This window comes from Asticcacaulis sp. P2_B1 (assembly GCF_056404915.1).
In genome coordinates, this window is the sequence record NZ_JBFUDD010000002.1 from 342,533 (window position 1) to 457,875 (window position 115,343).

81 protein-coding genes and 1 tRNA gene (2 of these 82 running past the window's edge) are annotated in these 115,343 nt (G+C 61.3%); 42 read left to right on the forward strand and 40 right to left on the reverse strand.

The window, feature by feature from the left end; genetic code table 11:
* From gcrA to AC1DX3_RS06015, 3 genes are all read right to left on the reverse strand, one after another.
* On the reverse strand, positions 1–50 hold the 5' portion of the coding sequence (gene gcrA, locus AC1DX3_RS06005; protein WP_476988338.1) for a cell cycle sigma 70 cofactor GcrA. It extends 487 nt beyond the left edge of the window; only the first 50 of its 537 coding nucleotides appear in the window; it begins with the start codon at positions 48–50; its stop codon lies off the left edge, out of view.
* Positions 51–426: 376 nt separating this feature from the next.
* On the reverse strand, positions 427–1,488 hold the full coding sequence (locus AC1DX3_RS06010) for an NAD(P)-dependent alcohol dehydrogenase (protein ID WP_476988339.1): 1,062 nt from the start codon (positions 1,486–1,488) through the stop codon (positions 427–429).
* Positions 1,489–1,586: 98 nt separating this feature from the next.
* Positions 1,587–2,285: a TetR/AcrR family transcriptional regulator gene (locus AC1DX3_RS06015; RefSeq protein ID WP_476988340.1), complete on the reverse strand. Its 699-nt coding sequence runs from the start codon at positions 2,283–2,285 to the stop codon at positions 1,587–1,589.
* 343 nt (positions 2,286–2,628) lie between these two features.
* Between AC1DX3_RS06015 and AC1DX3_RS06020 the strand changes: the two genes are divergently transcribed.
* The 9 genes from AC1DX3_RS06020 to AC1DX3_RS06060 all read left to right on the forward strand — a co-directional run bounded on the left by AC1DX3_RS06020 (position 2,629) and on the right by AC1DX3_RS06060 (position 15,139).
* A complete protein-coding gene (locus AC1DX3_RS06020) occupies positions 2,629–3,855 on the forward strand; it encodes an efflux RND transporter periplasmic adaptor subunit (protein WP_476988341.1) in 1,227 nt (408 codons plus the stop codon).
* A 99-nt stretch (positions 3,856–3,954) separates the two neighbouring features.
* Complete coding sequence (locus AC1DX3_RS06025; protein WP_476988342.1) at positions 3,955–7,167, forward strand: efflux RND transporter permease subunit; 3,213 nt, start codon at positions 3,955–3,957, stop codon at positions 7,165–7,167.
* A gap of 10 nt (positions 7,168–7,177) precedes the next feature.
* Positions 7,178–8,572, forward strand: a complete 1,395-nt coding sequence (locus tag AC1DX3_RS06030) for an efflux transporter outer membrane subunit (protein ID WP_476988343.1) — start codon at positions 7,178–7,180, stop codon at positions 8,570–8,572.
* Positions 8,573–9,155: 583 nt separating this feature from the next.
* Entirely contained in the window at positions 9,156–10,004 is an 849-nt protein-coding gene (locus tag AC1DX3_RS06035) for an STAS domain-containing protein (RefSeq protein ID WP_476988344.1), read from the forward strand.
* A gap of 10 nt (positions 10,005–10,014) precedes the next feature.
* Entirely contained in the window at positions 10,015–10,407 is a 393-nt protein-coding gene (locus AC1DX3_RS06040) for an STAS domain-containing protein (protein WP_476988345.1), read from the forward strand.
* Complete coding sequence (locus AC1DX3_RS06045) at positions 10,388–10,792, forward strand: anti-sigma regulatory factor (protein WP_476988346.1); 405 nt, start codon at positions 10,388–10,390, stop codon at positions 10,790–10,792. Before AC1DX3_RS06040 ends, AC1DX3_RS06045 begins: the two co-directional genes overlap by 20 nt.
* On the forward strand, positions 10,783–11,778 hold the full coding sequence (locus AC1DX3_RS06050; protein ID WP_476988347.1) for a SpoIIE family protein phosphatase: 996 nt from the start codon (positions 10,783–10,785) through the stop codon (positions 11,776–11,778). Before AC1DX3_RS06045 ends, AC1DX3_RS06050 begins: the two co-directional genes overlap by 10 nt.
* Before the next feature lie 3 nt (positions 11,779–11,781).
* Positions 11,782–13,569: an ATP-binding protein gene (locus AC1DX3_RS06055; RefSeq protein ID WP_476988348.1), complete on the forward strand. Its 1,788-nt coding sequence runs from the start codon at positions 11,782–11,784 to the stop codon at positions 13,567–13,569.
* Positions 13,562–15,139: a response regulator gene (locus AC1DX3_RS06060; RefSeq protein WP_476988349.1), complete on the forward strand. Its 1,578-nt coding sequence runs from the start codon at positions 13,562–13,564 to the stop codon at positions 15,137–15,139. The genes AC1DX3_RS06055 and AC1DX3_RS06060 overlap by 8 nt, the downstream gene beginning before the upstream one ends.
* Positions 15,140–15,162: 23 nt before the next feature.
* On the opposite strand, the gene AC1DX3_RS06065 is transcribed toward AC1DX3_RS06060, so the two are convergent.
* The 9 genes from AC1DX3_RS06065 to AC1DX3_RS06105 form a co-directional block, all read right to left on the reverse strand.
* Positions 15,163–15,564 carry an NUDIX hydrolase gene (locus AC1DX3_RS06065; protein WP_476988350.1) on the reverse strand — a complete coding sequence of 134 codons (402 nt, stop codon included), beginning with the start codon at positions 15,562–15,564 and terminating at the stop codon, positions 15,163–15,165.
* Positions 15,565–15,611: 47 nt separating this feature from the next.
* The gene (locus tag AC1DX3_RS06070) at positions 15,612–17,231 is read right to left on the reverse strand and encodes an inorganic phosphate transporter (RefSeq protein ID WP_476988351.1); all 1,620 of its coding nucleotides are present in this window, start codon (positions 17,229–17,231) and stop codon (positions 15,612–15,614) included.
* A 278-nt stretch (positions 17,232–17,509) separates the two neighbouring features.
* Complete coding sequence (locus AC1DX3_RS06075; protein WP_476988352.1) at positions 17,510–18,343, reverse strand: fumarylacetoacetate hydrolase family protein; 834 nt, start codon at positions 18,341–18,343, stop codon at positions 17,510–17,512.
* Between the two features lie 85 nt (positions 18,344–18,428).
* Positions 18,429–19,307, reverse strand: a complete 879-nt coding sequence (locus AC1DX3_RS06080; RefSeq protein WP_476988353.1) for a VOC family protein — start codon at positions 19,305–19,307, stop codon at positions 18,429–18,431.
* Positions 19,304–19,744, reverse strand: coding sequence for a GlcG/HbpS family heme-binding protein (locus tag AC1DX3_RS06085; RefSeq protein WP_476988354.1), 441 nt, complete (start codon positions 19,742–19,744; stop codon positions 19,304–19,306). Before AC1DX3_RS06085 ends, AC1DX3_RS06080 begins: the two co-directional genes overlap by 4 nt.
* Entirely contained in the window at positions 19,737–21,251 is a 1,515-nt protein-coding gene (locus AC1DX3_RS06090; RefSeq protein ID WP_476988355.1) for a bifunctional 3-(3-hydroxy-phenyl)propionate/3-hydroxycinnamic acid hydroxylase, read from the reverse strand. Before AC1DX3_RS06090 ends, AC1DX3_RS06085 begins: the two co-directional genes overlap by 8 nt.
* Positions 21,248–22,027: an alpha/beta hydrolase fold domain-containing protein gene (locus AC1DX3_RS06095; protein WP_476988356.1), complete on the reverse strand. Its 780-nt coding sequence runs from the start codon at positions 22,025–22,027 to the stop codon at positions 21,248–21,250. Before AC1DX3_RS06095 ends, AC1DX3_RS06090 begins: the two co-directional genes overlap by 4 nt.
* The gene (locus AC1DX3_RS06100; RefSeq protein WP_476988357.1) at positions 22,020–23,306 is read right to left on the reverse strand and encodes an amidohydrolase family protein; all 1,287 of its coding nucleotides are present in this window, start codon (positions 23,304–23,306) and stop codon (positions 22,020–22,022) included. The genes AC1DX3_RS06095 and AC1DX3_RS06100 overlap by 8 nt, the downstream gene beginning before the upstream one ends.
* 167 nt (positions 23,307–23,473) lie before the next feature.
* Positions 23,474–24,379 (reverse strand): LysR family transcriptional regulator, encoded by a 906-nt coding sequence (locus AC1DX3_RS06105; RefSeq protein ID WP_476988358.1) that lies wholly within the window; start codon positions 24,377–24,379, stop codon positions 23,474–23,476.
* A gap of 234 nt (positions 24,380–24,613) precedes the next feature.
* Here AC1DX3_RS06105 and AC1DX3_RS06110 point away from each other — a divergent pair, with 234 nt between their 5' ends.
* From AC1DX3_RS06110 to AC1DX3_RS06130, 5 genes are all read left to right on the forward strand, one after another.
* Complete coding sequence (locus tag AC1DX3_RS06110) at positions 24,614–26,887, forward strand: TonB-dependent receptor (RefSeq protein ID WP_476988359.1); 2,274 nt, start codon at positions 24,614–24,616, stop codon at positions 26,885–26,887.
* A gap of 69 nt (positions 26,888–26,956) precedes the next feature.
* Entirely contained in the window at positions 26,957–28,267 is a 1,311-nt protein-coding gene (locus AC1DX3_RS06115) for a glycoside hydrolase family 1 protein (protein ID WP_476988360.1), read from the forward strand.
* A 13-nt stretch (positions 28,268–28,280) separates the two neighbouring features.
* Positions 28,281–29,219, forward strand: coding sequence for an alpha/beta hydrolase (locus AC1DX3_RS06120; protein ID WP_476988361.1), 939 nt, complete (start codon positions 28,281–28,283; stop codon positions 29,217–29,219).
* A gap of 14 nt (positions 29,220–29,233) precedes the next feature.
* Complete coding sequence (locus AC1DX3_RS06125; protein WP_476988362.1) at positions 29,234–30,412, forward strand: MFS transporter; 1,179 nt, start codon at positions 29,234–29,236, stop codon at positions 30,410–30,412.
* A 138-nt stretch (positions 30,413–30,550) separates the two neighbouring features.
* Positions 30,551–33,889: a glycosyl hydrolase gene (locus tag AC1DX3_RS06130; RefSeq protein ID WP_476988363.1), complete on the forward strand. Its 3,339-nt coding sequence runs from the start codon at positions 30,551–30,553 to the stop codon at positions 33,887–33,889.
* Positions 33,890–33,971: 82 nt separating this feature from the next.
* Here AC1DX3_RS06130 and AC1DX3_RS06135 read toward each other — a convergent pair whose 3' ends face one another.
* From AC1DX3_RS06135 to AC1DX3_RS06165, 7 genes are all read right to left on the reverse strand, one after another.
* Complete coding sequence (locus AC1DX3_RS06135) at positions 33,972–36,086, reverse strand: DUF4132 domain-containing protein (RefSeq protein WP_476988364.1); 2,115 nt, start codon at positions 36,084–36,086, stop codon at positions 33,972–33,974.
* 150 nt (positions 36,087–36,236) lie between these two features.
* A complete protein-coding gene (locus AC1DX3_RS06140; RefSeq protein WP_476988365.1) occupies positions 36,237–36,935 on the reverse strand; it encodes a hypothetical protein in 699 nt (232 codons plus the stop codon).
* 240 nt (positions 36,936–37,175) lie between these two features.
* Complete coding sequence (locus tag AC1DX3_RS06145) at positions 37,176–37,466, reverse strand: Dabb family protein (protein WP_476988366.1); 291 nt, start codon at positions 37,464–37,466, stop codon at positions 37,176–37,178.
* A gap of 68 nt (positions 37,467–37,534) precedes the next feature.
* On the reverse strand, positions 37,535–38,779 hold the full coding sequence (locus tag AC1DX3_RS06150; RefSeq protein ID WP_476988367.1) for an MFS transporter: 1,245 nt from the start codon (positions 38,777–38,779) through the stop codon (positions 37,535–37,537).
* A 20-nt stretch (positions 38,780–38,799) separates the two neighbouring features.
* Positions 38,800–40,014: an alpha-galactosidase gene (locus tag AC1DX3_RS06155; protein ID WP_476988368.1), complete on the reverse strand. Its 1,215-nt coding sequence runs from the start codon at positions 40,012–40,014 to the stop codon at positions 38,800–38,802.
* Positions 40,008–41,543 (reverse strand): tryptophan halogenase family protein, encoded by a 1,536-nt coding sequence (locus tag AC1DX3_RS06160; RefSeq protein WP_476988369.1) that lies wholly within the window; start codon positions 41,541–41,543, stop codon positions 40,008–40,010. The genes AC1DX3_RS06155 and AC1DX3_RS06160 overlap by 7 nt, the downstream gene beginning before the upstream one ends.
* A 54-nt stretch (positions 41,544–41,597) precedes the next feature.
* Positions 41,598–44,114, reverse strand: coding sequence for a TonB-dependent receptor domain-containing protein (locus AC1DX3_RS06165; RefSeq protein ID WP_476988370.1), 2,517 nt, complete (start codon positions 44,112–44,114; stop codon positions 41,598–41,600).
* A gap of 400 nt (positions 44,115–44,514) precedes the next feature.
* Between AC1DX3_RS06165 and AC1DX3_RS06170 the strand changes: the two genes are divergently transcribed.
* Together AC1DX3_RS06170 and AC1DX3_RS06175 are read left to right on the forward strand one after the other, a co-directional pair.
* Entirely contained in the window at positions 44,515–46,314 is a 1,800-nt protein-coding gene (locus AC1DX3_RS06170; RefSeq protein ID WP_476988371.1) for an alpha-amylase family glycosyl hydrolase, read from the forward strand.
* Positions 46,311–47,201 carry an ROK family protein gene (locus tag AC1DX3_RS06175; RefSeq protein ID WP_476988372.1) on the forward strand — a complete coding sequence of 297 codons (891 nt, stop codon included), beginning with the start codon at positions 46,311–46,313 and terminating at the stop codon, positions 47,199–47,201. Before AC1DX3_RS06170 ends, AC1DX3_RS06175 begins: the two co-directional genes overlap by 4 nt.
* 415 nt (positions 47,202–47,616) lie before the next feature.
* Here AC1DX3_RS06175 and AC1DX3_RS06180 read toward each other — a convergent pair whose 3' ends face one another.
* Positions 47,617–48,648, reverse strand: coding sequence for a LacI family DNA-binding transcriptional regulator (locus AC1DX3_RS06180; protein WP_476988373.1), 1,032 nt, complete (start codon positions 48,646–48,648; stop codon positions 47,617–47,619).
* 290 nt (positions 48,649–48,938) lie between these two features.
* Here AC1DX3_RS06180 and AC1DX3_RS06185 point away from each other — a divergent pair, with 290 nt between their 5' ends.
* The 7 genes from AC1DX3_RS06185 to AC1DX3_RS06215 all read left to right on the forward strand — a co-directional run bounded on the left by AC1DX3_RS06185 (position 48,939) and on the right by AC1DX3_RS06215 (position 62,510).
* Positions 48,939–49,718: an FCD domain-containing protein gene (locus tag AC1DX3_RS06185; protein WP_476988374.1), complete on the forward strand. Its 780-nt coding sequence runs from the start codon at positions 48,939–48,941 to the stop codon at positions 49,716–49,718.
* 33 nt (positions 49,719–49,751) lie between these two features.
* Positions 49,752–52,061, forward strand: a complete 2,310-nt coding sequence (locus AC1DX3_RS06190; RefSeq protein WP_476988375.1) for an alpha-N-acetylglucosaminidase — start codon at positions 49,752–49,754, stop codon at positions 52,059–52,061.
* Positions 52,062–52,071: 10 nt separating this feature from the next.
* Positions 52,072–53,217 (forward strand): acyltransferase family protein, encoded by a 1,146-nt coding sequence (locus AC1DX3_RS06195; RefSeq protein WP_476988376.1) that lies wholly within the window; start codon positions 52,072–52,074, stop codon positions 53,215–53,217.
* Between the two features lie 107 nt (positions 53,218–53,324).
* The gene (galA, locus tag AC1DX3_RS06200; protein WP_476988377.1) at positions 53,325–55,835 is read left to right on the forward strand and encodes a beta-galactosidase GalA; all 2,511 of its coding nucleotides are present in this window, start codon (positions 53,325–53,327) and stop codon (positions 55,833–55,835) included.
* Positions 55,836–56,656: 821 nt separating this feature from the next.
* Positions 56,657–59,761 carry a TonB-dependent receptor gene (locus AC1DX3_RS06205; RefSeq protein WP_476988378.1) on the forward strand — a complete coding sequence of 1,035 codons (3,105 nt, stop codon included), beginning with the start codon at positions 56,657–56,659 and terminating at the stop codon, positions 59,759–59,761.
* Between the two features lie 180 nt (positions 59,762–59,941).
* Positions 59,942–61,153 carry a D-mannonate dehydratase ManD gene (manD, locus tag AC1DX3_RS06210; protein ID WP_476988379.1) on the forward strand — a complete coding sequence of 404 codons (1,212 nt, stop codon included), beginning with the start codon at positions 59,942–59,944 and terminating at the stop codon, positions 61,151–61,153.
* A gap of 226 nt (positions 61,154–61,379) precedes the next feature.
* Positions 61,380–62,510, forward strand: a complete 1,131-nt coding sequence (locus AC1DX3_RS06215; protein WP_476988380.1) for an epoxide hydrolase family protein — start codon at positions 61,380–61,382, stop codon at positions 62,508–62,510.
* A gap of 119 nt (positions 62,511–62,629) precedes the next feature.
* On the opposite strand, the gene AC1DX3_RS06220 is transcribed toward AC1DX3_RS06215, so the two are convergent.
* The 5 genes from AC1DX3_RS06220 to AC1DX3_RS06240 form a co-directional block, all read right to left on the reverse strand.
* The gene (locus AC1DX3_RS06220) at positions 62,630–63,304 is read right to left on the reverse strand and encodes a helix-turn-helix domain-containing protein (RefSeq protein ID WP_476988381.1); all 675 of its coding nucleotides are present in this window, start codon (positions 63,302–63,304) and stop codon (positions 62,630–62,632) included.
* A gap of 9 nt (positions 63,305–63,313) precedes the next feature.
* Positions 63,314–64,342, reverse strand: coding sequence for a DUF6624 domain-containing protein (locus tag AC1DX3_RS06225; protein WP_476988382.1), 1,029 nt, complete (start codon positions 64,340–64,342; stop codon positions 63,314–63,316).
* Between the two features lie 393 nt (positions 64,343–64,735).
* The gene (locus AC1DX3_RS06230) at positions 64,736–68,470 is read right to left on the reverse strand and encodes an NACHT domain-containing protein (RefSeq protein ID WP_476988383.1); all 3,735 of its coding nucleotides are present in this window, start codon (positions 68,468–68,470) and stop codon (positions 64,736–64,738) included.
* A 249-nt stretch (positions 68,471–68,719) separates the two neighbouring features.
* A complete protein-coding gene (locus AC1DX3_RS06235; RefSeq protein WP_476988384.1) occupies positions 68,720–69,172 on the reverse strand; it encodes an N-acetyltransferase family protein in 453 nt (150 codons plus the stop codon).
* A 311-nt stretch (positions 69,173–69,483) separates the two neighbouring features.
* On the reverse strand, positions 69,484–70,353 hold the full coding sequence (locus AC1DX3_RS06240; RefSeq protein ID WP_476988385.1) for a MurR/RpiR family transcriptional regulator: 870 nt from the start codon (positions 70,351–70,353) through the stop codon (positions 69,484–69,486).
* A gap of 201 nt (positions 70,354–70,554) precedes the next feature.
* Between AC1DX3_RS06240 and iolG the strand changes: the two genes are divergently transcribed.
* Positions 70,555–71,538: an inositol 2-dehydrogenase gene (gene iolG / locus AC1DX3_RS06245; protein WP_476988386.1), complete on the forward strand. Its 984-nt coding sequence runs from the start codon at positions 70,555–70,557 to the stop codon at positions 71,536–71,538.
* 197 nt (positions 71,539–71,735) lie between these two features.
* Here iolG and AC1DX3_RS06250 read toward each other — a convergent pair whose 3' ends face one another.
* The 5 genes from AC1DX3_RS06250 to AC1DX3_RS06270 are packed head-to-tail and all read right to left on the reverse strand — an operon-like array spanning position 71,736 to position 79,762.
* Positions 71,736–73,928, reverse strand: a complete 2,193-nt coding sequence (locus tag AC1DX3_RS06250; RefSeq protein WP_476988387.1) for a GH92 family glycosyl hydrolase — start codon at positions 73,926–73,928, stop codon at positions 71,736–71,738.
* The gene (locus tag AC1DX3_RS06255) at positions 73,925–76,234 is read right to left on the reverse strand and encodes a GH92 family glycosyl hydrolase (protein ID WP_476988388.1); all 2,310 of its coding nucleotides are present in this window, start codon (positions 76,232–76,234) and stop codon (positions 73,925–73,927) included. Before AC1DX3_RS06255 ends, AC1DX3_RS06250 begins: the two co-directional genes overlap by 4 nt.
* 3 nt (positions 76,235–76,237) lie before the next feature.
* Positions 76,238–77,215 carry an ABC transporter permease gene (locus AC1DX3_RS06260; protein WP_476988389.1) on the reverse strand — a complete coding sequence of 326 codons (978 nt, stop codon included), beginning with the start codon at positions 77,213–77,215 and terminating at the stop codon, positions 76,238–76,240.
* Between the two features lie 23 nt (positions 77,216–77,238).
* Entirely contained in the window at positions 77,239–78,774 is a 1,536-nt protein-coding gene (locus tag AC1DX3_RS06265) for a sugar ABC transporter ATP-binding protein (protein WP_476988390.1), read from the reverse strand.
* A gap of 13 nt (positions 78,775–78,787) precedes the next feature.
* Positions 78,788–79,762 carry a substrate-binding domain-containing protein gene (locus AC1DX3_RS06270; protein ID WP_476988391.1) on the reverse strand — a complete coding sequence of 325 codons (975 nt, stop codon included), beginning with the start codon at positions 79,760–79,762 and terminating at the stop codon, positions 78,788–78,790.
* Between the two features lie 399 nt (positions 79,763–80,161).
* On the opposite strand from AC1DX3_RS06270, the gene AC1DX3_RS06275 reads away from it, so the two are divergent.
* The 3 genes from AC1DX3_RS06275 to AC1DX3_RS06285 are packed head-to-tail and all read left to right on the forward strand — an operon-like array spanning position 80,162 to position 85,357.
* Positions 80,162–82,966 carry a glycosyl hydrolase 115 family protein gene (locus AC1DX3_RS06275; RefSeq protein WP_476988392.1) on the forward strand — a complete coding sequence of 935 codons (2,805 nt, stop codon included), beginning with the start codon at positions 80,162–80,164 and terminating at the stop codon, positions 82,964–82,966.
* Positions 82,967–82,970: 4 nt separating this feature from the next.
* Complete coding sequence (locus tag AC1DX3_RS06280; protein ID WP_476988393.1) at positions 82,971–84,443, forward strand: alkaline phosphatase; 1,473 nt, start codon at positions 82,971–82,973, stop codon at positions 84,441–84,443.
* On the forward strand, positions 84,440–85,357 hold the full coding sequence (locus AC1DX3_RS06285) for a family 43 glycosylhydrolase (RefSeq protein ID WP_476988394.1): 918 nt from the start codon (positions 84,440–84,442) through the stop codon (positions 85,355–85,357). Before AC1DX3_RS06280 ends, AC1DX3_RS06285 begins: the two co-directional genes overlap by 4 nt.
* A 268-nt stretch (positions 85,358–85,625) precedes the next feature.
* Here the strand turns inward: AC1DX3_RS06285 and AC1DX3_RS06290 are convergent, their stop codons facing one another.
* The 3 genes from AC1DX3_RS06290 to AC1DX3_RS06300 all read right to left on the reverse strand — a co-directional run bounded on the left by AC1DX3_RS06290 (position 85,626) and on the right by AC1DX3_RS06300 (position 89,588).
* On the reverse strand, positions 85,626–86,417 hold the full coding sequence (locus tag AC1DX3_RS06290; protein WP_476988395.1) for a FadR/GntR family transcriptional regulator: 792 nt from the start codon (positions 86,415–86,417) through the stop codon (positions 85,626–85,628).
* Between the two features lie 73 nt (positions 86,418–86,490).
* Positions 86,491–87,984, reverse strand: coding sequence for a glycoside hydrolase (locus tag AC1DX3_RS06295; protein WP_476988396.1), 1,494 nt, complete (start codon positions 87,982–87,984; stop codon positions 86,491–86,493).
* A gap of 71 nt (positions 87,985–88,055) precedes the next feature.
* Entirely contained in the window at positions 88,056–89,588 is a 1,533-nt protein-coding gene (locus AC1DX3_RS06300; RefSeq protein ID WP_476988397.1) for a tryptophan halogenase family protein, read from the reverse strand.
* 350 nt (positions 89,589–89,938) lie between these two features.
* Here AC1DX3_RS06300 and AC1DX3_RS06305 point away from each other — a divergent pair, with 350 nt between their 5' ends.
* The 4 genes from AC1DX3_RS06305 (at position 89,939) to AC1DX3_RS06320 (ending at position 98,363) form a co-directional block, all read left to right on the forward strand.
* The gene (locus tag AC1DX3_RS06305) at positions 89,939–92,773 is read left to right on the forward strand and encodes a TonB-dependent receptor (RefSeq protein ID WP_476988398.1); all 2,835 of its coding nucleotides are present in this window, start codon (positions 89,939–89,941) and stop codon (positions 92,771–92,773) included.
* Between the two features lie 307 nt (positions 92,774–93,080).
* Positions 93,081–94,709 carry a sodium:solute symporter family transporter gene (locus AC1DX3_RS06310; protein ID WP_476988399.1) on the forward strand — a complete coding sequence of 543 codons (1,629 nt, stop codon included), beginning with the start codon at positions 93,081–93,083 and terminating at the stop codon, positions 94,707–94,709.
* A gap of 226 nt (positions 94,710–94,935) precedes the next feature.
* Entirely contained in the window at positions 94,936–96,195 is a 1,260-nt protein-coding gene (locus AC1DX3_RS06315) for an MFS transporter (protein WP_476988400.1), read from the forward strand.
* Positions 96,196–96,521: 326 nt separating this feature from the next.
* Positions 96,522–98,363, forward strand: a complete 1,842-nt coding sequence (locus AC1DX3_RS06320; protein WP_476988401.1) for a beta-galactosidase — start codon at positions 96,522–96,524, stop codon at positions 98,361–98,363.
* 2 nt (positions 98,364–98,365) lie between these two features.
* Here AC1DX3_RS06320 and AC1DX3_RS06325 read toward each other — a convergent pair whose 3' ends face one another.
* A complete protein-coding gene (locus tag AC1DX3_RS06325) occupies positions 98,366–99,118 on the reverse strand; it encodes an SDR family oxidoreductase (protein ID WP_476988402.1) in 753 nt (250 codons plus the stop codon).
* 60 nt (positions 99,119–99,178) lie between these two features.
* Positions 99,179–99,580 (reverse strand): response regulator, encoded by a 402-nt coding sequence (locus tag AC1DX3_RS06330; protein WP_476988403.1) that lies wholly within the window; start codon positions 99,578–99,580, stop codon positions 99,179–99,181.
* A gap of 205 nt (positions 99,581–99,785) precedes the next feature.
* Here AC1DX3_RS06330 and AC1DX3_RS06335 point away from each other — a divergent pair, with 205 nt between their 5' ends.
* The 3 genes from AC1DX3_RS06335 to AC1DX3_RS06345 all read left to right on the forward strand — a co-directional run bounded on the left by AC1DX3_RS06335 (position 99,786) and on the right by AC1DX3_RS06345 (position 100,670).
* Positions 99,786–99,941: a hypothetical protein gene (locus tag AC1DX3_RS06335; protein WP_476988404.1), complete on the forward strand. Its 156-nt coding sequence runs from the start codon at positions 99,786–99,788 to the stop codon at positions 99,939–99,941.
* Between the two features lie 57 nt (positions 99,942–99,998).
* The gene (locus AC1DX3_RS06340; protein WP_476988405.1) at positions 99,999–100,520 is read left to right on the forward strand and encodes a Crp/Fnr family transcriptional regulator; all 522 of its coding nucleotides are present in this window, start codon (positions 99,999–100,001) and stop codon (positions 100,518–100,520) included.
* 76 nt (positions 100,521–100,596) lie between these two features.
* Positions 100,597–100,670 (forward strand) — tRNA-Gly (locus AC1DX3_RS06345).
* A gap of 326 nt (positions 100,671–100,996) precedes the next feature.
* On the opposite strand, the gene AC1DX3_RS06350 is transcribed toward AC1DX3_RS06345, so the two are convergent.
* Positions 100,997–102,199, reverse strand: a complete 1,203-nt coding sequence (locus tag AC1DX3_RS06350; protein ID WP_476988406.1) for a TCR/Tet family MFS transporter — start codon at positions 102,197–102,199, stop codon at positions 100,997–100,999.
* A 695-nt stretch (positions 102,200–102,894) separates the two neighbouring features.
* Between AC1DX3_RS06350 and AC1DX3_RS06355 the strand changes: the two genes are divergently transcribed.
* Entirely contained in the window at positions 102,895–105,207 is a 2,313-nt protein-coding gene (locus AC1DX3_RS06355) for an AAA family ATPase (RefSeq protein WP_476988407.1), read from the forward strand.
* On the forward strand, positions 105,189–107,081 hold the full coding sequence (locus AC1DX3_RS06360) for a UvrD-helicase domain-containing protein (protein WP_476988408.1): 1,893 nt from the start codon (positions 105,189–105,191) through the stop codon (positions 107,079–107,081). Before AC1DX3_RS06355 ends, AC1DX3_RS06360 begins: the two co-directional genes overlap by 19 nt.
* 84 nt (positions 107,082–107,165) lie before the next feature.
* Here the strand turns inward: AC1DX3_RS06360 and AC1DX3_RS06365 are convergent, their stop codons facing one another.
* A complete protein-coding gene (locus tag AC1DX3_RS06365; protein WP_476988409.1) occupies positions 107,166–107,378 on the reverse strand; it encodes a hypothetical protein in 213 nt (70 codons plus the stop codon).
* Positions 107,379–107,598: 220 nt separating this feature from the next.
* On the opposite strand from AC1DX3_RS06365, the gene AC1DX3_RS06370 reads away from it, so the two are divergent.
* The 5 genes from AC1DX3_RS06370 (at position 107,599) to AC1DX3_RS06390 (ending at position 111,576) form a co-directional block, all read left to right on the forward strand.
* Positions 107,599–108,282 carry a hypothetical protein gene (locus AC1DX3_RS06370; RefSeq protein ID WP_476988410.1) on the forward strand — a complete coding sequence of 228 codons (684 nt, stop codon included), beginning with the start codon at positions 107,599–107,601 and terminating at the stop codon, positions 108,280–108,282.
* A 259-nt stretch (positions 108,283–108,541) separates the two neighbouring features.
* The gene (locus tag AC1DX3_RS06375) at positions 108,542–109,327 is read left to right on the forward strand and encodes a hypothetical protein (RefSeq protein ID WP_476988411.1); all 786 of its coding nucleotides are present in this window, start codon (positions 108,542–108,544) and stop codon (positions 109,325–109,327) included.
* A gap of 88 nt (positions 109,328–109,415) precedes the next feature.
* Positions 109,416–110,462 (forward strand): DUF1963 domain-containing protein, encoded by a 1,047-nt coding sequence (locus AC1DX3_RS06380; RefSeq protein WP_476988412.1) that lies wholly within the window; start codon positions 109,416–109,418, stop codon positions 110,460–110,462.
* Positions 110,463–110,496: 34 nt separating this feature from the next.
* Positions 110,497–111,132 carry a hypothetical protein gene (locus tag AC1DX3_RS06385; protein ID WP_476988413.1) on the forward strand — a complete coding sequence of 212 codons (636 nt, stop codon included), beginning with the start codon at positions 110,497–110,499 and terminating at the stop codon, positions 111,130–111,132.
* Positions 111,133–111,201: 69 nt separating this feature from the next.
* Positions 111,202–111,576, forward strand: coding sequence for a hypothetical protein (locus AC1DX3_RS06390; RefSeq protein ID WP_476988414.1), 375 nt, complete (start codon positions 111,202–111,204; stop codon positions 111,574–111,576).
* A 133-nt stretch (positions 111,577–111,709) separates the two neighbouring features.
* Here the strand turns inward: AC1DX3_RS06390 and AC1DX3_RS06395 are convergent, their stop codons facing one another.
* Positions 111,710–113,014 (reverse strand): tetratricopeptide repeat protein, encoded by a 1,305-nt coding sequence (locus AC1DX3_RS06395; protein ID WP_476988415.1) that lies wholly within the window; start codon positions 113,012–113,014, stop codon positions 111,710–111,712.
* A 492-nt stretch (positions 113,015–113,506) separates the two neighbouring features.
* Between AC1DX3_RS06395 and AC1DX3_RS06400 the strand changes: the two genes are divergently transcribed.
* Positions 113,507–114,511 carry an FUSC family protein gene (locus AC1DX3_RS06400; RefSeq protein ID WP_476988416.1) on the forward strand — a complete coding sequence of 335 codons (1,005 nt, stop codon included), beginning with the start codon at positions 113,507–113,509 and terminating at the stop codon, positions 114,509–114,511.
* On the opposite strand, the gene AC1DX3_RS06405 is transcribed toward AC1DX3_RS06400, so the two are convergent.
* Both AC1DX3_RS06405 and AC1DX3_RS06410 read right to left on the reverse strand, forming a co-directional pair.
* Entirely contained in the window at positions 114,508–115,038 is a 531-nt protein-coding gene (locus tag AC1DX3_RS06405; RefSeq protein WP_476988417.1) for a hypothetical protein, read from the reverse strand. The genes AC1DX3_RS06400 and AC1DX3_RS06405 overlap by 4 nt on opposite strands.
* Positions 115,039–115,077: 39 nt before the next feature.
* On the reverse strand, positions 115,078–115,343 hold the end of the coding sequence (locus AC1DX3_RS06410; RefSeq protein WP_476988418.1) for a CPBP family intramembrane glutamic endopeptidase. Its footprint extends 655 nt past the window's final position; the window shows 266 of its 921 coding nt (coding positions 656–921); the start codon falls outside the window, past its right edge; its stop codon occupies positions 115,078–115,080.

Here is a 115,343-nt window from a genome sequence, read left to right on the forward strand (position 1 = left end):
TCCTGCCAAAGCTTCTTCAGGGTTTCTACCCGCTCGTCCGTCCAGCTCATGCTTTTACTCTCCCACACCTGTCTTGCTTGCAGTCCGCAAGTCAACAGACCACAATATATAGACTTGCCCACAGGGACCTGCTCCCCAGCCGTCAACAGATGGTAAACGAAATGTTAAAAACCGCAATATATGGTGTGAGGGGAATTTTAGACTGTCCACATATATCTATATGTTGTGTTCGGACAATCCACATATGTGGATAAATCTCACATCACCATGGCGGGAAGGCCTTCGGCCAAATTGGCATTTTTATGCCGTCCCGCGATTCCTGCGGGACTCATGCGAAAGGGCCGTCCGTACCCGGACAGCCCTTCCCTTGGTCCCTATATAGGAATCAAGGATTCCCGTTACAAGCGTAAGTTTTTTGGCGTATGGTTAAGCCAGGCTACTCATGTCGATGGTGAAGCGATATTTGACGTCGCTTTTCAACATCCGCTCATAGGCTGTATTGATATCCTTGATGTCGATGACCTCGACATCCGAGGTGATGCCGTGCTCGGCGCAGAAGTCGAGCATCTCCTGGGTCTCGGCGATACCGCCGATGGCCGAGCCCGCCAGCTGACGGCGGCCGATCAACAGCGAGAAGGCCGCGACCGCCATCGGCTTTTCCGGTGCCCCGACCAGGCACAGGGTGGCGTCACGCTTCAGCAGGTTAAGATAGGCATCGATGTCGTGCTCGGCCGAAACGCAATCGAGGATGAAATCGAACGACGCGGTGTGCGCATCCATCTCCTCCTTGTTTTTCGATACCACGACCTCATCGGCGCCGAGACGCTTGCCGTCTTCGATCTTCGACGGTGAGGTGGTGAACAGCACGACGTGCGCACCCAGGGCATGGGCGAACTTCACGCCCATATGGCCGAGGCCGCCCAGACCGACAATGCCGACCTTCTGGCCGGGCCCGACCTTCCAGTGGCGCAGCGGCGACCAGGTGGTGATGCCGGCGCACAGCAACGGCGCCACCGCGGCCGGATCCAGTTTCTCCGATACCTTCAGCACGAAACCTTCATAGACGGTGATGGCTTGCGAATAACCGCCCTGGGTGATCGGGCTGGTGGCCATGTTCGGGCTCTTCGGGTCGGGCCAATTATAGGTCTGGATGCAGCCGACCTCGCAATATTGCTCCAGGCCCTCCCTGCAGCTGGTGCATTTGCGGCAGGAATCGACCATGCAGCCGACGCCGACCAGGTCGCCGGCCTTGAACTTCGTCACGTCCTTGCCGACTTCCCGGACGCGGCCGAGGATTTCGTGACCGGGCACGAGCGGATAGGTCGAAAAACCCCATTCGTTGCGCGCCTGGTGCAGGTCAGAGTGACAGACGCCGCAATAAAGGATGTCGATAACAACGTCCTCACCGGTCGGGTCGCGGCGTTCGATGGTATGGCGCCCCAATGGGGACGTGGCGGACGGTGCCGCAAAGGCTTCACAGCGGAACATGCTGACTCCTGACGATGTGGGAAAATACCGCACTACAACTAAGGGCTCGGGCCGCCATTACAAGGCGCGCATATCTTTCATCCACAGGCGCGAAGGGTTCAGCTGAATAAAAACGCCGTCGTGTCGTCGATAATAGCCTGCAATTCCTGCCGCGTAGCGCCAGCACGGGCGCGCATACCGATATTGGCGGTCAGGCCGACGATCATCTGCGACAAGACCTTGGGGTCGGCATTGCTGCGCATACAGCCGAAAAGCTGGGCCTGGCTGAAGAACTGCTCGAAGCGCTGGTCGAAGCCGGCGATCGCCGTTTGAACCATGTCCATGATCGATTCATGGCGCGGCGCTTCATTAACCGCCGTGCTCATAAAGGCGCAGCCAAGGCACGAGTCGCTCTCACCGGTATAGGTGGCGATCATGACCTCGAAATAGCGGCGGATGATCCCAAGCAGCGAGTCATTTGGGCCATTGCAGGTCAGGACCTGATCCAGTTGATCATTGATGCCCTTGCGATAGAGCTGCATCGACTTGATATAGAGCGCTTCCTTGTCACCGAAGGCAGCCGCCAGGCTAGGCCGGCTGACACCCGTGGCCTCGGCCAAATCGTCAAGCGAGGTGGCCGCAAAGCCGCGCTCCCAGAAAACTTCCAGCACTTTTTCAAGGACGAGCTTGGGATCGAAGGCACGCGGCCGGCCGCGGCGGCGGATGGCGTCACACGCTGCGGCGCTCGACAAATCGATACCCGTGATCAGTTCATCGGAAACGACCGCATTGGTCGCCGAAAGCTTCATCTCATCCATCGGAACGCTTCACTCCTTGCGCGCTTGCTCCATGCGCGCCTGCTGACAGTTTTTGGGCCACAAGTCGTTATAGATCGCCGGACGTCATCTTCAGGTTAGTACCCTTTCGCGCGCAAAACCAGCACCTTAGGGTTGGCCAAAGACCTGACATGAAGTTGCGTGCGGCGACCGTCAAATCAAGCCTTAACATATTTATTTGCGAGTTCGCATAAAAATATGTTTACAAAATGACGTGACGCGCCTATTTGTTTGCGAGTTCGCAGTAAATTGGAAAAGCTACCCGTCATAAGGGGGCGTCCAATCCGAGTTTTCCCGTACCTCCTTTCTCCCCAAAGGATATCCCATGCCTACGCCCGTATCCCAAGCCAGTTCGCTGGCTGCGCCTCTGCGCGCCTTCTATCAGACTCACCGTATGAAATTGCTGGCCTCGGCCGCCGCCCTCTCCCTGTTCGCGGTCGCCGGCACCATCGCCCTGACTTCACACGCCGCCACGCAACCGCCCGCTGCCGCCGCTACACCGGTGACCGTCGCCGTCATCAACGAGCAAAACGTCGCCAGCTGGGAAGACTTCTCCGGCCACCTCGAAGCCGTTGACCGCGTCGAGATCCGCCCCCGCGTCGCCGGCGCCATCAAGGCCATTCACTTCCGCGAAGGCGCCCTGGTCCAGGCCGGACAGCTCCTGGTCACCATTGACCCGGCGCCGTTCGAAGCCGAAGCCGCTCGCGCCCGTGCCGATGTCTCCGCCGCCCAGGCGCGTTTGACCCTGGCCACCAGCGAACAGGCCCGCGCCCAACGCCTGTGGAACGACCACGCCATCGCCCAAAGCGATGTCGAAAGCCGCGTCAACGACCTGAAATCCGCCGAAGCCAATCTGGCCGCCGCCCAGGCCGCCCTGCAAAGCGCCAATCTCAACCTCGGCTACACCCAGGTCCGTGCCCCGGTCTCCGGCCGCGTCGGCCGCATCGAAGTCACCGCCGGCAACCTGGTCGCCGCGGGCCCGCAAGCCCAGGTCCTGACCACCCTGGTGTCGATCAGCCCGATCTATGCCAGTTTCGACGCCGACGAAACGGTCATCAACCGCACCATCGCCGATCTGAAGGCCACTGCCGGCGGCGAGTCGCTCGACCGCATCCCGGTCACGGTCGAAACCGGCACGCCGGGTGAAGCCCCGATCGAGGGTCATTTGCAGCTGATCGACAACCAGTTCGATGACGCCAGCGGCACACTGCGCGCCCGGGCCGTCTTCAACAATCCCGACGGCAAGCTGATCCCAGGCCAATTCGTCCGCGTCCATATGGGCGCCGCTTCGACCAAACCGGCCATCCTGGTTTCGGAACTGGCCGTCGGCACCGATCAGAACAAGCGCTTCGTCTATGTCGTCGGCACGGACCATAAGGTTGCCTATCGCGAAGTGACCCTGGGCGGCACCGCCAACGGCCTGCGCATCGTCACTACGGGCCTGAAGGACGGCGAACGCGTGATCGTCTCCGGCATCCAGCATGTCGGCCCGGGTTCGGTCGTCGCCGAAAAACTGGTCGCCATGGACAAGGCCACCGCCCCGGAAGCTTAAGACCGACTGTATCTCCCGCATGCTGAAACAAGGCCCTGTCGCTCGCGACAGGGCAGCGGGGCCGTTTGCCTCTAAATCAGCCCGCCGAAAGGGCCTGCCATGAACCTCTCCAAATTCTTTATCGACAGGCCGATCTTCGCCGGTGTCCTGTCCCTGCTGATCCTCGTTGCCGGCCTGCTGTCGCTGCGCGTCCTGCCGATTTCGGAATACCCCGAAGTCGTGCCGCCGCAGGTCGTCGTCCACGCCGTCTATCCGGGCGCCAGCCCCGCCGTTATCGCCGAAACCGTCGCCGCACCCATCGAAGAGTCGGTCAACGGCGTCGAAGACATGCTGTATATGAACAGCCAGGCGACCGCCGACGGCCAGATGACCCTCACCGTCACGTTCAAGCTGGGCACCAATGCCGACCTGGCCCAGCAGATGGTGCAGAACCGCGTGTCCCAGGCCGAAGCCCGCTTGCCGGCCGATGTCCGCGCGCTGGGCATCACCACGCAAAAAAGCCAGTCGTCCCTGCCCATGGTCGTGCACATCACCTCGCCCAACGGCCGTTATGACGTCAATTACCTGCGCAACTACGCTGTCCTGCACATCAAGGACCGCCTGCAATCGATCAAGGGTGTTGGACCGATCCAGATGTTCGGTGGCGGTGATTACGCCATGCGCGTCTGGTTGGATCCGCAGAAGGTCGCCGAACGGGGCATGTCGCCGTCCGACGTCGCCAACGCCATCCGCTCCGAAAACGTCCAGGCCGCCGCCGGCACCATCGGCGGCTCGCCCGCTATACCCGATCTGACCCTGCAAATGTCAGTCAATGCCCAGGGCCGCCTGTCGAGTGAAGAAGATTTCCGCAACATCATCGTCAAGACCGGCGCAGACGGCGCCGTGACGCGTTTGGGCGATATCGCCCGCGTCGAACTCGGCGCGTCCGACTATGCCCTGCGCAGCCTGCTGGATAACAAGAACGCCGTAGGCATCCCGATCTTCGAGACCGCCGGCGCCAATTCGCTGCAATTGTCGGCCGACGTCCACAAGACGATGGAAGAGCTGAAAAAGGCCATGCCGGAAGGCGTGAGCTACGAGATCGCCTACGACACCACCGAATATGTCCATGAATCGATCGATTCGGTCATCCACACCCTGCTCGAAGCCATCCTGCTGGTCGTCATCGTCGTCATCCTGTTCCTGCAGACCTGGCGCGCCTCGATCATCCCGCTGTTGTCGGTGCCCGTTTCGATCATCGGCACCTTCGCTGTCATGCATCTCTTCGGCTTCACCATCAACGCCCTAACCCTGTTCGGCCTGGTCCTCGCCATCGGTATCGTCGTCGATGACGCCATCGTCGTGGTCGAAAACGTCGAGCGCAACATCGAGTCCGGAAAGTCGCCGCGCCAGGCCACCTATCAGGCCATGCGCGAAGTCTCCGGCCCGATCATCGCCATCGCCCTGGTCCTGGTCGCGGTCTTCGTGCCGCTGGCTTTCATCACCGGACTGTCGGGTCAGTTTTACCGTCAGTTCTCCCTGACTATCGCCATCTCGACTGTCATTTCGGCCGTCAATTCGCTGACCCTGTCGCCTGCCCTGGCCGCCCTGCTGTTGAAGGACCACAATGCCCCGAAGGACGGCGTGACCCGCTTCATGGACCGTTTCCTGGGCGGTTTCTTCAACGGCTTCAACAATGTCTTCAAACGCAGCTCGGACGGCTATAGCCGCTCGATCGGCAAGATCGTCTCGCGCAAGGCCGTGATGCTGGGCGTCTATGCCGCCCTGGCCGGTGTCGCCTATCTGATGTTCCAGGTCGTCCCCGGCGGCTTCATCCCGCAGCAGGACAAGGCCTATCTCGTCGGCATGGTGCAACTGCCCGACGGCGCCACCCTCGACCGCACCGAAGCCGTCGCCCGCAAGGTGTCGGAGATCGCTGCCCAGACGCCGGGTGTCGCCCACGCCATCGCCTTCCCCGGCATGTCGATCAACGGCTTCACCATCTCGTCCAATTCGGCGGTCGTCTTCATGCCGCTGAAGCCCTTCGCCGAACGCAAGGGCGCGGCGCTGTCGGCCGGCGCCATCGCCGGYGCGCTCAACGCCAAGCTGGGGGGTATCCAGGAAGGCTATGCTGTCATGTTCCCGCCGCCGCCCATGCTGGGTCTCGGCACCACCGGCGGCTTCAAGCTGCAGCTGGAAGACCATGCCGGCCTGGGCTACGCCAAGATGGACGAGGCCACCAAGGCCTTTGTCGCCAAGGCGTCGCAAACCAAGGAACTGGCCGGCGTGTTCACCGGCTACAATATCAATACGCCGCAGCTGTTCGCCGATATCGACCGCACCCGCGCCCGCCAATTGGGCGTCTCGGTCAGCGATATCTTCTCGACCATGCAGATCTATCTCGGCTCGCAATATGTCAACGACTTCAACGAATTCGGCCGCACCTACAGCGTCCGCCTGCAAGCCGACGCCCCGTTCCGCGCCCACCCCGAAGATATCGGCAAGCTCCAGGTCCGTTCCGCCAATGGCGACATGGTCCCGCTGGCGGCTGTTCTGAGGGTCGATCCGGTCGCGGGTCCGGTAACCGCCAGCCGCTATAACGGCTTCCTGTCGTCGGATATCTCAGGCGGACCCGCGCCCGGCTATTCGTCGGGCCAGGCCCAGGCCGCGGTCGAAAAGATCGCCGCCGAGACCCTGCCCGCCGGCATTTCCTACGAATGGACGGAACTGACCTATCAGCAGATCCTGGCCGGCGACTCGTCCAGCCTGGTCTTCCCCCTGGTCATCCTGCTGGTCTTCCTGGTGCTGGCCGCCCAGTACGAAAGCGTCGTCCTGCCGATCTCGATCATCCTGATCGTCCCGATGGGGCTGCTGTCGGCCATGGTGGGCGTGTGGCTGTCGCACGGCGACAACAACATCTTCACCCAGATCGGCCTGTTCGTCCTGGTAGGGCTATCCGCCAAGAACGCCATCCTGATCGTCGAGTTCGCCCGCGAACTGGAGCTGACGGGCCTCAATCCACGAGAGGCCGCCATCCGCGCCAGCCGCCTCAGATTACGGCCGATCCTGATGACCTCGATCGCCTTCATCATGGGTGTCCTGCCGCTCGTCCTGTCGCAAGGCGCCGGCGCCGAAATGCGCCGCGCCATGGGGATCGCCGTCTTCTCCGGCATGATCGGGGCGACCGCCATCGGGCTGTTCATGACGCCTTTCTTCTACGTCCTGCTGCGCGCCTTGTCGGGCAACCGGCCGCTGAAATCGCATACCTCGACCCTGAGCGACGACAGCGACCCGGAAGCGCCTGAGGCCAAGCACGTTCAATATATCGATTAAGGAGGGCGTCATGTCCTATCTTCTGAAACCCCTCACCGCTCTTGGCTTTACGGCGATCCTGCTCAGCGGTTGTGCCCCCGCCGCCCTGCCGCCGGCCACCTTCCAGACCCCGGCCGCCTTTGCAGGGCCGACGGCCACCACCGCAACGGCGCCTGTCTCCCAGGGCGCTTGGTGGCTGGTCTTTTCCGACCCCACGCTTAACGATCTGATGGCGCGGGCAATGGAGAAGAACAACGACGTCAAGCTGGCGGCCGCCCATTTCGAGCAGGCGCGCGCCCTGCTGAAATCGTCCCATGCCGATCTGTGGCCGCAGGCGGGGGCTGGTTATGCCGCCTCGCGTTCGACCCAGTTCCAGCCGGCGGGCAAGGCCGCGACGACGCACGCGCTGGATCTCGACCTGTCCTATGAGGTCGATGTCGTGGGCCGGTTGTCGAACGCCGCCAAGGCCGCCCATCTCGATGCCGACGCCAGCAATGCCTTGCTGCGCGACACGCAATTGCTGATCCAGTCGCGGGTGGCGGAGACCTATTTCGCCCTGCGCGCCCTGGATGAGGACCGCGCCATCGTCCGCGAGACACTGGCCGCCTATCGCGGCAGCCTCGAGGTCACGACGCGGCGCTTCCAGGAAGGCGATGTCGCCGAGCTGGACGTGGCGCGCCTGCAAACCGAGGTGTCGTCGACCGAGGCCGAAGCCGAGGCTTTGGACCAGCAACGAGCGCAACTGGCCCATGCCCTGGCGGTCCTGTTGGGCGAACCGGCCAGCGGCTTCGACCTGACGACCCAGGCCTGGGCCGAGCAACCCTGGGCGGCCGCCGTGCCGGCTATCCCGGCGGGCATCCCCAGCGACCTGCTGCAACGCCGGCCGGACGTTATCGCCGCCCAGGCTTCGGTCGAGGCCGCGCAGCGCCGCGTCGGCATCGCCAAGGTGGCGTGGTTCCCCAGCCTCAGCCTGACCGCTTCGGGCGGTTATGCCTCGGGTGATCTCGGAGACCTGTTCACCGATACCGCCAAGACCTGGTCGCTGACGGCCCTGCTGTCGCAGGCGATCTTCGATGGTGGCCGCCGCAAGGCCGGCGTCGACTATGCCACCGGCGGCCTGGACGCGGCCTTTGCCACCTATCAACAGAACGTCCTGGTGGCCTTTGCCGATGTCGAGGACCAGTTGTCGGACCTGAGCTACCTGCAGCAACAGCAGGTTTCCGAGGACCAGGCGGTGGCCGCGGCCGGCAAGGCCATGGCCATGTCGCAGTCGCGCTACACCAATGGCAGCGCCTCGCAGCTTGAGGTGTTGGATGCCCAGCGGCAGCTGCTCAGCATACGGCGTCAGGCCTTGCGGGTCCGCGCAGCGCAGTATGAGTCAACGGTCGGTCTGATCCGGGCGCTCGGCGGGACCTGGTCGGCTTAAGGCCTACGGGCAACTGCAAAGTCCTTAACGGAGCGGCGCTTTAGCGGTGCCGCTCCGTTATTTTTTGCGTACCCGCCATGGCGAGGCCGTCCAAATAACCGGGACGGGACGATCCGGGTTTGTCAGTCGTCAAGGCCCTGATAAGCGCCATTGCCGACGCGGAATGCGGACGCCCCTGATCGAGCCATTGCCTTTACGGATGATGGCACTGCGCCGGCCGGGACCATAGGGACGACAATAAGTCGCTCACGGCTGCAGAAGGAAAAGTCTCTCCGAGCCTCAATTCCGCCCTATACTTTAATATCCTAAGTTGAATGACGGCGATATCCAAATCGCGACAAAAATAACCAAAAATTGCGCCATTATTCAAAAATAGAAAATCACCACATCTCTTCAGTTATCCATTACTGAAATAAAAAACCGATGTGGATTTATTTACCTTCCGCACCAGACACTTGACGACGATTAGAAAGAGCCGCTAGCTGCGGGGACCGCATGCGCGGTAGTGGGGCGACGGAACTCGGCACGAGGAAAGCATGGACCCGCATTAGGAACATCTATGATAGGCGGCGCCGCGGGGAAAATGGCTCTTTACCAAGCAACACTCGACAACACCAAAGATCTGCTCGATGAATGGATGAAGGAGCAAACCGCTGCCTTCAGCCGCCAGGGCGCCATCAAGGACGGGGACCTTCGCCAGCAGTGTGAAACCTTCCTGCGCCTGTTTTCCGCCGCGATCCGCGACGGCAACACCACCGATTTGCGCACCAACGAATGGGAGGCCGTCATGCGCTTCTTGTCGGAGGTGTCGGCCAGCCGCGGTGACCAGGGTTTTTCACCTTCGGAAACTGCGACCTTCATCTTCTCTTTCAAGAAGCCCCTGTTTACAGCGCTCGGCAGGGCCAATGACGGCAACGCCAAAGGCCTGGCTGACGCTGTCTGGGAAGCGACGGCCATCCTCGACAAGCTCGGCCTCTACACCATGGACGCCTATCTCAAGACGCGCGAAGGCATTATCGCCCGCCAGCAGGAAGACATGCTGGAACTGTCGACACCCGTCGTCAGCCTGGCCCAGGGTATTCTCGCCCTGCCGCTGATCGGCACTTTGGACAGCGCCCGTACCCAGGTGGTGATGGAATCGCTGCTGCAACGCATCGTCGATACCGGCTCGACCGTCGCCATTATCGACATCACCGGCGTGCCGATGGTCGATACCCTGGTCGCCCAGCATTTGCTGAAAACCATCACGGCTGCCCGTTTGATGGGCGCCGACTGCCTGATCAGCGGCATCCGCCCGCAGATCGCCCAGACCATCGTCCACCTCGGCGTCGAGCTCGGCAATGTCACGACCAAGGCGACCCTTGCGGCGGCCTTTGCCGTGGCGCTGGAACGCAAGGGCATGATGATTACCCGCATCAAGACCCCAGCCTAAGAGTCAGTCCATGGACCGCATCCCTATTCTGCGCATGGGCGATTTTCTGCTCGTCACCATCCAGGTCGACATGCACGACCGGCTGGCCATGACCTTGCAGGACGACCTGACCAACCGCATCGCCCAAACGGGCGCCATCGGCGTGCTGATCGACATCTCGGCGCTGGAAATCGTCGATTCCTTTATCGGCCGCATGATCGCCAATATCTCGGCCATGTCGCGTGTTCTCGACGCCCAGACCGTCATCGTCGGCATGCAGCCCGCCGTGGCGATCACCCTGGTCGAACTGGGCCTGACCCTGCCTGGCGTCAAGACGGCGCTGGATGTCGAGAAGGGTATGCATCTGCTTCGCGGGGTGACAGCGGCTCCGGAAAGCGATGACGATGACCACCCTGACTACTGAGACCATGCCCATCCGGGTCGAAAGCGACGTCGTGATGGTGCGGCAAAGAGCTCGGGCCGTCGCCAGTGCCGCCGGGCTAGGCCTTGTCGACGTCACCAAGTTGGTGACGGCGACCAGCGAGCTGGCGCGCAATGCCCTGATCTATGGCGGCGGCGGCACGGCGGTGATCGAGACCCTGCAGGACGGCTACCGCAAGGGCGTGCGCCTGACCTTCGAAGACCAGGGGCCGGGGATAGAAGATCTCGAAAAGGCCATGACCGACGGCTGGACGTCCGGCAACGGCATGGGCCTGGGACTAAGTGGAGCCAAGCGTTTGAGTAATGAGTTCGAATTGCATTCGGTACCGGGGCAGGGCACGCGCGTCATGATCGCGCGATGGAAATAGACCTGAACCGCCAGTCCCTGGCCATTGCCGTGCGTGAACACCATGATGTCGGCGACGCCCGGCGCCAGACCTTGCACGCCGGCCTCCGCATGGGTTTCAACGAAGTGGTCAATGGCCGCGTCGGTATTATCGCCACCGAACTGGCCGGCAACCTGGTTAAGCATGCGGGCGGGGGCACCGTCGTCTTGCGGGCTGTCGACGGCACGGGCCTGGAAATCATGTCGCTCGACGACGGCCCGGGCATGGACGTGCAGCGCTGCATGGAGGACGGCTATTCGACCGCGGGCAGTCCGGGCACCGGTCTCGGCGCTGTAAAACGCCTCGCCACCACCTTGGACACCTACTCTCTGGCCGGCAAGGGCTGCGTCCTGGTGGCCCGGGTCTGGCCGGCCAACGCGCCTGAGGCCACGTACGATATCGGCGCCATCTGCCTGCCGGTCGCGGGCGAGCGTTTGTGCGGCGACGCCTGGATGGTGCAGCCCTTCCGCGACGGATTGAATATCGTCATGTCCGACGGACTGGGCCACGGCCCGATCGCGGCGCAGGCCAGCGATGTCGCCCTTGGCGTCTTCGCGCAGCGGGCGGAGACCGGCCCAGGCCCGGTATTGGAAGCCATGCACGCCGCCATGCGTGCGACGCGCGGGGCAGCGGTGCTGACGGCCCGCCTCGATGCCGTCCGTCAAACCCTGACGTGCGCCGGCGCCGGCAATATCAGCGGCTATGTCATGAGTTCGCCCAAGGCCAAGGGCATCGTCTCGATGAACGGCATTGTCGGCCATCAGGTCCACAAGGTGAAGGAGTTCAGTTATGACTGCGCCGCCACCGACATGGTTATCCTGCATTCCGACGGATTGACCACCCACTGGAAGCTGGAAGACTTCCCCGGCCTCGCCACGCGACCGGTCAGCGTCATCGCCGGCATGATGTACAAGCATTTCAAACGTGGCAAGGACGACGCCACTGTTCTCGTCGTGCGGAGGCATTAGGCCATGCGCATCGCCCTGCTCAAGGTCGAGATCCGCTACGAACAGGATGTTGTCCTGGCGCGGCGGCGCGCCCGCCAGATCGCCCAGGGGCTTGGCTTCGCAGCCCAGGATCAGGTGCGTATCGCCACGGCCATGTCGGAACTGGTACGCAACGTCTTTCAATATACGCCCGGCGGCCGGGTCGAATTCGCGGCCGAAGCGGGCACGCCCGGCAAGTTCCTGATCCGGGTCATCGACCGCGGCAAGGGCATCAAAAATCTCGATGACATTATGAGCGGCCGCTATGTGTCGAAAACCGGCATGGGGGTCGGCCTGGCCGGCGCCCGTCGCCTGGTCGATGGCTTTACGATCGACTCAGGACCCGGCGGCACCGATATCGAAATGGCCTGTACTCTGCCCAGGCGAGCGCCGGCTATCACCCCGCAGACGGCGGCAACGATTGCCGCGGCGCTCGCCACCGAGGAACCGCAAAACCCGTTCGAGGAGATGCAGCGGCAGAACCAGGAACTGCTGGCGGCCCTCGACGAGGTGCAGCGCCAGCAGGTTCGCCTGACCCAGCTCAATCTCGAACTGGAGGAAACCAATCGCGGCGTCGTCGCCCTGTCGAGCGAATTGGAACAGCGTGCCGACTACCAGAAGCGCACGTCGGACCTGAAGACCGAATTCCTGTCGACCATTACCCACGAACTGCGTACGCCTTTAAACTCGATTATCAGCATAGCCTCGATCCTGCTGGACCGCATGGACGGCGAGCTGACCGACGAACAGGAAAAGCAGATCGCCTTTATCCAGGGCAGCGCGCGCGAACTCTCGGCCATGGTCAACGACGTGCTGGATCTCGCCAAGGTCGAGGCCGGCAAGGTCATCATCCGGCCGCGCCGTTTTGAGATCGCCGAAATGTTCCGTGTCCTGCGCGGCATGTTGAAGCCGCTTGTTCAGCCCGGCCACCCGGTCGAACTCATCTTCGATGACGCGTCGGACCATCCGCCGGTTGTCAGCGACGAAGGCAAGGTGTCGCAAATCCTGCGCAACTTTATCTCCAACAGCCTGAAATACACCAAATCGGGCGAGATCCGCGTCTCTGCCCGGGCCATTGACGGCGATTGGTTCGAATTCGCTGTCGCCGACACGGGCATCGGTATCGCCCTGGACGACCAGGATCGCATCTTCGACGATTTCACTCAGATCGAGGGCGATCACCAGATGCGCATCCAGGGCACGGGTCTGGGCCTGCCGCTGTCGCGCAAGCTGGCCGACATGTTGGGCGGCCACGTCGTCGTCAACAGCGAACTCGGCAAGGGTTCGACATTTGCGCTGGTTCTGCCGCGTCATTATGGCGGGCTCGACGAAGTCGACTACACCACCTCCCACGCTGAAGTTAGCGGCATACGCCACGATCGCGTCCTGCTGATCGACGATCACACCCCCGATCGCTACATCCTGCGCAAGTCCATCGAGCGTTACGCCGACACGATCATCGAAGCTGTGAGCGGACTGGAAGGTCTCAGTTCGGCCAAGGCGTCGCGGCCGTTCGTCATCTTTCTCGATCTCAACCTGCCGGACATGTCGGGCGAAGATGTCCTGGCCGAACTGAAACGCCTGCCGGAGACGCGCGATATTCCGGTCGTCATCAACAGCAGCAAGGCCTTGACCGCGGCGGAGATCGAGGGCCTGTTGGAAGGCGCCGTCGCGGTATTGTCCAAGTCATTACCGCATAGCGAACGTTCGCAAAAGATTGCCGCCATCTTCAACGACATCGATATGCGCCCGAAGGTCAGGTCCCATGCCTAATACGCCTCGCACCGGCAAATCCGAGACCGTCCTGATCATCGACGATACCGAGACCAATCGTTATGCCTTTTCGCGCCTGTTGGCCAAGGCGGGCTACAAGACGCTGCAGGCCGGAACCCTGCGCCAGGGCATGGCGCTGCTGGAAAGCAATGCTGTCGACCTGGTCATGCTCGACGTCAACCTGCCGGACGGCACTGGCTTCGACATGTGCGTAAAAATCAAGGCGCAGCCGGATTATGCGTCGACTCCGGTCCTTATGACCTCGGCCCTGTTCATCGAAGGCCGAGACCGTGCCCAGGGTTTGGACTGCGGCGCCGACGGTTACCTGACCACGCCGATCGACGCGCTGGAACTGACGGCCACCGTCAAGTCACTGCTACGCGTACGCGACGCCGAGCACCAGCTCAAGGAGGCGCTTGACAAGGCCGAACGCGCGAACAACGCCAAGAGCGAATTCCTCGCCAATATGAGCCACGAAATCCGCACGCCGATGAATGCCATTATCGGCCTGTCCAATCTGCTGGCCAGATCGCCGCTCAATGCCCAGCAGACCAAATTCGTCACCACGCTGAAGCAAAGCGCCGACAGCCTGCTCGCCCTGGTCAACGACCTGCTCGATATTTCGAAGATCGAGGACAACAAGATAGAACTGGAAGAGACCGTCTTCCACCCCAGCGCCGTTGTCGCCAATGTCGTCAAAATGTTGTCGCCACAGGCGGTGGAAAAACAGGTCGCTCTGACGGCGCAGGTCGCGCCCGGAACGCATGACACCTTTATTGGCGACCAGCACAAGCTCCATCAGGTGCTTTTGAACCTGGTCAGTAATGCCGTCAAATTTACCGACCACGGCACCGTGACGATAACGACAAGCGAAAGCATGAACGACGGTGGCGAGACCCGGCTGATCATCGCGGTGCGCGACAGCGGCATCGGCATCGCACCCGACTCCATCGAAAGAATTTTTGACAAGTTTGTCCAGGCCGACAGCTCCACGACTCGCCGGTACGGTGGCACCGGGCTCGGTCTTCCTATTGCCCGTAGCCTGGCCGAACGTATGAACGGAACGCTCACCGTGGCGAGTACGCCCGGCGAGGGATCGACGTTTACGGTCACCCTGCCTCTGCTGCGCGCTGAACCCGAAGTCGCCGTCGCACCTTTGACGCGGCGCGTGCCTGAGCGTCCGCGCAGCGGCCGCGTACTGGTTGTCGAGGACAACGCCGCCAACATCGTCGTCGCTGCGGCGGTGCTCGAAAATATCGGCTACGAGGCGATCATTGCCGCAAATGGCGCCGACGCCCTGGCCTTGCTGACGCAATACCCTTTCGATCTGGTCTTGATGGACGTCCAGATGAACGACATGGACGGATATGAAACGACGCGCCGAATGCGGGACCGTGAACGAGAAACAGGTGCCGTGCGCTTGCCGGTCATTGCCATGACGGCCTTCAGCATGGCCGGCGACCGGGAAAAATGTCTGGCGGCCGGCATGGATGACTATTTGTCAAAACCCATTGATATCGCGCTCTTCGAAGATATGCTGGGCACCTATATTCCGCAACCTGGCGTCTAAATCGCCCAACGGCAGGCTTGGTATCAGCTGAACCTATACTGACCGACAAAGGCCTCGATCAGGCGCACCAAACTCTCATTCCGGATCATGCTCTTGCCGTGATCGCCGGACACCCAGACCAGGGTGCGTTGTGTCGCTTCCGGCCAGAAAGCCAGCTGACGCTCGACGCGCATCGGGTAGACGTCGACGACAAAGGTCGACAAACTATCCATGCCTTTTGCCTGCTTTTCGTAGGTAAAGGTACCGAAGATCTCGCGGTCGATCTCACCCATCAGCCCGGCCTCTTCGTAGGCTTCGCGCGCGGCTGCGTCGGGATCGCTCAGACCCTCCATCGGCCAACCTTTCGGAATGATCCATTGGGCCGTGCCGCGGGACGTGACAATCAGGACCTCGATGTCTCCCGCGGGAGACAGGCGATAAGGCAAGGCGCCGACTTGTCGAAAAGGTAGTGCCACTCGGGTACCGATATCTGTCAAAGCACGCGCCGCAGGCCGAAATACAGTACGCCCGCCAGAATGATCGTCGCCGGCAAGGTCAGGACCCAGGCCAGGGCGATGCCGCGGATCGTGCCCCACTGAAGGCCCGAGCGGTTGGCGGTCATGGTGCCGGCTATGCCACCCGACAGGATGTGCGTGGTCGACACCGGCAGCCCCAGGCGTTCCGCCGCGAAAATGGTAATGGCGGCGACGATGCCGGCGGCGGCGCCCTGGCCATAGGTCATTTTGGAATTGCCGATTTTTTCGCCGACCGTGACGACGATACGGCGCCAGCCAACCATGGTGCCGAGGCCGAGCGCCAGGGCCGTGGCGACCTTCACCCAATCGGGAATATAGCGGGTCATGTCGTTGAGGGTCTTTTGCAGGCCATCCAGCGCCTTGGTATCGGCTTCGGCTGGCGCCGGCTTGGCGGATTTGAGGATGCTGAGCGCGCCATTGACCAGGTACATATCATTGCGCAACTGCGACATGTCGGCGGCCGGAACGTTGCGCAAACCACCATGATCCCGGACCTGGGTTTCGATACGATCGGTCATCATGGCCAGGGCGCCGAACAGGTCGCGCGTGTCGATCCGGCGTGAGCGGACAGCGGCATTGACGGCATTGCGGGCGATGGCGAGCGTCGGCACGCTTGCTCCCTGGGCACGGGCGGCGAAGGCGGCCTCGCCGGCCTGCAGCGTGGCGATATAGGCCGGCTGATGGGCGTCCGGCAGGTTGCGATTCAGCGCGTAGGTCGCCGGGGCCACGCCGATCAGGATGATCATGATCAGGCCCATGCCCTTCTGGCCGTCATTGCCGCCGTGCGCGAAGGACACGCCGGTACAGGCGGCGATCAGGGTGGCGCGGATCCACAGCGGCGGCGGCGCCTCGCCTTGCGGGGCTTCGTAAAGTTTCGGATTGCGGATCAGCAGCTTCATGGCGAAGAGCAGCAGGCCGGCAGCGACAAAACCGATCAGGGGCGAGAAGATCAACGCCTTGCCGACCTTGGCGGCCTGCGTCCAATCGATTCCGGACGTAGCATTGGCGGCGGAGGTCATCAGCTGATTGGCGATGCCGACCCCCATGATCGAGCCGATCAGGGCATGCGACGAGGAATTGGGAATGCCGAGCGCCCAGGTGCCGAGGTTCCAGATGATGGCGGAAATCAGCAGGGCGAAAATCATGGCATAGCCGGCGCCGGTGCCGACCTGCAGGATCAGTTCGACGGGCAGCAGCATGACGATGCCATAGGCGACCGCGCCGGTCGACGCCATGACGCCCAGGAAATTGAAGGCGCCGGACCAGATGACCGCCGTCAAGGGTCGCATCGAATGGGTGTAGATGACGGTCGCGACCGCATTGGCCGTATCGTGGAAGCCGTTGACGAATTCGAAGCCGAAAGCGATCACCAGCGCCAGGCCGAGAAACAGAAAAGCGTCGATGGCGATCGGCCGGCCGATAAGGACCGCGTCCTGGTGCACGCTGTACCCGACATAGGCCAGCCCAAGCAGGATCGGTATTATGAACAACAGGGACAGCGACAGTCCGGATTTGCGCGGCCTGGGCGGCGTCGCCACCGGGCCGGGCGTTTTAATTTCAGCGGAAGCGTCAAACATGATCGGCTCTTGAAAATGGCACCCTGGAACCGCCGGAAGGCAGAATTCGCGCCTCTTTGGCAGGCCGGAGAGCAAGAGTCGATCTGTTTTTGTGACAGTTTGATGACAGTTCGGACGGCACGAGTTCGAATTGCGAACACCGTGGGCGCGGTTTTGTACGGCCGCAAAAGCTATGCCGCGCAATAGTCTGGTGTTTTCATAGCGAAATAGGACGCACACAGACAATTGCGCACCGCACCCACGGCCGGACAAATTTCACCGGTGGGCGCGTGAGGCGGCTAAGCCTCGTCGACAATCGAGTTCCGCAGCAGGCCGACCCCGGATATATCCACTTCGATGACGTCGCCGGGCTTCATCCACACCGGCGGTTCGCGCTTGGCGCCGACGCCGCCGGGCGTGCCCGTCAAAATGACATCGCCGGGATTGAGCGTGGTGAAGCCCGACAGATAGGCGATGATCACCGGCAGCGGAAACAGCATATGGTCGAGCGTCGCGCTTTGCATGACTTGGCCGTTGAGGCGGGTGGTGACACTGACGGCGTTGAGATCGTCGATTTCATCCGGAGTCACCATCCACGGCCCCAGGGGACAGGTCGTCGGGAAGTTCTTGCCCGGCGCGAACTGCGTCGTGTGCCATTGCCAGTCGCGTACCGAGGCGTCGTTGGCGCAGGCCAGGCCGGCAACGTGGCTCATGGCGTCGGCCTCAGCGATATAGCGCCCGCCCTTTCCGATAATGACGGCCAGTTCGCCTTCATAGTCGAGCGAGGTCGAGACCTTCGGGCGGACGATATCGCCGCCATGGGCGTTGAGCGTATCGGCAAAGCGCAGGAAGATGGACGGGTGGCCGACCTTGGCGCGGCCGGTTTCGACGCGATGGCTTTCGTAATTGTGACCGACGCAGAAAATCTTGGCCGGATTGGTGACGACCGGCAGCAGGGCGATATCCTTGAAGGGAATGGTCGCTTCGGCTGTGAGACCCGCCAACGCGTGCGCCTTCAGGGCCGCGACCAGATCGTGCGGCGCGCCGGGGACAGCGCCAAGATCGGAGACCTTGTCGGCGTCTACATGGCCGTAGGTGGCGCGGCCGTCATGGAGGTAGGATACGTACTTCATTACAGGACTTTCTCTTCTGTCTCCAAATCTCACCGAGATTTGGCAAGTGCGACTGCACGCCGCCGCGATGGCGAGCCCGCGCGGCCTATGAGCGCATTAATGGAATATAGCGGAACACACGTTCGGCCTTGCCGAGGCCTTCGAAATCCTTGTCGGATATGCCCCACTGATCGATGCGGTTGGGCGGCCAGGTCCAGTCTTCCGGGGCGCCGGCCTTGTAGTCGTCGGCGACGATCTCGACGGCGGTCGAATATTCGATAACCGCGCCGAACGGCGAGATGTAATAGGCATAGACATTGTCGCCCGGACCGTGGCGGCCGGGGCCCCAGGCGGGTGTGGCGCCGTGGTCGCGCATGCGGCCGATACCGCGCATGACGGCGTCGATATCCTGCATCTCGAAAGCGATATGGTTGAGCGAGGGAAAGCCTTGACGCGCGAAGGCAACACTGTGATGCGACGGCGAGCAGCGGACGAAGACCATGCCCTTGGTGCGGTCGGAGACCGTGAAGCCGAGCGCCTTTTCGGTGACCGTGGCCGTGGCTTCGGCGTCGGCCGAGTTCATCACCACGTGGGTCAGTTTGACCGGCAGGTCGCGGCCCTCGATCGGCGCGACCTCGGTGGCGCCGGTGAGGAAGCGGAAGACCTCGCCTTCGGGCAGCTGCACATAGAGCCCCTCGCCGCCGCCGGGATCGCGCGAGACAGTATCCTCGACAGGCAGGCCGTATTCGGTGGCGCCGGCACGGATGCGCGCCAATTCCTCCGCCTCGACCGCAAAGGTCGTCGAACAGACGCCCGGCCCTTCGCTTTCGCTCAGGGAAACGAGATAGGGAAAGTTCCCCGAACCGCGCAGATAGCTGGTGACGCCGACGATACCGGCATCGGCGAGGCCCCAGATATTCAGTAAAAAGTCGCGCGCCGCGGCGGCATTGGGCAGGTTGAGCTCGATACTCCGTAGACGGATCATTGGCCGGCTCCGGTATCATAGGCCAGGCCGGCGGCTTCGAGGCCGGCTATGGCGCACAGTTCGTCATTGTCGCCAGTGTCGCCGCTGACCCCGACGGCGCCGATGATCTCGCCCGCCCCATTGCGGATCAGGACACCACCCGGCGACGGCGCCATCTGGCCGTGGCTGACGGCATAGAGGGCGGTGTAGAAACCGGGATTGGCCGCGGCGCGTTTGGCCAGGTCGCGCGTGCCGTAGCCCATGCCGATGGCGCCCGCCGCCTTGGCCGTGGCGATATCGAGACGGAGGAAACCGGCGCCATCTTCGCGTTCGAAGGCGACCGGTCTTGCGCCACCGTCCAAGACGACGATGGCGAGCGGCGACAGGGCCTTGTCGCGCGCGGTCTTGAGTGCCGTGGCGATGATCGTGCGGGCGTGAGCGAGGGTGAGTTCAGGCATGATGGGTCATTCTGGTGGGAGCGATGGCAAGCTGGGCGGTTAACTGGTCTAGGAGCGCGGTGGCCGGCTGTCCGTCCGTGGCCCAGCCATAGACATAGTGGTCGGGCCGCAGCAGGACGGCTGAGGCCGCGCGGGCGTCGAGCAGGGCTTCGAGCGCGCCCTGGCCGGTAACGTCGAACACGCGGATGCCGAGTTGCGCGATCAGCGGATGGTCGACGCCTGAGCGCGTCAGCAGGACGAAGCCCTGGCCGGTGGCATCGTCGAGCAAGGTATCACCCAGGCGGGGCTGGACGAAGCGCTCCCCTGCCCCATCGGCGACCAGGCCCGCGCCATAGGGTGCGATCAAATCGGCCGCCGTGGCGATATCGCCGCCCTCGCGCTGCTTGCGGCGCAGATTATCATCGCGTTCTGCCGCCTTCAACGGATCCAGTTCGCAGATATAGCGGCCGGCGGCGACGGCGGTGGCGATGACGTGACGCACCTGGGGCTCGCGCTCCTGCTGATAGGTATTGAGAACACCATCGCCGGCCAGCCCGCGCAGAACCAGGTCGAGCTTGAAGGCCAGGTTGGAGGCGTCGCGCAGGCCGTGACACATGCCCTGGCCGAAAAAGGGCGGTGTCTGGTGGGCGGCGTCCCCCGCCAAAAAGACATTCGCCTGGCGCCAGGCGGTAGCGACGCGCGCATTGAATTTGTAGGTCGCCGTGCGCACAATGGTGTAATCGCAGCCCTGCAGCCACGGGTCGACCAGGGCATGGATCGAGGCCGGTTCGACGATGACAGCCTCATCTTCGCCAGGCAGCAGCATGAATTCCCAACGTCGGTGCTTGGCGCGGCCGGGGACGATGGTCGCCGGGCGGCGGGGGTCGCAGGTCATGACCGACAATTGCTGGACGTCGGCGCCGGCGGGCAGGCCGGGGATGGGCGGGAAGCTGATCGGGCCGTCGACATCGGCATCGACAACCAGCCAGGCTTCCTCGAAATCGAGGTCGTCCAACGCAATGCCGAGGCCGGTGCGCACGGGGCTGCGGGCACCGTCGCAAGCGATGACGAAACGGGAGAGGAAGGTGTCGTCGCCGGCCGTCACTTCACAACCTTGGGAAAGGTTACGCACGGCGGTGACCGTGACGCCTTCGCGGAACTCGATATTCGGAAATCTTTGGAAACCGGCACGCAAACAGGCTTCCAGTTCCGGCTGATAGAAGAAATAGTCGTTGGCCCAGCCGAAACGCTTCGGCATGCCGACACTGCCCATATAGCGGATGACATCGCCATCGGCGCCGAGATGCATATGGCCCTGGGTTTCGCGCGTCAGCGGCAGGATGGCGTCGACCAGCCCCATCTGTTGGAACAGGCGCATCATTTCGTGGTCGAGATGGACGGCGCGCGGCAGCGGAAAGGCGCCGGCGAATTGTTCCAGCACCAGGACCTTGTGTCCGGCCTGGCCCAGGAGGTTGGCGGCGACGGCGCCGACCGGGCCGCAGCCGATGATGATGACGTCGTAACTCATGACAAGGCCTGTTTCAGAAAGGCCAGCAGACGCGGCGCGGCAAAGGCGCAGTGGCTGGAGGGCTCGGTCATATCCTCGGCCGAGAACCACATATGGCCGGCGCCCAAAACCGGGATGCAGGCCACTTGCGCGCCGGCCTGGCGCAGGCGTTGCGCAAAGGCGAGCGACTGGGCACAGTCGATATCGTGGTCGTGGTCGCCATAGATCAGCTGCACCTTCAGCTGTGCGGCGGCGCGGGTGACGTGGCTCATCGGCGAGGCATCGAAATAGAGGCGCGGATTGTCGATCGGCGTGGCGCCAAGCATGCGCACAGTTGGCTCTTCGCCGGGCGCCGGATTCTTGACCAGGTCGCTTTGCCAGTGGGTGGTCAGGTCATAGACGCCGTAAACGCCGACCAGGGCGCGGACGCCGGGCGTTTGCAGGGCGACAAGGGCCGCGAGATGCGCGCCGGCCGAGGCGCCGAGCAGGGCGATGCGACGGGTATCAAGACCGTGTTGTGCGCCGTGAGCGCGGACATAGTCGAGCGCGGCAGCGACGTCGCCGACATTGTGCGGCCAGACCGCGCCCCCGGTCGTCAATCGATAGCTGGTCGCCAGCATGGCGATGCCGTTGGCGGCGAGGAAATGCCCCCATTGGGACAGCGCTTTACGCGATCCGCGCCGCCACCCGCCGCCATGGACAGCGACGACGATCGGGTGCGATCCGGCGGTGTCGGGCAGGTAGAGATCGCCCGTCACCTCGCGGGCGGCATCGATAGTGATATCGGGCTTAAGCATGTTCTTCCCGGCTGGGCACCGGGGCAATGGGGGTGCGGGTCGGCAGCTTGCATTTGTGGAACTTGCCGCCCTTCATGATGGCCAGCAGGTTGTCGCGGTTTTGCAGAATGCGCACGTCCTTGGTCACATCGCCGTCGACCAGCAGGATGTCGGCAAGGTACCCAGGCTTGATCTCGCCGATATCGAGCTCCATCAGCTCGCCGCCCAGTTTCGTCGCCGCGACAAGGACCTCTTTCTGGCTATAGCCGAACAGTTCGACGAAGTGTTGCAGGTCGCGGGCATTGGCGCCGTTGGGATTGAACGGGAAGCCGTAATCGCCGCCGATCAGCACGCGAACACCGCGCTTCTTGAGTTCCGGAATCAACTTTTTGGCGCGCTCGATGACCGGCTTGGCCATTTCCTTCATTGACGACATGTCGATATGGGGTGGCGGATTGGCTTCCAGCGTGGCGACGATGACACCGATAGCCGGCGCCATGAAAATGCGATCCTTGGCGGCGACCAGCATGTCGATCGCCTCCTCGTCGGCATAGGTGCAGTGGTACATGACGCGCACGCCGGCGCGCAGGCCCATCTTGACCGCCTCATTGCCCTGAGTGTGGGCCGACAAAGGCAGGCCGACCTCACGCGCCGTTTCGCCGGCGGCCTGGGCCTCCTCCTCGGTGCACACGAGGTGGTGCGACGAACCGGGATTGAGGGCGTCTTCGCCGGACAGGGCCAGCTTGACCTGATCCATGCCGAGCGTTTTGCACTTCCTGACAAAGGCGCGCATGGCATCGGGGCCCCGGCCGTGATTGACCGAACCCGGCTTGCTTTCGTCTTCTTCCGGGCTGCGTTCCAGGGTGCAGGCGCGCAGGCGCGGCCCGGGCAGATAACCCTTGTTGATATCGTCACGGATGACGACTTCGATACGCTCCGACAAGGCGCCGGCGCTGTAGGCGCTGGTAAAGCCGCCTTCGAGCAGGATACGGGCGTTTTGCGCCGTCACCAGCATCATTTCCTCGAGCGGCAGAACGAATTCCGGTACAAAGCGCTCGATCGACGATGGCCAGGTCAGGTGAGCGTGGGCCTCGACCATGCCGGGCATGAGGACGGAGCCATTGCCGTCGATGACCTCGGCGCCGTCCTCGGGAATCTTCGGATCTTTCTTGGCGAACAGGCCGTCCGGGCGGCGGCTGACGCGCGTGATGCGCTCGCCCTCGACCAGGACTTCACCCGGAAAAAGATCGGAGCCCGAGCCATCGAAGATACGGACATTCTTGAATAAAATACGCTTCACGAGATTCATCCACTGTTAGGCCCACGCTGGCGAGGGCTCGTCTCATTATGTGAGATCGTTATGGCGGAACTCATGAACGGGCGATAATTCAATCGACCCATAGGTCCTATCAGCGCGGTTTATGGATCAGCGGCTTTATCACTCATACAGCTGAGTGGCCGTGGGACCTAGAAGTCCTTGGCGCAGGCGACAAGGAACTCCTTCAACCACAGGGTACCGGCATCATTGTCCTTGCTGCGGTGCCATTGCACGCATTCGGTAAAGGTGGCGATTGGCACCGGCGCCTTCAGCACGCGCAACGGCAAACGCTCGGCCAGCAGTTTCGCCGTACGCGTATGGACGGTGGCGATATAGGGTGTGCCGACAATGGTGTCGGCGACAGCGGCGAAGGTCGGGGCATAGACAACGATGCGGCGTTCGATGCCCAGCATGTCGAGCGATTTCTGCTCGATATGTTTGGGATTTTTTGGCCCCAGGGTCACGCTGACATGGCGCATGGCGAGATATTCCTCGGTTGTCAGCGTCTTGCCGACATCCGTATTGCCGCTCCACACGATACACGAAAAGTCATCGCTGAACAAAGGCACGCACGGGTGCTGGGGAAAGGTAAGCCCTTGCGGCGTAATCAGAAAATCGACCTTACCCTCAGCCAGCAACGGGGACGTCATCTCCGAATTGAGCATGACCAGGATATTGATATTGGGCGCCACCTCGGCCATCCGCCGGATCGCCAGGGTGAGGAAGGCGCTATAGACATAGTCGGAACAGATCAGCGTAAAATCACGCTCCGCCGTCAGCGGATCGAAATCCGAACGCGTCATGATGATGCGTTCGATCTCCTCGAGCGCCGCCTGAACCGGCTGGCCCAGGGTCTTGGCGAACGGCGTCGGTTCGAGCCGGCGGCCGACCTGGACGAACAGCTCGTCTTCGAAATGGATGCGCAGCCGTGCCAGGGAGTTGCTGATCGCCGGCTGGGTCAGGCTCAGCAGCTTGGCGGTCTCGCTGACGCTGCGCCCTTGCAGAAGGTGGTCGAGGATCACGAGAAGATTGAGATCGAGCCGATGAAATCGCATGATGTCCCTAAATCTCTATTGATTTGATTTATTTTTTTGAGGGGCTGGTCGCTTGGCGTCGCGCTTAAAATACACGCCCGTCCACCGTTCGCAAGCCATAAGCCTGAGTGATGGATTGCATTGAACGATTGAATTTGCGGCATGATGTCGCCTCCCCTAGCCTGAAGAGGTCGAAAATAAGGCGGCGCGTACAAGGCCGTCAGGACGCACACACAGGGAAGGAAAGGCGACCACATGACTCGCCCCACAAAAACGAATATTCTGGCCTTGATGGCTACCACCAGCCTCATCTCGCTCGGCTTTGCCGCCGGCGCCAGCGCGCAGGCAACCGCGACCACCGAAGACACCACGGTCGTCGTCGTTACGGCGCAAAAGCGTGAACAGAAGCTGCAGGACGTGCCCATGGCCATTACGGTCGCCGGCGCCGCCCAGCTGGAACGCCAGCAGATCACCACCGTCCGCGACCTCGATCGCGTCTCGCCGGCCGTCACCTTCGTCGACGGCGCACCCGGCGGCGGCGCCGGCATCCGCGGCATCGCCACACAATCTTTCACCCCCTCGGCCGAAGCCTCGGTCGGCATCGTCGTCGACAATGTCCCGCAAGGCAATGTCAACGTCTCGAACCTGTTCGACATGGAGCGCGTCGAGGTCCTGCGCGGCCCGCAGGGCATGTTGTTCGGCCAAAGCGCCTCGGCCGGCGTCATCAATATGGTGACCAAGGCGCCGAAGATCGGCGACGTTTCCGGCCGTCTGCATATGGACTTCGCCGACAACGGCACGGCCGGCAGCGAATATGGCGAAGCCGTCGTCCAGGGCGTGATGAACCTGCCGATCGACGATCATTCAGCCGTGCGCTTTTCGGGTTTCTACAACAATGTCAACGGCGTCGAGCACGACAACGCCCAAAACGGCGACAACCAGAATACCGATTTCGGCTTCCGCGTCCGCTACCTTAACAACCTGACGGACAATCTGAAGCTCAACATCATCGCCGATTACGACCATCAAAAATACGAAGGCAATCATACCTTCGTCTTCCGTTCGGCAGCGACTCCCGCCGTTGTGGCGGCACTGGCGGCATGCGGCATTACCGCATCTGAAGACAACAATGTCGGCTGCTCGCTGTTCCCATCCAACGAATCCTACGACAATGCCGGTGTGTCGGCGCAGTTCGATTACACGATGGGCGACTATACCCTGACTTCGGTGACGTCGTTCCGCCTGCGCGACCTCGGTCACAACACGCTCGACATCGTCGCCCTGCAAGGCGCGGGCATCTATCCGCAACTCTATCAGGATCAGACCGGCAAGTTGCGCCAGACATCGCAGGAATTGCGCATCACCTCACCGGCGGGCGGAGCTTTCGACTGGGTCGCCGGCGCCTATCTGTCGCGTTCGACCTACAATAACCACGGTTCGCGCGGTCTGACCATCATCCCCGATCCGGTGGCCAAGATCCAGCAATTGGGCGACTATGCCACCAGCACCGATACGGCGGCCGTGTTCGGACAATTGAACTGGCATTTCACCGACAAGCTCAGCGGCCTGATCGGCGCCCGTGTCAGTCAGGTGGATGTCGCCGACCGCGAAGTCTTCACCAAGACCATCCACCTGCCTTTCCTGCCCTTCCCGCCGTTCACGCCGGTACCGTTCGAAGCCGACCTGTTGTCCGGGGCCGCTCCGCATACCGCCCAGCTCGACACCAGTGTCAGCAATGTCTCCGGCCGTATCGGCCTGCAATATGAGTTCAACGCCAACCTGATGGCCTATGGCACGCTGAGCCGCGGTTTCAAGGCGCCGCAGATCAACGACACGGTCTTCCAGGACGATGCCGGCAATATCCTGGCGCCCGTCGTCGTGCGTCCCGAAATCCCGACCTCCGCAGAACTCGGCATGAAGGGTATGGTCGGCAAGGTCGGGATCGACGTCAATCTCTTCTACACCAAGGTCAAGGATTATCAGGGACAAAGCTGCGTCTTCACGCCGGCCCTGACCTGCGGCCCGAAGAACGTGTCGGAAGTCATTTCCAAGGGTCTCGAAATCGACCTGTTCGGCAAGCCCATGCCCAACCTGACGCTCAATGGCGGTTTCATCTATAATCCGGTCACCTATCCCGACGCCTATGTCGGCTCGGACGGTTCCAATCTCGGCGGCACCCAGATGACCGGCGCACCGAAGTACAAGTTCAACCTGTCGGGCGAATATGTCTTCGACCTGACCGGGGATTACCAAGGCTTCGTCAATTTCGACACGACCTACAAGAGCCTGATCCACATCTATCCGTCGACCAGCACCCTTTACGATGTCGCGGCCCATTGGATCAGCGGCGGCAAGGTCGGCGTCCGCTTCCCGGATCGCAAGACGACCCTCTCCCTCTATGTCCGCAACATCGGCAATACGCCGGACCCGATCAATATCTACCCCGGCCCGCAGGGTGGCGACACCCAGCAGATCATCGGCAAGCAAGGTCTGCGCGTCGTCGGCATTTCATTCGACAAAAGTTTCTAAGCCAGCTCGGCCCTGCCCTGGCCCGTCCCTCCCCCGGGGCGGGCCTTTTTTACTTCAAGGACTATCTCCATGACCCTGTCCCGCCGCTCCGTGATGGCCGCCGCCCCGCTCAGCCTGCTGGCGTCTCAGACGTTGGCCAAGACTCTGGCCAAAACACCGGGCTTTACCTTCCCCAAGGACTTCCTTTGGGGCGCCGCCACCGCCGGCCACCAGGTCGAGGGCAATAATGTCAATTCCGATATGTGGTTTCTCGAACACCTGAAGGGCGGGCCGTTCAGGGAGCCGTCCGGCGATGCCTGCGACCACTATCATCTCTATGACCAGGACATCGCCATGCTGGCGAAGCTCGGGCTCAACACCTATCGTTTTTCGCTGGAGTGGGCGCGCATCGAGCCGGCCAAGGGCGAGTTTTCCGCCGCCGAAATGCACCACTATGTCCGCGTCGCCCAGGCCTGTATCCGCCACGGCGTCAAGCCGGTCCTGACCTATAATCACTATTCCGTGCCGGTCTGGTTCGCTGCCCAGGGCGGTTTCGAGAACCCGGAATCGGTCGAGCTGTTCGCCCGCTTCTGCGATTATGCCACCAAGGCTATCGGTCCCTATATCGCGCTGGCCGCCACCTTCAACGAACCGCAACTGGGCATCGTCCTGCACTGGATGTTGCCGGACTTTATCGTGGCCGGCATGAAACAGGCCATGGCCGACGCCGCCAAAGCCGCCGCCAGCGACCGCTTCGCCAGCATCCAGTTTGGCGATCAGGACAAGATGCTGCCGAACCTGCTGGCCGCCCATGCCCGGGCCTATGAGGTCATCAAGGCCGGTCCCGGCGACTTCCCGGTCGGCGTCACCCTGGCCGTCCACGACGTCCAGGCCGTCGGCCCCGACAGCCGCGCCGACGACATGCGTAAAAGCTGTTACGGACCGTGGCTCGATATGGCCAAAACCCACAGCGACTTTGTCGGCGTGCAGAACTATAGCCGCATCCGCATCGACGCCAATGGCCCGATGAAGCCCGAGGCCGGGGTCGAACTCAACCAGCAGGGCGAGGAATTCTGGCCGGACTCGCTGGAACACGCCATCCGCTATGTCTACGGCGAAACGCAGAAGCCGATCTATGTCACCGAAAACGGCCTGGCGACCGAGGACGACACCCGGCGCTGCGACTATATTCCGCGTGTCGTCCAGGGCGTCGCCAATTGCCTGAAGGACGGCCTGCCGGTCAAATCCTATATCCACTGGTCGTTGATGGACAATTTCGAATGGGTGTCCGGCTACGGCCCGAAGCTCGGCATCGTTGCCGTCGACCGCACGACGCAAAAACGCACCATCAAGCCCAGCGCCGTCGTGCTCGGGCGCATCGCCAAAGCCAACCGCATCTAGCCCCGAGGCCATCATGAAACTGAAAGTTCTTCTGCTCGCCGCCGCCTGCCTGCTGGCTTCGCCTGTCCATGCCCAAGACAAGCCCGGCTTCGGCGAATTCGCCGCCATGTTCCAGGCCCATCCGCCGCAAAAGATCGCGACGCCGGACCTGAAAGCCATTCCCCTTTCCGACTCCGGCTCACCCGACAGCAATATCTGGGAGACCATGGAAGGTTGGCGCACCCTGCGCAATGTCACCCAGCCGGCCATCTACCCGGTCCTGCCCGCGCCCGGAACAGCCAATGGCTCGGCCGTCATCATCGCGCCGGGCGGCGGGTTCCTGACCCTGGCCTTCGATACCGAAGGCTACGAGGTCGCCAAATATCTCAGCGCCCGCGGCATAACCTGCTTCATCCTGACCTATCGCATCGACCCGACCCCGCCCGACGTCGAGGGCCTGGGCAAGACCATCTTCTCACGCTTTGCCGCGCCCAAGCCGCGCATGACCCACGCCGACAGCAGCTTTGCCTCAGTCCCGCTGGCCCAGGCCGACGGCCTGGCCGCCATGGCCTATGTTCGCGGCCACGCCGGCGACTTCGGCATCGATGCCCACAAGATCGGCTTCATGGGTTTTTCCGCCGGCGGCATGACGACGATGAATGTCGCCACAGCCTATGACGCCGCGACCCGGCCGGACTTCATCGGCGTCATCTATGGCGGCGGACCTGAGCGCCCCGTCCCGGCCGACGCACCGCCCGCCTTTATCGCCCTGGCCGCCGACGACCCTTTGCTCGGCTATGCCAGCATTCCGATCTTCGACGCCTGGCGCGAAGCCGGCAAGGACGCCGAACTGCACATCTATGCCCACGGCAGCCACGGCTTCGGCATGCGCCATGTGGGCACCAGCTCAGACCACTGGATTGAAGACTATTACAACTGGCTGGTGGCTGAACACCTGGCAAACGCACAATAGAGGGAGACACGCCCATGGCCGAACATGAACGCGGCGAAGGCACTGCAGCGCAAGGTATCCTGCTGTGCTTCCTGTCCACCCTTTCCGTCGCGGCGGCGCTGCTGATCGCCCCGGTCCTGCCGGCCATTGCCACGGCCTTTGCCGGCGACCCGCAGGCCCAGACCAAGACCATACTGGCCCTCGCCGTGCCCGCCCTGGTCGTCGCCATCACGGCGCCCTTTGCCGGCCGGCTGGTCGACAGGGTTGGCCGCAAGGGCGTGCTGCTCGTCTCGCTGGCCCTGTATCTCGTCTGCGGTCTGGCGCCATTTCTCCTGACCAGCCTCGACCATATCCTGATCTCGCGCATTGGCGTCGGCCTGGCCGAGTCCGGCTTCATGACCGCTTCGACCACCCTGATCGGCGACTATTTCAAAGGCCCGCGCCGTGAAAACTGGCTGGTCGTTCAAACCGGCACCGCCTCGGTCGCCGCCGTGGTCTTGACGGCCGTTGGCGGCATGCTGGGCCAATATGGCTGGCGCGCCCCGTTCGCCGTCTACGGCCTGGCCCTTCTGTTTATCCCGCTGGTCATGCTGCTGATCCGCGAACCGAAACATGAAAAAGCTCAACAGGTTCAAAAGTTTCCGCTCGGTCGCGTCCTGCCGCTCTACGTCATCGGCCTGTTCGTCGCCATCCTGTTCTTTATCGTCCCCATTCAGACGCCCTTCCTGCTCACCGAACGCGGCATGGGCGCCCCGCAAATCATCGGACTGACCAGTGCCGCCGGCGGCATTGCCGTGCCCCTCGGCGGCCTGATCTTCAAGATCCTGTCAAAATGGAAGCTGTCGCAGCACCTGCTGCTGGCCTTCRCCCTGATTGCCGGCGGCCTGATGCTGTTCGTCGGCGACGGCCGCTATTTTGTCACCTGCGCCGGCATCGTCATAACCGGCCTGGGCTGCGGTATCACCCTGCCCGCCATACTGACCGCCATCATGGCCCGCCTCAATTTCGAACAGCGCGGCGCCGGCACCGGTGGCTGGCAGACCGCCTTCTTCCTCGGCAACTTCGTAAGCCCGGTTCTGGTTCTGGGTCTCACGGCCCAGATGCACGGCCTGGCCACGGCCCTGTTAGCCCTGGCCGGCGCGGCGGCGGGCGCCGCCGTGCTCAGCCTGGTCGCCGCCTTGATCCCGCTCCGACCCTCGCAATCCGCCGCCTGACGCGCGCCACGGCCTTCTTCACCATGCACCGGGTTGGGGGCGGAAAATAGCAGCCATCATTCTTTGTGATTTGCGACCATAAGTCCCATTATGTAGTTTGCAATATCAAATAATGGCCGAACAGCCCGAGGAAACACGATGAAAAGCCTGAAAGCCGCCCTGCTCGCCTCCGTATTTCTCCTGCCCTTGCCGGTGGCGGCGCAAACCCCGGCAGCGACGGATCCCGTGGCCGCCGCCTTCGCCAATCCGCCGCAAAGCGCCCGGCCGCGCGTGTGGTGGCATTGGATGAACGGCAATATCACCAAGGCGGGCATCCAGAAGGATATCGACTGGATGTCGCAGGTCGGTATCGGCGGACTGCAGAACTTCGACGCCTCGCTGATGACGCCGCAACTGGTCGACAAGCGCCTGGTCTATATGACGCCGGAATGGGACGACGCCTTCCGTTTCGCCGCGCAATTGGCCGATCAGAAGGGGCTTGAATTCGGCATCGCCGCCTCGCCGGGCTGGAGCGAAACCGGCGGGCCGTGGGTGCAGCCGAAGGACGGCATGAAAAAGGTGGTGTGGAGCGAGACCATCGTTGCCGGCGGCAAGGCCGTGTCCGTCAAATTACCGGCCGAACCGCGCATGACCGGGCCCTATCAGGCCATGCCGATGTTGCCCGACATCATGGGCCCGGCGCCCGATCCCAACAAGGCGCCGCAATATGGTGCCGATATCGCCGTCTATGCCGTTCCGGTCACGGCCAGGGCCTTGCCGGCCCCGGTGATCCGTTCCGGCGATACCATGTTGGACGCCGCCGCCCTGGCAAGCGTCGGGGCCGGCGCCGACCTGCCGCCCCTGTCCCCCGACAAGCCGGTCGTGGTCACCATCGATTACGCCGCGCCGCAGACCGTCCGTTCCGCCACCCTCTACTTCCCCGGCGCCGCGACCACCTTTGACGCCGCCAGCTTCACGCCGGTGCTGGAAGCCAGCCACGACGGCCAAACCTGGCAAAAGGTCGCCGACGTGCCGCTGACCCAGGTCCCGAGCACCGCCGGCTTCGCGCCGGTGACCGCGGCGCATTTCCGCGTCGTGCTGACCGGTAAGGCGCCCGCCCTCAATCCGGCCTTCATGCCGGTGCCCGGCGCCGACCTGGGGCCGTTCGCCTCTTTCGGCCAGCCGGCGGCCTTGCATCTCGGCCAACTGGCCCTGTCGGCCGAGGCCGCCGTCAACCAGGCCCAGGCCAAGGCCGGCTTTGCCACGGCCAACGACTATTACACCCTCGATGCCGGGGTCGACTCCAGCGAGGCCGGGGTGCCTGCCAGTGCGATTATCGACCTGAGCAACAAGGTCGCCGCCGACGGCACGCTCAACTGGACTCCACCCAAGGGTCAGCCATGGAAAATCGTCCGCATCGGCTGGTCGCTGACCGGTACCGAAAACCATCCGGCCACGCCCGAAGCCACCGGTTTGGAAGTCGACAAATATGACGGCCCGGCGGTACGCGCCTATATGGAAACCTATCTCGGCAAGTATGAAACCGCCGCCGGCAAGGACCTGATCGGGGCCCACGGCGTTCGCGCCATGGTCACCGACTCGACCGAGATCGGCTCGTCCAACTGGACGCCGGCCATGCTGGATCAATTCCAGCGCTTGCGCGGTTACGATGCCCGGCCATGGCTGCCGGCCCTGACCGGTATCATCATCGGCACGCGCGCCCAGACCGACGCCTTCCTTTACGACTATCGCCGCACCCTGGCCGACCTGGTCGCTTCCGAGCATTACGGCACGGTGGCGACGGTCGCCCACGAACACGGCCTGACCCTCTACGGCGAAGCGCTGGAAAGCACGCGCGTCACGCTCGGCGACGACATGGCGATGCGCAGCCACGCCGACGTACCGATGTCGGCCATGTGGACCTATCACCCTGAATTCGGCCCCAGCGCGACCGCCCTGGCCGACATGCGTGGCGCCGCTTCGGTATCCCACATCTACGGCCAGAACCTGGTCGCCGCCGAATCCCTGACCAGCGCCCTCTCCCCCTGGGCCTTCGCGCCGGCGGACCTGCAGCCCATGATCGACATGGAGTTCGCCAGCGGCGTCAACCGGCCGGTCATCCATACCTCGGTGCATCAACCTCTGGGCGACGACAAGAAACCCGGCCTGTCGCTGATGATCTTTGGCCAGTATTTCAACCGCAATGAAACCTGGGCCGGCATGGCGCGGCCGTGGGTCGACTATATATCGCGCAATGCCTACATGCTGCAACAGGGCCGTTTTTACGCCGATGTCGGCTATTTTTACGGCGAGGAAGCCCCGCTCGTCACGCTCTACCACGACAAACCGCCGGCCGACGCACCGGTCCGTTACGCCTACGATTTCGTCAATGCTGACGCCCTGATGCAAAAGCTTTCCGTCCAGGACGGCGACGTCGTGGCCGACAGCGGCGCGCGCTATCGCGTGCTCTATCTCGGCGGCAGCAGCGACCGTATGACCCTGGCTACCCTGCAGCGTATCGATGCCCTGGCCGAAGCCGGCGCAACGATCGTGGGTAATGCGCCGATCACCTCGCCCGGCTTGAACGACGATCCGGTGACGTTTTCCGCCCTGGTCAAAAAGCTATGGAGCGGCGAAGCCGTCACCCAGGTCGGCAGGGGCCGGGTCATCGCCGGCCATGATGTCGAAGCCGCCCTGGCCTCGGTCGGCCAACAGCCCGACTTCAGCTATTCCGGCGACGCGCCGATCCTGTTCGTCCACAGACGCCTGGCCGACGGCGATCTCTACTATGTCGATAACCGCACCAAGACGCCGGTCACCACCGAGGCCCGTTTCAACGTTACCGGCAAGGCGCCGGAGCTATGGCATGCCGACACCGGCAAGAGCGAGCCCGTCAGCTTCCTCACCGACGGCGGCGCGACGGTCGTGCCGCTGAACCTGGCACCACAGGAATCGGTCTTCGTCGTCTTCCGCCAACCGGCGACAGCCACCTCGGCAACCGTCACACCCGCGACCTTGTCGAAGATCGCCGATGTCGACGGCGCCTGGGATCTGAGTTTCGACGGCCTGGCCGCGCCGGCGCCAGTCGCCTCAGGCCATCTCGGTTCCCTGACCGACAGCGCTGATCCGGCCGTCAAATATTTCTCCGGCACGACCGCCTATCACACCACCCTGATCTTGCCGAAGGGCGTCAAGCCCGGCACGCCGCTGCGCCTCGACCTCGGCCAGGTCGGCGATGTCGCCGAAGTCTTCGTCAACGGGAAATCCGCCGGTATCGCCTGGAAGGCGCCCTACGCGGTCGATATCGGCGGGCTCACCACCAAAGGCGAGAACGACATCGAGATCCGCGTCGCCGATCTATGGGTCAACCGCTTGATCGGCGACGCCCAGCCCGGCGCGCAAAAGGTCACCTTCACCGCTGCCCCGACCTATAAGGCCGACGCGCCGCTGCGGCCGTCGGGCCTCATCGGTCCGGTCATCCTCCTGGGCCAACCGTAAAGGACCCGCCGTGATCGCCGTCTTGGTCGGCGTCCTGGCCGGCCTCAACGGCAGGGGAGGCCTGCGCGTGCGGCTCATAGGCTTAAATTCGCTTCGATATCTCGACGGCGCTGTCGCATATGGTCTGTAACAGCTTCTCGTCATAAGGCAGCCATGGCACCGCGACCAAGTTGGACTTCGGCAAGTCGAGTGTGACAGGCTCGCCGTTATGCGTCACCCGCCCGGTCGTCAGATGGATGCCATAGGCGCCAAGCCGGAGATGGCGGGCCTCGAAGCTCAGGCCCGGCATCCCTTTCAGCGCGCGCTGGAGCGCCTGTTTGCGCATCTCCGCCATGTCGCTGATCGGAACGTCAGCCAAATTCCACAGATGGCGTTCGCGATAGGCGTCCTCGTGCCCGTCCCGGATGGCGATACTGCTGACACTGACCAGAAGGTCGACGGCGCGCAAGATTTCGGAAAGCGTCCCGACGGGCAGGTCGCCCAGGCGGACCGGCGCGGCGGGCTTGCCGCTGGATGTCCGCAGGCTGAGGTTTCCGGTCGTCGTTGTCCCGACAAAGCCCGGAAAGATATTGCCGCCGAGGGCGAATTGCGCCGTCCACGACCCGAACGACCGAGTCAGACAATCATAGTCCAGGCGCCAGCGCTCACGCCGCGCCAGGCCGAGAAACGGCACCACCGAGACGACATGGCCGGCAAACATCGCGGTGGCGGCATGTGATAACTCAGGCTCAGGGACGACATAGTGCTCGCGAAAAACCTGCTTGAAGGGTTGCTTGATCCGGAGAGCGGCCAAGTGATCGCGCCACGCCTCGCGTTCCCCCGCCGTAACGTCCGATGGATGCCACAGCGTCAGTCGGCTGTCCGTTGATGGCACGACGGCGACACCGGCGATGTCCTGAAGCACCAGGCGACCGGCGGCCTTGACGGGGAGCACCGAAACGCAGGTGGCATCGAGGATACGCCACACCAGGGATGCCGCGAGCGGCTTGGTCTGCTCATGGCTGGCCAGGCGAAGGCGCCAGTCGTCGTAGCTCAACGTCATGCGCGACACGAGGCCGGCTTCCAGGCAGCGCGTCAGCGTGGTCAGTTGCGATTTGGTGACGGGTTGATCGGCGGGCAGGCGCAGGGCGATTTCCGGCCGGTCCGCCAGGCCGCGTTCAGCGCCTTTCAGATTGCGCTGCAGTTTCTTTTCGACGCCGGCATGGCGGTTATCGCGCAGGACCTGGCGCAAGATGGCGACGGCTTCCGGCGTCGGAAAGGCTTCAACGGCATGACCGAGGGCGATGGCGACAGATTGCGAAGGCATGGTCTTGGCGGTGGTCGGCGCCAGGCTGGCCTTGCGGAAAAGCTCATCCAGAAGCGGTGGCAACCAGGCTTCGTCGCGGGCCAGGGCCAGGCGGGCGGCACGGGCAATGACGGGAGATTCGTCGAGCGTGAACGCCTTGTCCGCCGCATAGGGTACCTCAAGCGCGTGGATGCGGCGAACGCGCTCCGCCGCCTGAGTCAAAGCCGCTTCGGCAAAGGCGGCATAGCCCGGATCGTCGAACAACCGCGGCCGTTCGTCGCCGTCGGCCGGCGCGGCTGCGTCGGTTTGCGAACGCAGGATGTCTGGGAGACTGATTTGGGCCGCAAGGTCGAGTGTGGCCAGGATAGTGAGTTCCGCGACCAGAAGGGGTGAGCGGGACAGGTCGCCCGCGAACTGTTCAAGAACCTGCGCCGGTCGCCCGGCCAACCGGCCAAGCACAACGGCGAGATGCGGCCCGGCCTGCCAAGGCGCGACCGCCAGACAGCGTTCTGCCGCGGGACCGAGACCGTCAAAACCCAGGTCGATACAGCGGGAAAGAACGAACTGGACCTCCTGCCACGAAAAACCATGGAGGATGTCGTCAGGCCTCTCTTCGGCCCAGCGCGCCAGCTGAACGAGATAGTCGCGGCACGCCGAACCGCGGAAGGCGGGCTCTGTTTCGCGGCCGAGCTCAAGGATAGCGCGGGCGGTTCGGACAGCCGGCGTCTCCTGTGCGCTGTGATCGCTTGCCCAAAACGTCGCCTTGGCGACTGTCCACAAGTCACCCAGGGCCAGCGCATCGATCTCGGTCAGATCGATCGGTCCGGCTAAGAAGCGATTGAGGCCGGATTCGGCGCCGGTCATCCGGTCGAGCAATTTGACGGTCGCCGGATGGAGCTCTGTGGTCGGCATGGATAGTCTTCCCCCCGGGGCGGATGGTTTGGCAAAGCCCGAAAACCATGAACCATAGCTCTGCCGGGCAAGGATGCACAAGCGCGATAAGGCGCTCCCGCCCTCAATGCGCCGGCGGTGGCAAGACCGTTATCCGTTCCTGGACGCCGCTTAATCGTCCGCGCGCGTAAAGCTGACGCCATCGATCCAGATGATGTCGGGGTCGTCGGGATGGGTCATGAGGACATGCTTTTCCGTCTCGCCATTGTCATAGGCGACCGTCATGACCAGGCCGTTCAGGCTGTAGCGCCCCACCTGTTCGCCGTGCGACGCCGTCGTCGTCCGCGTCGTACTCCCGCCGCCCTCGACCTCGCTGCCGGCCGAGGCCAGGCCGCGGCGGACGACCCTGCCGCCGGGCTGGAAGTCGTAGGTGGATTGGGTGAAGATCGCGCTGGTGCCGCCAAACGCCAGGTTGCCGCCGCCGCCGACATGTTCGAAAGCGCCGCTCAGCTTGGCCACCGGCGGCGTGGCCCAGACCTTATTGCCGGCGACCTGGTTCCATTTTCCGCTCTTGGTGCGGTATTCGTACGTGGCGCCGGTGCGGCGCCATTGCGACCAGTGGTCGGGGTTGGCCTGTTTGTCGCTATCCAGGGTTTGCGGCTCGGCCATGGCATCGACATCGAGCAGGATATCGCCCGAGGTGAACAGGACGGCAGGTTCGTACTTGGCGATGACCATGCCGCCATAGCCGAAGCCATAGGACAGGATCAGGCCGTAACCGGTAATGGCCGGTTGGGCCGCTGCCGGGCCGGACCAGACCGCAAGGACCGCCGCTGCGGACAGGGCGGCGAAAACACGTAACGCATGCATGACAAGCTCCGAGATAGTCCCCCGAGACGTCCCCTATGCCCGTCGATGTTTATGCCGCAGGCTTGCGACAATGGCATTACACAATGGGATCACAAGCTTGGGAAGTCATACCAACGGCGAATGATTGATCTATCGCCGTTGGCGGCGGGCAAGCGCCCGCCCGAGCTTGTGCGAGGAGCCATGCGGCGCCTGAGCTCAAGAAAAGCTGATACCAACGGTCATGCTTAATGACCGTTGGTATCAGCCGCCCGTCAGATCGATTTCGACAAAGTCGGCGACTTCGGGGATCCAGCGGTTTTGCACGAAATCGACGTGCTGCGGATGGTCGTTATAGGCGCCGTAAGCGGCTTGATTGGCAAATTCCATGGAGACGGCATAGGTGAAATCGTTCTTCGGACTGACCTGTTTCAGCAGCTCGAAGCGCTCGACACCGGGGATGTCCGACAGCCGCCGCAGTGCCGCCAGGAAAGATTGCTCTTCGGCCGAGCCGGCGGCGTGGTTGAGGCGAAACGGAACGATATGGCGGATCATGGGCGGCTCCCGGGAATGATCCGCGTTTTTGCCATATCCCGGCCGTCAGGTACAGACCGGGTGGGGGTTCAACCATATTCCGAGGCATTGGCCTTGGCCAGCTTGGCCAGGCTGGGGTTGAAAATGTGGTTCAGCACCAGGCAGCCGAACAGCAGGACCGACAGGACCGTGGCCAGGACGAAGCCGTATTTCGGGTCGTGGAAATAGTCGCTGACCGCGCCCATGGCCAGAGGCGCCACGACGGCGCTGACGCAGGTGAAGAACAGGATGACCCCGCCGACAGCGCCGTGTTCGGCCTTGGTGAAGCAGCTGATGCCCTTGGAATTGAGCGTCGGATAGATAACCGACATGAACAGGCCCGACAAAGGCAGGCTGATCACCGCGGTATCGACGCCGCCGATAAGGGCCGCGGCGAAGCACAGCAGGATGACGCCCGACGAAATGGCCAGGACGACCGTCCAGCTCAGGCGGGCCAGCATGAAGGCGCCGAGGAAGCGGCCGGCGGCGCGCAGGACGAAGAAGATCGACAGGGCATAGGTGGCGACGAAGATCAGCGAGCCGTCATAGGCTTTCAGCAGGGTCGGCATCCAGACATAGATGGCGGCTTCGACACCGACATAGAGCATGGCGCCCAGGCTGAAGGCCAGGGCAAACGGATCGCGAAGGACGTTCAGGGTGCTCATTACACTGACCGGTTTGGCGTCGTGGCGCACGGTCTTCGGGTATTTGACCAGGAGCGCCGTCAGAATCAGCAGCATGCACAGGACGCCGGCAATGACATAGAGCCACTTCCACGACAGCCCGGCCTTGAGCAGTTGCGTCACCAGGGCCGGCCCGACGATGGCGCCGACGCCGAAAAAGCCTTCGACCATGTTCATGGTGCGGGTGTGGTTGTCGGTCGAGGTGGAGATATCGCCGATCAGGGCCAGGGCGCCGGTCTTGAAAATGCCGATCGAGGCGCCGGAGACGAACAACAGGACGAGGAAAAAGCCGAAGCGATCACCGGCGATGAACAGCAGCGAATTCAGCGCGAACAGGACGAGACCCAGGACGATGGCGCCCTTGCGGCCGAAGCGATCGGCGAGGAAGCCGAGACACAGGCCGGCCAGGGCGATGCCGCCCATGGTGGCATATTGAAAGGCGCCGGCCTGGGCCATGGTCAGGCCGAAGGTCTTGATGATCTCCGGAATGATGACGCCGACACTGTCCGTCGTCATGGCGAACATCATGAACATCAGATAGGTCAGCATGCGGATGACCCGGAGCGAGGCCTGGCCGGGCAAGGCGGCTGCGGGAATGGAAGCTGAGGACATGACGGTTTTCCTGTTGACGATTATGGGTGCAGGCGGATCATGACGGCGCCCTGGGCCGGCACGGTGACGCTGTAACGGTCGTGATAGGCACCCATCTCCTTGTGCTGCCACAGGTCGCGAACCTGCAATTGGGTGGCGGCAGGATAACCGATCATGGCCCACTCCGCCGACATAGTCTGCGGTGTTGTGCCGCGGTTGAGCAGGATGACGGCGCGGCCGCCGTCGGCCAGGGGACGTGCCCATACCTCTTGACCCTCGCCCTTATAGACGCGACGGCCCTGGACACCCAGGGCGTCCTGGTCGACGGCGATGACGTCGGCATTGGTCAGGATGTCGTGGGTGGCGGCGTCCATATGGGCGACATCGTTGCCGGCAATGAGCGGCGCCGCCAGCATGGCCCACAGGCTGAAATGGGCCTGGTATTGCGTCGTCGTCATGCCGCCATTGCCGACTTCGAGCATGTCGGGATCGTTCCAGCCGCCGGGGCCGGCGTGGCTGTAGAGGTCGGCCTCGGCATCGAGGATGTCGAGCACGCCGTGCCAGTCGCCGTGATTGCCCGGGCCTTCCCAATGGTCCCAGATGTCGCCGGTCGTGCGCCACAGATTGCCGCCGACGCTGCGCGCCCATTCCCAAGGTTGATGCGTGCCCCATTCGCAGATGCTGAAGACGATCGGGCGGCCGGACTTGGCCAGGGCGTCGGCCATCAGCATGTAGGACGACTTGGCGTCCTGGGTGGCGACATTGCACCAGTCGTATTTGAGATAGTCGACGCCCCAGGCGGCATAGGTGCGGGCGTCCTGATATTCGTAGCCACGGCTGCCCGGGCGGCCCTGGCAGGTGGCGATGCCGGTGTCGGAATAGATGCCGAACTTCAGGCCCTTGCTGTGGACATAGTCGGCCAGGGCCTTGATGCCCGAGGGAAAGCGGACGGCGTCAGCGACGATATTGCCCTGGGTGTCGCGGCCGGTCTGCCAGCAGTCGTCGATGACGACATATTGGTAGCCGGCGTCCTTCATGCCCGACGCCACCAGGGCGTCGGCGACAGCGTGGATGCGGGTCTCGTCGATGTCGCAGCCGAACTTGTTCCAGCTGTTCCAGCCCATGGGCGGGGTGCGGGCCAGGCCGTTATCCTTGATCTGGAGTTTGACGCCGTCGTCGGCCATGGCGGGCACCGCCGCGGCGATGCCGAACCCCAGCGCAATGGCGGGCAGGAGTCTCATGAGGGCGGTCAGCATGGGGATGTCTCCGGGGTTTTGGCGCCTGGCGCCTGGCAATAGCGGTCGATATAGGTGGCGTGGGGCGGCAGGCCGGCGGCGGCGGCGGTCATGGCGGCGCGCAACTTGTCGAGCCACCGCGCGCCGTCCTGATCGCGGAAGTCGAGCACGGGGTCATAGTGCCGCGGCGTATTGAACTGTCCGATATGGACGGCCAGCCACGAGGCCGGGCCGAACAGGTCGAAGTCGCGGGCGACCAGGCGGCCGTAGCGGCTGAAATGGTCGATCTTGTCCTGCAGGGTGTCGGGGATGCTCATATTGGCGCAGTACCGCCACAGCGGGCTGTCGTCGCGCTCGGTCAGGCGATAGTGCAGGATGAGGAAGTCGCGGATGCGTTCGTTTTCGTTCATGGCGACGCGGTTGAATTCGTCGCGCACCAGCGGATCGAAATCGCGGTCAGGGAAGAAGGCCAGCAGCTTGGCGATATTGGCCTGGATCTGGTGCAGGCTGGTCGATTCCAGCGGCTCCATGAAGCCGCTCGACAGGCCGATGGCGATGACGTTTTTATTCCAGGCCAGCTTGCGTCGGCCGGTCGTGAAGCGCAGCGGACGCGGATCGGCCAGGGCCGCGCCGTCGAGATTGGCCAAAAGGGTCGCCGCCGCTTCGTCGTCGTTGATATGGCTGGAGGCATAGACATAGCCGTTGCCGACGCGGTGCTGTAAGGGGATGCGCCATTGCCAGCCGGCGGAACGGGCGGTCGAGCGGGTATAGGGGGTCATGTCCCCCGTAGACTGAGACGGGACTGCCATGGCGCGGTCGCACGGCAACCAATGGCTCCAATCATCGTAACCGGTCTTGAGCGCTCCCTCGATGAGAATGCCGCGGAAGCCGGAGCAGTCGATAAACAGGTCGGCCTCAATCGTGCGGCCGTCGGCCAGGGTGACGCTGTCGACAAAGCCCGTCTCTGCGTTCAGGGCGACGTCGTTGATGCGGCCTTCGAGGCGGACGACGCGGCGGGCTTCGGCGTAGTCGCGCAGATAGGCGGCGTAAAGGCCGGCGTCGAAATGGTAGGCATAGTCGTAGGTCGACAAAACGTTGCGCTGATCCGGCGACGGCGGGGCGAATTTGTTGTCGCGGGCGGCGGCCCAAGCCATGCAGTAATCGTCGAGGGCGCCCGCCTCGCCCCGTTCATGGGCGCGCTGCCAGTGGTGGTGGACCGCGACCATGTCGAACGGCCGGCCATAGGTGCCGAAGGGGTGGAAATAATGCGTGCCCCGGCGCGCCCAGTCGATGAACTGGATGCCGAGTTTGAACGTGCCCTGGGTGTGTTTGAGGAAGTCGTTTTCGTCAAGGCCGAGGGTCTGGTTGAAGACCTTGATCGGCGGAATGGTCGCTTCGCCGACGCCGACCGTGCCGATCTCCTCGGACTCGATCAGGGTGATGTCGCAGCCGTGTTGCAGGGCGTTGGCCAGCGCCGCGGCCGTCATCCAGCCAGCGGAACCGCCACCGATGATGGCGATCTTGCGAATTCTGCGATGTGGCTGCGCCATGGAAGCTACCTTAAAAAATCCCCGCCGGCCTGGGGTTGGCCGGCGGGGCCGTCATCAGAAGCTGTAACGCAGGGACGCCGTTACGGTACGCCCCAGGACGGCGGAGTTAGAGAAGATCCCCGAGGTCGGGCTGGTCTGAAGCAGGCCGCCGCTGCCGCGGTAACCCAGCTTGTCGAACAGGTTGTTGACGTTCAGCGCCAGTTCGAGGCCGTCGTAAGGACGGATCTTGAAGAAGCCGTTGACATAGGTCTGGCCCTTGACGTCCTGGCCGCTCCACGCCTTGCTGGTACCCTGGCCGTTGATGCTGATACCGAACGAGGTGATGCCGATATTGTAGGACGGCGCCAGCAGGAAGCTGTAGTCCGGCAGGGCGCCGGGCGCCTGGCCGGTCGACGCAACCTCGGCTTTCAGCACCGTGCCGTCGCCGTAGAGGCTGAAGTCGCCCCAGCGCAGGTTACCGGAAAGCTCGACCCCGTGGGCGGAGTAGTGCTCGCTGATGACCGGATCGAGGCCCTGGGTGATGCGGGTGAAGTCGTAATTGTTATCGGTCAGGTCGGCGGTGAAATAGGTGCCTTCATAAGTAAAGCTGGCGCCGTGGATATTGCCGCGGCCCTTGACGCCGACCTCCTTCTGTTCGACGAAATTGACCGCCGTGGTGTTACCCTGGGCGTTCAGGCTGCCGTCGGCGTTGAAATTGCCGCCGAGGACGCGGCGATCGGCATTGAAGCGGCCGCCGCGGCTGGCGCGCAGGAAGATGTTGGTGTTGTCGTTGAGCTTATAGAGCCCGCCGATGGACCAGGAGGTGTACGTCTTGGTGTAGTTCAGCACTTCGATGGCGCCGCCGGCCACCATGGACGGCAGGGTCGCCGAGCCGAGTTCGTCGGATACGGTGATATTGGGTCCGGCAACGCCGCCCTGGGCCCAGCCGGAGGCCTTGACCGAGTCCTGACGGATGCTGGCGTCGATGTCGAACGGTCCGGTGACGAAGTCGAGCGACAGGTAGGGCGCGGTGTCGACATAGTTGAGGTCGTATTGGCGGGCGCAGCAATTGCCCCAATTGTCGTTGAACCCGGCCTGACCCGCAGCGGTCAGCTGGGTGCCGGTGCCGTTGGCGCCGGTGAACAGGTCGAGTTGGGCCGGGTTGCGGCCGGTCAGTTCGGCATAGGAGCGGTTGACGTGCCAATCCTGGGCGACGGTCTGGCGCATATAGAACAGGCCGGCCTTGGCGGTCAGGCGGCCGCCGAAGAGATCGGCCTTGCGCGTCACGGTCAGGTCGTTCACGAACGAACCCATATCGCTCATATTGGTGTCGATGTTCGGGTTGTTGTTGAGATAGGTGCCGGTATAGGCGTGGCCCTTGTTCGGGCCGTTGGCATAGACGATCGAGCCGACGGTCTGGCCGTTGACGGTCGAGCCGATAACGCTGGCGGTCGTGGCGACATTGAGGAACTGGGTGCGGAAGGCGCCGCTCTGGCTGGTCCAGCGCAGGGCGTCATGGACGGAGAAATCGTCGCTGAAATCGTACTGGAATTCGCCGCCGACCGAGCTCGACTTGACATGGATGCCTTCCATCGGCACGGTTTCCAGCTGGCCGGAATAGTTCAGGATCTGGAAGGACTGGTTGTAGATCGACTGGTTGGAGTCCTTGCGGGCGTCGAAATTGGCCAGGGGTTCGAAGCCGGTAATGGTATTGCCCGACAGCTTGGCGACCGACGGCATGGTGGTGAAGGTCGGCTCCTTGTCGTCGAGGCGTTTGAAGTTCAGGCGAATATAGCCCTTACCGCTCTCGAACTCCTTGGTGATATTGCCTTTGATTTGATAGCCCTTTTCGGCATTGTAACCGATATGGGTCGGGCCCGAGCCGTTCTTGACGAAGCCGCCGATGTGGAAACGCAGGGTGTCGTTGATGCGGCCGCCATAGGCGAAGTCGATCTTGGTTTCATCGAAGCCCACGCCGGTGGACAGGCCGATCATGCCGCCCTCCTTGGTGCCGGTATTGCTGACATAGTTGATGACGGCGCCGGGCGCCTGGGAGGCGAAGGTCGAGGTGCCGCCGCCGCGCACGGCTTCGACGCGCTGGACGCTGCTGTCGTAACGCGTCCAGTAGTCGTTATTGCCGAAGTTCATGTCACCGAACAGGACGGTCGGCAGGCCGTCTTCCTGCAATTGGACGAATTCCGAACCGCCGGTGACAACCGGAAGGCCGCGGACGCCGATATTGGAATTGCCGCCGGGGCCGGCGGTGTCCTGGGCCTGGATGCCCGGAATAAGGCGGAAAACTTCGGCTTCGGAACGCGGGGTAAAGTCCTCGATCTGCTGCAGCGAAAGTGACGAGATCGACATCGAGCTCTGCATCTTGGTCTTGTCGCGGCCGCCGGCCGTGATGACGACGGTGATGTCGGCGTCGCTGTCGGCCTTGGCGGGGGCGGGCGCCGGAGCGGCGTCCTGGGCGGACGCGGCCGAAGCCAGGGCCAGCGGCGTCACGAGAAGGGCGGCCAGGGCGATCAGGGAAGCACCGGCACGCAGGGGCCGGGCGGAGGCGCCAGCCAAAAATCGGGATGAATAGGTCATGGAACGTTTCCTAAAGAGTTGCCGGCCCTGTGCACCTTCTGCTGGGTGCGATCGTCTGAACGCGATCATACGGACCTGGTGTGATGCCTGTGGTCTCAGTCATGGCATTTTTATACAAACGTTTGCAATATATTTATGATAACCACCGCCGTTATGACCCAAAATGTTGCCAATTTGCGACACAAACAGCCGGATTTCGTCCCGTCGACCCACAAATCGCCCAAATACTGCAAAAAATGGCTTGCAAACGTTTGGATAAAGTTCACATTGACGGCAGAGGCTCGCGATGGACCTCTCTCCGCCTGAACTGCCGCCCCGACACCTCCATCAGGTGAAAGGGCGGTCTTTTTCTGACGCATTCCCCAGTTTCTGAGTCATTAGAGTCACCACCAGAGTCGCCATGATCCTCGCTACCCCTTCGATCCGTACCCCCGACACCCCCCTGTCACCGCGCGACAGCCTGTTGTTCGAGCGCGCCCGCCAGTCCCTGATGCGCCTCTACGGCGGACGGGCGGATTTCGACACCCTGATGGCCGAGATCGGCGACCACCTTACGGCCGCGGCCGCGGCCCGGCCCGCCGCGCACAAAAGCCTGGACGAAGCGCGCCGCGACGATCCGCGCTGGTTCGCCAAGCCCGGCCGCGCCGCCTATTGCACCTATATCGACCGCTTTTCCGGTACTTTGAGGGGCTGTATCGACCACATTGATTATCTCGAAGACCTGGGCGTCGGCCTGTTCCACCCCCTGCCCTTGCTGAAGCCGCGCGACGGCGACAATGACGGCGGTTTCGCGGTGGAGGACTACCGCGCCGTCGATCCGCGACTGGGTACGTTCGACGACCTGAAAGACCTGGCCGGGGCCTTGCGTGATCGCGGCATGTCGCTGGTGCTCGATGTCGTTTGCAACCATACGGCCAGGGAACACGGCTGGGCGCGCGCCATGATCGCCGGCGATCCCGCCTATCGCGATTTCTATATCGTCATGCCCGACGAAGGCGAAAAAGACGCCTGGGCCGCCACCTTGAGCGACGTCTTCCCCGACACGGCGCCCGGCAGTTTCACCTATGATGCCGAAGCCGGCGGCTGGGTGTGGACGACGTTTTACCCGTTCCAGTGGGACCTCAACTACGCCAATCCGCGCGTCTTCATCGCCATGCTGGACGTGCTGTTCGATCTCGCCAATGCTGGGGTCGAAGGCTTCCGTCTCGATTCGGCCGCCTATCTGTGGAAGATCAAGGGCACGATCTGCCGCAACATGCCCCAGGCCCACGACATCCTGATGGCCTGGCGCAGCCTGTTGTCGATCGTGGCGCCGGGGGTCTTCCTGCTAGCCGAGGCCATCGAAGGCCTGGACGAGGTCCTGGGCTATTTCGGCGAGGACCGGGCCCACAGCGAATGCGACATGGCCTATAACAACACCCTGATGACCGCCCTGTGGGGCAGCTTGGCCGAGGGCGACGCCGCCGCCGCGCGGCAGGCCTTGGGCCTGACAAAGGATAAGCCGGCGCACGGCACCTGGCTCAACTATGTCCGCTGCCACGACGACATCATCTGGCAGGCCGTGGCGACCTGGGTCGAACAGCCCCGCCTGCAAGCCTGGTCCGACTTCTATGCCGGCAAGCACGGGTCGTTTGCCGACGGCCTGGCCTTCCAGGCGCCGGCCGGATTGGCGCCGTCGACCTGCGGCATGGCGGCCAGCCTGTGCGGCGTGGACAAGCCGGACGGGTTGAAGCGCCTGGAATTGCTCTATGGCGTGACCTGCGCGCTCGACGGCGTGGCGATGATCTATATGGGCGACGAGATCGCCCTGGCAAACGACGACGGTTTCGCCGACGATCCGGAAAAGGCGCCCGAACTGCGCTGGCTGCATCGCCCGTCCATGGACTGGAACGCCGCCGCCGCCCGCAAGGCGCAGGATACCGCGCAACAGGCCATGTTCGGCTATCTCAACACCCTGTCGGCGATTCAGCAGGGTATGGCCGGCTGGCGCGACGGCGGCCCCGCCACGGCCGTCGCCAGCGAGGATCCGCGCCTGCTGATCTTTACCCGCCCGTTGGGCGACAGGACCTTCACCTGCGCCGCCAATTTCAGCGCCGCCACGGTAGCCCTGCCAGACAATGTCGGCGGCGACGACTTGATTTCGCGGCGCGCCACCGCCATGCTTGAACCCTATCAAGTGATTTGGACTCTTTCGGCATGACGGCTTTCTTGGGTATCGAAATGGGCGGCACCAAGGTGGTCCTGGCGCACGGCAACGGGCCCGACGACCTGAGCGCGCCGGTACGGGTGCCGACGACGGCACCGGACGAGACGGTGGCCGCCATCATCGCCGCCGCCAATGCGCTGATCGCCGCGAACGGCCCGGTCGCCGCCATCGGCATAGCCAGTTTCGGGCCGATCGGCGTGTCGCCGACCGCGCTCGACTACGGTCATTTCCTCAAGACTCCCAAGGCCGGCTACAGCCATTTCGACTTGCTGACACCGCTGCGCGCCGCCTTTCCCGATATGGGCTTCGTCGTCGATACCGACGTCAATGGCGCGGCACTGGGCGAAGGCCGCTGGGGCGGCGCGGTCGGTCTCAGCGACTTCGCCTATATCACCGTCGGCACCGGCATCGGCGTCGGCCTGGTCAGCCACGGCGCGCCGGTCCACGGCCTGCTGCACCCCGAGGCCGGCCATATCCTGATCAAGCGCGACCTGCATGCCGACCCGTTCGGCGGTTGCTGTCCGTTCCACGGCGACTGCCTGGAAGGCCTGGCCAGCGGTCCGGCGATCGCGGCACGCATCGGCCGTCCGGGTGAGGAGATCGCCGGGGACGATCCGGTCTGGGACCTGGCCGGCAGCTATATCGCCCAGCTGTGTTACAATCTGGTCCTGGTGGCGTCGCCGCGCAAGATCCTGCTCGGCGGCGGGGTCGGCAGCCATCCCCGCGTCCTGGCCAGCGCCCGGCGAAACCTGCATGCCTATCTCGGCGGCTATATCGAAGCCTTGAGCGAGATGACAGCGTGCGAGGCCTTTATCACGTCGCCGGGCCTGGGCGACCGGGCGGGCGTTCTGGGCGCGATTGCCCTGGCCAGCGGGGCTTGAGGCTGTGCTGGGGGATAGAAGGTTTATCCACAGATTACACAGATTACGCAGATTTTTCAGAGCGTTAACGGTTGGCCTCGGTGTACGCCGCCAGCCGGAAGGTTGACCACGGATAAGGCACGGATGCCGCTGCGCGGCGACACGGATAGACACGGATTCCGGGGCCGCACATCGCCTGCGCGAGGCGCGTCAACAATCAGGACCGCCCACCACGAAAGCTTGCCCTTCGGGCGAAGGAAGAGTCAGCGCGCGCCATCTCTGCTTATCCGTGTCGCCGCGCAGCGGCATCCGTGCCTTATCCGTGGTCGATTCCCCAGGTTACAACTCGCACTGAATGCAGCCAATAACACTCTGAAAAATCTGCGTAATCTGCGTAATCTGCGGACAAACCTTACTTTACCGACGCCACCCAACGCTAACCGATCGTCGAACCGCGCACGACCAGGCTGGCCGGGACGACCGCCGATGACGTCAGTTCGCCCTTGATGCGCTGGAACAACAGGTCGACCATCAATTTCGACGCCATGGCCAAATCCTGGCGGATCGTCGTCAGCGGCGGCGCCAGGGACCGCGCCATGGCGACATCGTCGAACCCGACCACCGCGACATCGGAGGGCACATGGAAACCGGCCTCGGCCAGGGCCGTCATGGCGCCGTGGGCGATGACGTCGGACGCCGCGAACAGGCCGTCGAACTTGACCTTGGCCTTGATCAGACCGCGCACGACCTCGACCGCCGAGTCGAAGGTAAAACGCGACTCGATCAACTCGGTCACGGCCGGTTTGGCGCCGGCCGCCGCCATGGCCTCGCGATAGCCCTGATAGCGGCTGTCGACCTCGGGCACATGCGACGGGCCGATAAAGCGGATGACGCGCCGCCCCACCGACAGCAGATGCTGGGTCGCCAGCCGGCCGCCGAAGACATTGTCGACCCCGACCGAACAATAGGTCTGGTCGCGCAGCTTCTCGCCCCAGACCACCATCGGCAGATAACCGGCAGCGACATCGTTGATCGCCTTGTGCTGATCGCTTTGGCCCAGCATCAGCAGGCCGTCGAAGCGATGCGACTGGATCAGGCCGCTCAGCCAGCCGTCGTCGGGATGCGCCACCTTGGTCAGCAGGACGTCATAGCCGTGTTGAATAACCTCTTCCGACAAATGACCGATCATTTCGAGCAGGAAGGGATCGGTGAGTCTTTGCCCGGTTTCGTGGCCCATCGGCATGACGATACCGATGGTGCGCGTGGTTTGCAGGCGCAGATTACGCGCCGCCTGATTGACGACATAGCCGTGTTCGGCCGCCAGCGCGCCGATCTTGTCGCGCAGGGCCTGGGGCACCAGCTCGCTGCCGGCCAGGGCGCGGGATACCGTCGAGACCGAAACGCCCGCCAGCCTTGAGATATCGGCCATTTTGAGCCGGGCATTGGGATTGGGCGGCTTGCGTGCCATGGCGCGGGACGTCTCCGTGGTTTGAAGCGCGATCCGTCAGGACGGCGTTCAGCGATTCATTACAAACGATTGGACGACTTCACGCAACCTTTTTCGCCGGCGATCGTGGCGCGCCGGCGCTTCAGGCCGGCGGATGGCGCCTTCGCCCGCCCCTGGAGAAATTGATTGACCAATTTTCAATCGCTGCTTAATTGGTTTACAAATTTAGCGAGCGAGTGATGGTTTCGGGGCGTCGGGGACAGGCCGCCGAACCAGGACTTGGGCGCACGCAGCACAAAGAAGGGTTCACAATGGAAGCCCCGGAAAAGGACGGTCGAGCCTACCAAGTCGTGGGGAACGACCTCATTCGTCGCATCCGCGAGGGCGAGTTCCGTGTTGTCGGCCGGTTACCGCCGGAACGCGACCTGGCGGACGTCTATGAGGTCGGCCGCACCGTTATTCGCGACGCCCTGGTCATGCTGGAGGTCAAGGGCCTGATCGAGCCCCGGCAAGGCTCCGGCGTCTATATTACGCGCAAGGCCTATCAGGTCGAGCCGATGGAACCGCGCCCGACGCCGGCGACACCGGCGCCCGAGCCCCTGCCGCCGGCGGGACCGTTCGAGCTTTTGCAGGCCCGGCAATGGCTGGAAAGCCATATTGCCCGCCTGGCCGCGCTCAACATGACCGACAAGAATTTCGCCGTCATCCAGAAGGCCTATGACGACCATCGCCTGGCCCAGTCCCAGGGCGCCAAGGAAAGCCTCGACATCCGCTTTCACATGGCCATCGCCAATGCGACCCTGAATACCGAACTGGCCGCCCTGGTCAATCAGCTGTGGCACCGGCGCGACAACAATCCCTTGTGGCGCAACCTGCACGCCCGGATCAAGGACGCGCGCTACCGCGAACGCTGGGTGCTGGATCACGACCGTATCGTCGACGCCATGCGCCGCCGCGACGGCGAAGCGGCCTATGTCGCCATGTGGAACCATATCGAAAACGTCAAAATCTTCCTGCTCGATTCCAGCGACACGGAAACTGGCAAGGACCAGCCCGGCCAGACCGCCCGGCGGCCGCGCCAACTGACCTGACCCTCCCGGCCACTTAACTTTTTGGGAATACGCATGGCGCATACGCCTTCATGCCGCCAACCTTCACGCAGGCAGGTCCTGCTGCAAACCGCCGGCGCCTGGCTTGTGGCGAGCAGCCCGGCCGCGGCATTAGGCGACGCCGGAACCGGCGGCGCCCGCGATGTTCTGACCCGGTTGATCGGCCGGCGCGCCGACGCCTTCCGCCTGAAGCTGACGCCCGCCGCGGATGACAGTCCATGGTACCAGGTGACGAGCCGGGGCGGCCAGGTCACGATCGAGGGCTCGTCTCCGGTCGCGCTCAGCCGCGGCGCCTATGCCTATCTCAAGGACACCGGCCTGGCCGCGCTCAGTTGGGAAGGCGCACGCGCCGATCTCCCCAAAACCTTGCCGGCCTTTGACGGCGGGCGGGTCGCCTCGCCGTTCCAGCACCGCGCCTATATGAACACCTGCACCTTCGGCTATACGACGCCGTGGTGGAACTGGGCGCGCTGGCAGCGCGAAATCGACTGGATGGCGCTGCATGGCATCGACATGCCGTTGGCCATGGAGGGCCAGGAATATGTCTGGAGGGCCCTGTGGCGGGCCTCAGGCTTAAGCGATACCGAACTGGCGGATTACTTCTCCGGCCCCGCCTTCACGCCCTGGCAGCGCATGGGCAATATCGAAGGCTATGACGCGCCGCTACCCGCCGCCTGGATCGACAAGAAACGCGATCTGCAGGTGCGGATTCTCGGGCGCATGCGCAGCCTCGGCATGAAGCCCATCCTGCCGGCCTTTGCCGGCTATGTGCCGCGGGCCTTCGCCGACAAACATCCGGAGGCGCGGATCTACAAGATGCGCGCCTGGGAAGGCTTCAACGCCACCTACTGGCTCGACCCGGCCGATCCCCTGTTCGCCAATATCGCCGGTCAATTTATCGCGCTTTACGACGCCACCTACGGCGCCGGCGACTATTACCTGGCCGACGCCTTCAACGAGATGCTGCCGCCGATCGCGGCGGACGGCGCCGATGCCGCCAAGGCGAGCTATGGCGACGCCACCGCCAACAAGGCGGCGGTCGAGGCCGTGGCGCCCGAGGTCAAGGCCGAACGTCTCGCCGCCTATGGCCGGGCCATCTACGATTCGCTGCGCCAGGCCCGGCCGGGCGCGGTCTGGGTCATGCAGGGCTGGCTGTTCGGCGCCGATCAGAAATTCTGGACGCCCGACGCCATCGGCGCCTTTCTCAGCCAGGTGCCGGACGACAAGATGCTGGTCCTGGATATCGGCAATGACCGTTATCCCGATGTGTGGAAGAACGCCCACGCCTTTCAGGGCAAGGGCTGGATCTACGGCTATGTCCACAATTACGGCGGCAGCAATCCGATCTATGGCGATCTCGACTTTTACCGCAGCGACATGGCGGCGATCGCGGCCAGTCCGCAAAAGGGCCAGCTTAAGGGTTTCGGCGTCTTCCCCGAAGGCCTGCACAGCAATTCCGTCGTCTACGAATATCTCTACGACCTGGCCTGGGGCGAGGGCGGCGACAGTACGGAAGGCTGGTTGCAGACCTATAGCCGGGCGCGTTACGGCCTGACCTCGCCGGACTTGCTCAGCGCCTGGCAGGACCTCAACGCGGCGGTCTACCGCACGAAATACTGGACACCGCGCTGGTGGCACAGCACGGCCGGCGCCTACCTGCTGTTCAAGCGCCCGGACATCGCCATGGCCGATTACGACCCGGCGCCCGGCGACAGGGGCCTGCTGAAACAGGCCGTGCTTAAGCTGCTGGCCCTGCCGGCAGCCTATGGCCGTTCGCCCCTATTCCGTAACGACCTGATCGACGCCGCGCGGCATCTGGTCTCGCTGGAAATCGACGATCGGGTGCAGGCCGCCATCAAGGCCTATCAGGCCGGCGATCTGAATGCCGGCGACCGCGCCGTGGCCGAAATCAATAATCTAGTCACCCGGCTCGACCTGCTGTTGGGCGAGCAGCAGGAATGCCTGGCCAGCTGGATCGACGACGCGAAGGCCTATGGCGATACGCCGGCCGACCGCGCCTACTATGCCCGCAATGCCCGCGCTCAGGTCACGGTGTGGGGCGGCGCCGGCAATCTCCACGACTATGCCTCCAAGGCCTGGCAAGGTCTGTATAGGGATTTCTACCTGCCGCGCTGGACGCAGTTCCTGGGTGGCCTGCGCCAGGCAGCCGTCGCCAAGACCAGCTTCGATCAGGCGCGGTTTACCGCCGACATTACCACCTGGGAACACGCCTGGGTCGACAGCGACGCAGCCCATGTCCGCCGCCGCCCGAAACATCCGATCGCCAGTGTCCGCGGCCTGATGGCCAGCCTCGAACAGTCCTGAAAGCTCACCCATGGAAAAACCTCGCTACCTGGCTTTGGATGTGCTGCGCGGCCTGACGGTCTGCGTCATGATCGTGGTCAATACGTCCGGCGCCGGGGCTGAGCCCTTCGCCATTTTGCAGCACGCCAAATGGTTCGGCTTCACCCTGGCCGACGCGGTTTTCCCGACCTTCCTGTTCGTCGTCGGCAATGCGCTCTGTTTCACGGTCAAGCCGGGCGGATCGGATGCCGCCTTCTTCCTCAAGGTCCTCAAACGCACCGTCATCATCTTCCTGCTCGGCTTCCTGATGTACTGGTTTCCCTTCGTCCACCAGGCGCCCGACGGATCGTGGGCCTTCAATCCGCTCGGCGAAACCCGGATCATGGGCGTGCTGCAACGGATCGCCCTGTGTTACGGCCTCGGCGCCATTGTCGTGCGTTACCTCACCGTTCGCCAGATCGTCGCCCTGTGCGTCGTCCTCCTGCTCGGCTATTGGGCGGCGTTGATGCTTATGGGCCCGCCGGGAGAGCAGCTCACGCCGCTCGGCAATATCGCCGCCCAGGCCGACCGCGCCGTGCTCGGTCTTCAGCACATGTATCGTAAGGGCCATGGCTACGACCCGGAAGGCCTGTTCAGCACCCTGCCCGCCCTGGTCAATGTCCTGGCCGGTTACCTGGCCGGCCGGTTCCTGATGGGACGCCCCCCCGCTCAAAAGACCCCCGACCGCAAGACGGTGACGACCCTGCTGATCGTCGGCGCTGTGCTCGTGGTCGCGGGCCTGGCCTGGGGCCTGTCGCCACAACCCATCGGCTTCCCGCTGGCCAAGCGTTTGTGGACCAGCAGTTTCGTCCTATTGACCATCGGAATCGACCTGGTCCTGCTGGCTGGCCTGATCGCCTATACCGAGCTCGGCCGCCTGACCTTCGGCGTCCGCTTCTGCCAGGTTTTCGGCAAGAACGCCCTGGCCATCTATCTGTTCTCGGAACTGTTCGTCACCGTCCTACAACTGATCAAGACGCAGCAGGGTGTCGGGCTTTACGACTGGGTCGGGATCGAGCTGTTTCAGAAGATCGCGCCCGGCGCCATAGGCTCCCTGCTGTGCGCCATCGCCTATATGCTGGTGTGCTGGGGGTTGGGCTACATCCTCGACCGGCGCAACATCCTGATCAAGATTTGACCGCCGACAACGTGGAATTTTTATTCCATATTTTTTATGGAAGAAAATATATTCCAACTCGCCGGGCGGTCTGTCATACTGCGCCAATAGATACAGAGGAAACTGCCATGCTGAAACCGGACAGGCGCAAAGTCTTGCAGGCGGCCGCCATCCTCGGCACGCCGGCGATCAGCCTGGCCGCCGGTGCCGTGGCGGCTTCCGATACCGCCGTCCTGCCTTTCCGGCGCGACGGCCTGACGCCACGCATCCGCCTGCTGCTCGACTTCGACTGGCGCTTCGCCTTCGGCCATGCCGGCGAGATCCAACGCGATTTCAACTTCGGCGCCGACCAGAAGACCTTCGCCAAACAGGGTGCCAATGTCGCTGCCCCGGCCGATATCGCCTTCGACGACAGCACCTGGCAAAAGGTCAACCTGCCGCACGACTGGGCGATCGACGTGCCCTTCGTCAAAAACGAATATTTCATCCCGCCGAAGAACCCCGACGATGGCGATCCGACGGCCGGTCACGGTTACAAGGCGATCGGCCGCAAGTTCCCGGAAACCAGCGTTGGCTGGTACCGCAAGGTCTTCAACCTGTCGGCCGACGACGAAGGCCAACGACTGACCCTGGAATTCGACGGTGTGTTCCGCGATTCCACCGTCATTTTCAACGGCTATATCCTGAGCCGCCATGAGAGCGGCTATACGCCGTTCAGCGTCGACATCTCCAACTTCATCAATCCCGACGGCCCCAATGTCCTGCTGGTGCGGGTCGACGCCAGTTTGGGCGAAGGCTGGTTCTACGAAGGCGCCGGCATTTACCGCCATGTCTGGCTGGTCAAGACGGCCCGGACCTATGTGCCGCAATGGGGTGTTTGTATTCGCGGTGAGGTCTCGGGCGCCGTCGCCATCGAAACCCAGGTCGCCAACGATAGCGACGATGCGCGCACCGTGCGCGTCGTTTCGACCGTGTTCGATGCGGACAATCGCCAGGTGGCGTCCCTGGCCGATGACGCCACGATTGCCCCCCGGGATGAAACGGTCTGTCAGCAAACCACCACCCTGGCCGCGCCGCGCCTATGGTCGCTCACCGCTCCGCACCTCTATACCGTCAGGACCGAGATCCGAGACGGCGACACCCTCATCGACACCTATGTCTCACGCTTCGGCCTGCGCGAGATCCGCTTCGATGCCAGGACAGGCTTCTTCCTCAACGGCGAGGGCATGAAGATCAAGGGCACCAACAACCACCAGGACCATGCCGGCGTCGGTGTGGCCTTGCCCGACATGTTGCAGGTGTGGCGGGTCAAGCAGCTGAAGGCGATGGGATCAAACGCCTGGCGTTGTTCGCACAATCCGCCGACGCCGGAGCTGCTCGATGCCTGCGACGAGATCGGCATGCTGGTGATCGACGAGACGCGTCCGATGACCTCGACGCCGGACGGCCTGGCCCAGCTGGAAACGCTGATCCGCCGCGACCGCAACCACCCCTCGATCATGCTGTGGTCGATCGGCAACGAGGAGACGGCCCAGCAGGGCACCAAGCGCGGGCTCAAGATCGCGCTCGACATGCGCCGCACCGTCAAAGCACTCGACCCAACGCGGCCGGTGACCGCCGCCATGAACCACTATATGGGCCAGGGCATCACGCCGGCGCTCGACGTCATGGGCTTCAACTATCACGAGGCCGACATCGAGCCGTTCCGCGCCCTCTATCCCGACATGCCGATCGTCGGCACGGAGACTGCCAGCGCCGTGTCGACGCGCGGCGAATATGTCCGCGACGAAGTCAAATGTTATGTCCGCGCCTACGATCTCGATGCGCCGTCCTATGCCCTGACGGCGGAGGCGTGGTGGACCCTGTACAATGCTAAGCCCTACCTGTCCGGCGGCCTGGTATGGACGGGTTTCGATTACCGCGGCGAGCCGACGCCGTTCAACCGCTGGCCCTCGATCTCCTCGCATTTCGGCATTCTCGATACCTGCGGCTTCCCCAAGGACATCTATTATTATTACCGCTCGTGGTGGCAGAACGAACCCGTCCTGCACCTGTTTCCGCACTGGAACTGGGAGAAGGGCCAGAATGTCCCGGTCTGGGTGCATTCGAACCTCGACGAGGTCGAGCTGTTCGTCAATGGCGTCAGCGCCGGCCGCAAGACCGTGGTCAAAGACCGGCACCTGGAATGGAGCGTGCCGTTCGCGCCCGGCAAGATCACGGCCTATGGCTATAAGGCCGGCAAGGTGGTGATGAAACAGAGCCGCGAAACCGCGGGCGCAGCCTATCGCCTGGCCCTGACCGCCGACCGCCTGGCGCTCTCGGCTGACGGCGAGGACATCGCCATGCTGAAAGCCGAGGTCTTCGACAAGGCGGGGATCGCGGTCGCCACGGCCGACAATCTGATCCATTTCGACGTCGAAGGACCGGGCGACGTCATCGGCGTCGGCAACGGCAATCCGACCAGCCACGAAGCCGACCGGGCCAATGTCCGGCATGCCTTCAACGGCCTGGCCCAGGCCATCGTCCAGACGCGGCGCCGGGAAACCGGTGACATTGTCATTACGGCGCGTTCGGAAGGGCTGCTGCCGGCCCGTCTGGTCCTGAAAGCCGGCGCGGTTACCTTGCGTCCGCAGGTGTGATGACCGACGGCGAAATGTGTGCCTTGTCGCCACTGGCAGCGGGCAAGCGCCCGCCCGAGCTGATGCGAGGAGCCATGCGGCGCTTGAGCTGAAAGTGACCGATTTCGGGCGCGATTGACATTTCCGCCGCGTCATTTCCGCGGCGGAAATGTGGCACAACCGCTACACCTTCCGTCTTTTACGAAAACTGCCACCCGTTTTTCGCCATTTTCGACGATATATCAAACCTTTGTTTTTTATAACATTATCGCAATTTTTCGCGTCCATTCGATAGAAACGCGGACCGTTTGTGGCTAATTCTGCAACGAAAATATCAATTCTGAAAACAACGGAATTGACATTCCATAATATCGAACATACCCTTTAGTTGTCGGTAAGCCTCGCGATAACTGCGGGTCCCTGGATTACATCCTGATCCGCTTTCTTCACGGCCTACCGGACAAAAAAAAACGGGTATTCCACGCTTTTCAGCCGCCGAATACCTTAATAAACGGGGCCACGCCAATGACGTTCACCACCTTTGCTTGAGCCGCGTCTCTAACGGATGTTTAAAACTTTCAGCCTTAAGCTGAAATTTTAAAGTCCCCCCAGTTGAGTTCGACTAAGCCCATCCTCTCCTTTTTATCATACGGCGCGCCGCTCTTCGGACCGGTGGTATCCCAAGGCCACAATTGGTCGGCCAATTGAAAAAAAATGGTTGGAGTGGTCATACAAAACAGGAAAAGCCACGCCGAACGCCGCCGATCTACCTGTGAAGACGGCCTTCGAGCGCGGGATAATTTGGAACAGTAACAGGAGAAAACCTCATGGTTGAGACTAAGATGAAAAAGAGAGCCCTCCGGCTTAGCCTGCTCGGCGCCACCATGCTTGTCGGCTGCGGATTCAGCGCCGCCCATGCCCAGGATGCGGCACCGGCCGCGGCGCCCGCCGCCGCTGACGACAGCACCGTCGTCGTCGTTACCGGCTTTAAAAAGAGCTATGCCGACGCGGTCCGGCAGAAGAAGAACAATATCGAAATCACCGACGGCATCTCGTCGGACGGTCTCGGCCGCTTCCCCGACCTGAACGTCGGTGAAGCCCTGCAACGCATTCCGGGCGTCCAGATCAACCGCGAAGCCGAAGGCCGTAATGCCACCATCGGCCTGCGCGGCATGCCGGGCTTCTATGCCCGCACGACCTTGAACGGCCAGGCCTTTGCCGAACCCCCCGTCGTCAACACCACGGGCGGCGCCGACGGCACGCCCCTGGGCGCTTTCAACTCGGATATCTTTACGTCCTTCGTGATCGAAAAGTCGCCGATGGCCAATGCCCAGTCGGGCGGCCTGTCGGGCAATATCGACATGCAGATCGCTCCGGCCCTGTCGCGCAAGGACGGCGGCTTCGCCAAGCTGTCCAACGAATACAACACCCTGGGCAAGCTGAACGCGCCGGCCTTTACGCTCGGCTACAACAAGCATTTCTCGCCCGACTTCGCGGTCTTCGGCACGATCGCCTACAAGAAGGAAAACTTCCGCCGCGATACCCTGCGCTATAACAGCTATAGCCGCATGACCCTGGCCAATTCGGGCCTGAGTAAATCAGACTTTGCGGCCGCCTATGGCGATTACTATACCGCCGGCACCACCTGCGACAAGGTTGCCAATCCCTTCTGTCAGACTCTGGGCGCCGCGCTCAACATCGCCTCGACCGACCCAACCTATACGGCTTACGACACGTCTTCGACCGGTAGCAAGGGCAAGGATGGCGTCTATTATCTCGACTTCCTGCGCCAATATTCCCGCATGAATGTCGGCCGCTTGTGGACCGCTTCGGGCGGCCTGGAATGGAAGCCCAACGACAATACCAAGGTCGGCCTCGTCGCCTACTATACCGACCGCGACATGCCCAATACGATCCAGTACTTCCTGCTGAACGGCGCCTTCGTCGGCACCGGCGGCACCGTGTCGACGATTACGCCGACCGGCACGCCCGAAGTCATGGCTGACGGCCGCGCCCTGTACCAGACGGTGAAATACGATAATTACGACGGCAAGTCGTCGGCCCGCCTCTATTCGCAACACCAGGCGTCCAAGGGCGTTATCTCCAATCTCGACTGGCATAACGACAAGTGGCACCTGACCGGCATCCTGTCCTATTCGACGGCCGCGACCTCCTCGGTCGAATCCGAATTCGACCTGAGAACGGTACCGCTCGCCGGCGGCAATGGCCTGACCTCGACCATCAATACCGGCTTCGGCAGCCTGGGCAGCTTCTCGCAGGCCTCGTCGCCGACGCCGCAACAGGCCATCTACGCCATGCCCTTCTACGACGCCACGGGCGGCACCTATCAGGCAGGTGTGTGGAACTGGAAGAACACGGATCCGGAAAACCTCTACACCTCCGACGGCAAACATATCCTCAACATTTCGGGCAGCGAAAGCTTCGCCGAAAACACCGTCGAAGCCGCCCAGATGGACCTGGAACGCAGTGTCGAATTCGGACCGATCACCAGCATCCAGGGCGGCGTCCGCCTCGAAAACAACCACTATAACCGTCGCGGCTTCCGCAACATGGCCTATGGGGCGCAAACCCAGAACATCACCCAGGCCATGCTGATCAATCCGCCGGCCAATGGCGACTTCATGGAAGGCAAGGCGGCCATCACCCAGAACTGGCAGCTGATCGATCCGATCGCCTTCCTGAAAGCCGTTACGCCGGTCACGGCCTATAACGGCGGCGGTCTGACCGGTGTCGGCCTCAACACCTATTACGGTGACGGCGCCTATGCCACGGGCAATTACGACGTCTATAACAACATGGCTGAAGCCTATATCCAGGCCAAGTACGATACCGAAGTCTTCGGCCATCGCCTGCGCGGTAATATCGGCGTCCGCTCCGAAACCACGGACTATCAGGTCGACACCCTGGGCCTGAACGGCAAGCTCAGCAACGGCAGCGTCGGCGCCGCTTCCGACTTCGCCTGGCAGACCTACAAGAAGAAGTACAGCCACATCCTGCCGTCGGCGATCGCCGTCCTGGATCTGCGCGACAACATGGTCTTGCGTGCGGCCTTCTACAAAACCTATGTCCGCCCGCTGCCACAAAACAGCAACCCGGTCGAAGTCATCACGACTTCGCTCGACGCCACTTCGACGCCGACGAACCAGATTCACAACACCAATATCTCGCTCGGCAACGGCCGTCTGCAACCCTATACGGCGGACTCCTATGACCTGTCGTGGGAATGGTACAACCGTCCGAACGGCCTGATCTCGCTGGCCTACTTCAAGAAGACCCTGCACAACCGTGTCGAAGGTATCACCGATCCGGCGGTCCTGTGTCCGGCCGATGGCGGCGATTTCGGCTTCGGCGCTCTGGACTGGGACGGCACCCGTTGTACGGCGACCTCGAAGACGACGACGACCGCCGGCGTGACCGATATCTATCGCGTCAATGTCTCGGGTCAGTTCAATGTCGACAAGCCGACCTATGTCAGCGGTATCGAGTTCAACATCCAGCAGAACTTCGACTTCCTGCCGGGCTTCTGGAAAAACTTCGGCGGCAACTTCAACTACGCCTTCACCCAGGCCAAACAAACCGGCTCGGGCGCCCAGGCGGCTCCGTTCCCGGGCATTTCGAAGCATACGTTCAACACGATCGTCTACTACGAAACGCCCAAGTTCGGTGTTCGCGCCATCTATAACTTCCGTTCCGCCTATCCGCTGACCGCGGCCGGCACCTATACCGGTGCTGCCCGTATCGCCGCGGCGCGTGGCCAGCTCGATGTGTCGGCTTCTTACAATGTCAACGACCGGATCACCCTGTCGATCGACGCCTACAACCTGACGAACTCCTATCGTAAGGAATACGAAACCGATCCCCGCATGATCCGCTGGGTCGACTATGACGGCCGGACTATCACGTTCACTGCTAAAACTAGCTTCTAAAACTACCAGTCCCCTGCGAAGCCTCTCCTCCCGGAGGCTCCGCTCTACTCGGAGGCCGACGACTTACATGCCCGGCACTTGCCGTCAGCTGTACCTATTCCGGCTTTCCCTCGGTTGACCGCTCTCTTTTTCTCCGGGCGGTCAACCCCTTTTTCTTCTCCAAAAATTGTCTTGAGTCTCATGTCCAGAATTACCAACGCAAAGGTCATCGTTACCTGTCCCGGCCGCAACTTCGTCACCCTCAAGATCGAGACGGCTGACGGGATCTACGGCATCGGCGACGCGACGCTCAACGGCCGCGAAATGGCCGTCGTCAGCTATCTCGAAGACCACCTGATCCCGTGCCTGATCGGACGCGACGCCCACCAGATCGAGGACACCTGGCAGTTTTTCTATCGCGGTGCCTATTGGCGTGGCGGCCCGGTCGGCATGAGCGCGATCGCCGCCATCGACATGGCCCTGTGGGACATCAAGGGCAAGGTCGCCGGCCTGCCCGTCTATCAACTGCTGGGCGGCGCCTGCCGCAGCGGCGTCACGGTCTACGGCCACGCCAATGGCGAAAGCATCGACGACACCATCGCCGAAGCCCTGAAATATCAGGCCATGGGTTACAAGGCCATCCGCCTGCAGTGCGGCGTGCCGGGCCTGCCCTCGACCTACGGCGTCTCCGGCGACAAGATGTTCTACGAACCCGCCGACAACGAAATGCCGACGGAAAACGTCTGGTCGACGTCAAAATATCTCAACCATGTCCCCAAGCTGTTTGCCGCCGCGCGCGAAGCCCTGGGCTGGGACGTCCACCTGCTGCACGACGTCCACCACCGCCTGACGCCGATCGAGGCCGGGCGCCTCGGCAAGGATCTCGAACCCTATCGCCTGTTCTGGCTCGAAGACGCCGTCGTCGCCGAAAATCAGGACAATTTCCGCCTGATCCGCCAGCACACCACCACGCCGCTCGCCGTCGGAGAAATCTTCAGCACCTTGTGGAACTGCAAGGACCTGATCCAGAACCAGCTGATCGACTATATCCGCGCCACGGTCCTGCACGCCGGCGGCATCACCCACATGCGCAAGATCGCCGCCTTCGCCGACATCTATAATGTGCGCACCGGCAGCCACGGCGCCACCGACCTGTCGCCGGTCACCATGGCGGCGGCCTTGCACCTGGACATGTCGATCCCCAATTTCGGCCTGCAGGAATATATGCGTCACACGCCGGAAACCGACGCTGTCTTCCCGCACAGCTACGCCTTCTCCGACGGCCGCCTGCATCCCCGCGACGTGCCGGGCCTGGGCGTCGATATCGACGAAGCCCTGGCGGCCCGATACCCCTACAAACGCGCCTACCTGCCGGTCAACCGTCTCGAAGACGGCACCATGTTCAACTGGTAGACGCGCCCGAAGTGCTGGCAGAAGGTCGCGTTTGCCTCCGCGGTCCTCGGCCAAACTCAGAGCCCGGCATCTCAGGATGCCGGGCTTTTTTTGTGCCGCGAGCCCTTGCGACCCTGCCCGCCCAACTTTGCGCAAAATTACAATCTCCGACGCCCCTGCCCCGGTACTCTGGCCCTGTTGAACCTATCGCGCCCCTTCCCATCGCGCCATTGCCCAGGAGACCACCATGACCATGACCACCACCACGCCCACCCCTTTTACCATCGCCTTTTCCGACGACCAGCTCGCCGATCTCAAGCTGCGCCTGCGCCATACGCGCTGGCCGGATGAACCCGCCGGCGCGGGCTGGCTGAGCGGGACGAACCTGAACTATATGCAGCGCCTGACCGACTATTGGCTCAATGACTATGATTGGCGCAAAGCCGAAGCCGGCCTGAACGCCCTTCCGAACTACAAAGTCGCCATCGACGGGATCGACCTGCATTTCGTCCACCACCCCTCCCAAAAGAAGGACGCGCCGGCCCTTCTCCTGCTGCACGGCTGGCCGGACAGCTTCTTCCGCTATCATAAGGTCATCGACGCCTTGGCGCAGGACTTTCACGTTGTCGTGCCGTCCATTCCAGGCTCCGGCTTCTCCGGCAAGACCGCCCTCCCTCTCGACAAGGTGGCCGATATCTTCGCCCATCTCATGACCGACGTCCTGGGCTACGACCGCTTCATCGCGGCGGGCGGCGACGGCGGCTCGATCATCGCCATGTCCCTGTCGCAACGCCATCCGGACCAGCTGCTGGGATACCATGTAACGGACGTCGGCTACCCGGACCACACCACGGATTTCACCGTCCTGAGCGGACCCGAACAAGCCTATGCCGGCGCCATTCAGCAATGGTTCTTCGCTCACGGCGCGTTCAATCTCGTCCAGGCGACCAAGCCGCAAAGCCTCGCCTTCGCCATGAACGACTCGCCGGTCGGACTGGCGGCCTGGATCATGAGCTTCATGGCCGGCATGGGCTTGGGCGACGAGGCGGACGCCCGCTTTGGCCGTGACGCGCTCCTGACCAACATCATGATCTACTGGTTGACGGAAACGGCGGCCTCGTCCTTCCGCACCTACCAGCAAAACGCCCTGCAACCGCCGACCATCAAGGGCCAAAACACCAAGGTCCCGGTCGCGGTGGCGACGGAAGCCCCGATCCCAGGCGGCGTCCGCCTGCCCCGCGCCTGGGCGGATCGCCAGACCTCGGGCAATGTCGTGCAGTTCCACGACATGGCGACGGCCGGCCATTTCGCAGCCTGGGAAGACCCCACCTTCTATGTCGACGACATCAAGGCCTTCGCAACCCTGATCGCGGGATAGTATCAGCCAAACATGCCCCTTCTCCCCTTTCAAGGGGAGAGGCCGGGCGGCCGGTGCCGTGGCAGGCTTCAGCCTGCCGGGTGAGGGGTTCTTTTCTTAAGGCCGCCCCTCCCCCGGCGTCAAATCTTGTGCACCGCCTCGAGATTCGACGGCAAGGCCCCCATGATCTTCTTGATCGACTTGATCATATGCGGCTGGTCCGTATAGCCCAGATCGACCGCCACGGCCGCAGCATTTTGACCGTCCTTCAAACGCCGCACGGCTTCCTGAGCCCGCCGGATCACTTGAAAGTCCTTCTGCGTAATCCCCGTCGTGGCTTTGAAATGCTGCTGCACCGAACGCCGGGACGCCGCCCTGGGCCTCGCGGTAAAAGCCTTCGCCACGATATCGTCGGACACCAGCAGCCCGGCTTCGATCATCCCGTCGACAAGACTTTCGGCGTTCTGAAAGGTCGGCAGGGGCAGCTCCACCCCATCCAGCACAAACCCCTCGCCTCTCACTTCCAACGGACGAATGGCCGCGCCCGTCCGCACCTCCCGGTCCCCCGCCAGGTAGACATGGGCGGCAAAGGAAATGACGACCGAGTGCTCGCCGTCACGATAGGGCACATCGACCGGCTCGGTGGCCTGGCCGCTGAGAAACACGAAGGACGTCCCGTCCGGCGCCACGCTGAGGATCAAGTCCCACGATCCGTCCGGCGTGGCCTTATAGATCCCGTCGCTCAAACATAAGGTCTGCCAGACCGTGTCGATCCAGGGATGAGGCGACGACCGGCTCGTGTGCTTCTGAACCATGAACACCCCTCAACCCCCCGACATCGCCGCCAATTCCGCCGTGCAGAAGGTGAACACCTTGATATAGTCGGCCTCGCTGTTCAACCCGACCTCGGCGCGCCGTTTATCGAGCCCCTCCGGATCTTCCGAACCATAGGGCGCCCACGTGCCCGGTCCGGTACACCGCCCTTGCGTGCCATACCGCTGCGGCCGCTTCCCGGCGATGGCGACACGATCGTAGAGATAGGCATAGTTCTGCGGCAAGGTGTCCCTGGCCGGCAGCAGCCCCTCGATCAGCCCCAGCACCGACGCCTGGAAGTCGGCATCATGGTCGGCATGTTGCACCAGTACCCACGCGTCACTGTCCGCCTGCGGCCCGTAAAGCGAGATTTTCGGCCAGCCGTGCGCCGCCACGTCCGCCTTCAGCCATGCGGTATTGGCACGATCGGTCCGGCACGTCTCGCCGTTCTGCGCCTCACGGTAATAGCTGTCGAGCGCCGGCGGCACATCCGTCGCCCACAGTCTGCGCGCTTGCACCACATCGGAATTGGCGCGTTGGAACTGATCCTCGCCAACCCGCCGGGCCAGCTCGGCCTTGCGCGCGTCGGTCTCGGTCTTGGCGCGCAGATAGGCGCCCGCCGCCCCGGCATAGACCGGATCGACCGTCTCGCCAGCCCTGACGCGGTCGTGGATAGCCTCGCGCCGCGCCCCCACCGCCGCGACGCGGGTCGAATTGTCCTGCCACGCCTGCGCATCGGCCGACGCCCGCGCCAGTTCGAAGCCGGCATTTTCGACATAGTACCAGTCGGGAAAACGACATGAGCTGAAAGTGGCGCCAAAGGGAATACCGGCCTCCTGATAAGCCAGTTTCGCCAATTCCGACTGGACATCCCACACGCCGCCGTCGCCAAGCTGCTGCTTCAGCGCGAAATAGGCGTCAGGATTTTCCGGCGGATGTCCGGCCCATTGCCCCGCGATCTCCGCCGGCGTCCCCTGCGCCCCGGCCGGCGACGACGCAAGCCCCAAGGCCGCGACAGCAATCAAAACCATGGCTTTCATAATGTGTCCCCTCCCGTTGTGTCGCCGGTCTCCCGGAGGCATCATGGCAGCTAATCCCGGATTTGCGGGATCGTCAATCCTGAGGTTGTGAGGGAATGATATGCCGCATCACGATCGCAGCTGCGCACCGCATAAAGCGCTGTGGGTGTCCTCGGCATAGTCGAATTTCCATGGACCGTGGCATCCAACCGTTCCGCCGACGCCGCGTGCCAGTAGAACATCCTCCCCCATTGCTGCGCTTAATAGCTGCCGATTCGCCATAGGTTCAACTCAACCCCGCCCAAACGCTCCACGATAGGCAAACACGGCCCATACGTTAAGTAATATAACGTCAATTTTAGAATATGGACGGCCAATTACGGGAGCTAAAATTAGATTACGCTATTATAACCCCTAAAACCAAGCATCTCTGTTCGCAATATCAAGTAATTTTGCTGCTGACGCCCCCGCAACCGACCTTAACTGACCATCAGCAAAGGCGATTAATGGAAGCGGAAAATTACTGCTGTCGTTAGATATATTGGTCGCTATAGATTTGGACAACGACAGGTCTTCACGTTGTGCAAAATAGCGCCCTGATGCACCTTTCAAATAAAGATATTTAATATTATGGAGTGCTAATTTTATCTTTACTTTTTGCCTAAGAGCAGTAATTGTGTTATCCATAGCAAATTGAAGTTCTGGTTGGCCAGCTTGCATCTCAGGACTTGATAGGGCAACTGCAAGTTCATATCGATGTTCCCATGTCAACCTCATCCCGAGAAACATGCAAAGCCTTGATCCAAGATTTTTAGCCAACATCAGGTCGCTACGATTGATTTCGTTAGACACAATTCCTTGTCGCGCTCCGTACTGAAGACATCCATAGTCCGCACAAAGGTTACCCCATTCTGCCGGGTCAAGTGAATCCAAAACTGGTTTTAGTGTGCTGGAAATTTTTATTATAGTTCTTAATGTTCCCCAACGCCAAAGTAGAAGAAGCAGCCGTCTACGCTCTAATCCATCCGTCTCATTTTGTAGGCGTTCTTCCCACCAACGTGGCGCGCCGGACTTCCAACGCACAAAGCGCGCGGCACTTACCAAATCAGAAGCATCTCCAAGACGTTCACTAGGCACTCCCGGATCCCTAGAGCGCACACCCGCGCCAAGAAATGCGATGCGGTCGATCGCAGGACAATCACCCCATGCCACCCTCAAGACTTCGACCAGCTCAACCCAAGGGATTACTGAAGTTGATGTAATTGCGCTTGATGTGTCTAAGAACTTACAGTGCGCTTCAAAGGCCCTGTTGTCGGCATTCCGCTCTTTAGCTGCCGAAAGTAATTTTTCACTTTCAATGCCTTTGTCAGATTTTGCCTCACCGAATCTCCGGTCCACCAAATGCTTGATAGACACTGCCGATTCGTCATTGAGCGCTAGTCCATATTGGTAATAGCTACTTATGGAAGCAATCTTCGCTAAATCGCCTCCATTTCTTTTACTACGTTGCACCACGCCCGGTAAGGTCAAATTGTTGAGTAATATATGCTTTGCTAAGGCGAAGTGTTGACTACTTTCTAAGAATGAGAACTGTCCCGCCTCCAGCAATTTCGAAATAAAATCTACCGACAAAATTACCGGCATTGAAATTCGCGTCAAAAATTTCTCTGACGAAAACACCTGAAGCATACCGCCAAGGGTGACCCAATCTCGATGATTTAAAAGTGCCTCTGTATTTTTCCATTGCTCAGTTCGCTCTTCCAGAGATGAATTCTGAGCTATTGCTCTGGCTAAGGCGCGCCGCTCGTCCATAAAGCCAGTCTTAACAACTTGCTGCCAGAGAATTTCCAAAAACTCTTGTCGACCACTTCTGTCTGGTAATGACGACCAGCCCGTAGCGCCAACCTGCTCCGCGTTCGCTAATAGTTGACGAAGTTGAGGATAATCGCCGATAAAGGCCACAATTTTTTTAACCGCTGGTTGATACTGAGTAAAGACCCAGTCGCTCAGCAACATCAACGCAACGGATCGTGGGTGGCTGGTAAGTTTATAAGGTTCTGTTTCCGATAGTGAAATGAGTTCATCAACTAGGGCAGAGATTTCTCCCTTGCTAAAACAGCCACCATAAAATCTCGCCACGTTTAACCAATAAGGATTCCGCAAGAGGGCATCGAAACGGTCCAATTTGGTGCCCGATTTTTCGTCCCCCGGCGGTGAGTAGGGAGCCGTTTCATAGAGGTGCCGTGCGGCAAAATATTCACGTAGCGGCTGGACCTCAAATTCATACGTTTCCTGCACGCGCGAGACCAACGCTCCAACACGTTCAATTATGCCGTTAAAAAGTTCAGTAACAATTCTTGTGTTTTCGCCTTGGGCATCAAGATAAAGCAGTAAGGTGGCACGCAATGCATTTTTTTCTATGCTTCCATTTTCACCAGCTTCGGCAGCAGTTTGCAATTTCCAGGCTAAGTAGCGATGGATGTCGATCAGGAGCTCCCGGTTATCACGCACGACCTCACTCTTTTCCGATTCTCTACTGAAAAACATATCCATATAGGCATCATACATTGCGGTACGTTTTTCTGGCAAAGAAGCCCCCCGATTATGTATTAGCGAGAGAAGTATAGTTAGCTGCATTGGATTTTTGGCTAAAAATTGAGTATGAGCTTCCTGAAGTTTGGTATCAAGAATTCGCCTCAATTGGTGCTGCTCGGCTTCCTTTACCCCCTTCGCTTTCATCCATTTCGTAGTGTAATCGTCTACCTGCTTCCTCTCCAATGGTAATAACTCGAAGTATGCCCACTGATCGCGAGGAAATCTTACAGATTTCGCAAATGCTGCGGGCCGACTCGTCACTATAGTTTGAACGGAAAATCCGCCAGCGTTCATTAGACGAGTTGTTCCTTTCGTAATCTCTGAGACAAGTTGTTGCCGAAGTTCAATATCTGCAACCTCATCAAAACCATCAAGGGCAAGAAATAAGTGGCTAGCCCGGGCGACGGCCGTTAAGTCAGATACATTAAAGCCATGCCCGCCCGAAAAATGGCGCACTTGACCAGCAAGAAAGCCTTCTAGGGACCGAGGTTCCCGGTCGTCAAGTTCTACCACCTTGGATTGGAATGGGTCGATTCCAGCAATCCATTTCGCGAGATCGCGTAAATCTACGCGAAATGGCAGCCTTACTTGGGCATTACTATACTGCCTGGGCAATTCGCTCAATTCTTGCACCTTGTCAAGTAATTGCATACGCATTACTTGACATATGTACTGAGTTACGGTAGATTTCCCTTGCCCGGGAGCTCCCTCTAAAACAGACCTGCTAAGCTTACTACGAACATCAGATTTTATGAAATATTCAGCGGACTTCCTGTCAACATGGTCGAAATCGGCATACGACAACTGAGAATTGTACACTCTCATCGCAACACCATGTCTGACTAAGTGTGCCAATCGTGGAGACTCAGGTTCAATAATATCAATTGATGGCTGCATGGGAAGATCCACAAACAACTCAGTCATATTACTTCTTAACTCAGTCTGCTTAAATTTTAGCTCTTCATCATCCTCGTATTGAGCAGTCAGATAAGCTCGGATTGCACCTCGACGGCGCTCCTCTTCCTCTCCAAGATTACCTATTACTAATGCACCAAGCAAGTCTGTAGCTTTAAGAATTTCTGGATAACTCCACTTTATGCTTGAATTACCGTCCAAGCGACGATCTAAATCATCGCGCCACCAGCAGTAAGCTTCTATACCCAAGAGCTCTGACAATTGGTGATTTACACGGTCAATGCTTCCAACGTCTAAATGGGACGTGCCCTTTAAATTCGTTATCAAGTAATACTTATTCAAGCCTGCGGCTTTTAGTTTTTCAATTTTTGGCCGCTCTTTTTTTACGATATCTTCAATCATATCGCGCTCGGAGCGTGTGTCAGATGGGCTTTTGACGAATTTTACTTGAAAAACGACTAAATCCCGCGTGGCAAGTTTAGATCTATTGTCCTGTAGGAAGTGACGAATCCAATAGGCATCGCGTCCCCCGTCAGGTTGACCGACCGGTAAACATTGTACGTTCGGAAAGCTTGCTGCGATGAGCGCCTCGCAGAACTCTTGAAATCTTTCATCACCTAAAACTTCATAATGATACATTTCTCGCCCCGCATTAAGCCAATCAATATTCAATCGGCATAGTTTATTTCCTACTCGACCATGAGGACATTACCTTTGCAAGTAAAAAGTGGAATTGCAACCTCGCGGCTGGGGCGACTTATGAACTCCGCACCAACCTCTTGCGGTAAACCTGACCGATAGGTTACCCGATAGCGCCAATTCACAGGCTTGGGACGGCCGACTAAAGAGTGGGAGATACGGTCCCGCACGAACCCCGAACTATCGGCCCTACTCGACCCTTGGCGGCAGTCTTCGCATCTGGAATCCCATCTTGCTCTGTTCAAAACCGGCGCCCTGATAAAACTTCAGCACAGCCGCTTGCTTGGAACCCGTGAGCAGCATGACCTTGTAGCAGCCGGCGCGCCATGCCGCCTCTGTCGCGTGTTTGAGGACGGCCTTGCCATATCCCCTGTTGCGATACTTAGGGTCGGTCACGACATTTTCGACCAAGGCGTAAGGTGTCCCGCCGCGCGTCAGGTTGGGGATCACGACCAGCGTACAGGTCGCAACGATAGCCTCGTCCAGGCAGCCGACGACAATATGGCTGCCGGGATAGCGCTCCAGCAGCTCCAGATTTCGCGCCGCGTCCTCAACCGTCATTGCCTGATCGTCGGGGTTAAGATGGCGATACAGGCTCAGCAGTTGCGCTATATCTTCGCGGCCGGCAAATCGAGTCTTCATGTCGCATCCTTAAGCGGCCCTTTAAGCACCCAAATAGCAGCCAACTCGCCGGCCGGGGATAGCCGCTAAATGGGTGGAAATGGGTGAACCGGCGGCAACAATCACCCAACAGCCGCCAACAGGTCCTCTACGATAGCCGCTAAATGGGTGGAAATGGATGAACCAAAGGCAAGAAGCGGCCGTAAGAATCTGCCCTCGCCGCCCGAGCCTCGAAATCCACCGCGAAACCCGCGATTCCAACGCCGGAAAAAGCAGCCTTAACCGCCTCCAACCGGCCTGCAACGCCTCCAAACACGCCGCGAAACGCGCCCCTAACCCTCCGTCTGGGCGGCGAAGGCATAGGCGATGACCAGGCTTTGCACCAGACACAAGGTCGCCGTCAGCGAACGGAACGACCGCACCTCCGCCTCACGCACCAGCAGCGACTGCACGGCCAGCTTGGCCAGCGGCGACACCTTCGAATCGGTGATGCCGATAATCGGCGCCCCCTGTTCGGCGGCGATATGGGCGCATTTGACCGTCTCTTCGGCATAGGGCTGATAGGTAACGGCGATCAAAAGGTCTTTCGGCCCGATCGTGCGGATCTGATGGCCCCAAAAACCGCCTGTGCCGTCGATGAAAATGGCCTTCTTGCCGCTGCGTTGCAGGAAATAGGCAAGGTAGGACGAGATCGGAAAGGCGCGCCGGAAACCGGCTATATAGACCGTGTCCGCGGCGATCAGGCGCTCGACCGCCATGTCGATATCTTCGGCGGTGACGCTCTGCCCCAGGCGCTCCAGCGACAGGCTGTCGGCGGCGACATATTCCGCCAATATGCCTTCGACGGCGCGGCCGGACGAATCGGTCAGGGATTCGTTGAACTGACGGACGCGCTCGCCATAGGCCAGGGTGATATTGCTCGCCAACAGCTCGTCGCGGATGATTTTCTGCATCTGCGAGGCGCCGGAAAAGCCCAGGGCCTTGGCGAAACGCACGATCGCCGACGGCTGCACGCCGGATCGCTCGGCGACGACCGCCAGGGTCTCGAAGGCAAGGTCTTCCGGGTGGTCGAGAATGATGCTGGCCACCTGCTTCATGCGGCGGCTGAGATCCTCATGATTGGCGACGATGACCGAGCGCAGTTCGTCCATGGTGGCCGGCACCGTGGTGGTCAGTGTCTGCGATTCGAGGTCGACGGCCATGCAGGGCTCCCTTAATGTCTTTTTGTACCGGCCTCGTTTGCCGCCAGAACGAATTCCACGTTGACAGGTTTTGGAATTTTTGTTCTAGCTTTAAAACAGGCTTGGTCTTACCACCATCATACTAACCTAATAATTTCATATTTGGAATGAAAATTCCATAGCCATCGCCGGTAATCACTGGCCACATCCGGGAAACGCACCATGTTCCACATCGCCGTCCTCGGCGCCGGCCGTATCGGCCGCATCCATGCCAAAAACGTCGCCGCTCACCCCGGTCTGAGCCTGAAAGCCATTGTCGATCCGGACAGCGCCGGCGCCGCGCAATTGGCCCAGGAAACCGGAGCCGAGGTCGCCGGTCTCGAGGCCGTTCTGGCCGATGCGTCGATCCACGGCATCATCGTGGCCTCGCCGACCGACCAGCACCTGCCCCAGACCCTGAAGGCCATGGCCGCCGGCAAGGCCGTGATGTGCGAAAAGCCGATCGACCAGGACCTGGCCACCGCCCGCGCCGCCGCCGGTGCCCTGGGCGGTGACAAGCCCCTGCTGCTGGGCTTTAACCGCCGTTTCGACCGTCATTTCGGCGGCCTGAAGCAACAATTGGACGCCGGCCGCATCGGAGCACTGGAAAGCCTGCTGATCGTCAGCCACGACCCCGCCCCGCCGCCCATCGCCTATGTCAAGGTCTCCGGCGGCCTGTTCAAGGACATGGCCATCCACGACTTCGACATGGCGCGCTTCCTGCTGGGCGAAGAGCCGGTCGAAGTCTATGCCAGCGCGTCCTGCCTGGTCGACCCGGCCATCGGCGAAGCCGGCGATATCGACACCGCAAAAACCGTGCTGAAAACGGCGTCCGGAAAAATCTGCGTCATCAGCAATTCGCGCCGCTCAGGCTACGGCTATGATCAGCGCGTCGAGGCCTATGGTTCCAAGGGGCTGCTGAAGGCCGACAACGTCATGGAATCGACCGTCTCGCACTGGGGTGAAACCGGCGCCCAGAGCGACGCCTTCCAGAACTTCTTCCTCGATCGCTACGCCGAGGCCTATCGCAGCGAAATCAATCACTTCGCCGATATCCTGGCCGGCAAGGCCCGCCCCAGCGTCGGTTACGACGACGCCGTCAAAGCCCTGGCCCTGGCCGAGGCCGCCGCCCTCAGCGTCAAGACCGGCCAACCCGTCAAGGTATAATTTTACCATTAGAAATCAACCGGCGCCCCATTCGGAGCGCCGGTTTTGCTTGAAAAGGACCACCTCCACTCCGAATCTCCCCGGCCGCCTTTTCGGTGACCGCCGGCATTGGCAATATGATACTTTTCTGCCCACTCATTCGTGACCCGAAAACCTGAACCTTTTCAACACAACCCGCCGCTAAAAGGGTGCCCGGTCTACTCATTCCCCGTCATACCCCACCGCCCCGGCTTGCTGCCCATGACGACCTCCAGCTTACCGCCGGCCTCGATATCCCCCTGGCGGATAAACACCCCGGTCAAGGGCGCCCCGTTCAAGGTAGCCTTCTGGATATAGATATTGCCCGGCCCGGCATGGCGGGCGACGATCTCGAACGTCTTGCCGTTCTCCAGATGCAAAGCCGTATAGGCCTGGTGCGGCCCGTGGACATAGAACAGATCCGTCCCCAGTTTCGGGAATAAACCCATGCTGTTAAAGACAAAATGCGAGCTCATGGCGCCATTGTCTTCGTCGCCCGGATAGGCGGTATCGGTGAACTTCTTGAAGATCTCATTGGCCCAATAGGCCGTCAGGTCCGGCCGCCCGACATTGCTGAACAGCCACGGCGTGGCATGCGACGGCTCATTGGTGATGTCGATCAGGCCGCTCGACAGGGCGTGCTGCAGGCGGTCGATAAAGCGCTCGCGCCCGCCCATGGCCGCGACCATGCCGTCGATATCCTGCAACATATCATAGGAATAGACCCAGGCCGTGCCTTCGTAAAAGCCGACATTGTTATAGGTCTTGCCGTCCCAACCCAGTTTCGGATCGATGTCCTGGAAGGTCCCGTCGGCATAGCGCGGCATGATGAAACCGCTATAGCCGTCGCTCTGCGCCTTGTCGTCCCAGACGTTTTTCCAGCTCTGCGACCGCTTCAGCAGAGCCGCTGCCTCGTCCGCCTTGCCGGCCTTTTCCGCCACCTTGGCGCCGTAAAAATCGTTGAGCGCGAAGCCGACGGTCGAGGACCCGGACTTGGCGCGCTGGTTATTGGGCTCGGGGCTTAGGTCGCCAACGGCGAAATAGTTGTCGATAAGATAGCGCGGCCGCCGGCGTTCAAAGGCGTTGAAATGGGTAACGCGGTAGGCGGCGGCCCAGTCGATGCCGTCGACGCCGCGGATCAGGCCTTCTCCGATGACATTGTCGACCTCGTCCCCGCCCTGGCCGACATGGTAGTTGCGGCCGGCAATGATGGCCGTGTCGGCGGCCCCGAACTTGTCGAAGGTGTGGATAAACGATCCGACATTGGCGGCATATTCCTTCGGCTTGATCAGCGACATCAGCGGGAATTCAGTACGATAGGTGTCCCACAGGGTGTAATAGTCGTCCCAGTTGGGGGCGTGCAGTTCCGAGTCCGGCTGGTCCAGGGTGCGGTCGCGCGGCTGGATGGCCGTGTGATAAAGCGCTGTATAAAACCGCGTCAGGCGCTTGTCGTCGACCCCCGAAATGGTGACGCGGTTCAGTTCAGCGTTCCAATCGCCTTGCGCCGCCTGACGGACGCCGTCGAAATCCCACGCCGGAATATCCTGATCCAGCAAGGCTTCGGCCTTTTCGGCGCTGGTGAACGATACCGCGACCTTGACCAGGACCGGCTGCGACGCCTTGGCGCCGAACGACCACCAGGCGCCCAGCCGCTGGTCCGGACCGGTGCTGGCATTGGTCTCGCCCGCCATGACGGCGCCGTCCTTGACCACGCCCCAGGCCGTCGGCTTGACGCTCAGCTTGGCGCAGAACCAGATGTCGACCATGGCCGGGTTCCAATAACCCTTGGCCTTGACGCGGCCGATGATCTTGCCTTCCTCGGGATAGAGCCAGACCTCGGCATTGTCGCTGGCGGTCACGCCCTGGATCTTGCGCGTAATGTCGAAAACCAGGTCGGCCTGGTCGCTGTCGGGATAGCTCAGGCGATAGATGGCGGCATAGTGGGCCGGCGTCACCTCGACCTTGGTATTGTAGCGCGTCAGGGTGACGGCATACATGTCCGCCGCCGCCTTCTCATCCGCCTTGGGCGACAGGTGTTGGGGCTCGTCGAACTGCGGCGCCCCGACCTGGGGCGACAACAGGAAGGTGCCATAGGTCGTGACGCCGCCGGAGCCTTGGGTATGCAGCTGCGCGAAACCGCTGATCGGCGCGGCCGGGTCGTAGCCAGCATTGCTGCCGGTCAGGGTTTCCGGGCTGGGGTGGATCGAACCCGCCGGTAAGGCCGGTCCCGGCACCGTGTCGCCCTGATTGTCGTTGCCGACCCCGACCATGGGATTGACATAGCTGTAGAGCGGTTTGGCGTCCTCGGCATGGGCCGCCGGAACGATCGCCAGCAGGCTTGCCGTCAGCCACAATGACGTTTTCATGCTCATGGTCGGCTTCCTTTTGTGTCGGTTCCCGGGGCGATAAAATGCGTGGCCCAGCTGCCCGGGGCATTGGCCATATCCAGTTCCAGAACGCCGCCGGCCATCAGTTCGGCATGAGTCAACCAGGCGCGATCGATCGGCTTGCCATTGAGGCGGGCGGCCGTGACATAGCGGTTGGCGTCCGATGTGCCCCTGGCGGCGATGGTGAAGGTCTTGCCGCCCTCGAGACGGATCGTTGAGCGGGTGAAGATCGGCGAACCGATATAGTAGAAGGGCTGGCCGGCATTGGGATAGAAGCCGATGGCGCTCCATACGTACCAGGACGACATGGCGCCGGCGTCGTCATTGCCCGGCAGGCCCGTGCGCGTGGCGTGGTAATTGACCGCCAGGATATGGCGCACGCGATCGGCGGTCTTGTCCGGGCGGCCGGCATGGATATAGAGCCACGGCGCCAGGATGTCGGGCTCATTGCCCTGGGCATAATAGCCGTCGTCAAACAGGCGGTCGAGCCAGGCGGTAAAGGGCTTGGCGCCGCCCAGTTTCTGCATCAACCCGGCAACATCGTGCGGCACATAGGTCGAATATTGCAGCGAATTGCCCTCATAGAAGGGCGCTTCCCACCATGGCGTCGACTTGTCGGGATAGTCATAGGTGCAGGTGAAGTTTTCCAGGCCCTGGCCGTCGGGATAGCGCGGGCGGATACAGCCAAGGTCGTCGTCCCACAGCTTCTTCCAGCCTTCCGAGCGCGCCAGGTAACGCGCGGCGTCGGCCTTGTGGCCCAGCTTTGCCGCCACCTCGGCAATGGCGAAATCGTTATAGGCATATTCCAGGGTGCGCGAGGCCGATCGCGTCTGCGTCAAGGGCACGTAGCCCAGTTGCAGGTAATCCTTCAGGACCCGGCCTTGCAGGAAGGGCTGGTCGGACTCGACCTCGCCGTCCTTCTTCAGGGCCGCAAAGGCAAGCTCCGTATCGAACCCGCCCAGGTTCTTGACCACGGCGTCGGCGATCAAAACGTCGCCGTTCGAGCCACCCTGGGTCATGCCGTTGGCGCCGCCGATGCGGGCATCGGGCAGCCAGCCGGTATGTTTATAAGTGTCGAGCAGCGAGCGGATCATGTCGCGCTGGCGCTGCGGCTGGATCACCGTCATCAGCGGATGCAGGGTGCGGAAGGTGTCCCACAGGGTATAGAAATCCTCGTAATGAGGCTCGGCCGAGTTCCACCACACGTTCTCGCCGCTCAAGTCATGGGGCATGGTGTGGCTGCGATAAAGCGCCGTATAGAAGACGCGGGTCTGCTCGTCCGTGCCGCCTTCGACGGCAATCTGCGACAGAGCATCGTTCCACAACCCGCGCGCCTTGGCCCGTTCGGCGGCGAAATCCCAGCTGGGCATTTCCTCGCCAAGATTGGCCCGGGCCTGGTCGGCGCTGATAAAGGATACGGCCAGCTTCATCTGCACGACGGGCGCCGTGGCGGTATCGAAGCTCATCCAGGCGCCGAGCTTGTGGGAAAACTCCTGCTCGGTGTCGTACTCGATCATCAGGCCCTGGCGGTTGGCGGCGCTCTTGGTCTGGTTGCCGCCGTCCAGCGTGCCGATGCCGGGCTGTTGCGCCATCTCGCCCTGCTGCGCCTTCCAGGCGCCGAAGGTCATAGCCGGCCGGTCGAACACGGCGTAGAAATAGAGCTTGTAGGGCGCGGGGTTCCAGCCGCCTTCGAAACTGGCCCAGCCGGAAATCGTGTGATCGTCGATGATATCGACATGGGCCGCCGTGGCGCGCTGGCCGCTGCCCCTCAGGCCGATGACCGAGGTGGCGTCGAGGATGACATTGCCCTGGGCTTCGGCAGGAAAGGTCAGGCGTTGGAACCCGACCCGGCGCGATGCCGTCAGCTCGACCTGGATCTTTTGCGCCGGATCATTGCCGATCTTGACGCCGTAATAGCCGGGTGATGCGGTTTCATCGCTCTTGGCGAAGACCATCTGGTTGACGCGGACTGGCCCAACCGTCGGGGTGACGCGGAAATTGCCGTACTTGCTGGTGCCGCCGGTACCGCTGACATGGGTGAAGCTGAAGCCCAGTATAGCGCTGTTGGAATCATAGCCGTTGGTGTCGCCATTGGCGGTATCGGGGCTGAACGAAACGAAGCCGAAGGGCACGCCGGCGCCCGGAACGGTATTGCCGCCGATGACCGAGCCGCCGTCGACGCCGACGAACGGATCCGCCCACACCGTCCTGTCCGGTGCGGTCTGGGCCATGGCGGGCGACGCGAGGGCCAGGGCGGCGGCAAGGAGACAGGCGCGGAGCGGATGGGACATGATCTAGACCTTACCGCGATGGGATTTGGCGTAGGAATCGAAGGCAACGGCCATAACGATGATGATCCCGATCACCACCTGCTGGAAGTAGGACGAGACGTGCATGACGACGAGACCGTTGGACAGGACGCCGATCAGCAGCGCCCCGATCAGGGTGCCGCGGATGCTGCCGGAACCGCCCGACAGGGAGGCGCCGCCGATGACGACCGAGGCGATGACGCGCAGCTCGTAGCTGATGCCGGCGACGGCTTCCGCCGAACCCAGCCGTGCTGACAGCAGGAAGCCCGACAGGCCGGCCAGCAGGCCGACAATGACATAGACGCTGATCAAGATGGCCTTGACGTCGACCCCGCTCAGGCGGGCGGCCTCGGCATTGCCGCCGACAGCATAGACCTGGCGGCCATAGCGGGTATAGCGCAGCACGATATGGCCGATCAGCGCCACCAGGGCGAAGACGATGACCGGCACCGGCACGCCGGCGACAGACCCGGTGCCCCACCAGCGGTAGCCGTCATCGAAGCCCGCAATGGGCCCGCCGTCGTTCAGCATCAGGGTAGCGCCGCGCCACACCGTCATTCCGCCCAGGGTGGCGATGAAGGCCGGGACATTGAACAGGGTGACGGACTTGCCGTGGATATAGCCCGCCGCCGCGCCGATCAGGGCGGCGATGGCGATCGCCAGCAGCCATTGCGGTCCGAAACCGACATGCTGCACTACCCAGGCCGCCGCGATCGAAGCGAAAGCCAACAGCGACCCCACGGCCAGATCGACCCCGCCCGTCAGGATGACGAAGGTCATGCCGACCGCGACCACGCCGTAAATCGAGACCTCGGTCAGGATGTTGCTGGCGTTGCGCAGCGACAAAAAGCGCGCATTCTGCATCGTGAAAAAGGCGATCAACAGCAACAGGAAGATGCTGGTGCCGTATTTGCGCAGGAAGCCGATAGTGTCGAAGGCTTGCGGGGCGGGTTGGCTCGTCATGACGGGTGGCACTTTCTTAGGGTTCAGGCGGCGCAGCCGGCCGTATCGGTCGCCATCAGGCTCATCAGGGTTTCCTCGCTGACCCCGTCATTATCGAGCGTACCGGTGATACAGCCTTCGCGGAAGACGACGATACGGTCGCTGACCGCCATGACTTCGGGCAGTTCGGATGAGATGACGATGACGGCGACGCCGGTGGCGGCGAGATCGAACAGGACCTGATGGACCTCGGCCTTGGCGCCGACATCGATGCCGCGCGTCGGCTCGTCGACGATCAGGACCTTGGGCGCCAGGGCCATGCAGCGCGCCAGCAGGACCTTTTGCTGGTTGCCACCGGACAGGGTGCCGATGGCGACCTTGTCCGAGACCATGCGGATACCGAGCCGCTGGCGATAGGATTCGACCATCGCGGCCTCGGCCTTCTCGTCGACAAAGACCCCCAGGCGGCTGAGGCGCTTGAGGCTGGGCAAGGTCATGTTGTGGCGGATGGAATGGTTGAGAAAACAGCCCTGCTGCTTGCGGTCTTCCGGGACCAGGGCGATCCCGGCGGAGAGCGCATCGCACGGCGAGGTCAGAGGTTTCAACTGGGCGCCATCGAGCCACAGCGTGCCGGCATCCATCCGGTCGGCGCCGAAGATCAGCCGGGCCAGGTCCGTGCGGCCCGCCCCGACCAGCCCGGCCAGACCGACGATCTCACCGCGCTTGACCTCGAAGGCAATGCCGTTGAGGCTGGTGCCGCGGGCCTCGTTGGCGCCACGTTTGCGGCTGACGCCCGCGACCCTGAGCGCCACTTCGTGCGAGGGCGCCGTGCGGGTCCGTTGCAGGAACTCGACGTCGCGCCCGACCATGAGGCGGACCATGTCCGGAACCTCGACCCCAGCAACATCGCCGGTCGCGACGAAGCGGCCGTCACGCAGGACGGTGAAGCGATCGCAGACGGCTTTCACTTCTTTGAGGCGGTGGGTGACATAGACGACGCTGATGCCGCGCGCCTTCAGGCCGCGCACGATGTCGTGCAGCTTGACGACTTCGCGCTCGCTGAGGGCGGCCGTCGGCTCGTCCATGATGATCAGTTTGGCCTGCAAGGTCATGGCGCGAGCGATTTCGACCATCTGCTGTTCGGCCACGGTCAGGCGGCTGACCTCGACGCGGGGGTCGAGGTCGAGGCCCAGTTCGCTTAACACCTTGCGGGCGTCGGCGCGCATCCGGGCCCAGTCGATCAGGCCCAACCGCAGGGGCTCGCGGCCGAGATACATGTTCTCCGCCACGGACATGGCCGGCAGCAGGTTGAATTCCTGATAGATGGTGACAATGCCCAGGCCCTGGCGCCGGACCGGCGTGTCGCGGTCGTCGAGCTCACTGCCATCGAAGCGGATTGTGCCGGAATCGGGGCCTTGCGCCCCCGACAGGATTTTCAGCAAGGTCGATTTGCCGGCGCCGTTTTCACCCAACAAGGCATGGACTTCGCCGGCCATAACAGCAAGCTTTACGCCGTCCAGCGCCAGGACGCCGGGAAAGCGCTTGGTCAGTTCTGTCACCTCCAGCAGCGCCATGGCCATACTTCCCTTCTCGCTATCCGGCTTCGGAAATGCGCGAGGCGGCGTTGAGATTATCCTTGGTGATCAGGACGGGCGTCAGGCTTTGCGAGGTGATCGGCGTGTTCTTTTGCAGTTTAGCCACGACTTCGCGCAGGGCCGTGCGCACCTGCTGACCTGGGTTTTGTTCGACCGTCGCCGCCATTTCGCCGCTGCGGATGCGTTTCAGCGCCTCGGGAATGGCGTCGAAACCGAGGACCTGGATCTGTTGCGGGGTGAAACCGGCGCTGCGGACCGCTTCGAGCGCCCCCATGGCCATGTCGTCATTGAGGCACAGGATGACATCCGGATGCGCCCCGCCCATTGAGGTCAGGACGTTCTGCGTCACGGTCAGGGCCTGGTCGCGCTTGGAATTGCCCGTCTGTTCGGCAACGATCTGGTACGCTGCGCCGCCGGCCGTCAGGCCGTCGTGCACGCCCTTGACGCGCTCGATCGAGCTGGAACTGCCCGGATCGTTGGTGATGACGACGACCTTGGCGCCCTTGGGATAGGTCTTGACGACCCAGTCGGCCATGGCGCGCCCGCCGGCGACATTATCGGCGCCGAAATGCGGCACCTCGTGTTTGGCGCCTTCAATATGGCGGTCAACCGAAACGACGACCACGCCTTCATCGGCCAGGGCGTCGGTCGCCGAGGCCAGGGCGCGGGAGTCAGTCGGCGCGATGATCACCGCGCCTATGCCCTGGATGCCGGCGGCTTCGAGATCGGCGACCTGTTTGGAGGAATTGTTCTGGCCGTCGAGGACCTGCACCTTGACGCCCAGCTTTTTGGCCTCGTCTTCGAGGTCGCGGCGCATGGCGACGAAAAAGGGCTGCGACAGGTCGCTGAAACTGACGACGATGTCCTGCGAAGCCGGCTTGGCGCCCGAGCACCCGGTCAGGATCGGCGCAGCGGCGGCCAGAAGCCCTGATCCGGCAGCACCCATGAGAAATTGGCGGCGATTATTGGGCATAGGTCCCTCCTCAGGGCTGCCGTCCGCGCATGACGAACGATCTTTATTTTGTTATAAATGAAATTTTTATTCCAGGTCAACGCTCATGTAAAATATTTGTGCCGGTATAGCGTCTCTGATCATTACAGATGCCGCTTTTTCCCCGTCTGGCAACGTCATTTTGCCGGAGCGGCGACAGTTTTCCACATATGATCGGACACTTCGGTTTTCGCAGTTGCCGAACCGGCAGGCCGCGGGCATGGTGCAGCCGTCCCCAAGCTTAAAATTCGCGCCGTACAGCTTCTTGTGGAACAAATATTCCTCACATTCCAATTGTGCAATATTTGTTTTACGACCATAATGACCGTCCGCCAGGCGTCATGAGAAGGCCGGCGTGCAGATGTGAAGAGGATCGCGCCCTTGGCAAAAACCCTGTCCGGAATAGCTGCTGCATCTATCGCCACGAGTTTGCTGGCGACGTCGGCCGGCGCCGCCGAGGTCACCCTCTATGCCGGCGATAAACTGCCGACCGTGGTCTACGATACGGCGCGTTCGGGCAAGACCATGACCCTGGCCGCGACCATGCTGGGCCACGACCTGGAAGCCCTGAGCGGCCGCAAGGCGACGGTCTCGGCGCAGCTCAAGGATTGCACGGCGGTTTGTATCGTCGTCGGCCGTTACGATTCCCCGCTGGTGGCGCGTATCGCAAATGAGGGCGGCGTCGATCTCGCCGTCCTGAAAGGCCAATGGGAACGTTATGAACGCGTCGTCGTCACGGCGAAAGCGCGCACCTATGTCCTGATCGCCGGCTCGGACCGCCGTGGCGCGGTCTACGGCGTTGTTGATCTGTCGCGCCAGTTGGGCGTGTCGCCGTGGACCTGGTGGGCCGACGTCACGCCACGCCAGGTCGACAAGCTGACCCTCGACAGCGGCACCGTCCTGTCGGACACGCCGTCGGTGCAGTATCGCGGCATCTTCCTCAATGACGAGGACTGGGGCCTGGAACCGTGGGCCGCCAAGACGCTCGACCCGAAAACCGGCAATATCGGCCCGAAGACCTATGCCAAGGTCTATGAACTGATGTGGCGATTGAAAGCCAATACCCTGTGGCCCGCCATGCACTCGGTATCGACGCCGTTTTACGGCGATAAGGGTAATCCGCCGCTGGCCGACGACTACGGCATCGTCGTCGGCACGTCGCATGCCGAGCCGATGATGCGCAACAATCTGCGCGAATGGGACGAGGCCAAGCGCGGTCCGTTCAATTTCACGACCAACAGTAAGGGCATAGCCGACTACTGGCTGGCCCGCGCCAGGGAAAGCAAGCCGTACGAGAACATCTATACGGTCGGCCTGCGCGGTATCCACGACGGCCCGATGCAGGGCGCCAACACCATGGATGAGCGCAAGGCCATTCTGCAAAACGTCGTCGGCTTGCAACGCAACCTGTTGAGCCAGGCCTATGGCCGCCCGGCGGAGACCATCCCGCAAGTCTATGTCGCCTATCACGAGCTCCAGGAGGCCTATGACGCCGGGCTGAAACTGCCCGACGACGTCACCCTGATGTGGGCCGACGACAATTACGGCTATATCCGCCGCTTCGGCACGCCCGAGGAACAGAAACGATCAGGCGGTTCGGGGGTCTATTACCACCTGTCCTATTGGGGCCGGCCGCACGACTATCTGTGGCTCGGCACCACCCATCCCGACTTGATCCACGAGGAGATGGGCCGGGCCTATGACGAGCAGGCACGCAAGATCTGGATCGTCAATGTCGGTGACATCAAGCCGATCGAATATCTCACCCAATATTTCCTCGACCTCGCCTTCGACGCCAAGACGTTCGCGCAAACCCCGCGCGACCACCTGCGCGATTTCATGAGTGAACAGTTCGGCCCGGCCCAGTCCAGCGAGATCGCCGACATCATGATGGCCTATTACGACCTGGCTTTCGAACGCAAACCGGAATTCATGGGCTTCGGCCAGACCGAATGGGTGACGCAGAACCGGCCGAGCGCCTATGTTCAGTCCGACGGCGAAGAAGCGCAGACCCGCATCCAAGCCTATGCCAACCTGGTGCGCCGCGCCGAGGCCGTCGCGGCCCAGATTCCAGCCGATCGCCAGGACGCCTTTTTCGAGCTGGTCCTCTATCCAGTGCGCGCCAGCGCCAACCTCAATGAGCGTATCCTCAAGCTCGACCTCGCCAATCTCTATGCCGAACAGGGCCGGGCCGGCGCCAACCTCTATGTCGACCAGGCGCGCGCCGCGCATGCCGCCATCGTCGCCGACACCGCCCATTATAACGACCTGCAAAACGGCAAGTGGCGTTATATGATGGATATGGCGCCGCGCCGGTTGCCCGTCTTCGACGAACCCTTATGGCCGCATTGGTCGGAATCGACCAAGACCGGCTGCGACACCGCCCTGAGCGGCCAGTGGTTCAACGACCACAACACCCTGCCGTTCGTCCGCGGGGTGCCGCAGACCAAGAGCGTCACCCTGTTCGGCTATCAGGCCAAGCCTCAAGCCTGGACGGCGACGCAAACCGTCGGCGCCTTCACCCTGTCCGCCGCAGCGGGGACATTGGATGCCGCCGATGCCTATGAGCAAAGGCTAACCATCCGTTATGACGGCACGGCCGCAGCGGGGGATCTCGCCATTACCTGCGGCGGCGCGACCTTGCCCGTCTACACCAAGATCCTCGATGCCGCGCCGGCGGGCATGGCGACCGAAAGTGACCGTATCGTCGCCCTGGCGGCGACGGCCGGCAGCCCCAGCCCGGATTGGCAGACCATCGACGGCCTTGGTAGCCTGAAGGCCAGCCTGCGCGCCCGCCTCGACCTGCCCAGCCGCACGGACATCACCGGCGCAACACCGGTCACTTATCGCTTCTCCACGGTGACGGCGGTCGGCGGCCAGCTCAAGCTGATGGCCCTACCGACACATGCCCTGACGCCGGCGAACGGCGTCAAGGTCGCTATCCAACTCGACGGCGGCCCCCTCCAGGTCGTCGACTTCCAGACTCTGGGCCGCAGCGACGCCTGGCGGCAGAATGTCCTGACCAATACGGCAGTCCAGACGATCCCGCTCACCCTGCTGCCGGCGGGCACGCACGAACTGAAACTCTACGCGCTCGATCCCGGTGTCATGATCGACCGTATCGAAATCGATCTCGACGGCGCGAAGAAACACTATGGCGCCGTCGCCCCTGTGGAAGGGCAGTAACCTCATGAGAACCGTTTATCTTGGCCTTGCACTATGGCTGGCGGCCACCGTTCCCGCCGGGGCCGATCAGCCCAATCCTCAATTGGTCAAGGGCGAGGCCGCGCTCGACGCCGCCCTGGCGCGCACGCCCAATGTCAAAAAAGCCAAGAACGTCATCCTGTTTATCGGCGACGGCATGGGCATCAATTCGGTGACGGCGGGACGCATCTTCGCCGGCCAGAAACGCGGCCTGGATGGCGCCAGCTACCAGCTGTCGTTCGAGACCTTCCACTATACCGGCTTTTCCAAAACCTATTCCGCCGACAAGCTGGTCACCGATTCCGCCAACGGCATTTCGGCGATCATGACGGGCGTCAAGACGATCAATGCCGCCATCGGCGTCGATGACCACGTCATCGCCAAGGATTGCCCCAGCGCCCTGAGGACCCGCGTCCAGACCCTGGCCGAACGGGCCAAGCTCAGCGGCCTGTCCGCCGGCATCGTCACCACGGCGGGCGTGACCGATGCGACGCCGGCCGGCGCCTATGGTCACGTGCCGTTTCGCGGTTGGCGCGCCGATGTCGATCTGCCGCCGGAGGCGGTCCAGGCCGGTTGTATCGACCTGGCGCGGCAACTGATCGAAGCCCCAGCTTCCGTGCGCATGGATGTCGCCCTGGGCGGAGATCGCGAGGATTTCCTGCCCCGCGGCACGGGCGACGGCCGTCGCGGCGACGGGCGCGACCTGACGCAAGAGTGGCTGGCCCAGGGCGGCCGGACGGCCGTGTTGAGCGACTTAGCCGGCCTGAAAGCGTTGGATGTCAACACGACCGACCGGGTGCTCGGCCTGTTCGCCCAGGGCGACCTGCCGTCACCGGTCGACACGGCAGAACATGCTGACGTACCGGCCCTGGACGAGATGACGGCGGCCGCGATCGGCGTGCTGGCCAAGAACCCCAAGGGCTATTTCCTAATGGTCGAATCGGCCTCGATCGATAAATGGCATCACCACAACAACGCCCATCGCGCCCTGACCGATGTCGACGAACTGTCGAAGGCAGTGCAAAAGGCCATGGCCATGACCGATCCCGACGACACCCTGATCATCGTCACGGCGGACCACAGCCACGGCCTGGTCATATCCGCCGGATCGACGCGCGAGGAACCGATCATGGGCCTGGTGCGCAACCACGGTGACATCATGCCCGACGGCAATGGCCGGCCGCGCACCACCCTGTCCTATGCCACCGGTCCCGGCGGCCAAAAGGACGGCACGACCTCAGCCCCCCTGACCGAGGACCAGGTCCTGAGTCCCGATTACCGTCAGCCGGCCCTGGCCTATATGGACAGCGCCCAGCATGCCGGCGAGGATGTCCCGGTCTATGCCACCGGCCCGCGCGCCTGGCTGCTGAGCGGCACCTTCGAATCCAGCTATATCTATCAGGTCATGGCCTATGCGCTCGGCCTCAGTCATCCCACTGCCCAGAAAGCCCAGCCATGACTCTTCGCCTGTTCCCGTCTCTGATGGCCGCCACCCTGCTGGCCCTGCCCGCCCAGGCGGCCGAGCCGATCTCGACGCGCTTCAACGCCGACCCCTCGCCGCACGTCTTCAAGGGCCAAATCTATCTCTACGCCACCAATGATCAGGACAATTCCGGTAAGTACTGGGACTCGACCGACTGGCGGCTGTTTACGTCGAAGGACATGACACATTGGGAGGATAAGGGCTCCTTCCTGTCGGTCACGGTGTTCAAATGGGCGCGGCCCGACGCCAAGGCCTGGGCGCCCGAGGCCGCCCACCGCAACGGCCGCTATTATTTCTACGCTCCGGTGGGCGGCGACCGCATCGGCGTCGCCGTCAGCCGCAAGCCGGCGGGTCCGTTCATCGATGCGCGCAGCGACGCCCTGGTCGACAAGGCGCGCGACGCCAATGCCGGCGCCGAGCCGATCGATCCGGCCGTTCTTATCGATGACGACGGCCAGGCCTATCTCGCCTTCGGCACCCGCGTGCCCAAGATCGTCAAGCTGAAGGCCAATATGATCGAGACCGACGGGCCGATCCAGGACATCGAGATCGACGGCTTCCCGGCCGACGACGCCAAGGTCAAGTACGGCGAGGCGCCGTTTCTCAGTAAGCACAATGGCCTGTTTTATTTCAGCTTCTCGACGGGTTGGCCAGGGCAGATCGTCTATGCCACGGCGACCAACCCGATGGGACCCTACACCTATCGCGGCAAGATCCTCGACTATCTCGACATCAGCACCAACCACCAGGCCATTGTCGATTACCGCGGCAAGTCGTGGCTGTTCTATCACGACAAGCTGCTTCCGGGCGGCGGCGATTACAAGCGCTCGATCACCTTCGCGCCGCTTGTCTACGGCGCTGACGGCAGCATCGACGAGGTACAGAAATAGCTACTGGCGAGCCTTCGGAGTAGTTGTGGCCTTTCTTGCAGAAAACCAGCACTCCGAATGGGAATGAAGCTGACTGTGACCGGCGACCGGACACGCGCAACACCACTTTGCAATGTGGCATTATAATACCTATAGTGAATTGCCTGAACTCTATTCGGAGTGCCGGTTTTCCCTGAAAAAGGCGACAGCTACTCCGAACGCGCGCCAACCCTTTCCTCGGCTGACGGCGACGAGCCAAAGGATCGCCGTTGCCATAACATAGTCTGGCTTACTGGGAAGGCGACGTCTCGTCGGGCTGCGAACGGCGGCGCTGGGACCGGCGCGTATCCTCGAGCGCAAAACGCACAAGGCATTCCATCGCCCAGCGCGCGGCGCGGGGATTGCGCGCCTCGATCGCTTCATAGACGCGGGCATGATCCGGCCAACTGTCGCGGGCGTCCTTCGGGTCGGTCGATTTAAGGCGTGTCGACCAGGCAATCGCCGCGGCGATCGAGCTGTTCAGCGACACCAGGACCTCGTTGCGCGTCGCCAGCAGGAGGGTCTTGTGGAAGTCGAGATCGGCCAGGCGCCCGGTCTCGGTGGCCAGAGTTTCGCGCCCCATGACGTCGAGCGCCTCCTTCATACGCGCGACCTCCTGATCGGTCCGGCGCTCGGCCGCGAGTTCGGCGGCAGCGGGTTCGTTGATCAGGCGCAGCTCGAAAAGACCGTCGATAAAGCCGGCGGTCGGCGTGGTCTCGAACATCCAGCCCATCACTTCGGGATCGAGCAGATTCCAGCGCGTACGGTCGCAGACCTGGGTGCCGCGCTTGGGGCGGCTTTCGACAAAGCCTTTCGCCGCCAGGATTTTCAGCGCTTCCCGGTAAGGGGTGCGCGAAATATTCAGGGCCTCGCTGGAATCGAGCTGAAAGGGCAGGATGTCGCCGGGCTGATAGACACCGCGCAGGATATCGACGGCCAGACGATGGGCCAGGGATCCGTGAAGGCGCCCCGGCGTATTGCTGTCCTCATAGGTGTAGTCCGCGGACAGCTCAGTTGCTGCGGAAATGTCTTTTTCGTCCATGTTTCGATCCCGGCCTCGGAACAGTCTAGCCTCTATCCAATACATAATACAAGTAGGTCAGGCAGCTGCAAGTTCAGCGATCGAACCTGACGGTCGTCACCGACATCGGCGGAACCACGACCGTGCCGTCATCGCTCTGTTCGGCGGGACAGCTCTTGTCCAGGTGGCGCTTGCTATCCGAGACGACCAGCGACACCGTGTAGGATCGCTTCACGCTCTCCAGCGGCAGGCTGATCTTGAGCCGTTGCGGCAACAGGCCAGGATTGACGTGGACGGCGGTGAAGCCGGATGCGCCGGGACGGACGGCAACCACAGTGTCATCGTCGTCGACGGGAATGAAGCGGTCACCCGGCCGGATAAATTTGCTGAATTGGCCCATGGCCCAATATTTCGCCGTCACATGGATGTCGGGCGAAACGCGATTGGCGAAATCCATCTTGATCAGGCCCCAGTTCGAACCGGAAGCGGGATCCTTCGCTTCGTTTTCGACCGCTTGCCACAATACCCAGGCGACAGGCTGCATCCGGTTGATGTCACTGACGATCTGTTCGCCGAGCGCGATGGCCGGCCGCATGTCGTCATAGTCCTGGGGCACATTGGGCGGTGACAGATCGACCTCGGACATCCACAACCGCTTGCCGGTGGCGCGAGCCAGATCGCGCGCGGCCGCCTTGCCGGTCGTGTCGTAACTATGGACATTGATCTGCTCGATCGCCGCCTTCGCCCCATCGTCGAGGCCCGCCCAGTCGAGCATGAAGGTCTGGGGATTGGTTTCGTCGACGCCGGCGATTTGCGTCTTCAGGCCGCGGGCCTGCAATTCCGTGTGCAACGCCTTGATGATCTGTGCCTGGCGTGCGGGCGACCAATGGGCGCCTTCCTGGCTGTTGGCGGCAAACCAGTAGGGCGTGCCGGGCTCATTGACCGGCGACAGGGTGCGAAAAACGATATGATGCCGCCGCTCCAGCTCTCCGGTCACCCGGACGAGATAGGCGGCGAACCGGCCCTCCTCGCCTGGACGCAGATTGTCCTGCAGGCCGTCCGTGTGGCCGGAGACGCGGCCGCTGACCGTCATGAAATAAGGCGGCGAGTTCGAGAAGGCCTCGAAAATGCGGTCCTTCTCCGGTACGCGGTCGCGGATGGCGTCGAGCCACCAGCGCTGGCCGGCATCGGCCGACCAATCCCACGCCGCGGCATTGGCCGGATCCCACCCTGCGGCATCTCCCGTCACGCGCCAGAAACCCGGCACGTCGCCGCCCGGCCGCAGATAGGGCGCCGTGTCCGGCGGATTACCGCCGCCAATATTGTAACGGGCTATGTTCAGTTGCAAACCGTCCTGACCATAGAGGAGATCGGCCACCTGGGTGCGGATGGGCGGCGGTAATTGTCCGGTGACATGGGCGAACCAGGCCAGCGCCGTTCCCCAGCCTTCGAAAGCCTGCCCCGGTTTGTCCCATTGCGGCGACAGGGTGACGTCGGCCACGGCGGTCGCAGGATTGGCGGTGGCGCAGTCCTGGGCATGAGCGCCCCAGCCTGTGCCCGCGGCCGTCAACGTAAGTGCGCCGGCCATGAGCCACGCTCGACGGCACTTCGGCGTCGGCGCCATACGATGTTTTTGGAAGGGCATTGTCCGGCCTTATATCATGTAACTGCGGCGAGCAGGGATTCGTTCATAAGCCCGCTGGCGCGTAAAAATTCCAGATGATCCGGCAAACGCTCCGCAGTGCTTTTCAGGTGCCGTTCGAGGCGGGCATAGGCATCGGCGAGGACATCGTCGTCCTGATAGGCCATGGTCGGCATATAGCTGCGCGGCCGTATCCCCTGCCCCAGCAGGACGGACAGCCACGATGTCGACTGGAACAGCTCCTCCTCGGCCAGGTTCAGCTGACCGCGTTCGCGGAACAAGGCGATGCGATGCGCCAGGCTTTCGGGAATCGGCATGGTCCGGGTGTAGTTCCACAGGTCCGAATCGTTACGTTCGGTCGCATGATAGTGCAGGATAAGAAAGTCGCGGATGGTCTCGATCTCCGCCGCCGCCGCCCGGTTATAGGCGTCGATATTGACGGCGGAAAAGGTTCTGTCGGGGAAATGCTTGACCAGCCTCAGTATGCTCGACTGGATGAGGTGGATGCTGGTCGACTCAAGCGGTTCCAAAAAGCCGCTGGAAAGTCCGATAGCGACCACGTTCTTTTGCCACGGCGTTTTCCGCCGTCCGGTGGTGAACCTTATCCGGTTGATAGCGGCCAGGGCCGGGCCCTCGATATGGGTGGTCAGCGCCTCCGCCACCGTGTCGTCCGATACGAAGTCGCTGGCATAGACGATACCGTTGCCGACGCGGTGTTGAAGCGGGATGCGCCACTGCCAACCGAAGGGGAGCGCCGTTGACGACGTATAGGGAGTCAAGGGTAGCCTGCGTTCGCACGGCACCGCCATGGCCCGGTTCATCGGCAACCATTTGGACCAATCTTCGTAGGGCGCGCCCATCGCCTTGTCGATCAGGGCGCCACGGATGCCCGAACAGTCGATGAACAGGTCGCCCTCGATCTTCTCGCCCGATTTGAGGCATAGGGCGGTGACGAAGCCGCTTTCCGGATCCTTGTCGGCGTCGACGATGTCGCCCAGCTTATGGGTGACGCCCCTGCCGACGCTCAGGGACCTCAGGTACCGGGCATAGAGCGAGGCGTCGAAATGATAGGCCGAGGCAAAATGGTGGAGCGGGTGATTGGCGTCCGGCGACTGACGGGCAAAGGCGTTTTTCCGCGCCGCCAGGGTGCTCAGGGAAAATTCGCTGAGGTCCGCGACCTTGCCGAGCTCGGCCAGCCTCAGCCAGTATTGCAGGAAATAGCCGAGATCCTTTTGCGTGCCGTAATAGCCGAAGGGATGAAAATAGGACGTATCCGGCTTCGACCAGTTGCGAAATTCGATACCGAGTTTGAAAGTCGCGAAGCACTCGCGGATAAATTCGGACTCGTCGACGCCGGCCAGGTCGTGAAAGGTGCGGATGGGCGGAATCGTCGCTTCGCCAACACCGATCGTGCCGATCGCATCCGACTCGACCAGTGTCAGCGCTACATTGGCCCCCAGAACCTGGGACAGCGCCGCCGCCGTCATCCAGCCGGCGGTGCCCCCGCCGACGATAATAACGCGTCCGATCCACCTGTCATGCAAGGCCAAGCTATGTCTCCTCCGGAGGATTTAATATTGTTATCAAAATATAATGTATGATTATATTTTTCATTTCAAGGCCCCTACATCTCTCATTATCGCCGCATTCGCCAGGTTCCCGAGCCGCAAACATGGACACCATCCTAATATTAGGGCTTCTGAATAGATATCGTGTCAATTGCGCAACAAAATTGCAAAACAGATGGCAAATAATAAATCATACAATTTTCTCGTTGAAAAAAGATATAATGCGATTTAATGGCAGAGGGGAACTCTGCTCATCGTGGAGGCGCAAACGGGGCGTCATCTGAAATATGGGCTTTTACGGTTCGCCATATAAGAACACTAGGAGGATTCAAGTGTCCAAAGGTAATGCCTACAAATCCACTTTATTGGCGACGGTGGGGGCACTTGCCTTCGCCTTGCCGATGATATCTTACGCACAGGATGCCGCTCCGGCGGCCTCGGCCACACAAGCCGCGCCCCCGCAAGCCTCGACTGACGACTCGAAAGAGACGGTCGTTGTCGTCACGGGCGTTCGCGCCTCGCTCCGGTCGGCGCGCAACCTGAAGAGAAACGCCAATCAGATCGTCGATTCCATCCAGGCGACGGACATCGGCAAGCTGCCGGACGTCAACACCGTCGAATCACTGCAACGCATCACCGGCGTGCAGATTCAACGGCGCTACGGCGAAGGCGGCACGGACTACGATCACAGAACCGAACCGGCGATCACGATCCGCGGCATGACCCAGGTTCGCAACCTGATCGACGGACGCGACTTTTTCACCGCCAACGGCGGCCGCGCGCCTGACCTGGAAGGTCTGCCGTCGGAACTGATGGCCGGTGTCGACGTCTACAAGAATGCCGCTTCGAACCTCATCGAAGGCGGCGTCGGCGGTGTCGTCGATATCCGCACCCGCCTGCCGTTCGATTCCAAGACGCCGATCAACAGCATCACCGTCAAGGGCAATTATTACGACCGCGCGCGCAAGACTTCGCCTTCGGTATCGGCCCTGTTCAGCCGCCAATTCGATACCGGCGCCGGACGCATGGGCTTCCTGGTCAACGCCTCAGTCGGCCGAACCTATTATCGTCAGGACGCCGTCCTGCAACAGCAGCAGCACGTCATTACAGCCGCGTCGAACCCCACGGCCTTCGCCAGCTTCCCCGACAAGGGCAGCTTGACGACGCTATATGTACCAACGTCCTTCGAGATCTATCAGGATTCCGGAGAGCGCACCCGTAAGGGGCTGGCCCTGGCCTACCAGTGGGCGCCCAACGAGAACATGTTGTTCACGGCGCAGAATATCCATTCTGAGTATCAATTCATTCGCCGCGGCGAATATCTCTACGGCGACGACAAGAACCACGATCCCATGGCGGCGACCGGTTCCACCTTTACATGGGGACCGGATGGCAATGCCACCAGCGGCGTCCTGTCACCGCAGATCTTTTCGACGTCGCGCTTCGACCAGGACGTCAGGAACAACACCAACCTGACCACCTTGAACTTCAAGTGGCAGGTATCGGAAAAGCTCAAGTCAAAAACCGATCTCGCCTACGAGTCCGCGACCTATGACTCCGACCGCAACGGCGACTCCGTCAAGCTCTACGACAATGAAGACCGCAGCGTCGCCAACATACCCAACCTCAATATCGCTTTCGATGTGACGGGCAAGTTCCCGAAATTCTCGATCGTCGACCCGGCGCATCCGTCCGATCCGTACGGCTATTTCGGCAACCCGGCCAACTGGTACTATGAGTGGATCGCCAACGCCGTCGACCGTGACGAGTTGAAGATGACGGCCCTCACCCAGGATTTCGACTACGAAAACGACGGCCACTTCTTTAACCGGTTGCACGCCGGCGTTCGCGTTACCGACACCAAGGTGCTGTTGCGCGGCAACTGGGACAATACCGGCCTCTGTAACGACACCGGCACCAACCCGAGCTGGGGCGCCTGCCCGCTGATCCCCGTTTCCGAGCATCCGGGCCTCGCCTATGCCGGCCCCGCCAGCAACTTTATGACCGACGGCGTTGGCTTTGCCATCGGTGTTTTCCCGGAATATGCCGATCCGAACTCCAGCGTCTTCAATCGCACGGTCAAGACCTATGCCGAACTGTTTGCCGGCAAGCCCAACAGCTATACCTTCAAGACGACGTTCGGGCCTTCGGATATCAACGAACAGCAGGAGACGACCCAGGCCCTCTATCTGTCCAGCGACTTCCAGACCAAGATCTTCGGTTATGACCTGGACGGCAATATCGGGGTCCGCGCCGTCAAGACCAGCCTGAAATCCATCGGCTTCGTCCAGGACAGCACCGGATCGCACGACGTCAGCATCGACAACGACTATACCAATGTCCTGCCGAGCCTGAACGCCCGCCTGCACCTCACCGAAGGGCTGCAAATCCGCGCGGCCTTCGGCAAGACCCTGACGCGGCCGAATTTCTCGGACATGGCGGCGCACGTGCAGCTGAATCCGAATATCCCGTCGCAGTGGGACGCCAATGGCCGGCCGACCGGCAGTTCGGGCAATCCGTTCCTGAAGCCGATGACCGCGACGTCCTACGATCTGACCGCGGAATATTATTGGGGGTCTTCGAACATCGCCTTCCTCGGCGTCTTCAAAAAAGACGTCAACGGCTATCAGGCGAGCGGCGTCGAGGTGATGAATTTCGGCGGTGTCGATTACGACATCAGCACCAGCATCAATCTCGGCGAAGGCACGATCAAGGGTTTCGAAGCGGGTTACACCCAGTTCTTCGACTTCCTGCCCGGCCTGTGGAGCGGCCTGGGCTTGCAAGCCAACTACACGCACGTCGATTCCAAGGTGGAGAAGACACCCGGCGTCTTCATACCCCTGCCGAAACTGTCGAAAGACAGCTATAACCTCATCGGGCTTTACGAAAAGGGTCCGGTCCAGGCGCGGCTGGCCTATAACTGGCGCTCGGAATATCTTGATCAGTTGAACGGCAGCGGCGTATTCGGCGCCAATCAATATGCGGCCCCGTACTCTTCGCTGGATGCCTCGGTGAGCTATCAGATCGATCCGATCCTGACCCTGTCGTTCGACGCCGTGAACCTGTCCAACTCGATGTATCACACCTATGTCGAAAGACCTTCGGGCGGCCTGCTGTGGCAGCTGAACGATCGTCGCTACAGCTTGACGCTGAAGGCGAATTTCTAACCGCCAACAGCCTTCGTTAGTGATCGTCCCAGGCCATATCTTCTGGATTGCCTGGGACGGTTTCCGGCTATCGAATGATCTTTCCCTCCATTCGATAGTGATTTGCCTCCCTTAAACTCTAACGGCCCGTGTCCCGCCTGCTTCGTCTCGCGGCACGGGCCTTTTTTTGTCCTGCCGGCACCCCGCGGCGGCGGCAAATCTTCGCTGCATTCCCTCCAATTTCACGAATTTTGATGACAGCGCGATAGGCGGTCATTTACGTAGGTCCAGGGAACAGGAAGATCGCGTGCCAATTAGCGCTAATCATTTGTCTATATTGGACATGTCGGTCACGGTGACGTATGCCGTCGTCATTTTCGCGCTTGCCCAATATGTCTCGCGAAAGAGAAGCGGCCATGCAACCAGCACCCATGAGTATTTCTTCGCCGGCAATCAGCTGCCGTGGTGGGCTATCGGAACATCGCTGATTGCGGCCAATATCTCGGCCGAACAGATTATCGGCATGTCCGGCTCCGGCTTCCGCATCGGCCTGGCCGTGGCGTCCTATGAATGGATGGCGGCGGCGACCCTGTTGCTGGTCGGAAAATTCGTCCTGCCGATCTTTTTCCGCAACGGCGTCCTGACCATGCCGGGCTTCCTGGCCCAGCGCTATGGCCCCAGCGTCCGATATATCATGGCCGTCTTCTGGCTGGCGCAATATGTCCTGATCAACCTGACCGCCATCCTGTGGCTGGGCGGCACGGCCATCACCACCGTTACCGGCCTCGATCCCGTTATCGCCCTGGCCATGCTGGCGACCTTTGCCCTGGTCTATCAGATCTCCGGCGGGCTCAAGGCCGTCGCCCTGACCGATGCCGTCCAGGTATCGCTGCTGACGGCAGGCGGCCTCGTCATCGTCGCCCTGACCCTGGCCAAGATCGGCGGCCAGGCCTCTCCTGGCGGCGGCATCATCAGCGGCATGCACGTCCTGATGACGCGTTTCCCGGACCATTTTCACATGATCCTGCCGAAATCGAGCCCCTACTACAAGGACCTCCCCGGCATAGCCGTGCTGATCGGCGGCATGTGGATCATGAACGCCTCCTATTGGGGTTTCAACCAGTACATCATTCAGCGCGCCCTGGCCGCCAAATCGCTGAGCGAAGCCCAGACGGGTGTCGCCTTTGCCGCCTATCTCAAGCTGCTGGTCCCCGTCATCGTCGTCCTGCCCGGCATGGCCGCCCTGGTGCTGGCGCCAGACATAGCCAGCTCGGACCGAGCCTACCCAACCATGATGACCCTCCTGCCGCAGGGCTTTTTGGGCCTGGTCTTCGCCTCTCTGGTCGCGGCGATCGTCGCCTCGTCGGCTTCGAAGATCAATTCCGTCGCCACCATCTTCACCATGGACCTGGTCAAGCCGGTGTGGCCGAAAATTCCCGACCGCATCCTGGTGGGGATCGGACGCGCCGCCGCCGTTGCCGCCGTCGTCATTGCCGCGGTCCTCGCCAAGCCCCTGCTCGGTGATTTCGACCAGGTCTTCCAGTTCGGCCAGAACCTCACCGGCTTTTTCGCGCCCGGCATCGTCGTCATTTTCGTCCTCGGCATGGTGTGGAAACGGTGCACGACCCAGGGCGCGTTCGCCGCGGTCATTATCGGCCTGGTGTCGTCGTGCTTCTTCTACGCCGTCTCCTATCTGCATACCCACCACGACCTCTTGGGATGGCAATCGCCGTGGCTGGTTGCCCACGTCCCGGACCTGCCCTTCCTCAATCGCGTCGGCTGGGTGTTCTGGATCGCGTTCGCCGCCTGTGTCGGCGTGTCGTGCGTGACGACCGAATCCGCCCCGGCCCAGACCATCGACCTCGGCAGTATCGACTTCCGGACGGGGCGTTCCTTCAATGTCATGGCGCTTGGCGTCATCACCATCCTCATCGCCCTCTACCTGGTTTTTTGGTGAGCCACCCGCACGCCCGGCGGCCGCAATAATTCACACTAATTTTGAGCCCCTCAGGCTTAAAAACCCGAATAGCTTAGGTTCACATGCGTTAACGGCATTGACATCAAGGATATAATGCGATTTTTTAAATGAACTTCGCGAGATCGACATCTCGCGGCGTTTTGGCGGCTGGTATTATGACCCAACATACGGACGGGCCGGGTTGCCGGAGTTTTGGTTGAACCTGATGCAACGATCCGCCCAAGGCCAGCCAAGCGCCCCTCCCCTCCCTGCGAAGCCGCTGCCTGCGAAGACCCTCCCCCGCCAGGCCATGTTCTACGCCCTGCTGTGCGCCGGCACCGGCGCCACCCTGCCCTTCATGCCGCTTTGGCTGCGCGAACACGGCATGAGCGGCAGCCAGATCGCCTGGATACTGGCCGTGCCCTTGCTGGGGCGCGCCATCACCGGCCCGATCAGCGGCATCTGGGCCGACCGGTTCCACAAATATCGCACGCCCATCGCCCTGCTGGCCCTGGCCTCCACCCTGGCCTACGCCGCCATGACCATAGCCGGCGGCTGGACCGACTACCGGTTTGCCGCCTTCATGCTGCTCTACGGCATCGGCTATACCGGCATTACCAACATCACCCCGCTGCTCGATGCCATGACCCTGCAATTGTCGCGCATCGAGGGTTTCGCCTTCGGCCTGGCGCGCGCCGCCGGCTCGGCCTCTTTCGTCTTCGCCAATGTCTGCCTGGGCTACCTCCTGCAGAGCCTCGGGACCGACGCCGCCCTGCAATGGATGATCCTGACCGCCCTGCTAGTTTTCGCCGGCGCCCGCTTCCTGCTGCCTGGCCACGTCCGGCTCGACCTCAAACTCGGGCAATCGGCCCCGGCCTTACCCGGTTTCCAAAGGCTGGCCACCCTTTTGCGCGGCAAGGGCTATATCGTCCTGTTGATTGCCATCGGCTGCCTTCAGGCGGCCCACAGCTATTATTACGCCTTTTCGACCATCATCTGGGAAAAGCGCGGCTTTTCGTCCAACATCTGCGGGCTTCTGTGGGCGACCGGAGTCGCCGGCGAATTTATCTTCCTCAGCCTGGGCGCAGCCTTGCGGCGCCGGCTGGGGCCGTGGAACCTGCTGCTGATCGGCGCAGCGGCCGGTGTCCTGCGCTGGGCCGTCATGATGACCTCCCCGCCGCTCGACCTGCTGTGGCCGCTGCAATTGCTGCACGGATTGAGCTTCGCCGCGGTCTATGTCGCCGGTCTGGAGCTGGTGCACCTCCTGGTCCCGCCCGGTTTCGAAGGCCTGGGGCAAACCATCAACTCCGCCTATGCCGGCGGCGCCCTGATCGGCGTCGGCACCCTCGCCTCCGGCTTCGTCTTCGAGGCTTTCGGCGAGCGCGGCTACGGCCTGATGACCGTCCTGGCCCTGGCCGGCATGGCCGGCGCTCTCTGGCTCTATGCTTCGCGACACAGGCTCACCACCGCCTCGCCGCCGGCCTGAAAAACAGCCCACGATAATTTTGACATATTAAATCGCATTTAATATTGCAGACGGGCTTTTTAAATGTCATATAAATTCAGCCCACTGGGCTCGCCTCGATCTTGCCGTCCTTTACCGGACAGGCAAATCGGGACGAAATTCGGCAATTTTTCGACGAAAAGGCAGTATGAGCTTTGCGTCCTTACGGGCACGGCGCCACGAAGAGGCAGTTCTTGACCCGGGGACAGGCTAAAAGGCAATATATAATCATACTAAAGTGCCTGGATACGACGAAAAACCGTGCCAAAGCCAGATCATAATCCATAGTCCACACAGGGGATGAACACATGACCACCCGGCGAACGATGTTGCTGCAGGCCGCGGGCCTGGCCGCCGCCACGGGACTTTCCGGCCTGGTTTCACCGGCCATGGCCGCCGCGCCGCGCTTCGGCGTCGCCGGCGATCAATTCACGCTCGACGGCCAGCCGTTTCAGATCCTGGCCGGTGAGATGCATTATCCGCGCATCCCGCGTGCGTCATGGCGCGACCGCCTGCGCAAGCTCAAGGCGCTGGGCCTCAACACGCTGACGACCTATATCTTCTGGAACGCCCACGAAACCCAGCCCGGTCATTACGACTTCTCCGGCAATCTCGATGTCGCCGCCTATATCCGCCTGGCGCAAGAAGAGGGTCTCTGGGTCAATCTGCGCCCCGGTCCCTATATCTGCGGCGAATGGGACGGTGGCGGCTTGCCGGCCTGGCTGTTCCCGACGCCCGACATCACCGCCCGCTCGACCGATCCCCGCTATATGGAACCGGTCAAGGGCTGGCTGAAGCGCCTTGGCCAGGAACTGACGCCGCTGCTCATCGACAATGGCGGCCCGATCATCCTGACCCAGATCGAAAACGAATACGGCGCCTATGGCAGCGACCAGGCCTATCTCGCCGCCCAGCAGGCCGCCTTGCGCACTGCCGGTTTCAGCGGCCTTCTCTACACCGCCGATCCGGCTGAATTCTTCGCCAAGGGATCGGTGCCGGGCGTCGTCGGCGGCATCAATTTCGGCACCAATTACAAGGCCGAAAAGGAATTCGCCACCCGCGCCCAGGTACGTCCGGAAGGCCCCTATTTCTGTTCCGAACTGTGGGGCGGCTGGTTCGACGCCTATGGCAAGCTGCATGAGACCATGCCGGCCGCGCCTCTGCTGGCCAGCCTGCAATGGATGCTGGAGCACAAATACTCCATCAGCTTCTACATGCTGCACGGCGGCACGTCGTGGGGCTTTACGCCGGGCGCCAACTGGAACAAGGACGGCTATCAGCCGGATATCGCCAGTTACGATTACGACGCCCTGCTCGACGAAGCCGGCCGGCCGACGCCGAAATACCAGGCCGTCCTCGACCTGTTCCGCAAATACCTGCCGGCCCAGACCTTCGCGCCCATGCCGGCGCCCGAGGCCTCCATCACCGTGCCGCGCTTCCACCTGAGCGAAACCGCCGCGCTCGATCAATTGCTGGCCAAGCCGGTCACGTCCAGGGCGCCGCAGAGCCTGGAAACGCTCGGCCAAATGCACGGCATGATGCTCTATCGCCACACGGCGAAAGGCGCGCTCAAGGGCAGCCTCGCTTTCGGCGATGTCCGCGACTTCGCCCTGGTGCGCAGCTCAGGCCGTACGCAGGCCGTGCTCGACCGTCGTTTCGCCGAAAAGGCCGCGGCGATCGACCTGCCGGCGGGTGCGACCCTCGATGTTCTGGTCGACACCATGGGCCACTGCAATTACGGCGTGAACATCGGCAAGGACCAGAAAGGACTGATCGGCGACGCGACCCTGGCCGGTCAACCGGTCGAGGGCTGGGCCCATTACGGCCTGCCGCTCGACGACATTTCCGCCTTGCGCTTCGACGCGGCGCCGGCCGCCGGCCCGGCCTTCCACCGCGGCACCTTCGACCTCACCGAGACGGGCTTCACCTTCCTCGACATGCGCGGTTGGGGCAAGGGCTATGTCTGGGTCAACGGCCACAATATCGGCCGTTACTGGTCCGCCGGCCCGCAACAGGCGATGTTCGTGCCGGGCGATTGGCTGAAAGCCGGAACCAACGAGGTCGTCGTGCTGGACCTGTATGACGGCGGCGACCGCAGCCTGTCGGGCACCCCGCGCGAAGTCTGGGACCTGCCCGGTTCGGTGACCTGATCCTAACCGCGGCCGATATAGGGCATGGTTGTCGCCATGACCGTCATGAACGGCACATTGGCGTCTAGCGGTAGGGAATCCATGAAGACGACGGCGTCGCCGATCCTGGCGACGTCCATCACCGGTTCGGCCCTGATCGAGCCGTCCGCCTGTTTGACGCCCGACGTCATGCGCGACGCCATGTCGGTGGCGGCATTGCCGATATCGATCTGGCCGCAGGCGATATTGTACTTGCGGCCATCCAGCGCGGCCGACTTGGTCAGGCCGGTGACGGCGTGTTTGCTGGCCGTATAGGCGATCGAATCCGGCCGCGGGCTATGGGCCGAAATCGAGCCGTTATTGATGATCCGCCCGCCTTGCGGGGCCTGGTTTTTCATGACGCGAAACGCCGCCTGCAAACACAGGAAAGCGCCGTTCAGATTGACGCCGACGACCGCATGCCAGGCCTCCACGGTCAGGTCTTCCAGCGCCACGCCCGGGACATTGGCGCCGGCATTGTTGAACAGCAAATCGACGCGGCCGAACCTGGTTGTCGCCTCTTGGAAAAGGCGATCGACCTCGGCCGGGCGGGTGACGTCGGTCGCCACCACAAGCGTCGCGTCATCATTCAGGTTCATCATCGCTGCCGTCTCGCTCAGGGCGGCTTCCTTGCGCCCAGCCAGGACGACGCGGTAGCCCTGGGCGCCGAGCGCCAGCGATACCGCCCGTCCGATACCGCTGCCGGCTCCGGTTACAACAGCTACCCGACCTTGCATGCGTTCCGTCCTCGATCATCCGCCTTTGGCATTAGAACGCTATAGCAGAGATTCGCCCCGTCAGTCCCGGTCACCCGGGCGCAAGACGCTTTCCAGCTGGTCCAGGCTGAACGGTTTGAGCAGGTAGTGGCTAAATCCCGCCTCGTTGGCGCGCTCGCGATAGGCTTCGCTATCCCAACCCGTCTGGGCGACAAAGACACAGTTTTCACAGCCGGCCAGGGTTTGCAGCTTACTGCACAGATCGAAGCCGTTCATGTCAGGCATACCGATGTCCAGCAGGGCGACGTCCGGGTGAAAGTCCGCGACCGCAGCCATGGCTTCCGCTGCATTGAACGCGAGGCGGTAGTCGTGGTTGAACAATTCCACCATCCAGCCGGTGGTTTGCGCATTGGCCGTATTATCATCGACAATCAGAACCCGCAGGCCGCCTTCGCCCGTTGTCTCGCTATTTTCCGCCGGCATCGGTACCCTTTACTCTGTTTGCCGCCTGATGCGCAGCTTACGAAATCCGGGCGGTGGCGCATTGCCGTTTTACCGCCCGAACCCTTACACACGGCGTGAGAACTCACGCAGCGGCCGGCAGCGATAACATTCCTCGGCCGGCGCGTCTGTTCACTTGTGCACACAAGCTCGTTTTACTTGGCGAACTGAATTGAGGGTTGCGACAATGACGGCACCGACAAAGGCGCAAATGGCGCAGAACGCTCTTCTGTCGGTGCTCAGCGAGGCCGACCGCACGCGCCTGCAACCGCATATGCTGGCGGTCGACATGGACGCCCACGGCGTCCTTTGCCACGCCGGTCAGGACGTCGTCGACACCTAGTTCCCATGCGCCGACGCCCTGGCCGCGTTTTGTATTTCAGGCCCCGAAGGCCACGCCGTGGATGTCGGCTTTGTCGGCCGCGAAGGCGCCGTCGGCGGTATCGTCTCGAACGGCCATATCCCGTCCTATTCGACCGTGGTGGTGCGCATTCCGGGGCTTTTCCTGCGTATCAAGACGACGGCGCTGGAACAGGCCAAGCTCGATTCGCTCACCCTGCGCCACTGGTTGTCGCGCTATTCGGATTGCCTGCTGGCCCAGGTGTTCCAGACCTCGGCGTGCAATGCCCTGCACACCATCCAGCAGCGCGTGGCGAAATACATCCTGGCGGGCTTGGCGCGCACCGGTGAAAGCGAACTGCGCATGACCCAGGACCAGCTGGCCGACATGCTGGGCGTCGGCCGCACCTTCGTCAGCCGCGTCCTGGGCGGCATGCGCAGGGACGGGGTGATCGAAACCCGCCGCGGCTACCTGGTGATCCGCAACCTGCCGGCCCTGAAGGCCATGTCATGCTCGTGCAATGCCGCCATCGAAGACCACTTCGACACCGTCCTCCACGGCATCTATCCCATGCCGGCCTGAGGCAGCTTTTTTGCGAAAGCTATTTGACGATGCGCCCGGTGTTGTGGCACTAGGCAGGTGCATGGCCTTGCCAGATGCGGGTGTAGCTCAATGGTAGAGCAGCAGCTTCCCAAGCTGACAACGAGGGTTCGATTCCCTTCACCCGCTCCAGCCCCCACGGCCAGTGCGCGAACCCTCTTCATTTTGCGTTGGTGCGTTGAAACGCACGGGGTTCGATTCCCTTCACCCGCCCCAGTCCCCACGGCCAGTGCGCGAACCCTCTTCATTTTGCGTTGGTGCGTTGAAACGCACGGGGTTCGATTCCCTTCACCCGCTCCAAATCACACGCACAAACGCGCCATTTCCCGCCCACGCTCCGAATCTCGGACCATGCGCAATCCTTTATAGGACAAGGGTTACGGCGAGGCATGGGCGGCATTCGGAGTAGATTCGGTCTGATAGCCGGAAACCGACGCTCCGAATGGATAGACGGCCCATTACTTGCGGTATTTTAATACCTTTGCCGCGGGCGCCTTAATCCGCAATCCCATCACCAACAGTCCGGCGATCACGTAGACGCCAACGACCGACAGCCAGATGGCGCCGGGCCACTGGGTCCGGACGGCGAAATAGACGCTCGAAAAACCCAACGGCGCCACGATCGACGCCAAACTGACGGCCGAAGCCAGCACGCCCTGGAACTGGCCCTGCTGGTCCTCACCGACCTGACGGCTGGCCAGCGACTGCAAGGCCGGCACACCGATCCCGCCCAGGGCGAACACCGGCATGATCACGAACACCATCCACCCTTGCGTCGCGAAGGCCATAACAGTCAGGGCGACACACGCCCCGGCCACCCCCGTCAACACGGCACCGCGCTCACCCAGAAGCTTGACCGCCGGCCCAGGCAGAAACGCCTGCGACAAGGTCTGGCACACTCCGAACGCCCCCAGCGACAAACCGATCCACAGCCCGTTCCACTGAAAGGCGTCGTGCCCCCATAATGCCCAGCACGTGCCATAGGCCTCGCCGGTGGCGCTGAACACGAAGAACAGCGCAACGAACGGCAGCAACCCCTTCATGGCAAACACCCAGCGCAGCGGCCGCAGCGGATTGAGCACCCGCAGGTCGATCGGTGCGCGCGTGGGCGTCCGCGACTCCGGCAACATGAACAGGGCCAGCAAGAGGTTGCAGCCATTGAGCGCGGCCGCGGCGATAAACGGCAAACGCACGCCATGATCGCCCAGGGCGCCGCCGAGCACCGGGCCGATAATGAAGCCGATGCCGAACATGGCGTTCATCAGCCCGAAGCGGTGGGCGCGCTGGTCAGGCGCCGAGACGTCGGTGATATAGGCGGCCGCCACGGAGGTATTGGCGCTGGTCAGGCCGGCTATGGCGCGCCCCAACAGGAGGAGCCCGAGATTGGGCGCGCACGCCAGGAAGAGGTAGTTGACGGCGGCGCCGGCCAGCGAGATCAGCAGCACCGGCCGCCGGCCGATGCGGTCGCTCAAGGCGCCCAATACGGGCGCGAAGATAAATTGCATGACGGCATAAAGCGCGGTCATGACGCCGATATAGGGCGCGACATTTTCGCTGTGGACGACGTCGCGCAACAGGGCGGGCAGGATGGGAAAGATAAGCCCGATGCCGACGGCATCGAGGACAATGGCGGTGAAGATAACGACAAGGGATCTGCTCATGGCAGGCATGCTCCGGGGAGACGCAAAGCCCACAACGCGACAAGGCACGCTGAAAAGCTTGCGGAAAGCCCGACAGGCGTCAGGCGGTCAATGTGGTGAAGGCGCTGGCCGATCCATGGTCATTGTTTGACGCATGGAAGGGGTGTGCTTGACCGCCTGGACGCAAATTCGTCCACCTGTTTACTCCGCCACTGAGCGGCTCAAGGAAAGCGGTCGCTTTTCGCGACAAGGGCCGTTTACGCCGGATAAGAGCGGTCGGCAAGATGTTTTTGGGAGGGGTTGGGTGGAGGGCAGCGCGCAATGGGAGGCTTTAGGCCCGTGTTTTGGGGGTATATCGGGCGGGTTTTGCCGATTCAAGCGGCTTGGACAGTGCTGAGATATATCTGACGGACGCAAAACCGGCTTGGTTGATCGCCCGGATCGGCGGAATTTCGAAGCGTGATCCGGAAATCGGCCCGGCCATGCGTAAAAGTTCATCCATTTCTATCCAATTAACTGGTCAAATAGCACCGCATGTTTAGCTATGACAGGCCATCCGGCACGACCTGCTGTTGGGCCAGGACCGAGCTTTATGCGCCCCCCTTTCCGCTTAGACGCGAAGCAAAAATCTCTCTCGCAGGGCGCTTCTTGCAAGTTATTGGGGAATGAGTCATTGTACTGCACCCAAGGTTTACACCGTGCTGGAAGAGAGTCGGATGCGGATTATACGAATCAAAGTTCGGAATTTTCGGCTCCTGAAAGATATCACAGTTGATATTGAGCAGGTTTTATCGCTCGTCATTGGAAAGAATAATTGCGGAAAAACATCGTTACTTCTTATTTTAGATAAGTTCTTAGGCGGCGGCGTACCTCATTTTTCGTTCGATGATTTCAATGTTGAATTGAAAGATCGGTTAAAAACGATTGTTGAGGCTGATGAAAAGTTCGACGATGAATTTCCGTTTCTCGGCATCTCATTGAAATTATTTATCGAATATGGCGAGCACGACAACTTGGCCAACGTCGGGAACACCGTACTTACGGATCTCGATCCCGACAATAACAAGATAGTTCTTGCTTTCGAATACCGGCTAACCCAGGAAAAATTACTATTGTTGAAGTCCGATTTTGCCGCGTATTCGACGGAACGGCAGGCGAAAATTGAGAAGGGTACGAAGAAAAAGGCGAAGAATATCCTCGAATTCCTAAGTGACAAGCACGCCACTTATTTTTCGGTCGCCAAGAAAAGCATCGCTTATGACACCGGCACTCAGCAGGAAAATGACGCTGACTTTTTCGACATCGAAAAGTCGGGCGTCCGCATAGATAAAATTATMAATTTTAAGTGGATTAGCGCGCGCCGGAGCGTATCGAACAAAGAGGCAGACAAGTCACTGTCCGAACTTTCCTTGAAAATCTACCAAAAGCTGGAAAATAAGGCCGCTAATGCCGATGTAATTGAGGAATTCAGGGATGCCTTGACCGACACGGACACCGACCTAAACAAGATTTACGAGGCTATATTTAGCGACGTGATTGCCGACGTAAAAGCATTCGGTGGCGTAAAACCCGACGACACTATTATCAAAGTGATTTCGACACTTCAACAGTCGAACCTATTGGAAAAGAACACCACCGTCGTTTACGGCAGCCAAGACCACGAACACTCCTTGCCTGAAAGTTATAATGGATTAGGTTATATGAACCTGATCAGCATGATCTTTGAGCTGAAAATACTTATTCAGGAGTTTCAACGAGACAAAGATGACAGCCCAGCCGACATAAATATTCTGTTTATTGAAGAACCCGAAGTCCATACCCATCCGCAGATGCAAGCGGTATTCATTAAAAACATCAAAACTCTGTTGCGCCAGGGCGTGAAACGGGAAGACGGGCAGCGGCGGGACATACAAACTGTTATTACCACTCATTCGTCGCATATCGTGTCTGAAAGCGATTTCCACGATATAAAATACTTTCAGAAAACGGGCATTGGCGTCGTGTCAAAGAACTTGCGCGACTTGGAAAAAGAATACGACGACGATAAACAAGACAGTCATTTCCGTTTCTTGAAGCAATATCTAACGCTTCATCGTGCCGAACTTTTTTTTGCTGATAAGGCGATCCTCATCGAGGGAGATACCGAACGCATTTTGCTTCCGGCAATGATGAAGAAAATCGATCAGCAAGACGCTCTGGCCGAAGCGAAGGGCGAATTGCCAGCAGTAGCGCCGCTATATTCTCAAAACATCTCAATTGTAGACGTTGGTGCCTACTCGCATATTTTCGAGAAATTCATCGACTTCCTTGGTATCAAGTTCCTTATCATTACCGATCTCGATGCCGTAAAACAGGTGGCGAAACTTGACGACGCTGCAAAGCCAGTTTTGAATAAAAATGGCAATCCAAAAACAGCGTCTCACGCCTGTCCTGTCGGCGATGGTACTCACTCCGCAAATAGTTCCTTGGCCTATTTTTTCGGTGGCCAAAAGGAGCTAGCCCACTTCCTGGCACTTAAGTTTTCGGAGAAGATCATCTCCAAAGTCAAAGATACAAAATTATGGAAATCTGACGGTTCGGGACGGATTGCAATAGCCTATCAGACAGAAGAATCCGATGCGAAAGGTAAGAAATACACTGCTTCCAGCTTCGAAGACGCATTCTTTCACATCAATCGAGCGTTTTTGAAAGCCCGAGTTACTGATGGCGATGGCGATGGCGACGGCAAGGTTGACGGCGAGGTTGACGGCGAGGTTGACGGCGAGGTTGCCGATGACCATAGCTTTACGAGCATCGTCAACGTGCACCTCGAAGAATTCCTAAAAGGCGGCGGCCCCTATGAATTCGCACGTGCAGGGGTTCGCACTAAGCCGTCATTTGCAGTCGAAATATTGCTCAACAGCGTGTCAAAAACGGAGGCGCTGCAAATCCCTCCTGGTAGCGAGCCGAGGGAGTTTACCCTCGACTTCTCCAATTGGAATATACCTGGATATATTTCGGAGGGGCTTGGATGGCTGAAGCGCGCGTAAATCTTGAGCCGGAAGTGGATGCGATTTTTGAGCAGATCAATGCCAAAGCAAACTTCCTTTTGAGCGGCGGTGCAGGCAGCGGTAAAACCTATTCACTCGTTAGCGTGATAAATGAAATTTTCCGGCGGCGCCCTTCGGCGCGCGTTGCTTGCATTACTTATACGAACGCGGCAGTTCGCCAGATTCAGGGCCGCATCGCGGATAGGGGGCTCGTTGTCTCAACCATCCATGAGTTTCTTTGGGGCTGTATTTCGCTATTCCAAAAGGAATTGAAGGTTGCACTTTTGACGCTGGCGGAGGACCCGGACGTTAAAATTAACGCGACCGGCGATGAACTGACCGCAGCCGATTTGGCGGACAAGACCATACGGTACAAGGAATATCTGTCCTTAAAAGACGGCGTCATTTCGCATGACGAGTTACTCATACTTGCCAATTTCATGTTTAAAAAGCATGTGAAGTTGAGAAATATCCTTGCTGACAGGTTCAACTTCATTCTCATCGACGAATATCAGGACACCAGTCCTCTGGTGGTCGAGATATTCCTGAATTTCTTTCGCGGCACTGAAAAGCGGCCTTTGTTCGGCTTTTTCGGCGATGCAATGCAGTCGATCTATGACGACACCGTTGGAAATTTGGAGCGATATGTAATATCCGCCGACGTCATCGAGATAAAGAAAGAGCAAAACCGACGAAATCCGCGTTTAGTCATTGAGCTGGCAAATCGTTTAAGGATCGATGGCATTGTTCAACATGCCTCAACCGACATGAACGCGCCCAATATGCAGGATGGCAAATTGATCGACGGCGAAATTCGTTTTTTCTATTCGACAACCGCCGCGTCTGAACTGGATAAGTTGAAAGCCATTTTGGGTTGGAATTTTGGCAATACCAGGGAAACAAAAGAACTAAATTTAACCCATAACTTAATCGCACCCAGGGCCGGATTTTCGACCCTTATGCAGATTTACGATGCCGACAAAGTTCTGGAGTATAAGGTTCGCATAACAAAATATATCAAAGAGAATGCCATCGTCGATGACTTCAGCGAAATGACATTCGGACAGGTGGTCGAGCACCTCAAGTTATCGGCTGCGAAACCGGCGGCAGTGCTACCCACGCCCGGACAAAAAACATTCATCGATGAGCACCCTGCTTTATTCGCGGAAGCGCTTGGCTATCCGTTTGAAGAAATCCGCCGGACCTATGTGGATGCAAAGCAATTGATTGATGACAAGAAGCAGGATGAGGACGACGAGTCGAAGCCGAGTTCGGAGCGAGACGCGTTAATCAAACACCTGTTCAGGATACAAGCAACCATTAGCCAGTATGCCGATAATCGACTTGAGGAGGTCTTAAAGGCGACTGAGTTCAAGATTTTGAAAATTGCCGATAAGAGGCGGCTACGCGATGCCATAGCTCATTTGAACGGCATGAGCAATCAAACGATAGAACAGGTGATTGACTACGCTGATCATGCGGGCATTTGCAAAAAAGATGATCGACTTTCGGCTTTTCGAGAAAAGCGCCGCTACCTCTATAACAGGGTGAAAGGTGTTCGATATGGAGACTTCCAAGAACTGTACAAATATCTGGAAGGTAAAACGCCGTTTTCTACGCAGCACAAAATCAAAGGCGATCAATTTGATAATGTTCTAGTGGTCATGGATAATGGGCGCTGGGCGAACTATAATTTTGCTTACCTTTTCGAAGAAAATGGCAATCCCAGCGTTTTGGAGCGGACGCGAAAACTCTTTTATGTATGCTGCACCAGGGCCAAGCGTAGCTTAGCAGTCTATTATGAAAGCCCGTCCGCCGCCGTAATAGAAAAAGCCAAGCTATGGTTTGGGGGGCAAAACGTCGTCAAAATGTAGCTTCAAACAGGAAAAAGCTAAGGGCCGGAGAATTTCCCGGCCCTTAGCATTCACGTAATTAATTGAACGGAGCAAGTCTACCTATTAACGCCAGGTGTGAACCTTCTGCCCAGTATACCGTTCACCTTCCGAAATCACTGTGCGGGTGCCGTCATCACCAGAAAGCGCGCGCGCACCGCTCACGGCGCCACAGAATACGATATCTAAGAAAGCATCACCTACGCCGTAGGAACTTTTTACTTCAGGTCCGGTTTTCGCGTATCCGTCCTTTGTTACAACCGTAATGATATTGGACATGACATTTCTCCATTCTGCTAGTCCACGCAAGGGAGGAACTCTCCGCATGCTGACCGATGCTACCAAAGGTTAACGGCCTTGTCGTCTGCACGAAATTACGCGAAAATGTCTCGTGAATTTCTCAAATAGGCTCGGAAAGACGATGCAAAGACATCCAACTGTGAACGGGCAACAACTGCGCGAGGATCGAGACACTCTTCGATGGCCACGGCGAAAATTGTTGGCCGAGGTCGCAACACTTGGCGGTCCCGTGTTAGACAAGTCGATGCTAGAACGGGCCGAGAAGGGCAAAGTTAGCCCGGAAAATCTCGCGTGGTTCGCCAAAGCATTGGGGCGGTCCGTTGATCGCTATCAAATTTTGGGACTAGGCCAAAATCAGACGGACGATGAGGATTCTTGTCCTCAACCGGACACTTACCTTGCACAAAAACCATATTGGACAACGCTCTATGACTTTAGTGGCGACTGGACAGCGTATTACGTTGAAGACGACGTCAATGCATCTGGTTACATTGCAACTGAAACGATTACCGTTGTGCAACTCGGAAGTTTTTTGACCGGCCTCTACACACCGCTTGCGAATAATCACCCAAGCGGCAGTTACCTCGGAGACTCTTCATTCCGCCTGGAAGCTGCAGTGATTCAGAATACATTGGTTGGTAGATATTTCGTGGAGGGGCGTGCGCATCCCAAGGGCAGCGGTGTCGTTCATCTCGAAGTTAGGAATGAAGACTGGTTAGAAGGCTTTTGCAGTTTCTATGGTGATGACTCACACGTTAACATGGGTGCGAATATCTGGATTAGAAACAATGCTTCTTGTGCAGCACTCCTGCACGAGCAGGCGATATTTGTTATGTTAACGAATAATCGCCTTTCCAAAACTCCTATTAGCTCAACGCCGTAAAGATACCAGGATTACCGTGACAGGTTAATACCAATATGCGCGGTGTAGAACCGCTTCGTTGTTATTCGGTTTTTTCAGCTCAAACGCCGCATGGCTCGCCGCATCAGGACTGGGCGTCCCCCGGACGGCAGGCGGTCGCCCTTGCCAAACGCCATGAGTCAAAGGTCATGGCGCTTGGTATAACTTGACTCCTGGAGCACGGCCAATTTACAAATAACCGGGGGCCCGGCAATTGGCATGGGCTTTTGGGGGATGGAAAATGGCGCAAAGTGATCTGAATTCTGACGCCTTCGAGCCGGAGACGTTTCCATATTTTGTGCTTAAACTGCGCGAAGCGGTCCAAAACAATGCCGCGACGCCCGATCAGGTCAGTGACTGGCAAAGGTTGGCAGCGTGGCTCGGCTGTGGCGAAGGTCCCGTAACGAAGGCGGATGTCGACCGGTTGAACGAAGCCCGTCTGGCGTTTCTTCGCAAAGCCAATGGCTCCCCCTTCAACGCAGCCCATCTTCCCGATCAAGACATATGTGATATTTTCGAACGGCTGTCGCCAGCCGCTGCGGCCATCGAGAAAATGGTCGAACAAAAGAAGCGGCAGACTGCAGCTATACCGCCAGGTCGTGGCATAGACCGCGGGGCCGGTATCGCGATCGGCGCCGTGATCGCTTTTGCCGTCGTCGTGCTCCTCCACTGGCCGCATATCACCTCCACGGATCCGGAGGAGATTGGCGGCGCCCTCGGATATGCCGCAGGCAGCGCTTCGGTGCCGGTTGGCATCGCCGTTGTCGTCCTGTGCTTTATAAAGGGGTCACGCGTCTTTCGCCCTTTGACAGATTCGCTTTTTATCGCAGGCATTACCGCTGGCCTCCTGATCCTTCCCGCACTGAGCGCTGCGAGTTCAAGCGGCACAGGCGACAGTACCCCGGATACCGCATCGGCTTCCGCGTTGGTTCTGGCCGTCGTATCGGCACTGGCGATCTTCATCCTGACGGCGGCGGTGACCGGATTTCTCAGCTTGTTTGCCCGCAAGCCGAGGCCTGAGGCCTGAACGCGTCCACGGCGGCGGGCGGTCGCCCTTGCCAAACGCCATGAGTCAAAGGTCATGACGCTTGGTATTATATGGGAAATGTCATTTTATGCTGTCCTGGCTGAGACGTATTTTTTCCGGCCCGAAGCCGACGCCGACGGCGCAGCCGCCAATGCAGCCGCCCGGGCCCCTGGCGTCGTTCGACGATCTGAACACCTTGATTGACAGCTGCGGCTTGCAGGACGCCCGGGAGGCGATTCTGCGTCATGCGAAACCTTGTTTCCACATGATCGCAGGTGAACCCGCGGCCGATGCGCCATTGGGCGGGACAAGGCTGGGCGGCGCGCCCGACCTTGCCGCCGGCACGGCGTGGCCGCGCAGCGACTACGGATATTGCGGCTTCCTGGGGCAGCTCGATCTGGCTGACGTCCGGACGCGTACGGGGTGTGTCGATCTGCCGGCGGAAGGCTTGCTGTCCCTGTTCGTCGACTATCTCGAAAGCGCCGCCGACCCTGTGCCGGTTCGCGCGATCCTGACGCCCCCCGGCACAGCCCTTGAGCGTCTGACAGCGCCGGAAGACGAAGAGGCCTACGGCGCCTATGTCAACCAGCTCAAGCCCGTCACCATCAAGGCTTTTCGGCCAGGCGTCACGATACCGGTCATGGGGCTGGACCTTCACGAGACCGTCGAAGCCCTGGCGCCCGATGGCGATTTCGACAGGCTGCAGGATGCAGTTTTCGAGCGACACGCGGGCGCGATCGGCCAACTGCTGGGGCAAGGGTTCGATCACGACGGTTCGGACCTCCGCCTGGCGCTGCATGCCCGGGAGATCGGCCGGGAAGGCCTTGAACGGTACGCCTTTATCAAGGACTGGGATGAATGGCTGTCCTTGAAACGCAACGAGTCACGACTCAATAACGGAACAATTTACCGGCCCTGGACCGACGCACAGGACGATCAGGTGCGCTATTTTCTGGACAATCGCGACGCCTTCTTCGCCGGCGCGGACACATTACGCCTGCTTCTTCTGATCGAGTCGAACAAGGTGATGGACATGTGGATCAACGACGCCGATCCAATCTACGTATTTGTCCCGGCGGCTAACCTGGCCAGGGGTGACTTCACCGTGCTTTTTGGTGCGGTTACTCAGGGGTAGGGCGAAGCGCATTTGCGCCGTTAGTGGGGGCTTCATGATTGAGCTGGAATTCATGAAGGGGAACGAGCCACACATGCCGTTCCCGCCTTATGTGACAACCGCCCGGCTGACGCACCGGTTCACCGTCCTTCAGGAAAACACCTTCTACGAACGTGTCCCCGATACGACGTTTGATGAAGCCGTTTGGCGAACGCTTATTGCCTTCATCGCCGGCTACGATCCGTCCGGACACGTCTCGATCGCCGAGGATGAAAAAGACCTGGGACGCAAGGAGCGCCCGCTGTCCATCTATATGACCAAGTGGGAAACATTGGACGACGAGCGCGATCCGCCTCAAGTGGTGACTTTGCGGACGGCGTCGGCGCTTCGCCTGTGCATGGTGACGGAGCCTTATTATTTGTCCGGGGGGCCGTGGCCCTACGCCGATGCCTGCGTCCATTCGCTGTTTTCGGATCGCGACATCTCCGCAGAGGTCATGGCGTTTCTGCACGATCACGCCGACACGTCACGATGGCGGTTTGCCGATAAGGTGCTGCGGGCGGAAGACGTGCCGGCGCCGATGCCTGCGTGGAGGGAGGGATTGAAATCGGCGGTTATTTGGGCCCTGATCGTGGCCGGATGGGCGATCTATTTTGCCTTCCGTGAGTTTCACCTGTTCGGATTACGGTGACGGCCGCCCTCATTTCCGCATGCGGAATGCGCGCCCAGGTGCTAATCTTCAAAAAAAGGAGAAGCGATCTTGGCAACTTTCGGTCTACAGCTCCTCGTCGTCGTGCTGACGACGCTCGTCCTGTTATTACCTTTCTGGTGGGTCGCGTCGCGTCGCATCAAATCCGGCCCGCGACAAGGCGAGAAGACGCCGGTCGCGCAATGGCTAATCGCCCATGTTGGGGTGGTGACGGGCTTCGTCTGGAGCGTGTCCATGTATATGGCAATGTCGGTTACGCCTGCCGTTATCGGTATACTTCACGGCAAAGCCCTCTCGGTCGGGGATTTGCTATTCGGCGCTGTCATCTGGGGGCTTGGGGGGCTAATCTTCGGAAGCGTAAAATTGTCCTGGTTCAAACGCCGGAAGACATCCGCCGGTGACCGTCGTCCGAGCGCGAAAATCTAACGCTTACGCAGGAATTAGGGACACAGGCGCCATATTCCCCCGGCCTCGAACGGCCGATCGCATAGTCGCGGGTAGCGCGCCAGGAAGAAAGCCGCGAGGCGGACCCGACATGGGGTTGAGGCCCCATAAACGCCTAAGGGATCTGGAACACCGGCTGCCAGGCCTTGACCACGCTCTCAGCCTTGGAAATCTGATCGGGCGACATGTGCGCGCCGATGGTCTTAAGGCTGTCCGTCGCTTCGCCAACAAGCTGGGGGTCGTCCGCATACAGTGTCGCGAGCTTTATCCAGACATAGGCCTGAACAGGGTCTTTCGTTAGTCCGCCGAGGCCGTTCATCGACATCAGGCCCATATAGTATTGGGCATTCGGTTCTCCCTGCACGGCGGCTTTGTTCAACCAGTAGACCGTCAGGGTGAGGTCGGTCGGAACGCCATGGCCCACACTGTACAGGAGGCCAAGGCCGAATTGTGCCTCGGAAAGACCTTGATCGGCGGCCTTGCGTGTCCAGCCTGCGGCGGCGGCATAGTCTTTGGGCACACCCGTTCCGGCAATATACATGGAGCCGAGGAAAAATTGCCCCGCCGGGTTGCCCTGGTCGGCCGCCTTTTGCAACCATGCCGCCGCTGCGACATCGTCCTTGGCGACGCCGGAGCCGGAGCTGTACAACTCGCCCAGCATGACCTGGGCCCGGGCATTACCGCCGGCGGCGAGGGGTGTCAGAATGCGCAGCGTTTCGTCGTATCGTCCGGCATTGGTGCCGGGCACTGTGGCGGTAATCTGCTGGCCGGGCGTCAAGGGCGCCTGTTTCCAGGCAAGGACCAGGGTTCGTGCCTGGGCTATCTGGCCAGCCGTCATCCTGGCGACCAGCGCGCTTCTTTCATCCGGAAAATTGCCGTCCCAGATATGGCCATGGGGCGCCGCGGTCGCCAGGTCGAACCACAGATAGGCCTGGATGTCGTCCTGGGCGACGCCCAAACCCTTGGCGTACATATGGCCGAGAAAGTCCTGCGCGGGCGCGTCGCCCTGGTTCGCGGCTTTCTGGAACCAATTCAAGGCGCTGGGGTAATCGTGAACGTCTCCGTCACCGTCACCGTAAGCCATATTGCCAAGGGCGAATTCGGCGTCGGCAAAGCCCTGGTCGGCCGCTTTTTCGAACCACCGGGCGGCCGTGCCGGGATCTTTATGGGGCCCCCACCGGAAGGTGATGCCGAGCTGATATTGGGCCACAACATCGCCGAGCTGAGCCTGGTTCGCAAGTGACCGCATCTCCGAAGGCCGCCGGGGGGCCATCGCTACAGGTATGGCCGGCGGCGGCGCCACATAGGTCTCAAGCGGCAAGGGTGCGGGCGGCGCCGACACGGATTGTGCCAGGGCCGGTGCACCCGTCAGCAAAACCAGGCCCAGAGCGCTGCACGCCCAAACACATTTACCACCCATGTCACGTCCCCCCATATTGCCCGTTCGGATAGGTCATTTCCGCACAATCCGTATGAAAATCAAGCTATTGTTTTGATAATCCGTTCCGGCGGATGCCGATATCCGCGACGAGCGTTACATTATCCGGCCAGGCTTTTCGTTTCGCTTGTTTTGGAGTAGTTCGGTCTTGCCGAATTGGGTGTGCCATCCACCCATTGACTAAGGACCTGACCGAGGCCTCATGCGAATTACGGCACCCAGGGCGGGCTTTTTTCACGCGCTGTGCGGCAGCCTATTACCCAAACCCAGGCACTGCACTAATTTCTAAAAACTCCATCTTTTAAATATGATGAATAGTCTTATGCAGCGGCGTGACTACTGCATAAGGCGACGCTCATTATGAAGATATCCGGGCTTCATCCGCTTCATCTTCTCCCGGACCATGAATAATTTCTCAAGATGTTGCAGGTCGCACAGATGGCAATTTAAGGCCTGGCGCGTTACATCTGGGCCATGACCTTCAAAGCGCGCTTCGACACCTTCCTCGGCTATTTCCAGCCCTTCGATTGGCATCATGCCGTCGTGTGCGCGCCGGGCATGGCGGCGTGTTTACTCTACGGCCTGATCACCCGCGACGCCCTGACGGCGGCGATTGCGGCCGGCAGCGCTTTTTCGGTCGGTTTCGGCCTAAGGCGCTACCGTCAGATGCGCTCGATGCTGGGGGCGGTGGCCCTCACCACGGCCGCGGCGCTGATCGGGTCTTTCACGGGAGGGAATTTTCCGCTCTTTTTGGTCGTGGCGGCGGCCGCGGCGGCGGGCTGCGCCTGCCTGGCCCTGATCGATGACGATATCTGGTGGGTCAGTTTGCAGGCGACGATCGCCCTGCTCCTGGCGTCGCACTATGCCGGCACATGGCAGGACGCCGTGCATCGCGGTGTGATCGTCCTGGTGGCCGGCGGGTTTCAGATGGCGTGCGTCCTGGTGCTGGATCGCACCATCCCGAAAAGCCACCCTAAGCCGGTGTTGAACGTGCCGATTCCGGCGACGCGGCGGGCCCTGATCACCTATGGCTCGGTCGCGGCGCTGAGCGTGACCCTGGCCATGGTGGCGGCCTATGGACTGCGTCTCGACAAGGCCTATTGGGCGCCGATGACGGCCCTGATCGTGTTGAAGCCGAAGTTCCAGTTGACCAAGCAACGCGGGCTGGAGCGCCTGCTCGGCAATGTCGCCGGCTGTGCCGCCGCCACGGTGATCGCCCTGGTGTTGCCGCCGGCGGGATGGCTGGAGCTGGTGTTGTGTGTGCTCGGTTCGGCCTGCGCCTATGCGCTGATCAAGGCGCGTTACGCCGCCTTTTCGTTGGCGGTCAGTTTCACCGCCGTCATGTTGCTTTACTCGGCGCATGTGTCGGCCATCTATGGCTCGGAACAGCGCATCTATGCCACCGTCCTGGGCGGCATTATCTCGGTCGGGGTGATGTGGCTGGCCAGCCAGACCGTGTCGCGGGACTTCGCGATTTAAGGCTTGCGCGGCATCAGCGCGATGCCGCAGGCCGACAGCCACAGGATGATGGCGGAAGCAAAGGCGATGCCGACATCGCGCAACGGACCAGCCTGCATGCCGATGGCACAGCCTATGCCGACAAGCACCAGCAAAAGGCCTGTCGTCCAGTAGAGCGGCACTTTGAGGCCCCAGGCCAGGGGCCAGAAATGGACGCCGACGATCACGGCGATGGTGGCGACGGTCAGGTCCTGACGGCCGATCACGTGCAGGACATTGACGGCGGCGAAGATCAGCAGGCCTTCGGCGGCGCTGGCGATAGCGACGATGCGCACGGTGCGTTTGCGCGCTTCCCGATCGGGCGCCGGGTCGCCTGTGGTGCGCATCATGGCCCAGTTAATCAGGCCGGCCGACAGGAGCGCCGGAAAGGCCAGCTCCCACCATGGCTGCTGGGCCTCGACCAGGGCGAGAATGGCCCACAGGGCGGCGAAGATGTTGAGAATAATGATGCCGGAGCGGCGCATGGGAACCTCTTTAGTGGCGCTCATGTTTACCGTTCCGGCTTTTAAGTCAAGGCTTTGACAGGGTTACCACTTGATCTTGAGATCGTGGTCCTTGCGCAGGGTCAGCATGATAATGCCGGCGATGACGGCCGTGACGGCCAGGTCCAGGACGCTGCCTTCGGGGCCGGTGGCGCCGCCGCTCAGCCATGCCGGGCCGACCGCCTGGGCGGACATGAAGGTGCCGGCCGCCTGTTGACCACTGTCGGCAACGCCGAACAGGAAGGATTGCGCCCAGTCCCAGGCGGCGTGGAAGCCGATCGCCCACCAGATGGTGCCAGTCTTCCAGACGC

Excerpts from the sequence above, each read along its gene's own strand:
- AC1DX3_RS06195 (WP_476988376.1), top strand. The coding sequence starts at position 52,072 with ATGGAAAAACCTCGCTACCTGGCTTTGGATGTGCTGCGCGGCCTGACG.
- AC1DX3_RS06085 (WP_476988354.1), bottom strand. The coding sequence starts at position 19,744 with ATGCCTGAACTCACCCTCGCTCACGCCCGCACGATCATCGCCACGGCA.
- AC1DX3_RS06050 (WP_476988347.1), top strand. The coding sequence starts at position 10,783 with ATGGAAATAGACCTGAACCGCCAGTCCCTGGCCATTGCCGTGCGTGAA.
- AC1DX3_RS06335 (WP_476988404.1), top strand. The coding sequence starts at position 99,786 with ATGACGGCACCGACAAAGGCGCAAATGGCGCAGAACGCTCTTCTGTCG.
- AC1DX3_RS06320 (WP_476988401.1), top strand. The coding sequence starts at position 96,522 with ATGACCACCCGGCGAACGATGTTGCTGCAGGCCGCGGGCCTGGCCGCC.
- AC1DX3_RS06240 (WP_476988385.1), bottom strand. The coding sequence starts at position 70,353 with ATGGCCGTCGACCTCGAATCGCAGACACTGACCACCACGGTGCCGGCC.
- AC1DX3_RS06160 (WP_476988369.1), bottom strand. The coding sequence starts at position 41,543 with ATGGCGCAGCCACATCGCAGAATTCGCAAGATCGCCATCATCGGTGGC.
- AC1DX3_RS06285 (WP_476988394.1), top strand. The coding sequence starts at position 84,440 with ATGACTCTTCGCCTGTTCCCGTCTCTGATGGCCGCCACCCTGCTGGCC.
- manD (WP_476988379.1), top strand. The coding sequence starts at position 59,942 with ATGTCCAGAATTACCAACGCAAAGGTCATCGTTACCTGTCCCGGCCGC.
- AC1DX3_RS06230 (WP_476988383.1), bottom strand. The coding sequence starts at position 68,470 with ATGTATCATTATGAAGTTTTAGGTGATGAAAGATTTCAAGAGTTCTGC.
- AC1DX3_RS06060 (WP_476988349.1), top strand. The coding sequence starts at position 13,562 with ATGCCTAATACGCCTCGCACCGGCAAATCCGAGACCGTCCTGATCATC.
- AC1DX3_RS06215 (WP_476988380.1), top strand. The coding sequence starts at position 61,380 with ATGACCATGACCACCACCACGCCCACCCCTTTTACCATCGCCTTTTCC.
- AC1DX3_RS06055 (WP_476988348.1), top strand. The coding sequence starts at position 11,782 with ATGCGCATCGCCCTGCTCAAGGTCGAGATCCGCTACGAACAGGATGTT.
- AC1DX3_RS06400 (WP_476988416.1), top strand. The coding sequence starts at position 113,507 with ATGACCTTCAAAGCGCGCTTCGACACCTTCCTCGGCTATTTCCAGCCC.
- AC1DX3_RS06360 (WP_476988408.1), top strand. The coding sequence starts at position 105,189 with ATGGCTGAAGCGCGCGTAAATCTTGAGCCGGAAGTGGATGCGATTTTT.
- AC1DX3_RS06115 (WP_476988360.1), top strand. The coding sequence starts at position 26,957 with ATGACCCTGTCCCGCCGCTCCGTGATGGCCGCCGCCCCGCTCAGCCTG.
- AC1DX3_RS06180 (WP_476988373.1), bottom strand. The coding sequence starts at position 48,648 with ATGGCACGCAAGCCGCCCAATCCCAATGCCCGGCTCAAAATGGCCGAT.
- AC1DX3_RS06225 (WP_476988382.1), bottom strand. The coding sequence starts at position 64,342 with ATGAAAGCCATGGTTTTGATTGCTGTCGCGGCCTTGGGGCTTGCGTCG.
- AC1DX3_RS06205 (WP_476988378.1), top strand. The coding sequence starts at position 56,657 with ATGAAAAAGAGAGCCCTCCGGCTTAGCCTGCTCGGCGCCACCATGCTT.
- AC1DX3_RS06375 (WP_476988411.1), top strand. The coding sequence starts at position 108,542 with ATGGCGCAAAGTGATCTGAATTCTGACGCCTTCGAGCCGGAGACGTTT.
- AC1DX3_RS06260 (WP_476988389.1), bottom strand. The coding sequence starts at position 77,215 with ATGACGAGCCAACCCGCCCCGCAAGCCTTCGACACTATCGGCTTCCTG.
- AC1DX3_RS06280 (WP_476988393.1), top strand. The coding sequence starts at position 82,971 with ATGAGAACCGTTTATCTTGGCCTTGCACTATGGCTGGCGGCCACCGTT.
- AC1DX3_RS06220 (WP_476988381.1), bottom strand. The coding sequence starts at position 63,304 with ATGGTTCAGAAGCACACGAGCCGGTCGTCGCCTCATCCCTGGATCGAC.
- AC1DX3_RS06405 (WP_476988417.1), bottom strand. The coding sequence starts at position 115,038 with ATGAGCGCCACTAAAGAGGTTCCCATGCGCCGCTCCGGCATCATTATT.
- AC1DX3_RS06380 (WP_476988412.1), top strand. The coding sequence starts at position 109,416 with ATGCTGTCCTGGCTGAGACGTATTTTTTCCGGCCCGAAGCCGACGCCG.
- AC1DX3_RS06030 (WP_476988343.1), top strand. The coding sequence starts at position 7,178 with ATGTCCTATCTTCTGAAACCCCTCACCGCTCTTGGCTTTACGGCGATC.
- AC1DX3_RS06140 (WP_476988365.1), bottom strand. The coding sequence starts at position 36,935 with ATGCATGCGTTACGTGTTTTCGCCGCCCTGTCCGCAGCGGCGGTCCTT.
- AC1DX3_RS06045 (WP_476988346.1), top strand. The coding sequence starts at position 10,388 with ATGACCACCCTGACTACTGAGACCATGCCCATCCGGGTCGAAAGCGAC.
- AC1DX3_RS06185 (WP_476988374.1), top strand. The coding sequence starts at position 48,939 with ATGGAAGCCCCGGAAAAGGACGGTCGAGCCTACCAAGTCGTGGGGAAC.
- AC1DX3_RS06255 (WP_476988388.1), bottom strand. The coding sequence starts at position 76,234 with ATGTCCCATCCGCTCCGCGCCTGTCTCCTTGCCGCCGCCCTGGCCCTC.
- AC1DX3_RS06235 (WP_476988384.1), bottom strand. The coding sequence starts at position 69,172 with ATGAAGACTCGATTTGCCGGCCGCGAAGATATAGCGCAACTGCTGAGC.
- AC1DX3_RS06290 (WP_476988395.1), bottom strand. The coding sequence starts at position 86,417 with ATGGACGAAAAAGACATTTCCGCAGCAACTGAGCTGTCCGCGGACTAC.
- AC1DX3_RS06250 (WP_476988387.1), bottom strand. The coding sequence starts at position 73,928 with ATGAGCATGAAAACGTCATTGTGGCTGACGGCAAGCCTGCTGGCGATC.
- iolG (WP_476988386.1), top strand. The coding sequence starts at position 70,555 with ATGTTCCACATCGCCGTCCTCGGCGCCGGCCGTATCGGCCGCATCCAT.
- AC1DX3_RS06020 (WP_476988341.1), top strand. The coding sequence starts at position 2,629 with ATGCCTACGCCCGTATCCCAAGCCAGTTCGCTGGCTGCGCCTCTGCGC.
- AC1DX3_RS06165 (WP_476988370.1), bottom strand. The coding sequence starts at position 44,114 with ATGACCTATTCATCCCGATTTTTGGCTGGCGCCTCCGCCCGGCCCCTG.
- AC1DX3_RS06120 (WP_476988361.1), top strand. The coding sequence starts at position 28,281 with ATGAAACTGAAAGTTCTTCTGCTCGCCGCCGCCTGCCTGCTGGCTTCG.
- AC1DX3_RS06080 (WP_476988353.1), bottom strand. The coding sequence starts at position 19,307 with ATGATCCGTCTACGGAGTATCGAGCTCAACCTGCCCAATGCCGCCGCG.
- AC1DX3_RS06035 (WP_476988344.1), top strand. The coding sequence starts at position 9,156 with ATGGCTCTTTACCAAGCAACACTCGACAACACCAAAGATCTGCTCGAT.
- AC1DX3_RS06175 (WP_476988372.1), top strand. The coding sequence starts at position 46,311 with ATGACGGCTTTCTTGGGTATCGAAATGGGCGGCACCAAGGTGGTCCTG.
- AC1DX3_RS06330 (WP_476988403.1), bottom strand. The coding sequence starts at position 99,580 with ATGCCGGCGGAAAATAGCGAGACAACGGGCGAAGGCGGCCTGCGGGTT.
- AC1DX3_RS06095 (WP_476988356.1), bottom strand. The coding sequence starts at position 22,027 with ATGCTTAAGCCCGATATCACTATCGATGCCGCCCGCGAGGTGACGGGC.
- AC1DX3_RS06090 (WP_476988355.1), bottom strand. The coding sequence starts at position 21,251 with ATGAGTTACGACGTCATCATCATCGGCTGCGGCCCGGTCGGCGCCGTC.
- AC1DX3_RS06145 (WP_476988366.1), bottom strand. The coding sequence starts at position 37,466 with ATGATCCGCCATATCGTTCCGTTTCGCCTCAACCACGCCGCCGGCTCG.
- AC1DX3_RS06295 (WP_476988396.1), bottom strand. The coding sequence starts at position 87,984 with ATGGCCGGCGCACTTACGTTGACGGCCGCGGGCACAGGCTGGGGCGCT.
- galA (WP_476988377.1), top strand. The coding sequence starts at position 53,325 with ATGCTGAAACCGGACAGGCGCAAAGTCTTGCAGGCGGCCGCCATCCTC.
- AC1DX3_RS06110 (WP_476988359.1), top strand. The coding sequence starts at position 24,614 with ATGACTCGCCCCACAAAAACGAATATTCTGGCCTTGATGGCTACCACC.
- AC1DX3_RS06015 (WP_476988340.1), bottom strand. The coding sequence starts at position 2,285 with ATGGATGAGATGAAGCTTTCGGCGACCAATGCGGTCGTTTCCGATGAA.
- AC1DX3_RS06150 (WP_476988367.1), bottom strand. The coding sequence starts at position 38,779 with ATGTCCTCAGCTTCCATTCCCGCAGCCGCCTTGCCCGGCCAGGCCTCG.
- AC1DX3_RS06070 (WP_476988351.1), bottom strand. The coding sequence starts at position 17,231 with ATGTTTGACGCTTCCGCTGAAATTAAAACGCCCGGCCCGGTGGCGACG.
- AC1DX3_RS06385 (WP_476988413.1), top strand. The coding sequence starts at position 110,497 with ATGATTGAGCTGGAATTCATGAAGGGGAACGAGCCACACATGCCGTTC.
- AC1DX3_RS06265 (WP_476988390.1), bottom strand. The coding sequence starts at position 78,774 with ATGGCCATGGCGCTGCTGGAGGTGACAGAACTGACCAAGCGCTTTCCC.
- AC1DX3_RS06395 (WP_476988415.1), bottom strand. The coding sequence starts at position 113,014 with ATGGGTGGTAAATGTGTTTGGGCGTGCAGCGCTCTGGGCCTGGTTTTG.
- AC1DX3_RS06350 (WP_476988406.1), bottom strand. The coding sequence starts at position 102,199 with ATGAGCAGATCCCTTGTCGTTATCTTCACCGCCATTGTCCTCGATGCC.
- AC1DX3_RS06040 (WP_476988345.1), top strand. The coding sequence starts at position 10,015 with ATGGACCGCATCCCTATTCTGCGCATGGGCGATTTTCTGCTCGTCACC.
- AC1DX3_RS06170 (WP_476988371.1), top strand. The coding sequence starts at position 44,515 with ATGATCCTCGCTACCCCTTCGATCCGTACCCCCGACACCCCCCTGTCA.
- AC1DX3_RS06365 (WP_476988409.1), bottom strand. The coding sequence starts at position 107,378 with ATGTCCAATATCATTACGGTTGTAACAAAGGACGGATACGCGAAAACC.
- AC1DX3_RS06325 (WP_476988402.1), bottom strand. The coding sequence starts at position 99,118 with ATGCAAGGTCGGGTAGCTGTTGTAACCGGAGCCGGCAGCGGTATCGGA.
- AC1DX3_RS06010 (WP_476988339.1), bottom strand. The coding sequence starts at position 1,488 with ATGTTCCGCTGTGAAGCCTTTGCGGCACCGTCCGCCACGTCCCCATTG.
- AC1DX3_RS06135 (WP_476988364.1), bottom strand. The coding sequence starts at position 36,086 with ATGCCGACCACAGAGCTCCATCCGGCGACCGTCAAATTGCTCGACCGG.
- AC1DX3_RS06190 (WP_476988375.1), top strand. The coding sequence starts at position 49,752 with ATGGCGCATACGCCTTCATGCCGCCAACCTTCACGCAGGCAGGTCCTG.
- AC1DX3_RS06105 (WP_476988358.1), bottom strand. The coding sequence starts at position 24,379 with ATGCGATTTCATCGGCTCGATCTCAATCTTCTCGTGATCCTCGACCAC.
- AC1DX3_RS06075 (WP_476988352.1), bottom strand. The coding sequence starts at position 18,343 with ATGAAGTACGTATCCTACCTCCATGACGGCCGCGCCACCTACGGCCAT.
- AC1DX3_RS06270 (WP_476988391.1), bottom strand. The coding sequence starts at position 79,762 with ATGCCCAATAATCGCCGCCAATTTCTCATGGGTGCTGCCGGATCAGGG.
- AC1DX3_RS06315 (WP_476988400.1), top strand. The coding sequence starts at position 94,936 with ATGCAACGATCCGCCCAAGGCCAGCCAAGCGCCCCTCCCCTCCCTGCG.
- AC1DX3_RS06130 (WP_476988363.1), top strand. The coding sequence starts at position 30,551 with ATGAAAAGCCTGAAAGCCGCCCTGCTCGCCTCCGTATTTCTCCTGCCC.
- AC1DX3_RS06155 (WP_476988368.1), bottom strand. The coding sequence starts at position 40,014 with ATGCTGACCGCCCTCATGAGACTCCTGCCCGCCATTGCGCTGGGGTTC.